A 113,468-nucleotide genomic window follows, 5' to 3' on the forward strand; every position below is an offset into this window, starting at 1 on the left:
GGTGGTCGCGCGGGCCGCCGTCAACGAGAACTCGGCCTACCTCCAGCGCAAGCGCAAGCGCGAGTCGCTCGGCGCGGGCGAGCCGGCGCCGTTCGACTCCGAAGCCACCTGAGCCGGCCGTCGCGCCGCGTCGCGACGTTCGGCCGGCTCGACGGTCGCCGCGCGCGTCAGGCGCGGCGGATGGCCTTCAGCGCGCGCGCGAGCAGCAGCAGGAGCGGCGCCTTCGCCTCGTACTCGACCGACGTGCGCGGGAGCTGCAGCAGGCCCGTCGTCTGCGAGACCGTGACCGGCTCGACGAAGCGCAGCAGCCCGGCGTCGCCGTTGCGGCGACCGACGCCCGACTGCTTGACCCCGCCCATCGGGGCCGCGACCGAGGCGAACGCGCCCCGGTAGCCCTCGTTGATGTTCACGCTGCCGGCGGCGAGGGCGTCGGCGATGCGCTGCCCGCGACGGGCCGAGCCGGTGAACACGGCGGCGTTCAGCCCGTACTGGCTCGCGTTCGCGGCGAGCACCGCCTCGTCGTCGCTCGAGACGAGGTAGAGCGAGGCGATCGCGCCGAAGGTCTCCTCGGCGTAGACGTCCATCTCGGGGGTAACGCCCGTGAGGATCGTCGGCTCGAACACCCACGGTCCGAGGTCGGGGCGGGCCTTGCCGCCGACGAGCACCGTCGCCCCCTTCGCGACCGCGTCGGCGAGATGCGCCTCGACGCGGGCGAGCTGGGCCGCGCTCGCGAGCGAGCCGAAGTCGGCGCCGAAGCCGAGCCCAGCGCCCAGCTTCGCGCTGCGCAGGCGCTCGACGAGCGCCCGCTGGAACTCGCCCGCGATCTTCTGGTCGACGTAGATGCGCTCGATCGAGACGCACAGCTGCCCCATCGCCGAGAAGCAGGCGTGGGCGGCGTTCGCGGCGGCCAGAGCGGGGTCGGCGTCGTCGAGCACGAGCAGCGGGTTCTTGCCGCCGAGTTCGAGCGAGGCGCCGACGAGACGGCGCCCGGCCTTTTCGGCGATCTTGCGGCCCGTCGCGGTCGAGCCGGTGAAGCAGATGTAGTCGGCCTCGTCGGTGAGGGCCTCGCCCACCTCGGCGGCGTCGCCAGTGACGACGGCCCACAGCGCCTCGGGCACGCCGGCGTCGATGTAGGCGCGCCGCAGCGCGAGGATCGACAGTGCGCCCTGGTCGTCGGCCTTCTGCACCACGGCGCAGCCGGCCGCGAGCGCAGGCACGACGTCCATCGCGGCGAGGCTCAGCGCGTAGTTCCACGGGGTGATGACGCCCGCGACGCCCTTGGGCGCGAAGCGCACGCGGGTCGTGGCGACGGTCGGCACCCCGGAGCGCGCGGCGCGGCCGCGCAGAACCCTGCGGGCGGCGATGGCGTTGTAGCGGGTGACCGAGACGGCCTGGTAGATCTCCTCGATGCCCTGCCCGCGGGTCTTGCCGCTCTCGAGCTGGATGAGGTCGAGCAGTTCTTCGCGGCGCTCGAGGATGAGGTCGTGCGCCGCGAGCAGGATGCGGCGGCGGGCGGCGAAGCCCGCCCGCGCCCACGAGAGCTGCGCGAGGCGGGCGCGCGCGATCGCGTCGTGCACGTCGGCGGCGCTCGAACGGGGCAGTTCGTGCAGGGTCTCACCGGTCGAGGGGGTCGGCACGGCGGTGGTCTCGGAGCCCGAGGCGACGACGTCGTCGGTCAGGCTGCGGTACAGGTCGGCGGGGGCGGTCTGGGCGCGCATGCGCACAGTCTAGGACAATTGACCCAGTCGTCAGCCGAGTGAGTACACTGCCTCCATGACCGCAGCGGAGCGTCCCCTGTCCCGCGGCGTCGTGGCCCGCTACGCGATCGGATCGCTCGGCACCGGTGGCTTCGCGACGCTGCCCGGACTCGTCCTCGTGTACTACCTGACCGACACGCTCGGCGTGAGCGCGCTCATCGCCGGTCTCGTCGTCACGGCGGCCAAGGTCTGGGACGTCGTCATCGACCCGTGGATCGGCGCCCGCAGCGACCGAGCGCTCCTCCGCAGCGGCACGCGTCGCACGGGCATGCTCGTCGGCGCGCTCGCGCTGCCCGTCGGCTTCGCGCTCACCTTCGCCGTGCCCCCGGGCGTCGGTGCCGCGGCATCCGGCGCGTGGGTCTTCATCGCGTTCCTCGCCACCGCGACCGCCTTCAGCCTGTTCCAGGTGCCCTACATCGCCCTGCCCGCCGAGCTCACCCCCGACTACGACGAGCGCACGCGGCTGCTGACCTGGCGCGTCGTGGTGCTGACCCTCGCGATCCTGCTGTTCGGCGCCGGCGGCCCCGAGATCCGTCGTGCGTTCGACGACGAGGTCACGGGCTACCTCGTGATGGCGATCGTCGCCGGCGTCGTCATCGGCGTCGGCATGCTGATCGCCGCGGGCACGGCGAAGCGGTCGGATGCCACGGGCCTCCGCCGCGCCGACGCACCCGCCCCGGCGGGGTCGACGGCCGCCGAGCCGGCCGTCGACGGCTACCGCGAGGGCTTCCGCGCACTGCGCCGGAGCCTGCCGTTCCGGGTGCTGCTCGCGGTCTTCGTGCTGCAGGGGCTCGCGACGGGGCTCATGCTCGCCGGAGCGCAGTTCGTCGCGACCTGGGTGCTCGAGTCGGAGGCCGCGGTGACGCTGCTGTTCGTCGCGCTGATCGCGCCCGCGCTGCTCGTCGCCCCCGCGTGGGGCGTGCTCGCCCGCAGGATCGGCAAGGAACGGGCGTTCCGCATCGCGAGCCTCGTGTTCGCGGCGGCCACGCTCAGCATGGTGATGATCGTCTGGCTGCCGGGGCCGTGGGTGTACCTGCCCGTCGCCGTCGCGGGCGCCGCGTACGCGGGCATGCAGTCGCTGCCGATGGCGATGCTGCCCGACGTCATCTCGCACGACGCCCGCATGACGGGCCGCGAGCGGGCCGGCAGCTTCGGCGGCGTGTGGACGGCGGGGGAGACCGCCGGCATGGCGCTCGGCGCGACGCTGCTCACCCTCATGCTCGCCGCGACCGGCTACCTCGAGTCGACCGGCGCCGAGACGGTCGAGCAGTCGGCCGCCGCGATCGCCGGCATCGCGCTCTCGTTCAGCCTCGTGCCCGCGCTTCTCGTCGGCGCGAGCGTCGTCGTGCTCCGCCGCTACCCGCTGCGGCGCAGTGACATCGACGTCGCCCCGAGCGCCGGCGAACGACCGGGCGAACCCGGCCACCCGAACACCCCCGGGGCGCAGGGCGCCCCGAGCACCACCGATGGGAGCACCCGATGAGCGGGTTCCGCCGCGAGGCATCCGACATTCTCGACGAGCTCGACGCGCTGCGCTCGGCCGATGCGCCGACCCACGGCGGACGGGTGCTCTCGTACGTGTACGACTCGGGGCTGTCGGCGCTCGACGAGCTCGCCGCCGAGGCCGCCCGGCGCGTGCAGCCGGTCAATGGGCTCGACCCGACGACGTTCGTCTCGGTCGCCGCGATGGAGCGGAGCGTCGTCGGCTTCGCCTGCCGCGTGCTCGGCGGCGGCGCGGGCGACGGCGGCGGCAGCGCCGACGTGGTCGTCGGCTCGGTCACCTCGGGCGGCACCGAGAGCTGCCTGCTCGCCGTGAAGTCGGCCCGCGACGCGTGGCGCACGGCCCGGCTCGGGTCGCCGCGGGTGCCGCGCCTCGTCGCCCCGGTGACGGTGCACGCGGCCTTCCACAAGGCCGCGCACTACTTCGGGCTCGAACTCGACCTCGTGCCGGTCGACCCGGCGACGGGCACGCTCGCCCCGGCCGCGATCGAGGAGCGGCTCGGCGACGACGTCGCCCTCGTCGTGCTCAGCGCCCCGTCGTACCCCTTCGCGACCCTCGACCCCGTCGCCGATGTCGCGGCGATCACGGCCGAGCGCGGCATCGCGCTGCACGTCGACGCCTGCATCGGCGGTTTCGCGCTCGCGTTCTGGCCCGAGCCCCTGCCCGCGTGGGACCTGTCGGTGCCCGGCGTGACGAGCCTCTCGGCCGACCTGCACAAGTACGGCTACGCGCCGAAGGGTGCGTCGGTGCTGCTGACCCGCGGTCGCGATCGTCAGCGGCACCAGTACTTCGCCACGACCGGATGGCCCGGGTACCCCGTCGTGAACCCGACGATGACCGGCTCCAAGCCGGCCGGCCCGCTCGCGGCGGCCTGGGCGATCATCGAGGCGCTCGGCGAGCCGGGCTTCACCGAGCTCACGGCGCAGGCGGCGCGCGCGACCGCGGCGCTTCGCGCCACGATCGACGAGATCGAGGGCCTTCGGGTCGTGGGGTCGGCGACGGGCCCGCTGCTCGCGGTCGCCACCGACGAGGAGGTCCCAGAGGGCTCCCGCGTCGATCCCCATCACTGGGCGGATGCCGCGCGCTCGGCCGGCTGGCAGCTGCAGCTGCAGCCCGGGCTCGCCCAGTCCGACGGCACCCGGCTGCCGCACACGACGCACCTCACCGTGACGCCGGTCACCGAGCGGGTGCTGCCCGAGCTCGCCGCGGCGCTCGTGGTCGCGGCAGACGAGGTGCGGGGCATCCCGCAGATCGACGGCGGCGCCGCGCTCGCCGGCCTTGTCGAGGCGCTGCCCGGCTTCGGCAGCGAGGGCGGTCCGTCGGGGCTCGACGCGCTCGCCGGTGCCGACGGCGGCCTCGACTCCGACACCGCGGCCGCGATCCTCGGGGCCGCCGGCCTCCTCGGCGGCGAGGGGGCGCTGCCCGACCGGCTGGCCCCGGTGCTCGCGCTCGTGGAGGCGCTGCCGGGGCCGCTCACCGAGCGGCTGCTCGTCGAGCTCCTGGCCCGCGTGGTCGAGCCGCCCGCGGTCGGGTGAGGCCGTACCGGGCGGCTCCGCCCGGTGCTCCGATCGCCGACGCGGCGCCCGTCGCCGGCGCTACTGGAGTTCGCAGCGCTCGGTGACGTAGTCGTAGAGCTCGGCCTTCAGCGCGTCGGAGGACGGACGGTCGATCATGCCCGATCGGCCGTCGCCGGTCGTGACGACGAAGGCGAGGATGGTGCCGCGCTTGTCGTCGGCGAGCACGTGCGCGTCGCACCGCGCGGGTCGCACGGCGAGCGGAACGACCGACGGGGGGTCGCTCGGGGCGATCTCGAGCCCGAGGGGCCAGTCGGTGCCGGCCTCGTTGCCGAGGAGCGTCGAACCCCGCACGAGCTCGATCGCGAGCGAGCCGTCGCCGGAGGGGGCGGGGTCGACGGCGACGTCGATCCACGCCCGCTGCGCCGCGCCCGAACCCTCGACCCGCAGGTGCTCGGGCATCGTGATCGTCGCGACCTCCGCGACCGAGGCCTCGAGGCAGTCGGCGGCGACGATGCGGGGCAGCGTCTCGAACGGGTCGTCGGGTGCGCGCTCGCCCGCGAACGCGGCGCCGCTCGACCCGCCGCGCCCTTCGAGGCGCACCACGGGCTCGGTGTCGCTCGCCGCGCCGTCCTCGTCCTCCGCGCAGCCCGGCGGCGGGAGCTCCAAGCGGAGATCGATGGCGTCGTCGGCCGTCAGCTCGACCTCGTCGGCGTAGGCGAGCTCGGCGCCGAGCTCGGGCAGCACGACCTCGACCCGCTCGATCGTCACCGGCGACGACCCGCCGTTCTCGAGGTGCACCACGAGCCGCCGCGCTTCGACGTCGAGCCGCCCCTGCTGCACGCCGACGGTCAGCCCGTCGGGCAGCGGCCCCGGGCCGCCGGCGGGTGCGCTGCACGCCGCGAGCAGCGCCAGCGTCGCGACCGACGCAGCGGCCGCCGCGAGCGTCGAGGGCGCCCCCGTTCCGAGCCACGCGCGCCGCCGAGCGGCATCGGCACGTGGCATCCGACTCACCGCACCGAGACGTCGAGCCGGCGCCCCGCGAGCGAACGCGGCATCGCGGAGAGCCTCGCGGCGACCTGCTCGATCGCACGCGCCGCCGGATCGTCGGGGGAGGCCACGACGACGGGCACGCCCGAGTCGCCGCCCTGGCGCAGCGCCATGCTGAGCGGCACGCTCGCGAGGAGCGGCACGGGCTCGCCCGAGGCGCCGTCGGCGCCCTGTGAAAGGCGTTCGGCGACGAGTTCGCCGCCGCCCGAGCCGAACAGCTCGAGCAGCGTGCCGTCGGGCTGCACGAGCGCGGCCATGTTCTCGACCACGCCGACGATGCGCTGCCCCGTCTGGCGTGCGACGACGCCCGAGCGCTCGGCGACGTCGGCCGCGGCCGCCTGCGGCGTCGTCACGACGACGACCTCGGCGTTCGGCAGCAGCTGCCCGAGCGAGATCGCGACGTCGCCCGTGCCGGGCGGCAGGTCGACGAGCAGCACGTCGAGGTCGCCGAAGTACACGTCGGTGAGGAACTGCGAGAGGGTGCGGTGGAGCATCGGCCCGCGCCAGGCGACCGCCGTCGACGAGGCGCGTCCGCCGGGGGCGGTCGGCTCGACGAACATGCCGATCGAGATGACCTTCACGCCGTGCGCGACGGGCGGCAGGATCATCTCGTCGACCCGCGTGGGGCGGGCGGCGAGGCCGTCGTCGTCGACGAGCCCCAGCAGTCCGGGGATGGAGAAGCCGTGCACGTCGGCGTCGACGAGGCCGACCGCGAGGCCGCGGGCGGCGAGCGCCACCGCGAGGTTCGCCGTGACGGTCGACTTGCCGACGCCGCCCTTGCCGCTCGTCACGGCGATGACGCGCGTCAGGGAGCCGGGGCCGAACGGGTTGGTGCGCGCGGCCCGGCCGCCGCGGAGTCGTTCGGTGAGCGCGGCGCGCTGCTCGGGGGTCATCACCGAGAGCTCGACGGCGGCGTTGCCCGCCCCCGCGACCGACTCGGCGGCCTGCCGCACGTCGCGTTCGATCCGGTCGGAGGCGGGGCATCCGACGATCGTGAGGCGGATGCCGACCTCGACCCGGCCCTCGCCCGCCTCGACGACGCGATCGACCATGTCGAGCTCGGTGATGGGCTTGCGGATCTCGGGGTCGATGACCGACGCGAGGGCGCGCAGCACGGCCTGTTCGAGCGGCGTCGCGGGGGAGCCGGGCGCGGCGGTCTCGTTCGTCGCGCCGGGCTCGCCGGGGCCGCCGGGCTCAGCCGGCATGCTCGGCCTCCTCCTCGTCGCGACGGTCGAGCTCCTCGAGCATCGCGCGGAGCTCGGCGCGGATGAACTCCTTCGACGCCAGGTCCTTCACGGCGAGGCGCAGCGCCACGACCTCGCGGGCGAGGTACTCGGTGTCGGCGAGGTTGCGCTCGGCGCGCTGGCGGTCCTGCTCGATCTGCACGCGGTCGCGGTCGTCCTGCCGGTTCTGCGCGAGCAGGATGAGCGGGGCCGCGTACGACGCCTGGAGCGAGAGCACGAGGGTGAGCGCCGTGAAGCCGATCGCGATCGAGTCGAATCGCCACGGTTCGGGTGCGAAGGTGTTCCACGCCATCCAGCCGATCGCGAACACCGAGAGCCCGACGAGGAAGGCGGGGGTGCCCATGCCGCGCGCGACCCACTCGGTGAAGCGGCCGAAGCGATCGCTGTCGCCGGAGCCCCCGCGGAAGGGAGCGGTGCGGCGAATGCCCTTCGGTGTGTCGAATCGACGGTCCTCCGACTCAGCGCGTGCCATCTGCTCCCCTCCTTCCGTATGGGATCGGGATGCTTCCCGTCGTCAGCTGCGCCCGCGCGGTACTGCGCTTGGCGAGCTCGTCCTCCTCGGGGTGACTTCGCCAGTCATCGGGCAACAGGTAGTCGAGCACGTCGTCAATCGTCACCACCCCGACGAGTCGGTGTTTCTCGTCGACGACCGGCACCGACACGAGGTCGTAGCTCGCGAGGATGCGGCTCACCTCGGCGGCCGAGGTGTCGGCCCGCACGGGCTCGAGGCCCTGGTCGATCAGGGTGCCGAGGCGCTCGTGGGGCGGGTACCGGAGCATCCGCTGGAAGTGCACGATGCCGAGGAACCGGCCCGTCGGCGGCTCGTACGGCGGCAGCGTCACGCAGACCGCGGCGCCGAGCGCCGGCGGCAGGTCGTGGCGACGGATGAGCGCGAGCCCCTCGGCGACGGTCGCGTCGGCCGACACGATGATCGGCTCGGTGGTCATGAGGCCGCCCGCGGTGTCGGGGCCGTAGGAGAGGAGGAACCGGACGTCCTCGGCCTCCTCGGGCTCCATGAGCTCGAGCAGGTGCTCGCCGCGCTCCTCGGGGAGCTGGGCGATGAGGTCGGCGGCGTCGTCGGGCTGCATGTGGTCGAGCACGTCGGCGGCGCGGTCGTCGCCGAGGCCCGCGAGGATCACGACCTGGTCGGACTCGGGCATCTCCTCGAGCACGTCGGCGAGCCGGTCGTCGGGGAGCTCCTCGGCGACCTCCTGGCGCCGTTGCGCCGGAAGGTCGAGCAGGGTCGACGCGAGGTCGGCGGGCTTCAGCTCGGAGTAGGTCGCGATGAGCTGCTCGGCCGACTGCGCCTCACCGGTGGCGAGCTGCTCGCGCACCTCGCGCCACGTGACGTAGGCCGACTGCCCCTTCGAGAACGGCGAGGCGCCCTTGGGCCGGCGCACGAAGAGCTGGTCGACCTCCCACTCGCCGGGCTCCTGCTCCTCGATCGCGACGTCCTCGATGGTCGCCGTGCCCGAGCCGTCGTTGAAGAGCACCTTGCGGCCGAGCATCTCGGCGATGACGCGCACCTCGCCGCCGCGCTGCTCGAAGCGACGCAGGTTGATGAGGCCCGTCGTGATGATCTGGCCGCCGCCGATCGAGGTGACGCGCCCGATCGAGACGAACACGCGCCGCTTGCCGGGGATCTCGACGATGAGGCCGACGACGCGCGGAGGGTCGTTCTTGCGGTACACGACGAGGACGTCGCGCACCTTGCCGACCCGATCGCCGGCGGGGTCGAAGACGGCGCACCCGGCGAGTCGGGCGACGAAGACTCTCGTGGCGCTCACGCTTCCAACTTAGCCCCCGGATGCCTCGTCGCGGGCCTCATTCCGGCCCTGCCGCGTGCGGGCATGGGAGAATGGCCCGGTGAGCAACCAGACGCCGTACGGTGGCCGTGCCGGCCGCGAGTTCCCGACGCTGCCGAAGGGCGAGACGGTCGCGAGCTTCGAGAGCTACGCCGAGGCGCAGGCCGCGGTCGACCGGCTCTCGAAGGCCGAGTTCCCCGTGAAGGAGCTCGCGATCGTCGGCACCGACCTCACGAGCGTCGAGCGCATCACCGGCAAGCTGACCTGGAGCCGCGCGGCCGGGGCCGGTGCGCTGTCGGGCGCCTGGTTCGGCCTCTTCCTCGGGCTCCTCTTCTTCATCTTCGCCCCGTCGGGCGCCTCGCTCGGCATCCTCGGCGCGGCGGTGCTCATCGGCGCGGGCTTCGGCATGATCTTCAGCGTCGTCTCGTACTCGGTGAACCGCCGACGTCGCGACTTCACCTCGGTCATGCAGGTGCTCGCCACCCGTTACGCGATCATCGCCGAGCCGGCTCACGTGTCGCGGGCCCGCAACGTGCTCGGCACCTCGGGGCAGGTGTTCCCGCCCGCGCCGGGGCAGGCCCCCGTCGTCGCCGCGCCGCCCGCGCCGCCGGTGGTGCCGGCGGCCGAGCCCGACGTGGTTCCTTCAGGGCACGAGGGCGCCGACGAGGCATCCGCCCCCGCCGCCCCTGCCGAGGAGGCGCCCCGCGGGCTCACCTACGGCGAGGCGCAGGACGCGGCACGCCGCGCCGCCCGCGAGGCGCGGGAGGCCGAGCAGCGCGACGGTCGCGCCGCCGGCCGCGACGAGGCGTAGCCGCTCTCCGTACGACCCCGGGCGATGCGGGTGCCGCCGATTCGCCGCGCCGTCGCTCCGGGCTGATCGCCCTGCGGACTCGCCGGAGGGACCACCCCATTCGGCGGCGTGTCGATGCGGAGGTCAGCCCTGACGGACCACTCGCCGCCGGAGCGGTCGTGACGCCTCGGGCGACTCACAGACTCGCGATATATCGTGTCGCCATGACGAGCGGCGAGACGCACGAGCGACCGACGGGCCTCGAAGGCGAGATCGAGCAGGAGATCGCCGACGGCGAGCGGGGCGACCGGCCGTTGCGGCGGTTCCTCCGAGGCATCCGCCACCGCATCGAAGGTCGACCCGCGCTGCGCCGCACGTACCGCGTCGCCGTGGGCGTGCTCGGCGGGGTGATCGCCGTCGGCGGCCTGCTGCTCGTGCCGCTGCCCGGGCCGGGCTGGCTCGTCGTGTTCCTCGGGCTCGCGATCCTCGGCACCGAGTTCGCGTGGGCGAAGCGCCTCGCGGCGTTCACGAAGCGTCAGCTCGCCCGCTTCTGGGCGTGGTGGCGGGCCCGCCGTGCTGCGCGTACGGCGGACCCGGCCGCCTGAGACGGCGGCGGACGCGATCAGTCGCGGGCGCCCTGCACCCACGCCTCGACGGCGTCGACCGTGCGGGGGATCCGCACCGAGAGGTTCTCGGCGCCGTCGGCGGTGACGAGGATGTCGTCCTCGATGCGCACGCCGATGCCGCGGAACTCGGCCGGAACCGTGAGGTCGTCGGGCTGGAAGTACAGGCCCGGCTCGATCGTGAAGATCATGCCGGCCTCGATCACGCCGTCCATGTAGAACTCGCGCCGCGCCTGCGCGCAGTCGTGCACGTCGAGTCCGAGGTGGTGGCTCGTGCCGTGCACCATGTAGCGCCGGTGGAACTGGTTGTCGGGAAGCAGCGACTCCTCCGCCGACACCGGCAGGAAGCCCCACTCGGCCGTCTTGCGGGCGATGACCGCCATCGCGGCGGCGTGCACCTCGCGGAACACGATGCCCGGCTTCACGATGGCGAACGCGGCGTCGGCCGCCTCGAGCACGGCCTCGTAGACCTGCCGCTGCACGGGCGAGAAGGTGCCGTTCACCGGGAAGGTGCGCGTGATGTCGGCCGTGTAGTACGAGTCCATCTCGACGCCGGCGTCGAGCAGCACGAGGTCGCCGGGCACGACGGGGCCGTCGTTGCGGGTCCAGTGCAGGATCGTCGCGTGCGGGCCGGCCGCCGCGATCGAGCCGTAGCCGACGTCGTTGCCGTCGAGGCGGGCTCGGGTCGCGAAGACGCCCTCGATGACGCGCTCGCCGCGCACCTCGGCGGTGATGCGGGGGAGCTCGGCGAGCACTTCGCCGAAGCCGCGCTCGGTCGCGTCGATCGCGGCGCGCATCTCGGCGATCTCGTAGTCGTCCTTCACGAGGCGCAGCTCGCTCACGACGCGCGCGAGCTCGCCGTCGGGCTCGTGGTCACTGCCGACCTCGAGCGAGAACGCCGCATCCTGCGCGTTCTCGCTGAGCACGCGCTCGGCGGCGAAGCGGATGCGGGCGTGGTCGACGCGCTCCGTCACGGCGGGGTCGGCCTCGCGGATGACGAGGGTCGCGGTGTCGACGGCGTCGATCACGGCATCGAAGTCGCGGATGTCACGCGTGGCGACCGCGAGGTCGGCTGCGACGTGCGCGAGGGAGGGGCGGGGGCCGATCCAGAACTCGCCGATCGCGGCGTTGGCGTAGAACTCCTCGGAGTCGCGGCCCGCGCGCTCGCGGAAGTACAGGGTCGCCTCGTGACCGGCGCCGCCGGTCGGCTCGAGCACGAGCAGCGCGCCCGGCTCGGAGTCGGAGCCCCAGCCGGTGAGGTGGGCGAACGCCGAGTGCGCGCGGTACGGGTAGTCGGTGTCGTTCGCGCGCTGCTTCATGTCGCCCGCGGGGATGACGAGGCGCTGGCCCGGGAACGCGGCGGAGACCTTCGCGCGGCGTTCGGCGGCGTTCGCGGCCTGCGGCCTGGCCTGCGGCAGCGTCTCGTCGCGTTCGGCCCAGCCGGTGCCGATGAAGTTCTTGAAGCCCTCCGAGCCCGGCGTCGTCGACCGGTTCGCGTTGCGGCCGGCGTCGTCGCCGTTCGTGGTGGCCGGAGCCGCGGTCTCAGTGGTGGAGGTGTCGCTCGAGTTCGCCATGGCTCCATTCTCGCACCGCCCGATGCGGGCCGAACCGCCGCGAGGCGAAGCGCAGGGGCCTCAGCCGGCCCGGACCAGCGTGGCCGCGATCGGGCGGTGGTCGCTGCCCGCGTCGTCGAGGCTGCCGATCACCTCGAAGCGCTCCACCGTCCAGCCGGGCGTCGCCATCACGTGGTCGATCGGGCTGCCGAGCAGCTCGGGCGCACTGGCCGGCCAGGTGCCGAGCGCCGCCGAGCGGGCCGCGACCGCGGCATCCCGGCACCGCCCGAGGTCGCCGCCGTCGATGCCGCGACCGGCGAAGTGGTCGACCGTCGCGTTGAAGTCGCCGGCCATGATCACGTTCTCGCCCGTGCACTGCTCAGCGAGCCAGTCGAGGTCGCTGCGCCAGTTGCGCAGCTCCCACCGGATCGGCGCGACCGCGTGCACGGCGACGATGCGCGGGCCGTCGCCCGAGACGGGGTCGGCCACGACGCTCGGCAGGGTGTTCGTGTTGCCGGGCGGGCCGGGCGCCTCGGCCGAGACCACCTCGTAGTCGCCGAGCTCGGGGCTGATGAGGAGGGTCGTCGACCTGGCCTTCGCCACGTCGTCGTAGGCGAGCGTGTGCACCCACATCGGCGATCCGCCCTCGCGCATCGCGATCGCGACCTCCTCGCCGAGCGGGTCGGTCGTCTCGGGCAGCACGACGACGTCGGCACCCTCGTCGAGGGCGAGGCCCGCGATGGTGCTCGCGTCGGGCACCTCGCCGAGCGTGTTCCACGCCAGCACGGTGACCGAATCGGGCGGCACGGCGCCCGTGGCATCCACGCTGCCGGCGCCGCGCATCGCGAGCACCGCGACGTTGCCGCCCGCGAAGAGCGCGAAGACGACCGCCATCGCGACCGCGAAGCGTCGCATGCGGCGGGGGATCGCGAGGAGCGCGAAGATCGCCGCGACGACCAGGCCGCAGACCGCGGCGACCCCGCGGAGGGCGACCACATGCGCCGCGATCCACTGGTTCTGCAGGCCGAACGCCTGCGGCCAGACGAGGACGAGGGCTGCGACGGCGGTGCCGAGTACGACGACCCAGCCGAGGATGCGGGGGAGCATTCCATCCACACTAGGTGCACCGACACTGGGAACGCCCGGTGAATGTCGCGAGCCCGTCGCACGGGTCGGGCGTCGATAGCATTGGGGGATGTCAGACGCCCCCGCCGGACCCGGCGAAGCCGACCTGCACACGCACACGACCGTGTCGGACGGAACCGAGGCGCCGGCCGAGCTCATGCGGCAGGCCGCCGCGGCCGGGCTCTGGGGCATCGCGCTCACCGACCACGACTCGACGAGCGGCTGGGCCGAGGCGTCGGCCGCGGTCGCCGAGACGGGCGTCGCCCTCATCCCCGGCATGGAGCTGTCGACGCGCGAGGGCTTCTCGAGCGTGCACCTGCTCGGCTACCTCATCGACCCGCTCGACGAGTCGCTGCTCGCCGAGACCGCGCGCATCCGCGAATCCCGCATGACGCGCGCCGAGCAGATCGTGCGCCGCATCGGCCGCGACTACGACCTCAGCTGGGACGACGTGCTGGCGCAGACCGCCGAGGGCGCGACCATCGGCCGCCCGCACATCGCCGACGCGCTCGTGGCCCGCGGACTCGTCGAGACGCGGTCGGCGGCGTTCTCCGGGATCCTGCACCCGCGGGCCGGCTACGCCCAGCCGCACTACGCGCCCGACCCGCTCACCGGCGTCCGCCTCATCCGCGAGGCCGGCGGGGTCCCGGTGCTCGCGCATCCCGGCACCCGCGGCGCCGAACGGATCGTGCCGCCCGAGCGGCTCGCGCAGCTGGTCGACGCGGGGCTCTTCGGGCTCGAGGTCGACCATCCCGAGAACCAGGAGGCCGCGAAGCCCCGGCTGCGCGAGCTCGCCGCGCGATTCGGGCTCGCGATCACGGGGTCGAGCGACTACCACGGCACCGGCAAGACGAATCGGCTCGGCGAGTGCCGCACGGCGCCCGACGTCGTCGCGCGCCTGCTCGCCGAGGGGCGCGGCACGGCGCCGGTGCTGCCGCCGGCCGCACCAGCGGGCGTCGCCGCCGACTGAAGCAGCTTCCCTCGGGTACGAGTGAAGCCCGTTTCGGCGACGGAACCCGGGAGGTGCGGGGTTCGGTCGCCGAAACGGGCTTCAGTCGTGGTCGCGGCGGGCTAGGCCTGCGGCGCCACGGGGGCCGAACCGGCCGCACCGCTGCGCCCGGCACCGCCGCGACGGCGGCGACGACGCGGAGCGGGCTTGCCGTCGTGGTGCTCGTGGCCCTTGCCGTCGTGGGTGCCGGTGCCCGGCTCCTTCACGGCGGGAACCTCGACCGAACCGTCGGCCTGCGCCGGGGCCGACTCGCCCGCCGGCTCGCCGGCACGCGTGCGGCGGCGGTTGCGGGTGCGCGGGGCGCGCTCGCCATCGCCCTCGCGGCGCTCGCCGTTGCCCTCGCGACGGCCGCCGCGCTCGCTGCGACCGGCGGTGCTCGAGCGGGTCGCGCTCGCCGCAGGCGCGGCCGGCTTCAGACGGCCCTTGGTGCCCGCGGGGATGTCGAGGTCGCTGAACAGGTGCGGGCTCGACGAGTAGGTCTCGGTCGGCTCGGGCTGGCCGAACTCGAGGGCGCGGTTGATGAGCGCCCACTTGTGCAGGTCGTCCCAGTCGACGAAGGTGACGGCGATGCCGGTCTTGCCCGCACGGCCCGTGCGACCCGCGCGGTGCAGGTAGGTCTTGTCGTCGTCGGGGATGGTGTGGTTGATCACGTGCGTGACGTCGTCGACGTCGATGCCGCGCGCCGCGACATCCGTGGCGATGAGCACGTCTTTCTTGCCGGCCTTGAACGCGGCCATCGCGCGCTCGCGCTGGTCCTGGTTCAGGTCGCCGTGCACGGCCGCGGCGTTGAAGCCGCGGTCGTTGAGCTCCTCGACGAGCTTGGCCGCCGCGCGCTTCGTGCGCGTGAAGATGACCGTCTTGCCGCGACCCTCGGCCTGGAGGATGCGCGCGATCACCTCGTCCTTGTCGAGCGAGTGCGCGCGGTACACGAGGTGCTTGATGTTGGCCTGCGTGAGGCCCTCGTCGGGGTCGTTCGCACGGATGTGGATCGGCTTCGACATGAAGCGGCGCGCGAGCGCCACGATCGGCCCGGGCATGGTCGCCGAGAAGAGCATCGTGTGACGCACGGCCGGCACCTTCGAGAAGATCTTCTCGATGTCCGAGAGGAAGCCGAGGTCGAGCATCTTGTCGGCCTCGTCGAGCACGATCTCCTGCACCTCGCCGAGGTTGAGGAGACGCTGGCTCGCCAGGTCGAGCAGGCGGCCGGGAGTGCCGACGACGATCTGCGCGCCGGCCTTGATCTGCTCGATCTGGCCCTCGTACGCCTTGCCGCCGTAGATCGAGACGATCTTGGTGGGACGGTTCGAGGTCGCCAGCTCGAGGTCTTCGGAGACCTGCACCGCGAGCTCGCGGGTCGGCACGACGACGAGCGCCTTCACGCCGGGAGCGGGGTCGTCGCCGAGGCGCTGGATCAGCGGGAGGCCGAACCCGAAGGTCTTGCCCGTTCCGGTCTTGGCCTGGCCGATGATGTCCTGGCCCGAGAGGGCGAGGGGGATGGTCTGCTCCTGGATGGGGAAGGCATCGACGATGCCCTTCCCGGTCAGGGCGTCGACGATGTCGGACGCGATGCCGAGGTCGGTGAAAGTGGTCACAAATCTGCCTGTCGGTCGTGCTTCGAGAATGAAGGTCGTGAGGTGCGCCTCGACTTCAACCCCGGGCGCACGGCCGCGGCTCCGATGTCCGCATGCCCTTACACCCTATCGGAGTGTGCCTGTGCGCCTCGGATAGGCTGTCCTCGTGGTGTTCTGGTCCAGCAGGCGCGGTGCGCGCCCCGAGCTTCCGCGGCTGCGACCCCGGGTCGCCCCGACGGAGGTCACCAAGGTCGACTTCACCGAGCTCGTGCCCGAGCCGGTCCCGTTCCTCGGGCAGGCCGCCTACATCCAGCTCGAGTTCTTCGAGAGCCTCTCGACCGCCGTCATCGGCGCACCGTCGATGCGCTCGAAGGAGGGGCTGAGCGCCGCAGCGGGCGTGGCCCTGCGGCGGCACCACGAGCTCATCGCCGAACTGCGCCACCTGGGGGTCGAACCCGAGGCGGTCATGGTGCCGTTCGCGCCCGCGACCGACCGGCTCGGCGAGTCGACGGCCGGCGCCGATTGGCCCGAGCTGCTGCTCGGCGTGCACGTGACCTCGGGCATGCTCGACGACTACTTCTCGCGCCTCGCGGAGGGGCTGCCCACGGCGCTCCGTGCGCGGGTCCGCGGGATCCTCGGGGGCGGCGGCATCGGCGAGGTGCTCGAAGCCGAGCTGCTCGCCGCGATCGAGGCGGAGCCCGGCCTCGCCGACCGCCTCGCCCTGTGGGGTCGCAGCATCGTCGGCGACACCCTGCTCATCGCCCGTTCGGCCCTTCGTGCCTCCGACTCGGCCGACCGCACCGCAGGCGAACGGGTCGAGCCGGTCTTCACCGAGCTGATCGCCGAGCACACGCGACGCATGGACGCGCTCGGCCTCACGGCCTGAGCCGCCGCGCAGCGCGGTCGCAGCACGTCGGGCTCACCGCGCGCGGCGGTGCACCGACGCGGGTCAGGCGCGGCTGACGCCCGGCCGGGAGAGGCGCTCGAAGAGCGCGGCATCCGCCTTCTGACGGCCCGGCCCGATGAGGAACCCGGCCGCCGCCGATGCGAGACCGGAGGCGACGAGCGCGACGACCCAGATCCACCCGCCGTCCCACGCCCAGCCGAGCCAGGTCAGCGCGACCCACACGACCGCGGCGACGGCCGCGCCGATCGACGGGACCAGCGCGACGCCGCGCATCTGACGGTACGGGAAGGCGAAGTGCGCGGCGAGGCCGAGGATGGCGCCGCCGAGCGTGACGAAGAGGAGCTCCATCGTCAGGCGACGAAACCGACGCGACGCGACTCCTCGGAGCCGATCTCGACGTAGGCGAGCGCTGCGGCGGGGACGACGAAGACGGTGCCCTTGTCGTCGGCGAGCTTCAGGAGCGGAGACTGCCCGGCGAGGGCCGCCGCGACCGCCTGCTCGACCTCTGCGGCCGACTGCGAAGTCTCGAACCCGAGTTCACGGGGGGAGTTCTGAATGCCGATGCGAACGTCCACGGTGCGCCTTTCTGCTGGTGTCTCAAACCCTACACATCGTGCCGTGCCGAGCCGTTCGCGTTCACTGTCGGCGGAACGCGTTAACGTTGCCGACATGCAGGGCACCCGAACCGTTCCAGACCTCGTCCGCAACCTCTCGGGTGGCGGTCACGCGGCGGTCTTCGGCGCCCCCGGCAGCGGCAAGACGAGCCTCGCGATCGAGCTCGTCGCCGACCGCATCGAACGGCTCGGCCACTCGAGCGACGAGGTGCTCGTCGTCTCGGCGACCCGCACCGCGGCGACGGCGCTCCGCGACGCGCTCGCCGTGCGGCTCGGCCTCACGACGCGCGGCCCGCTCGCCCGCACCGCCAACTCGATCGCCTTCCAGCTCGTGCGCGCGTACACGGGCACCTCGGTGACCCTGCTCACGGGTGCCGAGCACGACCACATCGTCGGCGAACTCCTCGACGGCGGCATCCGCGACGGGTTCGGCCCCGAGTGGCCCGACCCGCTGACGCCCGAGGTGCGCGTGCTCCGGGGGTTCCGCACCGAGCTGCGCGACCTGCTCATGCGCGCCGTCGAGCACGGCGTCGACGCCGAGGCGCTCGCCCGGCTCGGCGAGCGCTGCGAGCGCCCCGAGTGGGTGGCGGCAGCCGACTTCCTCGCCGAGTACGACGAGGTGAAGGCCCAGCTGCGGCCGAACCAGTTCGACTCGGCCGAGCTCGCGGCGTTCGCGGCCGCCGTCGTGCGCCGGAGCCCCGCGGACGCTGAGGCGGCCGCCGCCCTCGGCTTGCTCGCACGCCTGCGGCTCATCGTCGTCGACGACGCGCAGGAGGCGACCGAGGCGACGGCGGCGCTCCTCGGCGCGTTCGCCGCGCGCGGCGTCCAGGTGGTCGCGATCGGCGACCCCGACGTCGCGAGCAACGGCTTCCGCGGCGGTCGCCCCGAACTGCTCGGCGCGCTCTCGAACGTGCTCGACGGCGCCCCGGTCGAGCGCCGCGTGCTGCCCGTCGTGCACCGCGGCACGGCCGAGCTCCGCGCGGTCGTGCAGTCCGCGACGGCGCACATCGGTGCGGCGCTCGGCGGTGCGCACCGCGTCGCCACGGTGGCCGGGGCATCGGCGCACGAGGGCGGGCAGGATGCCGCGGCCGAGACCCCGGCGCCGGCCGAGCAGCCCGCCTCGGCCCGCGCTGCGCGGCCGCCGCTCGCCCCCGTCGTCGGCGTCGAGGCGCCGTCGCATGCGGCCGAGTGCCGTGCGGTCGCCGCCGTCCTCCGCGAACGCCACCTGCTCGACGGGGTGCCCTGGTCCGAGATGGCCGTCGTGCTGCGCTCCGGCGGCGACGTGCCGGCCTTCGAGCGCGGGCTCGCGCTCGCCGAGGTGCCGACCGCCGGCAGCGCCGCGCGCACCGCCCTGCGCGACGCCCCCGCCGCGGCGGCGCTGCTCACGGCCGCCTCGCTCGTGCTCGAGCGCGAACCGCTCACCGCCGAGCTCGCGGTCTCGCTGCTCACGGGGCCGATCGGGCGGCTCGACGGGGTCGGCCTCCGGCGGCTGCGGCTCGCCCTCCGCCACGAGGAGCTCGCGAACGGGGGCGACCGCACGGGCGACGAACTGCTCGTCGAGGCGCTCGGCGCACCCGGCGGCTTCGACTCGATCGACGCCGCGCCGGCCCGGCGTGCCGCGCGCCTCGCGAAGCTCGTCGCCTCGGCCCGCGCCGAGGCCGTGCGCGGACGCACCGTCGAAGAACTGCTCTGGGCGCTGTGGGAGGGCAGCGGGCTCGCCGCCGAGTGGGGTGCGCAGGCGGCCGGCACGGGCGTGCTCGCCGACGAGGCGAACCGCTCGCTCGACGCCGCCGTGGCACTCTTCGCCGCCGCGCAGCGGTTCGTCGAGCGCGAGCCCGACGCGCCCGCCGTGCGCTTCGTCGACGAGGTGTTCGCGAGCGAGCTCCCCGAAGACTCGCTCGCGCCCCAGCGCAGCGCCGAGACCGTGCTCGTGACGACGCCGCCGGCGCTCATCGGGCGCTCCTTCGCGGTCGTCGTGGTGGCGGGCCTGCAAGACGGGGTGTGGCCGAACCTCCGCCCCCGCGGCACCCTGCTGCACGCCGGGCTCCTCGCACGCACCGCCGCGGCCGTGCGGGCGGGGGCCCCGCTGCCTGCGGTCGAGTCGGTGCCCGAGGCGCGCGTCGCCGTGCGCAGCGACGAGCTGCGCCTGTTCGCGCTCGCGGCCTCGCGCGCCGAACGCCAGCTCGTGCTCAGCTGCACCGCGAACGACGACGAGCAGCCCTCGATGCTCATGGGCTACGCGCCCGACCGGCTGCGGGCGCCGCGCGGCCGACCGCTGCACCTGCGGGGCCTCGTCGGGGCGCTCCGCCGAGAGACGATCGGCTCGCCGGCGGGCGAGGCGCCGGCCGCGCTCGCGCTGCTCGCCGAAGCCGGCGTGCCCGGTGCGCATCCCGACGACTGGTACGGGCTCGCGGCGCCTTCGACGACCGCGCCCCTCGTCGACCTCGCTGGCGATCCCGACGCGGTCGTCGCCGTCTCGCCGTCGCAGATCGATCGCGTGGAGGAGTCGCCGCTCGGCTGGTTCATCGATCACGTGGCGTCGCCGCCGTCGGGCATCGCCGCCTCGATCGGCACGATCGTGCACGCCGTCGTCGAGGAGGCCGGCGCCCGCGACGACGGCGACACGAGCATCGAGACGCTGTGGGCCGGAGTCGAAGAGCGTCTGCGCGAGGTCCGTTTCGAGGCCGGCTGGGTCGCCGAGCGCGAGCGACGCGGCGCGCGGCGCATGGCCGAGGGCGCGGCCGGCTACCTCGCGGGCTTCGCCGACGACGGCAAGGTGCTGCTCGAGGCCGAGGGGCGCTTCACCCTCGAGCTCGGCCGGGTGCGCATCACGGGCACGATCGACCGGGTCGAGGCGTCCGCCGACGGCACCACGGTGATCGTCGACCTGAAGACCGGGCGCACCCCGCCGACGGCGGCCCAGACCGCCGCGCACCCGCAGCTCGCCGCGTACCAGCTGGCGGCGCGGGCCGGCGCGGTGCCGAACCGCGGCACCCTCGGCGGGGCGAAGCTCGTCTACCTCGCGAAGCCCGCCTCGGGCAACGCGTACACCGAACGGGCGCAGCAGCCGTTCGACGACGAGGCCGAGGCGCTCTTCCGCGAGCGCCTCGAGGCGGTCGCCCGGACGATGGCCGGCGCCGCGTTCGACGGCCCCGCCGAGCTCGGCTTCGGGTCGCGCTTCGGCGCGTGGCAGTATCGGGTCCACCTCGTGCCGGCGGTGTCGGCATGAGCGGCGCCGTGCTGAGCGCGCTCGAGATCGCCACCCGGCTCGGCCTGCACGAACCGACGCCCGAGCAGCGCGCGGTCATCGAGGCCGACCCGCGCGGCCAGAGCATCGTCGTCGCCGGCGCCGGGAGCGGCAAGACCGAGACCATGGCGAACCGCGTGGTCTGGCTGCTCGCGAACGGGCACGTCGAGGTGCCCGAGGTGCTCGGGCTCACCTTCACCCGCAAGGCCGCCGGCGAGCTGGCCGAGCGCGTCCGCGAGCGGGTCGCGCAGCTCGTCGACGAGGGCATCGCCGCCGTCGAGCTCGACCCGATCGAGTCGGCCGCGGTCGGCACCTACAACGCCTTCGCGAGCTCGATCTACCGCGAGCACGCGATGCTCATCGGGCGCGAGCCCGACGCCTCGGTGCTCGGGGAGGCCGCCGCCTGGCAGCTCGCGCGCTCGGTCGTCGCGGCCTCGGCCGATCCCCGGCTCGTCGAGCTCGACGCCTCGCTCGAGAAGGTCACCGGCGCCGTGCTCGGCCTCAGTCGGGCCCTCGCCGAGAACGTCGCCGAGAGCCGTGACGTGCGCGTCATGGTGCGCGACTTCCTGCAGATGGAGGGGCTCCCGATCGAGGCGCCGCGCAAGCGCACCGACTTCGCCTCGTTCGTCGACGCGCTCGGCGCGGTCGGCGCGCTGCCGCCCCTCCTCGAGCTCGCCGACGCGTACGCGACCGTCAAGCAGCAGCGCGGCTTCGTCGAGTTCTCCGACCAGGTCGCGCTCGCGCTCGCGATCTGCGAACGGCACCCCGAGGTGGTCGCCGCGCACCGCGAGCGCTACCGCACGGTCCTCCTCGACGAGTACCAGGACACGAGCGTCGTGCAGACGCGCCTGCTCTCGGTGCTCTTCGGCGACCACGCGGTCATGGCGGTCGGCGACCCCGACCAGTCGATCTACGGCTGGCGCGGGGCGAGCGCCGCGAATCTCGCCCGCTTCGGGCGCGACTTCGCCGCGGGCGGCGAGGCGGCGGTGTACGACCTGTCGACGAGCTGGCGCAACCCGCGCATCGTGCTCGACGCCGCGAACACGCTCATCGCGCCGCTCGACGCCGGCATCCCGAAGGCGCCGCTCAGCGCGTCGCCGTTCGCGGGGCCGGGCCGCCTCGACGTGAGCTGGAGCGAGACCATCGACGACGAGGCGGCGAGGGTCGCAGAGTGGTTCGCCCGGCGACTCGGCCGCGGCGGCGAGGGGGCGAGCGGGGCGCTGCTCTGCCGCACCTTCGCCAACGTCGACGTCTTCACCGAGGCGCTGCGCGCCAGGGGGGTGCCGGTGCACGTGCTCGGCATGGCCGGACTGCTCGACCAGCCCGTCATCGCCGACCTCGTCTGCGTCCTCCGCGTGGTGCACGATCCCTCGGCGGGGTCGGAGCTCGTGCGGGTGCTCGGCGGCGCGCGCTGGCGCATCGGCCCTGCCGATCTCGACGCCCTGCGTTCGCTCGCGAAGTGGCTCGCCGACCGCGACCTCGCGAGCCGGCGCCTGGCCGACGAGGTCCGCCGGGGCCTGCGCACCTCGATCGCCGTCGACGAGTCGCCCTCGATCGTCGACGCCCTCGACTTCCTCCTCACCGCCCCCGACGAGCACTCCGCGCTCCGAGGCTTCAGCGAGACGGGGCTCGCGCGCATGCGCCGTGCGGGGGCCCAGCTGCAGGCGCTCCGGCGGCGAGCCGGCCTCGGGCTCATCGACTTCGTGAGCCTCGTGCAGCAGGAGCTGCTGCTCGACCTCGAGGTCGCGGCGAACGCCGCGCAGCCGCTCGGCGCGCCGAGCCTCGAGGCATTCGACGAACTGCTCGTCGGCTTCGTCGAGATGAGCGAGCAGCCGACGCTCGGGGCGTTCCTCACCTGGCTCACCGAGGCCGAGCAGCGCGATCGGCTCTCGCCCAGGCAAGACGAACCCGAGCCGGGCGCGGTGCAGGTGCTGTCGATCCACGGCTCGAAGGGGCTCGAGTGGGACGTCGTGGCGATTCCGCGCATGGTCGACGCCGAGGTGCCGTCGAAGCCGCGCTCGACGAAGGGGTGGCTCTCGTTCGGCGAGCTGCCGAACGAGTTCAAGGGCGATGCCGACGAACTCCCCGCGCTGCAGTGGCGGGGCGTGCAGAGCCAGGCCGAGTTCGACGCCGCGGTCTCGGCGTTCGCCGACGAGAACCGCGAGCGTCACGCCGAAGAGGAGCGACGGCTCGCCTACGTGGCGTTGACGAGGGCGCGCACCGAGCTGCTGCTCAGCGGCTCGTGGTGGTCGACCCAGAAGGCGCCGCGGCAGCCGAGCCCGTTCCTCCGCGAGCTCGTGCAGGCGGGCGTCGTGTCGATCGATGTCCTGCCGGGGGCGCCCGAGCACGACGAGAACCCGCGCACCGGCACCGTCGAACGCGTCAGCTGGCCGCTCGACCCGCTCGGTCACCGGCGCGCAGCGGTCGAGGCCGCGGCCGACGCCGTGCGCGCCGCCGCCCTGCGGCCGAGCGGTGCGGGCATCGGCCCGCGCCTGTCCGACGAGCTCCGGCTGCTGCTCGAGGAGCGCCGTCGCCGCCATGAGCCGGCCGAGGCGCCCGAGATCCCGGTGCGGGTGCCCGCCTCGCGGTTCAAGGACTACGTCGACGATCCGCTCGCGGTCGCCGCCGCGCTCCGGCGCCCGATGCCCCAGCGTCCCTTCCGGGCGACGCGCATCGGCACGCTCTTCCACGAGTGGGTCGAGCAGCGTTCACTCGATCCGGTCGACGCCTTCGACGGGCTCGACGGACTCGCCCCGATCGGCGCCCTCGGCGCCCTCGACGGACCGGGCGCATTCGAGGGGCTCGACGGGTTCGACGACCTCGACGATCTCGACGGCCGAGCCGGTCTCGACGGGCTCGAGGGCGATGACACGGTGCCCGTCGACCCGGCGCACGGCGACGTCGCACCCGAACGACTGCGCGCGCTGCAGGCGACCTTCGCCGCCTCGGAGTGGGGCGACCGCCGGCCCGCCGCCGTCGAACTCGAGCTGCACCTGCCGATCGGCGGCAACGTGTTCGTCTGCAAGCTCGACGCTGTCTACGACATCGCCCCCGAGTCGGAGCTCGGCGCCCGGGGCATCCGGGTGCAGGTCGTCGACTGGAAGACGGGCAAGGCGCCGCGCGACGCGCGCGACCTCGAGCTCAAGCAGACCCAGCTCGCCCTCTACCGACTCGCGTACGCGAGCTGGGCCGGTGTCGACCCGTCCGTCGTCGACGCCGTCTTCTACTTCGTCGAGGACGATCGGGTGATCAGGCCCGACCGGATCTACGACGAGGCGGAGTTGCGTCGGGCCTGGTCGTCGGTGACGTCGCGCGAGGGCACGCCGGTCGAGCCGTCGTCGCCGCGTGGGTGATCGGGCACCGCGCCCGAGTCGTCGTCTGGTGCGGCGTCGCCCCAGTCGCTGAGGTCGAGCGGGATGGGCGCCGTGGCATCCATCGGGGGCGCGTCGGCCGAGCGGGCCTCGTGCCGATCGAGCTCCGAGAAGTCGTAGCTGTCGGTGAGCATGACGCCGCCGCGCTCGGCGGGAAGCCGGTCGAGCGGGGTCTCGTCGAGCAGCCGCTCGACCTCGCCGACGGCGAGGATCGGCCCCGTCTCGGGCGAGAGCGACTCGCTCGAATGATCGTGCACGCTCTCGACGAGCCCGTCGAGGAGGCCGACGGCGTCCTCGACGATGGCGTCGTCGCGCTCGTCGACGCCGTGCAGCAGCCACCGCGCGAGCTCGAGCTCGCCGTAGAGCAGGGCCCGTTGCGGAAGGTGTGCGTCGGCGCCGCCCTCGCGCGCGGCGATGTACGCGCCGAGCGCGCGCTCGGCCGCGGCGCCGCGGGAGGTCAGCAGCCAGTGCAGGTCGCGCGCCGGGTCGCCCTCGGCGAGGCCCGACCAGCCGAGCACCCCGGTCACGGTCTCGCCGTCGTTCAGGATCGAGTCGGCCGTGAGGGTGCCGTGCACGACGGTCGGGCGGAAGCGCCAGAGCGTGTCGTCGTCGGTGGCCTCCTCCCAGCGGCGCAGGAGCGCGGCGGGCAGACGTCCGGTGTCGGCGGCCCGGCCGATGAGGGCGACGACCGATTCGCGGGTCTCCGTGGCATCCTGCCGGGCGAGGCCGGCATCGCCGACGAAACCGGCGGGCAGCGAGTGGATCGCGGCGATCGAGAGCCCGACCGATTCGGCGAGCCGCTCGTGCGCGGTCAGCTCGTCGGCGGTCGAGACGACCCCGGGGATGAACTCGGTGACCACGGCGCGCGTGCCGTCGATGGGCGCCTGGCCGATGAACGACGGCACGGCGAAGTCGAGGCGGCTGCGAATGCCCGGGGTCAGGGCGCGCAGCGCCACGAGGTCGGCCGATTGCTCGGATTCGGCAGCCTGCGAACGCGGGACCCTGATGATGAGGTGGCGATCGTCGGTGGTGCGGAACTCGACGGCGTCGAAGGCCCCGTGGCTGCGCCGCGTGTGCGCCCGGGCGGCGCTGACCTCGAGTCCGGGCACCGCCGCCGTGGCCAACGCGGCTAGAGTGAGAGGGGGTCTGGCCATGGCATTCAGCTTAAGCAGGCATCTCCCGGCGACGGGCGACCGCCACACCTTCCCGCCGACTCCGCATCCATCAGCGAGAGGGGCGCAGTGAACGACGAGGGCCCGACTCCACCGTTCGCGCGGGCCGTGATCGATCGCGACGCCGAGCGGCGCGCCGATCCGGCGATCTTCGACGCGTTCGACGCCGACCCGGCGTCGCGGGTGCTGCTCGTGCACGGCGACCGCGCCCTCGTGGCCGAGCAGGTCGACGGCTCGGCTCCGGCCCTCGAGCTCCGCCACCCGGCCGACGCGCCTGCGGGGGTGCTGCGCGCCTACCTCGGGCGCGGTGACGACCCCGCCCTCACCTACGAACTGCGCGTCGTCGACGACGAGACCGCCGCGGCCGTCGAGCCCGAGGCGGCACGGTGGCTCGGACTCCGCGCCGCGGCGACCCGGCTCGACGAGCTCCACACCGGGCTCTTCGTCGAGGCGCTCGCACTCGCGAACTGGCACGCCGCCCACGGCTTCTGCCCGCGGTGCGGTGCGACGACGACGCCGGTGCAGGCCGGGTGGGCCCGGCGCTGCGACCAGGATGCCGCGATGCTGTTCCCGCGCACCGATCCCGCCGTGATCGTGGTCGTCACCGACGACGACGACCGGCTGCTGCTCGGATCGAACGCCCTGTGGGAGCAGCGGCGCTTCTCGCTGCTCGCGGGGTTCGTCGAACCGGGCGAGTCCCTCGAGGACGCGGTCGTGCGTGAGATCCACGAGGAGGCCGGACTCGCCGTCGACCGGGTCGAGTACCGGGGGTCGCAGCCGTGGCCGTTCCCGGCGAGCCTCATGCTCGGATTCCACGCCCGGCTCGCACCCGGGGTCGACCCGGCGACCGCGAAGCCCGACGGCGAGGAGATCCTCGAGCTGCGCTGGTTCAGCCGCGAGGAGCTGGCCGAGTCGTGGGGCGGCGTGACGCTGCCGGGCGAGACCTCGATCGCCCGCTGGCTCATCGAAGGCTGGTACGGCGGGCCCGTCGTGGCGCCCGAGCGCTCGCCCGCGTGGTCGGGCTCGTGACCGGCGCCGAGTCGAGCGCGCAGCTCGCCGCCGACCCCGGCGTCACGACGGGCGACCCGCTCCTCGACGGGCTCGACGCCGAGCAGCGCGTCGTCGCCGAGGCGCTGCACGGGCCGGTCTGCGTGCTCGCGGGTGCGGGCACCGGCAAGACCCGCGCGATCACGCACCGCATCGCGTACGGCGTGGCCTCGGGCGCGTACGACCCGGCACGCGTGATGGCGCTCACGTTCACCTCGCGCGCCGCCGCGGAGCTCCGCGCGCGGCTCGGTGCCCTCGGCGCCGGTGCCGTTCGGGCCCGCACCTTCCACGCGGCGGCGCTCGCGCAGCTCAACCACTTCTGGCCGATCGTCGTCGGCGGCCCGGCTCCGCGCGTGCTCGATTACAAGGGCCGGCTGCTCGGTCAGGCCGCCGAACGGGTGAAGCTCAAGGTCGACGTGGCGACCCTGCGCGACGTCGCCGCCGAGATCGAGTGGCGCAAGGTCAGCGTCAAGGGGCCCGAGTCGTACGCGGCGCGCCTCGCGATGCGCGGTGCGCCCGGGCGGCTCACGACCGAGCAGTTCCTCGAGCTCGTCGAGTCGTACGAGCACGTGAAGGACGAGCGCCGCATGCTCGACTTCGAGGACGTGCTGCTCGCCACCGCGGGCATGATCGAGTCCGAGCCATCCGTCGCGATGCAGGTGCGCGAGAGCTACCGCCACTTCATCGTCGACGAGTACCAGGACGTCTCGCCCGCTCAGCAGCAGCTGCTCGAGCTCTGGCTCGGCGACCGCAGCGAGCTCTGCGTCGTCGGCGACGCGAGCCAGACCATCTACTCCTTCGCGGGGGCGAACTCGAGCTACCTGCTCGGATTCGAGCGGCGCTACTCCGAGGCGACGGTCGTGCGCCTCGAACGGAACTACCGTTCGACGGGGCAGATCGTCGACACGGCGAACCGGCTCATGCGCGGTCGCGAGGGCGCGCTGCGCCTCGTCTCGGCCGCGCCCGGCGACCGGGCGCCCGAGCCGGGGCTCACCGAGTACGCCTCCGATCTCGCCGAGGCCCGGGGCGTGGCGACCCGTATCCGGGATCGCATCGACGCGGGCACCGCCCCAGAAGACATCGCCGTGCTGATGCGCGTGAACTCGCAGTCGGCCATCCTCGAGCGGGCGCTCGACGAGGTGGGCGTGGGTTCGCGGGTGCGGGGCGCCGCCCGCTTCTTCGACCAGCCCGAGGTGCGCGAGGCCGTGCACGCCCTGCGGGCCGCGGCGCTCACGATCTCCGGCGAGCCGCTGTTCAAGTCGGTGAGCGACGTGCTGCGCTCGCTCGGCTGGAGCGTGCAGGCGCCCGAGGGCCCGGGCGCGGTGCGCAATCGCTGGGAGTCGCTCAACGCGATCGCACGTCTCGTCGACGACGCCCCCGAGGGCACGAGCTTCCGGCAGTTCGCCGACGATCTGCGTGCGCGGGCCGAGGCGCAGCACGAGCCCGCACTCGCGGTGGTGACGCTCGCGACCCTGCACTCGGCGAAGGGGCTCGAGTGGGACGAGGTCTTCCTCGTCGGCCTCACCGAGGGCATGCTGCCGATCAGCTACGCGAAGGGCTTCGACGCGATCGACGAGGAGCGCCGCCTGCTCTACGTCGGACTCACGCGGGCACGGCGTCGCCTCGAGCTGAGCTGGGCGCGCCTGGGCGACGGGCAGCGCGGAGAGCGGGAGCCGTCGCGCTTCCTCCAGGAGCTCGACAACCGCACTCGGGGTGCGGCCGGTGGTCAGCAGCCTGCGAGCCGCCAGCGGCCGCGAGGCTGAGACTCCGCCCCGCGAGGGGCGTCTCGCCGAAGCGCAGCCGGTCGTCGACGGCGACGGCCGCGGCCGTCGCGGCGTCGACGAGGGCGCGGATGCCGCGTGCCGCGGGCGGTGCCTCGCGCCCGGCGAGCTGCGCGGCGATGACGGGCCACGCCGGGTCCCGGTCGCGGCGGGCGAGTTCGAGGCAGCGGAGGCACGGGCCGAGACCGGGTTCGACGAGCGGGCCGATGCGCCAGCCCGACTCGTCGTCGACCACCGCGAGGTGCGGCACGTCGGCGCGCAGCCAGGGCAGGTGGCGGGCCGGGGGGATCACCCAGTGCGCGGCGATCACGACGAGGCCGGGGGCGGGCGTCGCGGCCCTCACGACCGCGTCGACGGCGACGACCCGGTGCCCGAGCTCGGCGAGGCGCCGCTCGAGGAGCGCGCCGAAGGTTCCGTCGGCGTCGAGCAGCACCGGCCTCGGGTCGTCGGGCGCCGCACCCTCCGCAGCTTCGAACTCGTGCTCGAGCACCGGGGCGAGCTCCGCGAGCAGCCGTTCGATCTCGTCGGGCGTGCCGCCGAGTCCGCGGCCGATGGTGCGGAGCGTCGCGAGACTCGCGCCGTGGCGCAGCGCGGTGAGGAGCCCGGCCTCGAGCGGGCCGGGGTCGGCGATGACGACGCGCGGCACCTCGCCGCCGAGCTGCAGCTCGCTGGGCGACCGCCAGACGAGGGGGAGTGCCGGATCGATGCGCGGTGACATGCCGTGAGCATCGCGCACCGCGGCGCCCGGCGTCGGAATCCCTCCACAGGGTTTGCGAGCGGCGGCGCGGCGGCGGCAGCGGGCACCGAGCACTGCGCCGCGCGACGGGCGTCAGCTCGCCGGGGTCAGCTCGCCGGGGTCTCGCCGTCCTCGCCGGGGCCGGCGGGGGTCTCGCCCCGCAGCAGCTGCTCGAGCGCCTGGTCGAACTCGTCGTCGGCCTCGGTCTCGGCCGTGTCGGTGCCGGTCAGGCGGGCGATGAGCGCGCTGGGGTCGTCGAGGTCGGCCGAGGTCGGCAGCAGGTCGGGGTGCGCCCAGAGCGCGTCGCGCGCCTCGACGCCGACGGCCTCGGTCACCGCGCTCCACATCGCGGCCGCCTCACGGAGACGGCGCGGCCGGAGCTCGAGCCCGACGAGCGTGGCGAACGCCGACTCGGCCGGTCCGCCGGAGGCGCGACGGCGTCGGATCGACTCGGCGATCGCATCGGTGCGCGGCAGCCGGCCCGTGGCATCCGCCGTGACCTGGTCGACCCAGCCCTCGACGAGCGCGAGCATCGTCTCGAGCCGGCCGAGCGCCGCCTGCTGGGCCTCGCTCTTCGGCCGGATCAGCGTGCCGCCGACGACCGCCTGGCGGAGCTCGTCGGTGTTCGACGGGTCGAAGCCCTCGGCGAGCTCTTCGAGGCGCTCGGTGTCGATGTCGATGCCGCGCGCGAACGCGGTGATCGCGGTGATGAGGTGGAGCCGCAGCCACCGCGCGTGGCGGAAGAGCCGGGCGTGCGCGAGCTCGCGCACGGCGAGGTAGAGCTCGACCTGGTCGGCCGGGATGTCGAGGCCCTCGCCGAACACCGCGGCGTTCTGCGGCAGGATCGCCGCCCGCGAGTCGTCGAGGAGGGGGATGCCGATGTCGCCGCCCGAGACGACCTCGGTCGAGAGCTGGCCGACGACCTGCCCGAGCTGCATCGCGAAGAGCGCGCCGCCGATGCCGCGGAGCATCCGGCTCGCGTTCTCGATCATGCCGCGCATCTCTTCTGGCGCCTGCTCGAGCATCACGCGGGTGAGCGCGTCGGAGATCGAGAGGGCGACGGGCTCGGCGAGCTGGGTCCAGATGGGCATCGTCGCCGCGACCCACGCGCGCCGGGTGATCACCTCGGGCGTCTGCGGGGGAGCGGAGAAGTCGACGGCCTCGTCGAGCCAGAGCGACGCGACCTGGAAGGCCTGGTCGAACCGGGCGCGGTCGGCGTCGGAGATCTGCGTCTGGCCGGTCGCCGCGCGCTCCTCGCCCTGCCGGGTCGCGACGCTCCAGTCGATGCCGTCGCCGCTGCGGTTCATCGCCTGCTGCAGCTGGCCGAACAGCGCGGCGACGCTCGCCGGGTCGTTCGGCAGGCCCGCGGCGCCCGCGAGGCTCGACGGGTCGATGCCACCGGCGCCCGACAGCAGTTCGCGCAGCATGTCGCGGAACTCGTCCTCGGGGTTCCGGTCGCCGGGTTCGCCCTGTTCATCGGCCACGTGCGCCACCTCCAGCTCTCGTCTCTTCAACCGTAACGCGGGCATCCGGCGTCGCGTCTGGGAAATGGCCTAGGCTTGCAATCCGGGTGTCCGCCCTTCGCGAACAGCGCCGGCTCGGCCCGCCCCACCACCTCGGCCCGTCGCCGCGTACGACCGGCCCCTCGTCGCGAACGCCGCGAAAGGACTGCCCGATGGCCCTCTTCACCGATGACTCGCCGGCGCCCGCCGATCGGGGTCGGCGCTCGCGGCGCGAGCGCATCGGATGGACCGCCGTCATCGTCGCCACGGTCATCGCGATCGTGTTCGGCCTGCTGCCGTCGCCGTACGTGATCGAGCAGCCCGGCCCCGTCTACGACACCCTCGGCGTCGCCGAGAACGCCGACGGCGAGGAGGTGCCGCTGATCGAGATCCCCGACGAGACGACCTACCCGACCGAGGGCGAGCTCAACCTGCTCACGGTCTCGGTCGTCGGCCGGCCCGGCAACACGCCGAACTGGCTCGAGGTGCTCTGGGCATGGGGCGACTCCACCCGCACCGTCATGCCGATGGAGGCCGTCTTCCCGCCCGGCGTCAGCAACGAGGACCGCGACGCGCAGAACGAGGCGGCCATGGTCGACTCGCAGCAGGACGCGATCGCCGCGGCCCTCGTCGAGCTCGGCTACGAGTTCCCGAGGGAGGTGACGATCGTCGGCCTGCTCGAGGGCTCGCCCGCCGACGGCGTGCTCGAGGAGGGCGACGTGGTCGTCTCGCTCGAGGGCACGCCCGTGAACTCCATCGGCGAGCTGCAGACGGCGGTCCGCGAGCACGGCACGGATGCCCCGGCGTCGATCGAGATCGAACGCGACGGCGTGCGCGAGACCGTCGAGGTCACCCCGGTCGACCGCGACGGCACGGCCGTGCTCGGCGTCGGCGTGCGCATGCACTACGAGTTCCCGATCGAGGTCGAGCTCCAACTCGACAACGTCGGCGGACCGAGCGCCGGCATGATGTTCGCGCTCGGCATCGTCGACGAGCTCACCCCCGGCGCGATGACCGGCGGCGAGATCGTGGCGGGCACCGGAACGATCGACTCGGCGGGCGCCGTGGGGCCGATCGGCGGCATCCGCCAGAAGCTCTGGGGCGCCGACGGCGCCGACGCCGACTGGTTCCTCGCGCCCGAGTCGAACTGCGACGAGGTCGTCGGCAACGTGCCCGACGGCATGACCGTGTTCGCCGTGTCGACGCTCGACCAGGCGCGCACGATCGTCGAAGACCTGGGCGACGGCGAGCTGACGGGAACCTACCCGTCGTGCGACGCCTCCTGACCAGCAGATTCCAAGCATCGCGACTCTAGGATGGAGTCTCGATCCCATCCCGACCGAACATGAGGCCGAGAGTGTCAGCACAGCCGCAAGAACCGAGGGTCCCGCGTCGTCGCGCGCCGATCGCGATCACGATCGGGGTGGTGGCCGTCCTCGTCATCGCGTTCTTCGTGTTCGCGGGCCTCTACACCGACGTGCTGTGGTTCCAGCAACTCGGATTCCTCTCGGTGCTGACCACCGAGTGGATCGCGCGGGTCTCGCTGTTCCTCATCGGGTTCCTCGCGATGGCGCTGCCGATCTGGGGCTCGATCCAGATCGCCTACCGCACCCGCCCGGTCTACGCGAAGCTCAACTCGCAGCTCGACCGATACCAGGAGGTGTTCGAGCCCCTGCGCCGGCTCGCGATGTACGGCATCCCCGTCGTGCTCGGCGTCTTCGCCGGCGTCTCGGCGTCGAGCCGCTGGGAGGTCACGCTCGCGTGGCTGAACCGCACGCCGTTCGGCCAGACCGACCCGCAGTTCGGCTTCGACATCGGCTTCTTCGTGTTCGAGCTGCCGTTCTACCGCAGCGTCGTCGGCTTCGCCTCGGCGGTCGTGCTGCTCTCAGTCCTCCTCGTCGTCGCGACGAACTATCTCTACGGCGCGATCCGCGTGAGCGGCCGCGAGGTCGTCATCTCGAAGTCCGCGCGCATCCAGATCGCCGTGACCGCGGGCCTCTACCTGCTGCTGCAGGGCATCAGCATCTGGCTCGACCAGTACGCGACGGTCACCGAGAACAGCTCGCTGATCACCGGCGCCGCCTACACCGACGTGTACGCCACGATCCCCGGCCGCGGCATCCTCGCCGGCATCGCCGTCGTCGTCGCGATCCTCTTCTTCGTGACCGCCGTGATGGGCCGCTGGCGGCTGCCGCTCGTCGGCACGGCGCTCCTCATCGTGACGAGCCTGCTGATCGGCACGCTCTACCCGTGGGTGGTGCAGCGCTTCCAGGTCGACCCGAACGCGAAGTCGCTCGAGGCGCCGTTCATCCAGCGCAACATCGACCTCACGCGCGACGCGTACGGCGTCGCCGACGTCGAGGAGATTCCCTTCGAGGCGAAGACCGACGCCGAGCCGGGCGCGCTCCGCTCCGATGCCGAGACGACCGCGAACATCCGCCTGATGGACCCGCTGGTGATCTCGCCGGCGTTCCAGCAGCTCGAGCAGTTCCGCCAGTACTACCAGTTCCCGAAGCAGCTCGACGTCGACCGCTACGAGGTCGACGGCACCACCCAGGACACGGTGGTGGCGGTGCGCGACGTCAAGCTCTCGGGCCTCGGCGATGCCGAGACCTGGTACAACTCGCACCTCGTCTACACGCACGGCTACGGCCTCGTCGCCGCGGCCGGCAACCAGCGCTCGGTCGACGGGCAGCCGGTGTTCCTCGAGTCGGGCATCCCGCAGGCGGGTTCGCTCGGCGAGTTCGAACCGCGCGTCTACTTCGGCGAGAACTCGCCGCAGTACTCGATCGTCGGCGCCCCGAAGGACAGCGAGCCCATCGAGCTCGACTACCCGGCCGGCAGCGACAACGAGGAGCAGACGCAGACGACCTTCTCGGGCGACGGCGGGCCGAAGCTCGACAACATCTTCACGAAGCTCGTCTACGCGCTGAAGTTCCAGTCCGAGCAGATCTTCCTCTCCGACCAGGTGACCGACGACTCGCAGATCCTCTACGACCGCGACCCGATCCAGCGCGTGCAGAAGGTCGCCCCGTACCTGACCCTCGACTCCGAGACCTACCCGTCGATCGTCGGCGACCGTCTCGTCTGGATCGTCGACGGCTACACGCTCTCCGACCAGTACCCGTACTCGAACAAGGTCAGCATGAGCGAGGCGATCGCCGACAGCGAGGGGCTCGCCCCGGCGCTCGCGTTCGACGAGATCAACTACATCCGCAACTCGGTGAAGGCCACGGTCGACGCCTACGACGGCACGGTGACGCTCTATGCATGGGATGACGAGGACCCGATCCTCCAGACCTGGCAGAAGATCTTCCCGTCGACGATCGAGCCGATGAGCAAGATGTCGGGCGAGCTGATGGCCCACGTCCGCTACCCCTCCGACCTGTTCAAGGTGCAGCGCGCGGTGCTCGGCCGCTACCACGTGACCGAGGCCAGCCCGTTCTACTCGCGCGAGGACGCCTGGACCACGCCGAAGGACCCGACGGCGGGCGCCAACACGACGCTCCTCCAGCCGCCGTACTACCTGACGATGCAGATGCCCGGGCAGGACACGCCCGCGTACTCGCTGTACTCGACGTTCATCCCCGAGGCGCGCGGGGACGAGAGCCGCAACGTGCTGCGCGGCTACCTCGCCGTCGACTCCGACGCCGGAGCCGCGGACGGCGAACGGTCGGACGGGTACGGCAAGCTCAGGCTGCTCACCCTTCCCGAAGACGACAACGTGCCCGGTCCCGGCCAGGTGCAGGCGAAGTTCAACTCCGATCCGAGCGTCTCGCAGTCGCTCAACCTGCTGAAGCAGGGCCAATCCGACGTCATCAACGGCAACCTGCTCACGGTGCCGGTCGGCGGCGGCCTGCTCTACGTGCAACCGGTCTACGTGAAGTCGACGGGTGACACGAGCTACCCGCTGCTGCAGAAGGTGCTCGTCGCCTTCGGCGACCAGATCGCCTTCCAGGACACGCTCGACCAGGCGCTCGACGTGCTCTTCGGCGGCGACTCGGGTGCGTCGGCGGGCGACAACGAGGTGGAGCCGGGCACCACGCCCACTCCGGGTGAAGGCGAGGGCGAGGGCGGTTCGCCGACCACGCCCGAGGCGCCGAGCGACGAGATGCAGGCGCTCCTGAACCAGGCCGCGCAGGCCCTGAAGGACAAGCAGGCCGCGCTCGCCGAGGGCGACTGGGTGGCCTACGGCGCCGCCGACGCGAAGCTCGCCGAGACGATCTCGAAGATGATCGCGCTCACCAACGACACCGAGGGCGGTACGGGCGGCACCGACGAGTCCGGCGGCGAATGAGCGTCGACCTGCGCGACGGCGACTGGCTCGACGACAACCGCGCCGGTTGGGACGAGCGCGTCGGCGTGCACCTCGCGAGCACGTTCTACGACCAGGCGCCGCTGCGTGCGGGCGGGGGAGTGCTCGACCCGATCGCGCGCGCCGGCGTCGAACGTCTCTTCCCCGACGGGCTCGAGGGCGTGCGCGTGCTGCACCTGCAGTGCCATTTCGGCTCCGACTCGCTCTCGCTCGTGAACCGCGGGGCGCGCGTGATCGGCATCGACTTCTCGCCCGCGGCCGTGGACGAGGCGCGGCGCATGGCCGCCGAGATCGGGGTCGCCGATCGCGCCCGCTTCATCGAGGCGAACGTGTACGACGCCCGGCACATGCTGCCCGAGCCCGAGTCCTTCGACCTCGTGTTCGTGACGTGGGGCACCATCAACTGGCTGCCCGACGTGGCCGAGTGGGCGCGGATCGTCGCCTGGTACCTGAAGCCCGGCGGTCGCCTCTACTTCGCGGAGGGGCATCCGACCGCGATGGTCTTCGACGGCGACGACGGGCCCGACGGCCTGCCGTCGATCCGCTACGCCTACCAGAGCGAGGAGCCCGAGGTCCTCGACGATCCCGGCGACTACGCCGACCCCGAGGCGCGCCTCGAGAACGCCCGCACCTGGGAGTGGGCGCACCCGATCGACGAGGTGCTCGGCGCGCTCCGCGACGCGGGGCTCGAGCTCGAGACGTTCACCGAGCACTACTCGGTGCCGTGGAAGGTGTTCCCCGCCACGGTCGAGCTCGGCGAGGGCATGTACGGCTGGCCGGCCGAACGCTGGCTGCCGCTCTCGTACGAACTCGTCGCGCGCAACCCGTCGGCTGGGTAGCGGCGCGTTCGAGAACACGACCCCGAACGGCAGGATGCCTCGGAGCGAGTCCGCTCCGAGGCATCCGCCGCTCTCGGGGTGCGTCAGTCGAGCGGACCCTCGTCGGCCGCGCGCAGCGTGTCGCCGAGCGTGCTGCCGAGCTCGTTGCGGTAGTCGCCCGAGAGGTCCCACCACATCGCGCCGCCGAAGCCCTGCGACGCGAGCCACTCGGCCTTCTGCTTCACCGACTTCGGGTCGTCGAGGCTCCACCACTGGCCGGTCTTCGCGTCGTAGCGCCAGGAGGCGCCGATCGCGGGGTCGTAGTAGCCCGTGCCGATCGAGCGGATCTCGTAGTAGGGCTTCGTGCCGATGGAGGTCACGGTCGGGTCGGCCGTCCAGACGGCACGGTCGCCGACGGTGACGTTCGTCCAGCCCTGGCCGTACGCCGGGATCCCGATGTTCAGCTGATCGGGCCGGGCTCCGGCGGCGGTGTAGAGGCCGACGGCGTTGTCGAGCGCGAGGCCCCAGTTGTTCGCCCCGTCGGGGTGGAGGTTGCCCTGGTGGCCCGTGTTGCCGGTCCATCCGCCGGCGTAGTCGTAGCCCTGGATGTTCAGGAAGTCGACGACTTCGAACAGGCGCGGGTCGGTCCATCCGCCGGCGTTCGTGTTCCAGCCGCCGGCGGGGGCGAATGCTGTGAGCAGGTAGTCCTCACCGGTCTCGGCGCCGTACTCGTCGAGCTGGCGGCGGAACTCCTCCATCAGCGCGAGGAAGTTCTCGCGGTCGGCGGGGCTCGCGTTCGAGGTCTCGCCGCCGTTGACCGGCCACTCCCAGTCGACGTCGATGCCGTCGAAGACGCCGGCTGCCACGCCCGTGCCGCCGAGGTTGCCGACCTTCGGCAGGTTGCCCTTGAGGTAGATGTCGAGGCACGAGGTGACGAGCTTCTCGCGGCTCTCGGCGGTCGCCGCTGCGGCCGAGAAGTGGTCGGACCAGGTCCAGCCGCCGAGCGAGATGAGCACCTTCGTGTCGAGGCTCGCCTGCTTCAGCTTCTTCAGCTGGTTGAAGTTGCCGGCGAGGCGCTGGTGCTTGTTCTTCTGGTCGCGCTTGCCGTCGACCGAGTCCTGCGGTGAGACGAGGCGGAGATAGTCGTTGTACGCGTCGCCCTCGCCCGGAACGTCGGTGATCTCGCAGACGAGGTTCTCGGTGACGTTGCCGAAGGCGTAGTTGATGTGCGTGACGTCTTCGATGGCGCCGTTCTTCAGCAGGTCGGCGATCTGGAAGTCGCGGGTGATCGGGGTGTCGGCCATCAGGTAGCCGACGCTGCGGTAGCCGTTGATCTCGCTCGGGCCCTCGGGCTGACGGTGCGGATGGGCGGCGGCGGGCGCGGTCGCCGCGGTGGCGATGAGCGCGGTGGCGGCGACGGCGACGGCCGCCCCGCGGAGCAGGGGGAGTGGTGACATGGAATCCTCATCGATCGTGGTCCCGGCCGCCGCGGTCACGGCGGTTGCGTGACGGTACCAAGCCCGGCGACCGAAAGGAAAGAGTCTTAACAAAGGTTCGCGGATGCCACGGGTGAAGCCCGTCGCTCGCTGTGGAGATCTCCAACGGAATCGCGGGAGTGTGCACATGGTGCACGTTCGGCGGGTCGATCGTCGGGCGAGGTTCGGTTGCGACCGCCGGCAGGTCTGACGAGGGGTTCGATTGGACCGAGGCGGCATCCCGTGCTAATGTTTTCTCTTGTGCCGCGGGGTGGAGCAGCTCGGTAGCTCGCTGGGCTCATAACCCAGAGGTCGTAGGTTCAAATCCTGCCCCCGCAACAAAGAAAGGCTCCTGATCAGGTATTTCACTTGATCAGGAGCCTTTTGTCTTGCCCCGAGACGGCGCCGCCATGCGACGCGTGCGCGCGAGATTCCCGACGCGGCCCTCGCCCCTGACGCCCTGGAGCGCCGTCCGGTTCGAGCGGCCCCCGATGCCGTGTAGACTCTTCCTTGTGACGCGGGGTGGAGCAGCTCGGTAGCTCGCTGGGCTCATAACCCAGAGGTCGTAGGTTCAAATCCTGCCCCCGCAACGAAGCGCACGTCGAGAATCGGATTCCGATTCGTGACGGATTGCGCTGAAGAGGCCGGTACCGAAGAGATTCGGTACCGGCCTCTTGCTGTCTGTGCGTGTTCCGGCTCTCGGTTGCGCTCAGCGAAGCGCGTCAAGGCATTCGAGAACGGCTCGGGCGGCTCGTCGAATCGCCATGCGGTCGGCTGATGGCGCGGACCCCTTCGCGTCCCGGGTAGGCATGCGTTCGACACTGGACGCGGCCACGACCAGTCGCGAACCGAGCGCGACGAGGCGCGACGGGGGCGGGCGTCGACGTTGATCCACTCGCCGATTCGGAACCTTCTCGCTCCAACCGGACATACATCATGTGGGCCCGTGATTGCGGTCTCGGGAAATCAGGATCGGCTGGGGGCTTGATCGTCGATGGTGCTGCGTTCGAGTCGGGATGGGAATGACGTGCGTGGCCGCCGGCTCTCGAGCCGGGTGTCGACCGGACGCCGTCTGGGCAATGGGCGCGCGGGCAGATCAGTTTCCACAGCTCAGCATCACGACTGTGGCCGGTGCTTCCGGATCGGCTACTCTCAGTTTCGGTTGACGACGAATGGGGGATTGTGGCTGACCTCTTGATCGATGAGAAGCGGCTCGCGGAGATCTCCGCTCAGCTGTACGACGCTGCGGAGGCGTTGTCGTTCGCGGGCAATGTCCGGGTACCCGGCGATGCAGGCCTGAGCTCACCGGTCGCCGAAGAAGCGCTTGCGGACGCTGCCCGGGTGCAGGCAGCCCTCGCGGAGGTGCTCTGGGGCGTGCTCCGGGAGTTGGGGTCGCGTCCGGTCGAGGTCGCAGAGCAGTTCGCCGCGCAGGATCGTGCGTTCGGCCGGGCGAGCTGATGGGCTGGACCGACGAGAATCCCTCGAACGCGAATCTCGACCGTATCCGTGCTGTGGCGCGTGCGCGGCAAGCCGCCGCCGACGATGTCAGCGGGGCGCTCACGCACCTCGGGAACGCGGTGGCCGAGGCTTCAGAAGCCCACTGGAAGGGCAACGCGCGGGAGAAGTTCCTCGCGCTGACCGCTGGAGCGCGCCCAGACCTCGAACGACTCAGCCGGGGGCTGGGGCACCACGCCGAACACCTGAACCAGTACGCCGACACCCTCGAAGAACTGCAGCACACCGAACAACTGTTGCGAGGCCGCCGGGACGAACTCGACGGTGAGCGCTTCGCGGCCGGATATGTGTTGGGGAACTTCATGGTCCGGGCCGGGAACACGCAATCGACAGGCGCGCACGAGGCGAAACGGTCCGAGTACGAGCGACGCATCGAGGACGCCGAAGCAGGCTTGGCCGACGTCGAGATCGAGTGGCAGGAGCTCATCGCCGCGCGGCGCACCGCTGACGCCACGCTCGTGTTGCATCTCGGCGATCGTGCCGCGGGTGTCGCACGGGTCGACGACCTCGCAATCGCCTCATCTTCGGCGGCAGGTCTGCTCGAGGAACTCGCGACGATGTCGCCGACCGACCTCGCCGTGCTCCTCGAGTTGCATCCCGAGCTTGCCGACAAGCTGCTCCAAGCTCGTCCCGACGATGTGGCCGCGTGGTGGGCGAGTCTCGCGCCGGCGGCGAAGCGAGCGTTCATCAACGGAATGCCGGCCGTCATCGGCAACCTCGGCGGCGTGCCGTACCGAATGCGGGACTTGGCGAATCGCGTCAATCTCGATCGAGCGATCAGCCGGCTCGCAGGCAACCCTCGGAAGGCTGACGAGTACGAGGCACTTCGCGACGTCAGGAAGGCGCTCGCACTCGGAACCACAGCCAGCCCGGCACAACTGATCTCCCTCGACGTGGACGCGCTCCCCACGCCGCTCGCCGCGATCGCCATCGGCAACCTCGACACCGCAACGAACACGACCTTCCAGGTATCGGGAATGTTCTCCTCCACGACCGACATGACCCTCCGCGTGGACGAAGCGCTGACGCTGAAGGAAGACGAAGATGCGTTCGCGCGCCGTCTCGGAATGACCGGCACCACAGCGGTCGTCGCGTGGATCGGGTACTCGTCCCCGGACGCGGCTACCGTCCTCGCGGCTGACCATGCGGAGCGCGGAGCCGAGCTGCTCGCCGCGGAACTTCGCGCGTACGACGCAACCGTCGGTGCCGAGAAGACACTGAATGTGAACGCGCACTCCTATGGCACAACGACCGCCGCGCTCGCCCTGACGAAGACAGGAGTCGAAGTCGACTCGTTCTCGATGTACGGCTCCGCCGGACTCACTGATCTCGACCTGAACGAACTCAACGTGCCCGACGGCGTGGTGTACGTCGGCCAGGCCGTCGATGACGACCTGGCAACGATCGGCCGCCTCTTGAGCGGCCGACAGGATCCCGGAGAATGGCTCGGCGTCCAGAGATACGACACCAACGGCGGGGATGTCGACCCGATCACCGAGTCCACATTCCCCGACACGAAGGGGCACAACGAATACCTCGTGCCAGGAAGCGAAACCATCCGAAATCTCGCCCTGATCAATCTCGGCCGCGGCGAACTCGCCACGGAAGACAAGTACATCGTGCCCGCCTCTGCGGCCGGACACTAGGGAGACCCACAGACATGAGACGACTCCCTCGGCTCGGCGCAATCGCGCTCGCCCTCATCCTCACCGGCTGCGGAACAGGACCTTCAGAGATGACCCCGGAAGAAGCCGAAGCCGAGCTCGCTGCGCTGTTCGATGAGACCGAGACCCTCATCGGCGGAAGCTGGGAGAACCACGACAGCCCGGTCCCACGCGCGTGCGAGCCCGTCAGCGGCGGCACCGGCGTCCAGTTCCGGTTGCAGCGATTCGGCGAAGGCGAAACGGATTCCGCCGCGATCGCCGAGGTCGCTGAGCGCGTGGCCGCCCTCTGGAAGGAGCACGGTTACGAGTCGACGATCTCGGACGAGGGTGAGCTCGGCATCGAGGTCGCCGCGCAGAACGATCGCCGTTCGCACCTGCTCTTCGGAATGAACACGAATGCCACCACACTCGATGGTGGCAGCAGCTGCGAGCCGGGCGACCCCGACGACGAGAAGTACTACGACTATCTCGAAGACCCCACCCTGCTCGAGTGAGATCGGTGGCCGGCCGAAACGATGCCCGGACAGGTTGAGCTCGTTGCCGTGATCGGTCCGACTCGTCTCCGAGTCATCCATTCGAGGCGATTGCGTGATGTGCCACGTCGGCGCGTTGAGCACGTCGTTCCGATCCGGAGGCGCGGTGCTCAGGCGACGTTCGCGAGGTGCTTCACCGGGTCTGGTGCGAACTCGAGTCGGGTGACGCTGCCCGTGGGCCAGAGCAGCTTGACGTAGACGAGCACGAGTGCGGCGATCACGACGCGTGCGAGCATCCCCGGGAGTCCGCCCTCGGGGCCGTAGGCACCGCCGTTGAGGAGCTCGTCGCCGACCGACGTCGAGGTGACCCAGCCGGGCCATCCCGTGGTGCCGCTCACCGGGAACCCCCAGAGCGACTGGCTGAGGTTCCACGAGACGTGCAGCGCGACCGGCAGCCAGATCGCCCGCGTCGCGAGGAACGCGATGCCGTAGATCACGCCGCCGAGCGCGGTGCCGAACGCGCCGATCAGCGTGGCGTTCGGGTTCGTGAGGTGCACGGCCCCGAACGCCGCCGCGACGATCGCGACGGAGATCCAGCGGCCTGCGGCGACGTTGCGGAAGAGGATCACGAGGCCGCTGAGCAGGAGCACGCGGAACAGCACCTCTTCGAAGAGCGCGTAGCCGACGATCTGGCCGAGCGCGCCGCCGAGCCCCGACCAGTCCTCGGCGCCGGCCGAGACCTCGATCGCGCCGAGCGCGAGTTCGGCGACGAAGACGAGGCCGATCACGGCGAGCGGGATCACCAGGCCGACGAGGACGTCGAGGGCGCTCCAGCGGTTCGCCGTGATGCCGAGGCTGCGCCAGACGGGCCGGTCATGGCGCCGGTACCAGACGACGGCGAAGACGCCGAAGCCGATCCCGATGAAGATCAGCGCGATGTCCATCCGTCAGGCCTGCTCGACGCGGGGCGCCGTGAGGCCTGCTTCGGTCTGAGCGCGACGGGAACTGCGTCGGTAGAGCAGGTAGGCGATGCCCGCGAAGAGGATTAGCGCGACGGCGCCGACCACACTGCCCTCGGGGCCGAACCCACCGCCCGTGACCCAGACGGGTGCACCTTCGACGGGCTCGAGGAAGATGAGGCCGGTGGTCTGCACGTTGATGCCGTCAACCTGCACACCCCACACGTTGCCCTCGCCCCAGTTCCAACCGCCGTGGATGCCGATGATGAGCCACAGCGAGTTCTGCCACAGCACGATGAAGGCGGCGAAGATCGCGTAGGCCATGATCGTCGTGAAGCCGAGCGGCTTGGTGAGCACGCCGTGCATGAGGGTGAACAGGAGTGCGGGGAGCACGACGGCGAGCCAGCCGGGCATCTGCAGGCCAGAATTCTGCATCAGGAAGCCGCGGATCAGGATCTCCTCGTTGCCGCCCTGCACGACGTGGGTGAGCACGAGGGCGAGCACGAGCAGCACGGCGGACCCGCCGCTGATCGCTCCGGCGGGCGGGTCGACGAGCCGGTAGCTCCCGGTCGCCCAGAGGAACAGGATCGGGACGGAGATCATGAGGGCGCCGATCGGGATGCCGAGCAGGAGCAGCAGGATGCCGCGCCCCGGGCGGCGGAACCCGAGGGTCTTCACGTGCCGGCGTTCGTAGAGCACGACCCAGAGGATCAGGAGGATCGAGGGGATCAGGTTCGCGGGGATCTCGAGCCACTGCGCCTCGGGCGAACCGGGCTCCGGGTGCAGGGCGAGTTCGAACACGCCCATCAGGCCGAACTGGACGACGAAGACCAGGACGATGAAGACGAGGGGGTACGACAGCCACCATCGGGTCACGCGCTTTCCGGCCGCGGCGTCCTGCACGTAGGGAGTGTTGCGGATCGTCAAGGTCTGACCTCCGGTTCGAGATTGGCGGAATGGGGGAGCGCCGAACGGCACCGCGTCGGGGCGGGATCGAGGCGCAGTCAGGCGAGTTCGGCGGATGCCGGTTCGGTCTCGGGGAGACCTGCCTCGCGACGCGCGTCCCAGCGCCGGAAGACGACGAAGGCGACGGCGGCCGCGACGAGCAGCACGATCACCGCGGGCACGCTGGCCTCGGTGCCGAAGTCGCCGCCGGTGAGCCAGTCGGGCGCATCGGCGACCGGCTGCAGGTAGACCGCCGAGGTCGACAGCGGCGGCAGGCCGCTCACCGGGATCCCGTAGAGATTGCCCATCGCGAAGTTCCAGCCGGCGTGCACGCCGATCGCGATCCAGAGTGCGCCCTGGCGCAGCACGACGAACGAGGCGAACAGCGCGAAGAGGAAGATCATCGCGAAGGGCAGCGGGTGCACGAGCACACCGTGGATGAGCGTGAACAGCAGTGCGGGCAGCAAGACCGCGAGCCATCCAGGGAACTTCAGCCCGCCGTTCTGCAGCAGGAACCCGCGGGTCAGCAACTCCTCGGTACCGCCCTGCACGACGAAGGTGAGGGCGAGCAGTATGAGGAGCGGGAGCGCGTTCCAGCCCGACGAGGCGCCCTCGGGGGCGTCGACGGACTCGTAGGCGCCGATCGACCAGAGGAAGAGCGCGGGGATCGACAGGAGGACGATCCCGGCGACGAAGCCGGCGACGAGGGTCAGGATGCCGCGCCCCGGGCGGCGGAACCCGAGGGTGCGGACGCGCCGCCGCTCGAACAGCACCACCCAGAGTACGAGGGCGAGGCCGGCGGCGGCGAACGAGATCATGTCCTGCAGCTGCGCCTCGGGCGAGCCGTGCTCGACGGGCCAGGTGGCGGCGAAGATCGCCAGGACGCCCGCCTGCACGCCGATGATGAGCACCAGGAAGACCAAGAGGTAGGCGAGCCACCACGGCGTCACGCGGCGACCGGTTGCCCCGTCCTGGACGAACGGCGTGCTTCGTACTGACATCGAGCTCCCCCAAGCTGTCACCGAGTATCAGGCCCCACGCTATTGGACCGGTGCGTCGCACCTCAGCCGAACACGCCCGACGGCGGTTGCGAGTGTCTGCGTCGAACCCCGAGCGGCCTGTCGCTCAGACCGTGCGGCCGGCGGCCGCCGCCGCGCCGCCGATGATCACGCCGAGGCAGTCGCGGAAGAGGTCGTCGGGTGTGCGGCCGTCCTCGAAGTACTCGGCGATGCCGGCGACGACGGTCGGGTGTGCTCTGGTGAAGGCCTCGAGGTCGAAGTCCTCCACCGAGCCGGCTGCGGCGCGGCCGGTCTGCTCCTCGAGCACGTGCCCCACGGTGAAGTGCTCGACGGTCAGGACGATCAGGCGGGCCTGCCGCAGGGGGACGTCACGATCCACGAGCGTGCTGATCGCGAGTTCGGAGATCGCGGCCATTCTCAGGGAGAGCTGCGAGGTCGAGATGATCCGCGCGCCATCGGGATGGGCCAGGAGGGCGCTGCGCAGCCGCACGGCCAGGCCGACCAGCCACTCCGGCCATGGCTCATCGGGCCCCGGCGGCAGCATCTCGGGAAACTGCTCCTCGAGGATGGCGTCGGCGATCGCGGTGATCAGCGCGGCCTTGTTGGGCAGGTGCCAGTAGAGCGTCGGCTGCTGCACGCCGAGCCGGGCGGCGAGCTTGCGCAAGGTCACGCCGTCCAGTCCGTCGGCATCGAGCAATGCGATCGCCTCGGCGACGATCCGCTGCCGGTCCAACGCCATGACGCACCTCCGCGGTCACTCTATCAACGATCGAGAATTGGCCCTCGATCAGTGATAGAGTCCCTGCACTATCAGTGATAGAGACAGGAAGGAACTCCGACGATGGCCGCCACGCAACCGCTCACCGACACCCTGCACGAGGTGACCCACCGAGTCCCCGGCGTTCCCGCCCACGCGGAGCGATCGACCGGCCACCAGGGCGCGAACCGCCATGGGCGAACGGCGCAGGCCGGCACGCTCGAGCGTCGTTCGACGAGCCGAACCCGCACTCATGCGCCGGCTCGACCCCCTCGGGTGCTCGTGGCCTGGCAGCGGCGGATCGCCGCGCTCTTCGGTCAGGAGCTGTGACGCGCGCCGCGGTGGCGGGAAGCCCCGACGTCCACGGGCGGTGTCTGGGATCGGCTCCGACGGGAGGCGGTTCGACCACGGCCGTGCTCCCGGTCGCCGCGCTCGGAGCGCAGACCGGCACGGCGGCCTACGCTGGTGGCATGGCAGACGGTGAAGAGGGCGTCAGGGGCGAGACGCGGGGCGGCGAGGCATCCGACGGCGACGACCTCGCGATCGCGATCGCGCAGTTCGCACCGCGGGCGGATGCCGCGGAGAACCTCGGCGAGATCGAACGACTCGCCCGCCTCGCAGTGGGGCGCGGTGCACGGCTCGTCGTGTTCCCCGAGTACTCGATGTTCTTCACGCCCGAGCTCGGGCAGGAGATGGCCGACGCGGCCGAGCCGCTCGACGGCGGCTTCGTGCGCGCGCTCGGTGCGCTCGCCGGCGAGCTCGGCGTGTATCTCGTCGCGGGCGTGCTCGAGCGGATCCCGGGCGACGTGGCGCGCTTCTCGAACACCCTCGTCGCCCTCGACGACGGCGGGCGTCTCGTCGCCCGCTACCGCAAGCAGCACCTGTACGACGCGTTCGGCCAGCGCGAGTCGGACCGGGTCGTCGCGGGCGGGCTCGACGAGCCCGAGATCTTCACAGTCGACGGCGTCTCGGTCGGCATGCAGACCTGCTACGACCTGCGGTTCCCCGAGGTCACCCGGGTCATCGTGGATGCCGGCGCCGACCTCGTGCTCGTGCCCGCCGAGTGGGTGCGCGGCCCGCTGAAGGAGCACCACTGGCGCACGCTCGCGCTGGCGCGTGCGATCGAGAACACGGTCTACCTCGCCGCGGCCGACCAGACGCCGCCGGTCGCGGTCGGGCGCAGCCTCGTCGTCGATCCGATGGGGGTCGAGCTCGCGGCGCTCGGCGAGCAGCCCGACATCGCGGTCGCGTGGGTCTCGCGCGAGCGGATCGCGGCGGTGCGGCGCACGAACCCCGCGCTCTCGTTGCGTCGCTACGGGGTCGTGCGGCGCTGAGGGCCGATCCCGTCTCGAGACGCGTCGCTACTCGACCGGCCGAGCTCCAGCGCCGAGCGCCGCGAGGCGCGCCGACGCCTCCTCGAGCACGGGCATGCGCTTGCAGAACGCGAAGCGCACGAGGCTGCGGTAGGCGTCGTGCCGGTCGGCGTGCACGAACGCCGACACCGGCACGCCGACGACCCCCGCGAGCTCGGGCAGCCGCCGGCACAGCTCGGCCGCGTCGGAGAAGCCGAGCGGCGTGGCATCCGCGACGACGAAGTAGCCCGCCTGCGGGCGTGCGACGGCGAACCCGGCCTCGACGAGCCCTGCGGTGAGCACGTCGCGTTTCGCGGCGAGGGTCGCGGCCGCGCCGGTGAAGAACGCGTCGGGCAGGCCCAGGCCGGTCGCGATCGCCGGCTGGAACGGCGCGCCGTTGACATAGGTGAGGTACTGCTTGACGGCGAGCACGGCGGTGACGAGCGGTGCCGGGGCGGTGAGCCAGCCCACCTTCCAGCCGGTGGTCGAGAAGGTCTTGCCGCCCGAGGAGATCGAGATCGTGCGTTCGCGCGCGCCCGGCAGTGTCGCGATCGGCCGGTGGGGCGCGTCGAACGCGAGGTGCTCGTAGACCTCGTCGGTCACGATGAGCGCGTCGTGGCGCTCGGCGAGCTCGACGATCGTCGCGAGCACCTCGTCGGCGAAGACCGCACCGGTCGGGTTGTGCGGCGAGTTGACGATGACGAGTCGTGTGCGGTCGGTGATCGCCCGGCCGAGCTCGTCGAGGTCGACCTGCCAGGATGCTGCGTCGTCGCCCTGCTCGTCGGCCGTCCAGTGCAGGGGCACGGTGCGGTGCACGCCGCCCGCCCGGGCGATGAGCGCCGCGTAGGCGTCGTAGTAGGGCTCGAACGTGACGACCTCGTCGCCGGCGTCGACGAAGGCGAGCACCGTCGCGGCGAGCGCCTCGGTCGCGCCCGCCGTCACGAGCACCTCGGATGCCGCGTCGAACGCGAGCCCGTACCAGTGCGCCTGGTGGGCGGCGATCGCCTCGCGGAGCACCGTGTGGCCGAGCCCGGGCGGGTACTGGTTCACGCCCTCGGCGATCGCGGCGCGAGCCGCCTCGAGCACCTCGGCTGGGCCGTCCTCGTCGGGGAAGCCCTGTCCGAGGTTGATCGCACCCGTGCGCGTCGCGAGGGCGCTCATCTCGGCGAAGATCGTCGCCGCGACCCGTCCGTCGTCGCCGAGCAGGCCCGCTCCAGCGGCCGTGCGCTGCCACGGACTGAGGCCCGACGCGGGGGAGAAGTCGCTCATGCTCACACCGTACGCTGCGATGGGCTGAACCCCGGAGCGGGGGAGAAGTCGCTCATGCTCACACCGTACGCTGCGATGGGCTGAGTCCCGGAGCGGGGGAGAAGTCGCTCATGCTCACACCGTACGCGAAGGCCCGGACGGTACGCTGACGCAGGGCGTCGCCGCCCGGATCGTGGTGTTCGGGCGAATCACTGCTCGGTGATAGCAACGTCATAGACTCCGCCGATCCGAGACACAGCTTGGCGCGGGATGCTGGCATCGCTTTGGAAGGAGCAGACATGACCGACACGACTGACGGCGCACAGGGCGAGGCCCGCGAAGCCGAGGTCACCGCGGAGCCCACGGCTCCCGAGGCCAGCACCACCGAGACGACCGCCGCCGCGAGCACTGCCGCCGAAACGGCCACCACCGAGACCATCGCCGAGGCGCCCGAGGCTGCGGCCCCGGCCGCACCCGCGACCACCGCCGCACCCGCTGCCCCGGCTCCGGCCGCAGCGACCCCCGCGGCGGCAACTCCCGATGCTGCGGCTCCCGCCGCCGAGGCTCCCGCCGCCGAGGCTCCTGCCGCTCCTGCGGCTCCGGCCGCGACCGGCACCGTGTACGAGCCGGGCCAGGCCCCGCAGCCGTACCACGCCCCGCAGTACACCAAGCAGGCGCAGGCACCCGCCCCCGCGACGGCGCCCACCGTGCCGGTCCCCGGGCAGGTCCCGCCGGCCTTCGGCGGCCCGCAGCCCGGCGCGACCCAGCCGACCACCCCGCTCGCGGGCGTGCCGCCCTACGGCACCGGCCCCGAGGCATCCGCCGCGCCGGCCCAGAAGCCGCGCCGCGTCGGCCTCGGCGTCGCCGCCGCGATCGTCGCGGCCGCCCTCATCGGCGGCGCCTCGGGTGCGGGCATCACGGCCCTCGTCTCGAACAACCAGAACGCGACCTCGACCTCGAGCTCGGGCACCGCGCAGAACATCGTCGTGAACGACACCGACCAGGTGACCGCCGTCACCGCCGTCGCCGCGAAGGCGAGCCCGAGCGTCGTGACCATCTCGGTCGCGGGCAACGAGGGCGCCGGCACCGGTTCGGGCATCATCCTCTCCGAGGACGGCTACGTGCTGACGAACACCCACGTGGTGACCCTCGACGGCGCGACCGGCGACCCGACCATCCAGGTGAAGACGAACGACGGCCACCTCTACGAGGCCGAGCTCGTCGGCACCGACCCGCTCTCCGACCTCGCGGTCATCAAGCTCGTCGACGCGTCGGGCCTCACGCCGCTCGAGTTCGCCGACTCCGACGAGCTCAACGTCGGCGACACCGCGATCGCGATCGGCGCACCGCTCGGCCTCTCGGGCACCGTGACGAACGGCATCGTGAGCGCGCTCAACCGCTCGATCGACGTCGCCTCCTCGGCGGCGCCCGCTACCCCCGACGACGCCGAGGGCGACGAGGGATCGGGCGAGGGCGACAGCGGCCAGCAGGGCGAGGGCGACAGCCCGTTCGACTTCTTCTTCGACATCCCCGAGGAGGGCGGCGGCCAGGCCCAGCAGCCCAGCGCGAACGCCGGACGCGTCTCGCTGCCGGTCATCCAGACCGACGCGGCGATCAACCCCGGCAACTCGGGCGGCGCGCTGCTCGACGCCCAGGGCAAGCTCATCGGCGTGAACGTCGCGATCCTCTCGGCCGGCGAGTCGGCCGAGGCGGGCAACATCGGCGTCGGCTTCGCCGTGCCGTCGAACCTCGCCGAGCGCATCGCCAAGGAGATCATCGAGGACGGCTCGGCTTCGCACGGCCTGCTCGGCGCGACGGTCACCTCGGCCGAGGCCGACGAGAAGAGCACCACCGTCGGCGCGCTCATCACCGAGGTCACCCCCGGCGGCGCGGCCGAGAAGGCCGGGCTCGAAGCCGGCGACGTCGTCACCGAGTTCAACGGCCTGCCGATCACCGACCAGACCGACCTCACCGCGCAGGTGCGAGCACTCGCGGGCGGCGAGAAGGCCGAGCTGACGGTCATCCGCGACGGCGAGACCCAGACGGTCGAGGTCACCCTCGACACCTACGAGGGCTGAGCCTGAACGGCACGGATGCCACGAGGCGGGGCCGGATCGAATGCGATCCGGCCCCGTTCGGCGTCTCCGCGAATGCCGCCCGCGCGGGCACGGCTGCTAGGCTCGATCGACCCGAGCGCGAGTGAGGAACATGCCCGAGCACCACCCCGAGACGACCCCGTCGTCGCTCGTCGGCGTGTCGTACGTCATGCCCGTGCTCAACGACGTCGCGCACGTGCGCCAGGCGGTCGAGTCGATCCTCGCGCAAGACTATTCGGGTCCCGTCGAGGTGCTCATCGCGCTCGGCCCGTCGATCGACGGCACGAACGAGCTCGTCACCGATCTCGCGTCGCGCGACGAGCGCGTCCACGTGCTCGAGAACGCGGTCGGGTCGACCCCAGCCGGGCTCAACATCGGCATCCGCGCCGCGCGCTACCCGGTCGTCGTGCGCGTCGACTCGCACTCGATGCTGCCGCACGACTACGCGCGCATCGCCGTCGAGACGCTCGAGCGCACGGGCGCCGACAACGTCGGCGGCATCATGGACGCCCGCGGCGAGACGCCGTTCGAACGTGCCGTCGCGCTCGCGTACACGACGAAGGTCGGACTCGGCGGCTCCGCGTTCCACATCGGCGGCGCCGAGGGGCCCGCCGAGACGGTCTACCTGGGCGTGTTCCGGCGCGAGGCGCTCGAACGCGTCGGCCTCTTCGACGAGTCGATCAAGCGCGGCCAGGATTGGGAGCTCAACCGGCGCCTGCGCGAGACGGGCGGCACCGTCTGGTTCACGCCCGAGCTCGCGGTGACCTACCGCCCGCGATCGAGCGTCGCCCGGCTCGCCCGGCAGATGTTCTCGACCGGGCTCTGGCGGGGCGAGCTCGCCCGGCGGTTCCCCGCGTCGAACGGCATCCGCTACTTCATCCCGCCCGCGATGGTCGTCGGCGTGACGCTCGGCCTCCTGCTCGGGCTCGGCGGCATCGTGCAGGCGCTGCTCGGCGCGACGCCGTGGCTCCTCCTCGGCTTCGTCGCGCCGCTCGTCTACCTGCTCTTCGTCGCGGTGGCGACGTTCTCGGCCGCACGCGGGCGCGGTGCGAGCACGGCCGCATGGTTTCTCGTAGTGTTGCCGTGCATACATGTCACGTGGGGCATCGGCTTCGTGCTCGGCTATCTCTCGCTGACCAGCAACATCGCACGTCACACGGGAAGGTGAGCACGATGTCTGACGCCCGACCGGTGACGGTGCGGCCGGCGAGCATCGCCGAGCTGCGCGCCGTCGCCCAGCCGCCCGAGGTGCGGGGTCGCCGCAACGCCGAGCACTGGACCGCGTCGCTGTACCTGCGCCGGTTCTCGATCTACCTGACGTGGCTGCTCCTGAAGACGCCGATCTCGGCCAACGGGGTCACGGGGCTCATGATCCTCGTCGGCTGGTCGACGGCCGCCGCGCTCCTCATCCCGGGCATCTGGGGCGCGCTCCTCGCGGTCGTGCTGGGCCAGCTGCAGATGCTGGTCGACTGCTGCGACGGCGAGGTCGCCCGCTGGCGGCGCACCTCCTCGCCGGCCGGCGTCTTCCTCGACAAGGTCGGGCACTACACGACCGAGGCGCTGATCCCGCTCGCGCTCGGCCTCCGTGCGGCCGCGTACCCGCTCGAGTTCCCCGCCGACTTCCTCTGGACGACGATCGGCGCGCTGCTCGCCCTCGTGATCGTGCTCAACAAGGCGCTCAACGACATGGTGCACGTCGCCCGTGCGAACGCCGGCCTCGCGAAGCTCGCCGACACGCACGGCGAGACCGCGCCGCGCGGCGGCCTCGTCGCGAAGCTGCGCAAGGCGGCCCGGTTCCTGCCGTTCCACCGGCTGTACCACTCGGTCGAGCTCACGCTCATCGCCTTCGCCGCCGCCCTCGTCGGGCTCGTCGCGGGGCAGCCGCTCGTCGACCGCGTCGTCGTCGCCGTCCTCCTCCCGCTCGCCGTGCTGGCCGTGATCGGGCACTTCGTCGCGATCATGGCGTCCCGTCGTGTCCGATCCTGAGGTGAGCCCCGCTCCGCGCGTCGGCGTGGTCGTGCTCACGATGGGCAAGCGCCCCGACGAGCTCGTGCGGGGCATCCGCAGCGTGCTCGCGCAGCAGGGCGTCGAGACCGACGTCGTGGTCGTCGGCAACGGCTGGGACCCGGCGACCGCCGAGCCCCCGCTGCCCGCGGGGGTCCGCACCCGTCATCTGCCCGAGAACCTCGGCATCCCCGCGGGCCGCAACGCGGGCGTGCCCGACGTCTCGGGAGAGGTGCTGTTCTTCCTCGACGACGACGCGTTCCTGCCGAGCAGCACGTTCCTCGCCGACGGCGTCCGCCTGCTCCATGGGCGCCCCGAGCTCGGGCTCGTCCAGCCGCGCGTCGTCGATCCGACGGGCCTCACGTCGCCCCGCCGCTGGATCCCGCGCATCCGCAAGGGCGACCCCGCGCACTCGAGCCCGGTCTTCTCGTGCTGGGAGGGCGCGGTGCTGATGCCGCGCGAGGCGTTCGACGAGGCCGGGGGCTGGGCCGACCCGTTCTTCTACGCGCACGAGGGCATCGAGCTCGCCTGGCGCGTGTGGGACACGGGTCGCATCGCCTGGTACGAGGGATCGCTCGAGGCCGCGCACCCCGTCATCGACCCCGCGCGGCACTCGTACTACTTCCGCCTGAACGCCCGCAACCGGGTGTGGCTCGCCCGTCGCAACCTGCCGGCGCTGTTCGTACCGTTCTACGTCGGCTCGTGGACGGCGATCCAGGTGCTGCGCTGGGCGCGGCAGCCCGCCGCGCTCAGGGCCTGGTTCGGGGGCTGGCGGGCCGGGTGGCGCGAGTCGCCCGGCGAGCGTCGTCCGATGCGGTGGCGCACCGTCTGGCGGATGACCCGTGCGGGGCGCCCCCCGGTCGTCTGACCGCCGTTCGTCACGATCGTCGATCGCTTCGGGCGGGCGCCCGCCCTGCGGCATCCGTTCAGTCAGACCTCGCTACCCTTGGACGGTGGGATTGAGGAAAGACGCGCGACGCGCAGTGAAGCTCGCCAAGGACATCATGTGGTCGCGGCGTGCGCAGCGCGCGCTGAAGGCGAAGCTCGCCGAGCGGGCGCCGCTCGAGCCGCACCGTTTCAAGATCGGCGTGTACTTCGCCGACGGCAAGGTCAACCTGTACCAGCTGCGGCAGTGGTACGCGCCGCTCGCCGAACTCGCCGAGACGCACCCCGTGCTGGTGCTCACCCGGGCGTCGGGCGCCGCACTGAAGCTGCTCGACGAGTCGCCGCTGCCGGTCGCGTACGTGCGTCGCGTCGCCGACCTCGAACGGGTGATCCACGAGCAGGACCTCCACGTCATCCTCTACGTGAACCAGAACGCGAAGAACTTCCAGATGATGCGCTACGGGCGCCGCTGGCACGTGTTCATCAACCACGGCGAGTCCGACAAGATGTACATGACCACGAACCAGTTCAAGGCGTACGACTACGCCCTGATCGCGGGCGACGCGGCACGTGCCCGGCTCGACAGGGTGCTGTGGGACTACGACTTCGACAAGCGGGCGATCCCGATCGGGCGTCCGCAGGCCGACCACTATCTCGACGGCACTCCGCTGCCGTACACGCCCGACGAGCGCGAGGTCGTGCTGTACGCGCCGACCTGGGAGGGCGACCGCGCGGCGGCGGCGTACGGCTCGATCGCCTCGCACGGCGTGGCGCTCGTCGAGGGACTGCTCGCGACCGGGCGGCACCGGGTCATCTACCGGCCGCACCCGCGCTCGGGCGTCGTCGACGAGGCGTACGCCGCCGCGAACAAGCGCATCATCCAGGCGATCGAGCAGGCGAACGCCGCCGACCCGGGTGCGCAGCACGTCTTCGACGACGGCCCGAAACTCGGGTGGCAGCTCGCCGCAGCCGACGTCGCGATCGTCGACATCTCGGCGATGGTCTACGACCGGCTCGCCGCGGGCAAGCCGCTGCTCATCACGCGCCCGGTGACGCCCGAGGCGCAGATCGACACGGGCGGCTACCTGCAGGCCTGCGAGTGGCTCGTCGCCGGAGACGGTGAGGCGCTCGTCGCCCGGGTCGACGAGGTCGCGCACGACGCCGAGGCGCTCGCCCGGCTGGGCTACTGGGTCGAGCGGTACTTCGGCGACACGACGCCGGGCGTCACGACGGCGCGCTTCCATGCGGCGATCGACCATCTCATGGCCGAGTGGGACCGTTTCGCGGCGCTGCACGCCGGCGACGGCGAGATCGACGACCACGACGAGACGGGCGAGACCGACGACGAGGAGCTCGTCTAGCGACTGATCGGCGCACGGCGCACGGCCCACGGCTCGCGCAGTGCGCGGCCGCATCGGCCGCTCGCGCGCGGACGCCGCCGGCGCGAATCTCAGGGCACGGTCGGCGGCGCGGCATCCGCTTCGTCGGCAGCGGCCGTGCCGTCGTCGACGACACTCGGGCCGGCCTGGTCGATCGCCTCGCGCCCGGCCGCGAGCCTCGCGAACGGGCGCTTCGCGGCTCGTCCGACGACACCGCCGACGAGACCCGCCGTGCGCGCCAGCCGCTTGCCGGTCGCCGTGACGACGTTGTCGTCGCCGCGGGGCTCGAGCTCGGCCGGGAGCACGCCGGGCGCCGCGCCGAAGGCCAGCCGCGACTGCGTCAGCACCCGCCGGCCGAGCACATGGTTGCCGATGCCGCCGATCGCGGCGCCGATGCCGAACGGGATCGCCTTGCCGACGATGCCCGCGCCCCCCTTCACCGCGAACTGCTTGATGAAGACCGAACGCAGCCGGTCGACGACGGTGCCCATGACGGCCTTCGGCAGGCTGTTGGTGATGAGCTCGCCCCAGTAGGCGTTGCGGGCGATGCCCGACCCGGTCGCCTGGCCGGCGAACTGGCGCACGAGGTCGCTGCCCTCCTGGCCGAGCATGAGCGTCATCACGAGCGCCCTGGCGCGCTCGGGGTTCTCGACGTGGATGCCGTGCACCTCGGCGACGGACTGCGCGAACAGGGCGGTCGCCTCGAGGAAACCGGCCGTCTCGACGCCCGAGAGGGCGAGCGTGACCCCGGTGCCGATGCCGGGCACGACGGCGGTCGCCCCGACGGCGGCGCCGCCGGTCGTGACCGCGGCGAGGTAGCGGCGCTCGAGGATGCGCACGAGCTGCTCGGGTGTCGCGCCGGGCGAGCGGCGACGGATGCTGCGCAGATGCGCGACGACGATCGGACGCTGGATCGCGAGGGCCCGGTCGATCGCGCGTTCGACGCCGTGGGCGCGCCCCGCGTCGGCGTCGGCGCCGGTCGGCGACCCGGCGCCCTCGCGCGGGTCGTGCTGGCCCATCGAGGTGATCGAATGCACGCGGTCGGACATGGCGACGATCCTAGACGCCGCGACTGATTTTGCCCCCCAAACTGAGGGTTTCTCTTGTCGGCGGGCTGCGCGGCGGAGTAGAACGGGCTTCGAGCGCGCCGCTCACCCGCGGCGCGTCGGGCTGCAGAGACCGGGGGGACTTCATGCGCGCCCAGAACGACCCGAACCGAACGACCCTGCACACCGGAGGATCCGGCAGGAGACACCGCAGCCGAGGGCACCGCCTCGCGTTCCGCGCCGTCGCCGCGGTCGGCGCCTGGGTGCTCGCCCTGACCGGGGCGGCGCAGGCGGCCTACGCCGACCCGCTCGCCGCCGATCCGGACGACGTCGCGAAGCTCAGGGCCGGCATCGCCGCCTTCGCGGAGGTCGCGCTCGGCGACTACGAGGACGTCGGCCCGCTCGCGGCCGCACTGCCGCTGACCGACACCGCGCCGGGCGCGACGGTCGTCGACCCCGGGGCATCGATGCAGCTCGCAGGGACCTTCGCGGCCGGGATCAAGACCGCGCTGCTCGCGCTCGACCCGGTGGCGACGACCGCGGATCTCATGGCGGCCGTCGACGGCCTGGACGCCGACGTGGCCGGAACCCAGCTCGACATCTCGACGGCGAACCTCGTCGACTCGGGTGAGACCCGCGGATTCGACCTCACCATCCGGGCCTCGCGCACGGTGGAGTCGCCGCTCGCGGTCGTCGACCCCGACGGCCCCGGCGGCGAACCGCTTCGTCTCGTCACCGCCGAGGCCGACCCGGCCCCGTACGACCTCGCGTTCGAGTTCTCCGGAATCGTGCGCACCGACCCGCAGGGCGAGCGCTTCTGGCTCGACACCACGCACGGCGAGCCCGAGGTGGGCTTCACCGCCGAGCTGGCCGGCGACGCCGAGTTCGCGTTCCCCGGCGGCGCGGGCGCCGTCGGCGTCGGCGACGTCGAGATCCTCGACGGCAGCACGGTGGACGTCGCGGCCGAATGGTCGGGCACGATCGACGACGTCAACGGCGACGGCCGCCTCGCCATGTTCGAACCGCCCGCCTTCGCCGGCGGCGAGGAGACGCCGGGCGAGCTGACGATCCCCGCCGACCAGCTCACGAGCTTCGACCTCGCCGGCACCGCGACGGCGGACATCGAGTTCGGCTCGTCGCTGCTCGGCCTCGACACGATCGATCCGCCCTCGCTCGCACTCGACGCCGACCTCGCGACCGACCCCGATCTCCTCGCCGCGCTCACCGCGAGCGACGGCGATCTGGCCGCGTTCGAGGCGTTCACGCGTCTCGGTCCGGCCGACCTCGTGTCCGGACTGGTGCAGTACGGCACCCTCCTGCGCGCCCTGCAGCGGCATCCGTCGGTGAACGCCGAGCTGCCGTTGCTCAGCGGGACCCTCGCCGACCTCTACGACCTCGGCGGCGAGTTCGCCGCGCTCGCCGAATCGCTCATCACCGTGACTCCGCCCGCCGGCGGCGACCCCACCGATCCCGTCGACCCCGTCATCGAGATCGGGATCACCACCGTCGGCGACCTCGCGGACGCGATCGAAGGCGGGATCACCGGCGCCGACGCCGAGATCACCCCCGTCTACGACCGCGACGACGCGTCGGTCGAGCTCGACTTCACGATCTCGACCGAGCTCGACGGGGTCGCCGAGACGGTGCTGCCGCCGCTCGACCCGAACCTTCCCGTTCCGCCTGCCCCGGCCCAGCTCGCCTTCGGCGACCAGCTGCTCGACCAGGCCGGGCTGCGCGCGGCGACCGCCGGTGCCGAGCAGGCACCGGAGACCGACGTAGCGGCCGACATCGACCTGCCGATCGTGATCGACCTGTCCGAGGCCTCGAGCGAGGGCTCGTCCGGCGAGGACGACCCGTCGACGGCCGTGGTCGAGTTCGAGGACCCGATGGTCTACGAGCGCTTCGAGACCGAGCTCGTCGACGGAGCCGAGGTGCGGCTGATCCAGGAGGTCGACGTGGACCTCGTGGGCAGCGGACAGATCGGCTTCGTCCCGGCCGCGATCACCGGCGGCTACGAGCTCTCCCAGGACGGCGGCTCGACCACCACCGAAGCGGACGTCGACGCAGCCTCGGGCGGCGACTCGTCGCCGCGGCTCACCGACCTCCTGGCGGGGCTCTACGCGCAGGACGGCCAGCCGGCGAGCTACCCGGTCGCCGAGGCGACGCGTCACGCGGAGGTGACCGCCGCACTCGAGGTGCACGGCCACGGGGCCGATGCCGCGCAGCACTTCACCGAGGACTCGGGCACCGTCAGCGTGTCCGGTACCGGCTTCGACCCGTCGACGTACACGGCCGGCGGCACCAACGACGAGATGGCGCTGCTGCGCTCGCTCGACGTCGACACCTCGGCGCCGTCGCGACTGCTGGGCCGTGCCCTCGACGGGCTCGGCTCGGTCGTCGACGCCGTCGACTCGGTCGACTCCGCGCTGGGCGGCGGCGCGACCGTGCCGTTCCTCAACCGAGGCATCGAGCGCCTCCTGCAGGACGTCACCGGGCTGAAGGACGCGTACGACGACTTCCGCGGCGGCGAGCTGCCGGTCGACCTCGCCGACTTCGAGACGGAGCTCGAGGCGGCGCTCGGGCTCGAGGTCGGCTTCCGGCTGCGCGACCTCGACGACGGATCCGACCTCGACCCGGTGCTCGTCATCGACCTCGACGGCCAGAAGACCGACGCGATCGACGTGCCGCTCTCGCTCGCCGATGCGAGCATCCCCGCGATCGCCGGCACGTCCGGTGCGGGGGAGCTGCACGCCGCACTCGAAGCCTCGCTCGACCTCGGCGTGGTCATCGGGCTCGAGCCGGGGTCGGACCCCGTCGAGCCGCGGCTGCTCGACTCGAGTCGTCTCTCGGTGACGGCCGAGGTCACCGAGTCGTCGCCCGGCGCGACCGAGCTCGCCGTGCACCTCGGGCCGTTCAGCGCCCAGCTCGGCGACGCCGCGAACCAGACCGGTCGCATCGCCGTCGGCGTGGAGTTCGCCCTCGGACGATCGGATGGCCCGGAACCGGGAGACCCGACCGAGGCGCCGATGCCGGTCGCGGACTACTTCTCGGGCACCTTCGACTTCACGGCCGGCTCGGCTCAGGACGGCGGCTACGCGTGCGCCGCTCCCGGCCAGGCGCCCGTGACCGGCACCTTCGGGTGCGCCGCGCTGCCGGTGCTCTACGATCCGGGCAGCGGCCTGCAGACGCTCAGCGGCGCCCCGCGCGCGACACCCAGCGCCGACGACTACCTGACCGTGGCGATCGACGACCTCACCGCCGCGCCCGACGTCACGGCACCCGCGGCCCTCGACTCCGTGCTCTCGGGTCTCGACTTCAGCTTCGACAGCCTGACCGACGGCCTGAAGTCGATCGGCCTGCTGCTCGACCTCGCGATCACGGCCAGCCAGGCCGGTGGTCGGCTGCCGGTCGTCGGTGATGACCTCACGGCGCTCGCCGACGGACTCGCCGACGTCAAGGCCTTCCTCGACGACCCGCAGATCCCCGGCATGCCGACGGCGAACGTCGACGAGGCGGTCTACGGGCCGAACGGCATCCGCCAGGTGCTCGCCGACAAGCTCGTGGCGGCCGGCGTGCTCCGAGACGGCGACTACGGAGCGGTCGGCGGCTGGCCGGTCGAGGCCGCCGGCGACACGACCCCCGGGGCGACCGACATCCGCGTGGTCGCGGTCTGCGACGACGGCGCCGGCGGGGAGGTCGTGTGCCCATCGGGCGCCTCGCTCGCCGACCTGCTCGACCTGCGCATCGAGCTCGAGCTCGGGCAGGGCGCCCGGACGATCAGCGGCGACGGATGCCCCGACGCGACCGCCTGCCCGGGCACCGCGGAGATCCCGCTCGACCTCGGCCTGCCCGGCCTGCCGCTGTCGCTGACCGGCACGGTCACGGCGCAAGCCGGGTGGACGGTCGAGCTCGGCTTCGGCATCTCGCGCGACGACGGCTTCTACCTGCTCGACAATCCCGTGCCCGGCACCGGAGCGGCCGACCCCGAGAACGCCGACGGCCCGCAGGAGGTGCGCGTGAATCTGGGCGCGCACCTGGCGGCCGCCACGCCGATCGCCGGCCGCATCGGCTTCATCGGCATGGAGGCGACCGACAACGAGCCCGGCGGCCAGGCGAGCGGCGCGAGCCTGACCGCGCAGCTCGGGCTCGTGGCATCCGCCTGCGACGCCCTCGCCGGGCCGTACGACGACGGCGTCGTCGACGCCGCCCAGCACTGCACGGGCATCATCCCGATCGCCTCCTTCATCTCGGGCGAGGTCGGCGACTTCCTCACCGAACCGAGCATCACGGGCGGCATCCACCTCGACCTCGCCATCGACACCGGGATCTCGAGCGGGGAGACGTACAGCACGGTGAACAAGACGCTGCCGAGCTTCACCGCGGACTTCGTGCTCGACTGGAGCTTCGACGGCGACACGAGCTCCGATCCGACGCTCGAGCTCAACGACATCGGGGTGAAGGCCGGCGAGCTGTTCACGAAGATGTTCGGCGAGGTGATCGACACGATCAACCCGATCATCGAGCCGATCGAGCCGATCCGCGAGTTCCTGTTCTCGCCGATCCCCGTGATCAGCGACCTGTCGGAGTTCTTCGACGGACCACCGGTGACGATGGTCGACCTCGCCGAGATGACCGGCCTCGTCGACGTCTCGCTGCTCAAGGACATCAACCAGGTGTTCGAGTTCCTCGAGCTCGCGAAGACGCTCGCGAACGGTGAATCGATCACCCTCATCGAATCGCTCTCGCTGTCGCCGGACACGGCCCGCGACGGGGCGCCGCCGACACCCGATGAGGTCGAGGAGCTCTACGACGAGGACGCGGTGGAGAGCGAGGCGAGTTCCCCCGCGAAGAAGTCGGCGTTCGCCTCGAAGGTGAAGGATCCGCTCGCCGACGACGGCAAGGACGACGAATTCGACGCGCTCGGCTCCTCGACGGGCTCGGGCGACGCGTCCGACTTCAGCTACCCGGTGTTCGACGACCCGTCGTGCCTCGTCGGGCTTCTGCTCGGCAAGGACTGCGCGATCGTCGAATGGCGGCCCGACCCGCTGACCGTGCACATGGAGTACACCATGAGCTTCGGGCCGTTCTTCGGGGTGCTGTACGTCACCATCGGCGGAGCGCTCGACGCGAAGGCCGAGATCGGCGCGGGCGTCTCGACGCGAGGCATCCGCATGCTGGGCGAGCAGCTCATCGGCGGCGACGGCATCACGCTCGACGCCGAGTCGATCGCAACGCCGTTCCTGCAGAGCCTATACCTGACCGATCTCGACGCCGAGGGCAAGGACCTCGCCGAGTTCGAGGTGTCCGGCACGATCACCGCCGGCGCGAAGCTCGACATCTTCATCGCTGAAGCGGGCGTGCGCGGGGGCATCACGGCGACCTTCGGGCTCAACCTCAACGACACGCCCGAGGCCGACGGCCGCATGCACATCGACGAGATCATCGAGAAGTTCCCGACGCCGATCTGCCTCTTCGACATCGAGGGCAAGCTCGTCGCGTTCCTCGAGGTGTTCGCCGAGTTCGGCGTGTGCCCGTTCTGCTACTCCGACAGCTGGCGGCTCGCCGAGATCACGCTCTTCGAGTTCTCGTCGTCGTGCGCCGACAACGAGCCCGTGCTCGCCGAGGAGCTCGGCGGCTGGGTGGTGCTGAACGTCGGCCCGAAGGCGGGCGACCGCACGGCGTTCACGGACGTCGAGAACGAGAGCTTCACGGTGCGCCAGATGGCCGCCGAACCCGACGGCGACGGCGAGTATCCGTTCATCGTGACGGCATTCGGCTACAGCCAGCCGTACGAGGGCGTGGGCGTCAAGCTCGACGCCGGCACCGGGAACGACTCGTTCCTCTTCTCGGGATCGGGTGAGGGCGCGCAGGCGGGGGAGGATCCCGAGAGCGAGTCGAACGTCGACGGCGAGACGCCGCCGGACGACCCGAACCGGTGGCCGTTCACCGCGCCCGTCGGCGAGGCGAAGCTCGGCACCGGCAACGACTCGATCGTGACCGGCTCGGGCGACGACGTCGTCGTCGGCGGGCCCGACGACGACACCATCACCCTCGGCGACGGCTCGAACACCGCCTCGGGCGACGAGTCGGACGGCAGCGGGGAGGGCCTCGACCAGATCACCGGCGGCGACGGCACCGACACGCTGCGCGGCGGCGGGAAGAACGACGTCATCGACGGCGGGCTCGGCGGCGACACGATTCGCGGTGATGCCGGCAACGACACGTTGCGCGGCGGCAAGGACAAGCTCAAGGTGCCGCCCGGCGCCCCGTTGCCCGAGGGCGTCTCGAACGAGCTCGACGGCATCGACACGATCATCGGCGGCGCCGGCAACGACACCGTGCTCGGCGGCTCGGGCGACGACCGGCTCTACGGGGACCAGGAGATCGCCGAAGACGTGAACGACGAGTCGCCCGCGGCGCAGCCCGGCGACGGCAACGACCGAGTCGAGGGCGAAGGCGGTGCCGACCGCATCTACGGCGGCGGCCTCGACGACCTGCTGTTCGGCGGGTTCCGGCTCGTCGCGAGCGGCGTCGACGACTCTGCCGACCGGATCCAGGGTGGTGACGGCGCCGACCAGCTGTTCGGCTCGAACGGGGCCGACCTCCTCTACGGCGGACGCGGCGCCGACACGATCAACGGCGAGGCCGGCGCCGACGAGGTGCACGGCCAGTCCGACGCCGACCCGGCCGTCAACGGCGGACCCGACGGCGACCGGCTGTGGGGCGGACCCGGCGCCGACACCGTCAACGGCGAAGACGGCGACGACGAGCTCGTCGGCGACGGCGACGGCGCGACCGATGCCACGATGGGCGGTGACACGGCCGACGGCGGCAACGGCGACGACATCGTGCTCGGCGACAACGGCACGGTCGACGGCGGGCCCGGGGCTCGTGTCGCGCATCCGAGCGAGACCGTCGGGGTCGGCGATCCGTCGCTCGGCGGCGGCGCGGGCGCCGACCGGGTGTACGGCGAGGGCGGCGCCGACAACGCGTACGGCGGCTCCGGGGCCGACCTCGTGCACGGCAACGGCGGCGCCGACCACCTCTACGGCGAGACCGGCGACGACGAGGTCTGGGGCGACGGCGGCGACGACTTCGGCTACGGGGGGCCCGGCGGCGATGTCGTGTTCGGCAACGCCGGGAGCGACCAGCTGCACGGTCAGGAGGGCGGCGACCTCATCGTCGGCGGCCACTACGGTCTCTCCGGCGCCGACGTCGGCGACACGATGTACGGCGGCCCCGACGACGACCGCGCCTTCGGCGACGACGTCGACATCGACGGCGGCGCGAACGGCGTGCTCGACGCGCTCGACGACGTGAGCATCACGCCGTCGGGCGACCCGAACACCTACGGGCCCGATCTCGGCGACGGCGGTACCGGCTCAGACGAGTTCCACGGTCAGGACGCCGCCGACCGGCTCTACGGCGCCGAGGACTACGACCAGCTGTTCGGCGAGCTCTCCGGCGACCGCCTCATCGGCGGTGCCGGGCCCGACGACCTCGTCGGAGACCAGGGCACCATCGCACCGCCGGCCCGGCTCGTCGCCCCGCCCTCGGGCGGATGGCAGCCGGGCTCGCCGAACGGGTCGCCCGAGACCGACCTCGCGCTCGTCGCACCGACGGTCGGCGGAGACGACCTGATCTGGGGCGATTTCGACACCGACGGGGCGCCCTGGACGACCGGCGGCGACGACCGTGGCTTCGGCGGCCACGGCATCGACACCCTTCGCGGCGGCGCGTTCGACGACCACCTCGAGGGCAACGGCGGACAGGACCGGATCTTCGGCTTCGACGAGGACTCCGACCACTCGAGCGACGGCGCCGACGACCTGATCGGCGGATCTTCGCCGGTGAACCCGCTCGCCGACCCCGAGGGCGCGGACAACGCGCTCGACGAGGGCGAGGTCGAGATGCAGGGCAACGGCGAGGACGACGTGATGACGGGCGACAACGCGGTGCTCACTCGCGTCGCCGACCCCGACGACGCCGACGCGTGGGAGACCGACCCGGTGACCGGCGGGGTGTTCCGCGAGGTTACCCTGCTCGACACCGAGAAGACGGGCGCCTCGCTCGACGCGGTCTCGGGCGGCGACTTCATGCTCGGCAACGACGAGAACGACCGCATGTTCGGCGAGGGCGGCAACGACCTCGTGCAGGGCAACGCGCACGACGACCTCGTCGAGGGCGACCAGGACGGCGACTGGCTCGAGGGCAACGGCGACGAGGACGACCTCGTCGGGGGATCGAGCTTCCCCGACCAGCCCGACGGAGGCGACGTGCTGTGGGGCGGCGGCGGCGCCGACGTGCTCGCCGGCGACAACGCCTGCATCGTGCGCGACGTGCCCGGCATCGAGTTCGCCCCGAGCTCCTGCCCGGCGCTCGACGATCCGGCGCCCGAGGAGTTCCACTACGTCACGAGCCAGCTCGGCGTCGAGACGCGGCGGGGGCTCGTCTCCCACGACCTCGACGGGCCGTTCCCGAGCGAGTTCGGCCGCGACACCCTGAACGGCGGTTCGGGGGTCGATGCCGAGTTCGGCCAGGACGGCGGCGACGCGCTCTTCGGCGACGGCGGAGCCGACGTCCAGCACGGCAACGGGGCCGCGGACATCGTGGTGGGCGACCGACCGATCGACGCGTACGGCGAGATCGTGCTGCCGATCGAGGTCGGGGGAGCACTGCCCGCGCTTCCGGCGGTGCCCGCCGGGCTGCCCGGCGCTCCGAGCGTCGGCGCCGCCCTCGTCGGGGCGCCGCAGGCCGACGGCCAGGACGACCAGTTCGGCGGGTCGAACCTCGCCGGCCACCGGGACGCGGGCGACTGGCTCTTCGGCGACGGCGAGGCGGACTTCCAGCTCGGCGACAACGGCGAGTTGAACCGCACGGTCGAGGGTGGGGGCGACGACGCGGCCTACGCCGTCGACGAGGAGCGCTACCCCGACAACGACCCGCCCGACGACGGCTCGGCGGTCATCGAGCGCGAGGTCACGCGCTACGACGTCGGGGCGCCGGCCGCGGCCGGTGTCTGGGGTGCCGACCTGATCTTCGGCGGCAACGGCACCAACCCGCTCATCTCGGCGGGTGCCGGCGACGGCGACGACAGCCAATGGGGCCAGGACGGCAACGACCGGCTGTTCGGCGAGGACGGCGCCGACGACCAGTTCGGCGAACTCGGCGACGACACCATGTGGGGCGGCGCCGGCGAGGATGCGATGGTGGGCGACCGCGGCGGCGTGCAGACCCGTTTCGTCGAGAGCGACGGCAGCGATGCGGGCGACCCCGACATCCTGACGCACACCAGCCAGGGCCCTCCCGGCATCAACCTCGGGGGGCCCGACTCGGGCGCGCAGGACGCGGTGCTGCACCCCTTCGAGGCGCACCCGCTCTATCGAGGCACCTCCCTCACGCACGACCGCGACGGCTCGGTGCTCGTGATGAACGGGCACGAGGCCGGCGGCGCGGACCGCATGCGCGGCGGACCGGGACACGACTCGATGCACGGCGGCGAGGGCGCCGACCTCATGAACGGCGACTCGGGCGGTGACTACGCCTACGGCGACGACGGCGCCGACGTCATGTGGGGCGGGCGGGGCAACCCCGTCGTCGGCGCACCGGACCTGCCGGGCCGCAACGCCCCCGGCGCGGACGGCCAGTGGATCGACGTGCTCTTCGCCGGCTACGGCGCCTCCGCGACCGAGGCCGGTGCCGACATCGTCGACTACCAGCCGCGCTCCGGCGTCGATCCGGCGTCGTGGTTCACGATGGTCCAGGCGTACGCCGACACCGCGCCCGAGGGCGCCGGGACTCCGGGGCGCACCGAGACGCGCCAGCATCACCACGGCACCGACTGGCAGTACGGCGGGTGGGATCGCGATGTGCTGCAGGCGGATGTCTCGGCCAACGGCCCGAACGACGGTGACAAGCTGCTCGACTGGGGTGGCGCCTACAACCTGTACACCGCGTGCAACTCGGCCTACGGCGGGTGGAACGACGTGCGGAAGATCGACCCCAACAACCTCGCCGGGCTCGAGAAGCTCGCCTATGTGACCGGCGCCCGGGCCGAATTCGACGGCGCGCCGACCCTCGGCGACGTGCAGGCGAACGGCTCGGCGTTCCGCGAGGTCGCGATCGTCTACACGAAGGACCTCAAGAACAACACCGGCAAGGCGTTCTCGGGCACCCCCGGCCACTTCGAGAACTTCATCTGCGCGAGCGACTGACGCCGGATCGGCGGACGCGGCGGCAGCGGGGGCGACCCGCCGCGTCCGCGTTTCGGCGGCATCGCGCGCCGACGGCTACTTGCCGGTGCCGTAGTCGCGGTTGTAGCGCTCGAGCACCTCGCCGATCGGACCGTCGAACGTGAGCGCGCCCTTGTCGAGGTACAGGCCGCGCGTGCAGAAGCGGCGCAGGTCGCGCTCGTTGTGCGAGACGAAGAACAGCGTGCGGCCGCCGGCGAGCAGCTCGTCGATGCGCTCGTAGCACTTCTCGCGGAAGGCCTTGTCGCCGACGGCGAGCACCTCGTCGACCAGCATGATCGGCTCTTCGAGCTGCGAGATCACGGCGAACGCGATACGCACCTTCATGCCGCTCGAGAGGTGCTTGTAAGGCGTGTCGAGGAAGTCGCCGATCTCGGCGAAGCCGATGATCTCGTCGAAGCGCGCGTCGATCTGGGCCCGCGACATGCCGTGCAGGCCGGCGGTCAGGTAGACGTTGTCGCGCACGGTGAGGTCGTCGACGAATCCGCCCGTGATCTCGATGAGCGGGGCGACGCCGCCGGCGACGGTCACCGAGCCCTCGTCGGGCAGCATGACCCCGGCGACGAGCTTCAGCAGGGTCGACTTGCCCTGGCCGTTGCGGCCCACGACGCCGATGGCCTCGCCTTGGCGCACGTCGAACGAGACGTCGCGCAGCGCCCAGAACTCGCCGGGCCGGGTGCGGCGGCGGCGGCCGGCGAGGAGGTCCTTGAAGGAGCGGCGGCCGCGGCGGTTGCGGCGGAATCGCACGCCGAGTCCCTCGACCCGGATGTCGAACGGCTCGGCGCCGCCCTGGGCGACATCATCGCGAACGGATGCCTCGGTCATCAGATCTCCTTCAGCACCTGTCGTTCGGACAGGCGGAAGACCCAGAGCCCGAGGGCGAGGAAGCCGAGCGACATCACGGCGGCGACGGCCACTTCGAACCAGATGAGCTGTTCGGGGAAGAACGCGGCCCGGTAGAGCGAGAAGATGCCCGACAGCGGGTTGAACGCCGCCCAGAACTGCATGCCCTCGGGCAGGTCGGTCGAGGCGTAGATGATCGGGGTCGCGTAGAAGAGGAACCGGAGCACGAGCTTCACCGCCCGCTCGAGGTCGCGGAAGAACACGACGAGCGGGGCGACGATGAGGCAGACGCCGGCGGTCAGCACCGCCTGCAGCAGCACCGCCAGCGGGAAGTACACGACCTGCCAGTTGAGCTCGGCGCCGAACACGATCGCGAAGAGGGCGAGCACGGGCAGCGCGAACACGAACTCGATGCCCTTCGACAGCACGATGCGGTTCACCCAGATCGTGCGGGGGATCATCGTCGAGCGCACGAGCTTCGCGTCCTTCAGGAACGCCCGGGTCGAGTCCGAGACGGCGCCGTTGAACCACATCCACGGCAGGAGCGCCGACAGCAGGAACACGATGTACGGATCGGTGCCGACGCCCTTGTCGAACACCTGGGTGAAGACGAACCAGTAGATGCCCGCCATCACGAGCGGGTCGAGCACCGACCAGACGTACCCGAGCGCCGAAGTCGAGTAGCGCACCTTGAGGTCGCGGGTCGTGAGCAGCCACAGCGCATGCCGGTATCGCGCGAGCGGCGTCCGCTGCAGCGGATGCGCGTCTCGGTACGACACCGATGCTGTGCTCATCACGTCTCTCATCGTAGATGGCTCCCCGGGGTAGATTTGATGCAGACGGGTGGCGACGTGCCGAGCCCGACCCGGAAGGAATCGAGCCCCGTGCATCGCACCAGCACCCGCGTCATTCTCAGCTGTGCCGCGATCGGCGTCGGGGGAGGGCTCGTCGCCGCCGGTTCGGGGTACTTCGCGGGCCTCATCGCCGGCATCGCGCCGATGCTCTACGGCATCACGATCGGCACGCACTTCCTGCCGAGCGCGGTCGCGCTGGCGCTCCTCAAGCGCCCCGGCGTCGGCATCCTCACCGGGTTCATCGCCGGCCTCGTCGGCGCGGCCTTCGCCCCGCACTGGATCCTGCGCTTCCTCGGCACCGGCCTCCTCGTCGGCGCGCTGCTCGAGCTGCCCTTCTTCCTCACCCGCTACAAGAACTGGTCGCCGTGGCTCTACTACGTGGCCGCGGGCGGGTCGGGCATCATCCTCGCCGTGGGCACCTTCATCGCCCTCGGCCCCGAGCACTACGCGCCGTGGTTCTGGGCGCTCTACCTCGCCATGTTCGCGCTCAGCCCGGTGCTGTTCACCTGGCTCGGCCGGGTCATCGCCGCCTCGCTGTCGCGGGCGGGCGTCGCGCGCACCCTGCGCTGACGCGCTCTCGCACGCCTGGGCGGTGAGAACGACGAAGGGCGGATGCCACGTGGCATCCGCCCTTCGACTCTTGCGCTGTGCAGTGCAGGTCACACGAAGTGGTTCGCACGCTCCAGGTCTTCGGCGAAGTCGATCTCGACCGCGTAGAGGTCGGAGACGTCCATCGGCTCGACGAGGAGGCCGTTGTTCTCGATCGCGAGCTCGAGGCCGCGCTCGAAGTAGTCCTGGTCGCCGACCCGCTGCAGGTGCGCGAGGAACGTGGCCTTGTCGCGACCGGAGATGTAGTTGATGCCGACGGCCTCGCCGAGACCGCCCTTGACGGTCTTCGAGAGCTCCTTGATGTAGCCCTCGGCGCTCGTCGTGTACTTCACCTCTTCGTCGGAGACCTTCGCCGTGTTCACCGTCACGAACGACTGGTCGCGTGCGATGAAGGGGAGGGCGCGGTCGAGGATGGCGGGGTCGAAGACGACGTCGCCGTTCATCCACAGGACGCCGCCCGACTGCGAGGCCGCGAGGGCGCGCATGAGCGACTTCGAGGTGTTCGTCTGGTCGTACTCCTCGTTGTAGACGAAGGACGCCTGCGGGAACGCCTCGATGATGTGCTCGAGCTTGTAGCCGACGACGATCGTCACGTTGGCGTTCGCGCCGAACGCGTGCTCGACGTTGTCGAACTGCTGGCGCATGATGGTGCGGCCGTCGCTGAGTTCGGTCAGGGGCTTGGGGAGGGATCGCCCGAGCCGGCTTCCCATGCCGGCCGCGAGAATCACGATCTGGGTGGTCACTGCATCTCCTTCGGTGGGTCGGATGCCCCCACCGGGCGACTTCGTTCTACGGAGTTCGCCCGGAGTTCATCCGGAAGTTCACATGTGGACACGCCGTTATGCCGCAACCCAGCGTATCCGGGGGTGCTCCCGCGTCGCCATTCGGGGGCACCGGTCGTAGTGCGATCGTGATATGACGCACAGGGAATCCACAGTCAGCCGATCCGGCCCCCGAGGCGCGCTCGACGGGCGGTCATTGGTAGGTTTGCTGGGTGACTTCCGTTTCGCGCTCCGATCACGACGACGAAGCTGCCGAAGGCACCGGTGCGGGGGCGCCTCGAAAGAGCGGAACCGTGCCGGGGGCCGCGAGCAGCGATGCTTCGAGTGCCCGCAAGAGCACCGCGAAATCCGCGAAGACGATGACGCCGGCCGAACGTGCGGCCGCCCGCTCCGCCGCCGCGAAGAAGGCCGCCGCGACCCGCCGTGCGAACAAGGCGGCGGCTGCGGCAGAGGCGGCAGAACAGGGTGTCGTCGCAGACGCCGCCGACTCGAAGCGCACCGGCGCGTCGAACGCCGCGTCGTCTGCCGCCAGGACGGCGCGCGGCGCCGGAGCGAAGACCGCGCGCACGCCGCGCGACTCGGCCGCGAAGAGCGTGGCGAGCACGCCCGGCGACCGCAGCCGGGCGACCGCCGCAGCCAGCGCGCAGCGCCAGGCGCAGCAGCGCGTCGCCGCGTCGATCACCACCGAGACCACGGCGGCTGAACGGGCCCCGCGCAAGCCGGCCGACCAGACGCTCCCCGCGGCGACGAGCGAGCCGCCCGTCGTCGCCGAGCGCGACGAGCCCGGCCGCGACGAGGTCGACGAGACCACCACCGATCGACGCACCCCGGTCGCCGAGGTCCGCGCCGCCGCAGCCGCCGTCGCCGCGAGCGAGGCCGCGCAGGCCGAGGCCGCCACGCCCGACGAGGCTGAGCCGGTGGCTGAGGCGGAGACGGTCGTCGAGGCGGAGCCCGTTGTCGAGGCCGAGCCCGTCGTCGAGGCGGATCCTGTGGCTGAGGCGGAGCCCGTCGTCGAGGCGGATCCCGTTGTCGAGGCCGCGCCCGTTGTCGAGGCCGAGACGGTGACCGAGCCGGCCCCGGCCGACGCGACGCCGGTCGACGACACGTCGGCGATCGAGGCATCCGCACCGCTCATCGCGGCGCAGTCGGTCGCCGTGATCCCCGCGAAGAAGAACGCGGCCCCTCGTAAGAAGCGCACCCTGCGCGTCGCACGCCCGGCGCCGCCCGCCGGCACGCCGAACGTGCTCTCGATCACCGGCCTCGTGAAGCGCTTCGGCGAGAACACGGCCGTCGACGGCATCAGCCTGGATGTGCGCGCCGGCTCGTTCTTCGGCATCGTCGGGCCGAACGGCGCCGGCAAGACGACGACGCTCTCGATGATCACGGGGCTCCTGCGGCCCGATGCCGGCACGGTCCGCATCCACGACATCGACGCGTGGGCAGACCCGCACGCCGCCAAGCGCGCGACCGGCGTGCTGCCCGACCGCCTGCGGCTGTTCGACCGGCTGACCGGTGCGCAGCTCCTCTACTACTCGGGCGTGCTGCGCGGTCTCGACAACCGCACCGTGCGCGAGCGCAGCGCCGACCTCATCTCGGCCTTCGGCCTCGATGACGCCGTCGACCGGCTCGTCGCCGACTACTCGGCGGGCATGACGAAGAAGATCGCGCTCGCGTGCGCGATGATCCATTCCCCGCGCCTGCTCGTGCTCGACGAGCCGTTCGAGTCCGTCGACCCGGTGTCGGCGGCCAACCTCACCGAGATCCTCGAGCGCTACGTCGCCGGCGGCGGCACCGTCGTGCTGTCGAGCCACGGCATGGACCTGATCGAGCGCGTCTGCGACTCGGCCGCGATCATCGTCGCCGGCCGGGTGCTCGCGGCGGGCACCCTCGACGAGGTACGTGCTGGCCACACCCTCGAAGACCGATTCGTCGAGCTCGCGGGCGGACGCAAGGCAGCGGAAGGCATGGAATGGTTGCACAGTTTCTCCGACTGAAACTGCGCCTGCTGGCGAACATCTTCCGCCGCAGCACCTGGCAAGTGGTCGGCATCGTGCTCGGCCTCGTCTACGGACTGGGTCTCGCGCTGCTGCTCTTCCTCTCGCTCGTCGGGCTGCGCCTCGTCGAAGACGTGGCGGTCATCCGCGACGTGCTGGTGGTCGCCGGCGCCGCGACCGTGCTCGGCTTCATCGTGTTCCCGCTCGTGTTCGGCACGGAAGACACGATGGACCCGCGTCGCTTCGCCTTCTTCGGCCTGCCCGACCGCACCCTGGCCCTGTCGCTCGCGGTCGCGGGGCTCATCGGCATCCCGGCGCTCGTGCTCGCGATCGTGCTCCTCGGCACGGTCGTCACGTGGTCGCGCGGCGTCGCCGAGACCCTCCTCGCACTCATCTCCGCGGCGCTCGCCTTCGCGACCTGCCTGCTGCTCGCCCGGGTGACGACCGCACTCGCCTCGTTCCTGCTCTCGACGCGGCGTTCGCGCGAGCTGATGGGGGTCATCGGCCTCCTGCTCATCGTCATGCTCTCGCCGATCATCGTCGTGCTCGTCACGCTCGACTGGGCGAACTCGGGGCTCGAGATCCTCGGCGTCCTCGGCGACATCCTCGGCTGGACCCCGTTCGGCGCCGTGTTCGCGGTGCCCGGCGACGCGGCCGCCGGCGCGTGGGGTCCGGCCATCCTCGAGCTGCTGATCGCCGTCGCCACCCTCGGTCTGATCTGGCTCGCCTGGCAGTCGCTCGTCGCGAAGATGCTCGTGACCCCCGGTCGCGAGGCCTCGGCGAAGAGCTACCGCGGGCTCGGCTGGTTCGACCGGATGCCGCATGGCGCGACCGGTGCCGTCGCGGCGCGCAGCTTCACGTATTGGTTCCGCGACGCGCGGTACTGGGTGTCGATCGTCATGGTGCCGATCGTGCCGGTGCTCGTCATGGTGCCGCTCGGCGTCGCCGGGGTGCCGATGCAGTACCTCGCGCTCATCCCGGTGCCGCTCATGTGCCTGTTCCTCGGCTGGAGCCTGCACAACGACACCGCGTACGACTCGACCGCGATCTGGCTGCACATCACCTCAGGCGTGCGCGGCAACGCCGACCGGCTCGGACGACTGGTGCCGGTGCTCGTCGCCGGCGTGCTCGTGATCGGGCTCGGCAGCGCCGTCACGGTGTTCGTCCTGAACGACTGGCGGCTGCTGCCCTCACTGCTCGGCGTGAGCACGGCGCTGCTGCTCGCGGGCCTGGGCGTCGGCTCGATCACCTCGGCGCGGTTCCCGTACCCGGCGGTGAAGCCCGGTGACAGCCCGTTCCAGCAGCCGCAGTCGACGGGCGGCATCACCGCGCTCGTGCAGTCGCTCACGATGTTCGCCTCGGTGCTCGTCGCGGCGCCGGCCGCGATCTTCGCCGCGCTCGGCATCCTCGTCGACCCCGGATGGCACGCGGCCGCCTTCGCCTCCGGCGTCGGGCTCGGTCTCGTGGTGCTCGTCGTGGGCGTCTGGTGGGGCGGGCGCGTGTTCGACGCCCGCGGGCCCGAGATGATCGCCGCCGCGATCCGCGCGTGAGTCGTTCGTCGTGGCCGGGCGGCCACGACCGTGTGATCGACGCGTAGAATCGAGCGCATGATCCACACCGTGCGCGCGAGCATCGCCGACCCCGGTCAGCCGGGCGGCGGCACCGACGTCCTCGACCGCGAACTCGAGAAGCTCCTCAACGAAGAGGCCATCGAGCCGGGCGATCACGAGCGATTCTCGCACTACGTCCAGAAGGACAAGATCCTCGAGTCGGCGATCACGGGCAAGCCCGTGAAGGCGCTCTGCGGCAAGAAGTGGACCCCGGGCCGCGACCCCGAGAAGTTCCCGGTCTGCCCGAGCTGCAAAGAGATCTACGAGCGGATGAAGTCGCAGTAGTCCGCCTCGACGCTCCGCCGGCTGGCCCGCGTCTCAGCGGTACGTCGTCGGGATGACCGGTTCGCCGCGACCGAGCCGGAACGCCTCGATCGGCAGCTCCTGCATGACCTCGGCGCGGTGGGCGCGGGCCGCGGCGGTGCCGGCGGTGCCGAGGAACGCCGGGTCGACCTCGCCCTTCGAGACGAGCTGCACCATCAGCGGGCGCAGCTTGTCGCCGGCGTCGAACTCGGCCTCGCCGCCGGGGCCGTCGCCGACGAACACGAGCTCCTCGCGGGCGGTGCGGGTGGCGTCGAGACGGCGGGCCGCGTTCTTGCGGCCGCCCACGCTGGCCTTCTGGGTCGACGCCTTCGCGACCGGGATCCACTCGCCGGCATCGTCGCGGCGGGCGACGAGCTTGTAGACCATGCCCGCCGCGGGGAACCCGGATCCGGTGACGACCGCCGTGCCCACGCCGTACGCGTCGACCGGGGCGCCCGACAGCCCGGCGATCGTGAACTCGTCGAGGTCGCTCGTGACGGTGATGCGCGTGTCGACGGCGCCGAGCGCGTCGAGCTGTTCGCGCACCGCGGCGACGACGGTGGGCAGGTCGCCCGAGTCGATGCGCACGGCGCCGAGCTCGGGGCCGGCGACCTTCACGGCGAGCTCGACGCCGCGGGTGATGTCGTAGGTGTCGACCAGCAGCGTGGTCTTCGGGCCGAACGCCGCGACCTGGGCGCGGAACGCGTCCTCCTCGCTGTCGTGCAGCAGGGTGAAGGCGTGGGCGGCGGTGCCCATCGTCGGGATGCCCCAGGTGCGCCCCGCCTCGAGGTTCGACGTCGCGTCGAAGCCGGCGATGTACGCGGCGCGAGCCGCGGCGATCGCGGCGCGCTCGCTGGTGCGGCGCGAGCCCATCTCCGAGATCGGGCGGCCGAGCGCCACGGAGACCATGCGGGCGGCGGCGCTCGCCACCGAGGAGTCGTAGTTGAGGGTCGAGAGCACGATGGTCTCGAGCATGACCGCCTCGGCGAAGCTCGCCTGGATGGTCAGGAGCGGCGAGCCCGGGAAGTACGCCTCGCCCTCGCGGTAGCCCCAGATGTCGCCCGCGAAGCGGTAGTCGGCGAGCCAGTCGATCGTGGCCGGCCGCACCACCTCATGCTCCTGGAGCCATTGGAGCTCGGCGTCCTCGAAGCGGAAGCGCTGCACGAGTTCGAGCAGGCGCCCGATGCCGGCGACGACGCCGTAGCGGCGACCGTCGGGCAGGCGTCTGGCGAACGCCTCGAAGAGGCTCTCACGGTGAGCGGTGCCGTCGCGCAGGGCGGCATCGACCATCGTCAGTTCGTAGCGGTCGGTGAAGAGGGCAGCTGAGCCGGTCACGCACTCGAGCCTACTGGGACGGCCGGTTCGGGCGGCGGTGTGCCGCCACCGCGTGCCGCGGACTCGCCTAAGCTTGAACCTCGTGACGGATGCACCGATCGGAATCTTCGACTCGGGGGTCGGTGGACTCACCGTCGCCCGTGCCGTCAAAGACCAGCTGCCGAACGAGTCGATCCTCTACATCGGCGATCTCGAGCACTCGCCCTACGGGCCGAAGAAGATCGCCGACGTCCGCGGCTACGCCCTCGCCGTGCTCGACGACCTCGTCGCGCAGGGTGTGAAGATGCTCGTGATCGCCTGCAACACGGCCTCGGCGGCGATGCTGCGCGACGCGCGCGAGCGGTACGACGTGCCCGTGGTCGAGGTGATCCAGCCGGCGGTCCGCCGCGCCGTCGCCGCGACGAAGACCGGCCGGGTCGGCGTCATCGGCACCCAGGGCACGGTCTCGTCGCGCGCCTACGACGACGCCTTCGCGGCGGCGCCCCACCTCGAGCTCTTCTCGCAGGCCTGCCCGCGCTTCGTCGAGTTCGTCGAGGCGGGCGTCACGACCGGCGACGAGCTGCTCGCCGTGGCCGAAGAGTATCTCGCGCCGCTGCGCCGGGCCGACATCGACACCCTCGTGCTCGGCTGCACCCACTACCCGTTCCTCAAGGGCGCCATCTCGTACGTCATGGGCGAGGGCGTCACCCTCGTCTCGAGCGACGTCGAGACCGCGAACGACGTGTACCGCGTGCTCGTGAGCGGCGGCATGGAGCGACGTGCCCCCGAGCCGCCGAGCTACCGCTACGAGGCGACCGGCCGCTCGACGAGCGCCTTCCTCGACCTCGCCCACCGACTCATCGCCCCCGAGATCCCGAGCGTCGAGCTCGTGCAGACGGGTGCGGTCACCATCCCAGACCGAGAACAGCTTCGACAGGAGAACCTATGACCGAGGCATCCGCCGCCGCGATCGTCCGTGCCGACGGGCGCACCCCCGACCAGCTGCGCGAGGTGACCATCGAACGCGGCTGGAGCGCCCACGCCGAGGGCAGCGCGCTCATCTCGTTCGGGGGCACCAAGGTGCTCTGCACGGCGAGCTTCACGAACGGCGTGCCGCGCTGGCTCAACGGCAAGGGCAAGGGCTGGGTCACCGCCGAGTACGCGATGCTGCCGCGCGCGACGAACACGCGCAACGACCGCGAGAGCGTGAAGGGCCGCATCGGCGGCCGCACGCACGAGATCAGCCGCCTCATCGGCCGCAGCCTCCGCGCGGTGGTCGACATGAAGGCGCTCGGCGAGAACACCCTGCAGATCGACTGCGACGTGCTGCAGGCCGACGGCGGCACCCGCACCGCGGCGATCACCGGTGCCTACGTCGCGATGGCCGACGCCATCGAGTGGGCCCGCGGCCAGAAGTTCATCGGCCAGAAGTCGACCCCGCTCATCGACACCGTCTCGGCGGTCTCGGTCGGCATCATCGACGGCACGCCGATGCTCGATCTCGCCTACGTCGAGGACGTGCGCGCCGAGACCGACATGAACGTCGTCGCCACCGGCCGCGGACTCTTCGTCGAGGTGCAGGGCACTGCCGAGGGCGCACCGTTCGACCGGCGCGAGCTCGACTCGCTGCTCGACCTGGCGCTCGCCGGCACCGCGTCGCTCACCGAGCTGCAGCGCGCCGCGCTCGCCGCGTCGCTCGCGGCGGGGGAGTGAGCGTGGCGGCGTCGGGCGCCGGCCAGGCCGGCGCGCTCGAGGTCGTGCTCGCGACCCACAACGCGCACAAGGTCGCCGAGTTCCAGCGCATCCTGGGCGAGCGGATGCCCGGCATCACCGTGCTGCCGTACGACGGGCCCTCGCCCGTCGAGGACGGCACGAGCTTCGCCGCGAACGCGCTCATCAAGGCCCGCGCGGCGGCGGCCCACACGGGGCGCATCGCGCTCGCCGACGACTCGGGCATCGCGGTCGACGTCATGGGCGGGGCGCCCGGCATCTTCTCGGCGCGCTGGGCCGGGCACGCGGCGGGCGACGTCGAGAACGTGAAGCTGCTGCTCGCGCAGCTCGGCGACGTGCGTCGGCCGAACCGCGGGGCGGCGTTCCACTGCACGATCGCCGTGGTCGTGCCCGCGGCGCTCGCGGGCGCGGCGTCGGCCGGTGAGCCGGCCGATGAGGAGTTCGTCGCCGAAGGGCTCTGGCGCGGCGCGCTCGCCTACGAGCCGCGCGGGTCGCACGGGTTCGGCTACGACCCCGTGTTCGAGCCCGAGGGGTACGAGGTCACGGCGGCCGAGCTGCTCCCCGAGCAGAAGAACGCGATCAGCCACCGGGCGCGCGCCTTCGAGGCGCTCATCCCCGAGCTCGAGCGGATCGCCGAACGAGTCGGGGCCGCAGCCGAGTAGTCCGCGCACTCACCCGGTGACGAACGCCGTCACCCGGTCGGCGAAGTCGTTGAACCCGGTGCCCGTGGTGAGCATCGCCCAGCCGTGGCCCACGCCATCGGTGACGATGGTGATGTCGTCGCTCGCGGTCGCGCCGGCGAGCTGCTGCAGCTCGCCGGCGTCGACCGAGGTGTCGCCGGGCGCGACGGCGAGGAGGAGCGGCGCGGTGAGGTCGGGCGCGTCGTCCATCGAGTCGTAGCCGCGGAACGCGAGCGGTCCCGACAGGTCGACGACCCCGTCGAGCACGCCGGTGCCGCCGTCGCGTCCGCCCGCGACGACCGCCGCCGTGCCGCCCATCGAGGCGCCCACGACGACGACGCGTTCGGCGCCCTGCTCGCGCGCCCAGTCGGCGGCGGCGAGGATCGCGTCGGCCCCGTCGTCGACGACGTGGTTGGCGTCGCGGGGGCACTCGGTCTCGCCGTAGCCGCAGGAGTTCACGAGCAGCACCTGCACGCCCTGCTCGGCGAGCGTCGAGGCGTAGGGCCAGAATCCGCACTCGTCCTGGTTGCGCTGGTGCGCGAAGATCGCGGTGGTCGTGCCCTCGCCCGCAACGCCGACGTCGAAGCGCGCGTCGCCGACGGGCAGCCACATCGCCGAGGAGTCGACGCCGGTGTCGCCGCAGCGCTCCGAGGGCGAGGCGGGCGCCTCGGCCGACGAGCCCGTACCGGGGGAGCCGCCCGGGGTCTGCGATGCGCCGGCACCGGGATCGGCGGCGCATCCGGAGAGCGCAGCGGCGAGGCATCCGAGGAGCAGGGCGACGGCGAGCGTGCGACGCGACGGCATGCCCCGCAGCCTAGGGCCGTCGGGCCGGGTGCCGCGACCCCGGGCGCGCGATCGCCGGGTCGCGTCCGCTGCCATGCCGATGAGAACGCGACTCATTCCTGATTGGGCCGAATCGCCCCGAACCGCCCTCGGCCCGACCTACGCTGGGAGGGACATGGCACACGATCACTCCCACGACCACGCCGCGACCGCGAACCGCACCCGACTCTGGATCGCGATCGCGATCATCGGCGCGTTCGTCGTCGTGCAGGTCGTCGGCGGCATCGTGAGCGGGTCGCTCGCCCTGCTCGCCGACGCCGGGCACATGACGAGCGACCTCATCGGCCTCGTCGTCGCGCTCGTCGCCGCCTTCGTCGCCGCCCGGCCGGCGACCGACCGTCAGACCTACGGGTTCCGTCGCGCCGAGGTGTTCGGCGCGCTCATCAACGGCGTCATCCTGATCGTCGTGGCGGTGAGCGTCACGATCGGCGCGATCGGCCGGCTCGTGACGGGAGCCGAGGGCGAGGCGCACGAGGTGCAGGGCGGCCTGATGCTCGTCATCGCCGTCGTCGGCCTGGCCGCGAACATCGCCGCGATGCTCGTGCTGCGCGGTGGCGCGAAGGACTCGATCAACCTGCGCGGCGCCTACCTCGAGGTGCTCGGCGACACGATCGGCTCGGCGCTCGTGATCGTCGCCGCGATCGTCATCCTGCTCACCGGGTGGAGCGCGGCCGACCCGATCGCCTCGCTCGGCATCGCGGTGCTCATCGTGCCGCGCGCGCTGTCGCTGCTGCGCGACGTCGTGCGGGTGCTCAGCGAGGGCGCGCCCGCCGAGACGGATGTCGCGGAGATCCGCGAGCACATCCTCCGCACGCAGGGCGTGGTCGCCGTGCACGACGTGCACGTGTGGCAGATCACCTCGGGGCAGCCGGTGTTCACGGCCCACGTCGAGGTCGAGCCCGAGGTCTTCGAGTCGGGCCGCACGGGCGCCCTGCTCGACGAGCTCGGCGGATGCCTCACCGAGCACTTCGACGTCGCACACTCGACCTTCCAGCTCGAGCCCGGCGGCCGCGCCGAACAGGAGCAGGGCTCGCACTGCTAGCGCGTCACGGCGGCAGGGGGCGCCGCCCGAAGCCGAAGATGACGAATGCCCCGGGGCTGCCGCAGACGGCAGCCCCGGGGCATCTTCGAGTCATCGACGCTCAGCGCTCGTCGTGCTTGGGACCCCGCTCGAAGACGTCGGCGTCGAGCACGAGGTGCTCGGCCTCGTCTTCATCGGTGATGACGTCTTCGCCGGCGGCGGCCGCCTTCTTCGCCTTGTGGCGCTCGCTGAGGTAGTGCCACAGGGTGATGAGCGCCGTGCCGCCGACGGCTGCGAGGAGGATCAGGTCGATGTACTCCTTCACGAGTTCGGCGACGAAGGGGATGAACCCGATCGCGTAGCCGAACATCGTGAGGCCGAAGCCCCAGAGCACCGCGCCGATGAAGTTGTAGAGCGTGTACTTGCCCTTGGGCATGTGGCCGACGCCCGCCGCGACCGGGGCGAAGGTGCGCACGATCGGCACGAAGCGGGCGAGGATGATCGTGAGGCCGCCGAAGCGCTCGAAGAAGGCGTTGGTGCGCTCGACGTTCTTGACGCTGAAGAGCCCCGATTCCTTCCGCTCGAAGATCGTGGGGCCGGCCTTGTGCCCGATGTAGTAGCCGACTTCACCGCCGAGGAAGGCGGCGAGCCCGATGAGCAGCGCGACCCACCACACGCTGATGCCGAAGACGCCGTCGGGCGAGCCGGGCAGCGGGTGCGAGAGCAGGCCCGAGATGACGAGCAGGGTGTCGCCCGGCAGCAGGAAGCCGACGAGCAGGCCGGTCTCGGCGAACACGATGCCGCACACGACGAGCAGGGCCCAGGGGCCGGCCCCGGCGATGATCGTCTCAGGATCGAGCCAGGGGATGAGTGCGGTGTGGACCATGTGCGGTGGCTCCAGTCGTCGGACCCGCCGTGTCTCGGGACACGTGCGTGGTCAGCAGGCGGCGGGGGATTTCGTTGCAGTTTACCGAGCGCTCGCGCTGCGCGGCATCCCACTGCAGGATGACCCTCCGCTCACTCTGTGGAGTGACGACCGCCGCCCGTGAGGGGCCGACGGCCGCTCAGGCAGCGAGTGCGTCGAAGATCGCGCCGTTCAGGCGGAACGAGTTGCGCACCTCGTCGATGAGCGCGTCGACCTGTGCGGGCTCGAGCGCGAGGGCGTTCATGGCCTCGCGGTAGCCGCGCTTGTATCGCACGACGCCCTCGTCGGCAGCGATGTCGAAGCGGTAGAACGCGAGCTGCTCGGGCGTCGCGCCGTAGTGGCGTGCGACGAGCCGGGCGATGGCCTGGCCGCCCGAGAGGTCGCCGAGGTAGCGCGTGTAGTGGTGCGCGAGGTAGCGCACGTCGTCGTCGGCGAGGCTGCGCAGGTGCGCGGCGTACTCGGCGGTGGCGGGCAGCGCCGGGTGGGTCTCGCGCCAGTCGGCGGCGCCGAGCGCCGCGAGGTCGGACTCGATGGCCGCCATGCGGGCGAGCTCGGGGTCGAAGACGCTGGGGTCGCCGTCGCGGATGCCTCGCGCCTCGAGCGCCTCGTAGACCCAGGCGAACTGCGCGAGGTAGCGGGTGTAGTCGTCGAGCGTCAGCTCGCCGCCCATGAGCTCGGTGATGAAGCCGCGCGACTCGGTGGCGCGGTGGTCGTCGGCGGAGGCGGCGCGGACGAGCGCGGCCACGTCGAGCGGTTCGGCCTGCTCGTGCTGGGCGACGGCGGAGCTCGGGCTGACGGTGGTGGAGACGCTCGACATTTCGTTCCTTCGGGTGGAGAAGTTCGGCAGGTAAGGCTTACCTTACCGTGCAGGGCTCGGGATTTCAGCACCCATGTCGGACGTCCGGCGTAACGTCGCCGCCATGCGCTACGGATTCATCTACCCCGGCAGCGATCCCGAGGTCGCCGTCGAGCTCGCCGCACTCGCCGAGCAGCACGGCTGGCACGGCTTCTTCGTCTGGGAGGGCATCTGGGCGACCGACCCGTGGTCGGTGCTCGCCGCGGCGGCCATGCGCACCTCGCAGATTCGGCTCGGCACGATGCTCACGCCCGTGCCGCGTCGTCGCCCGTGGGAGCTGGCCGGCCAGACGATGACGGTCGACCGGCTCTCGGGTGGGCGGGTGACGCTCTCGGTCGGCCTGGGCGTGCCCGAGACGGCCGAAGAGCGCTTCTGGATCTTCGAGCACGACCCGGGCCGGCGCGTGCGTGCCGAGCTGCTCGACGAATCGCTCGAACTGCTGCCGAGGCTCTGGCGCGGCGAGCCGTTCGAGCACGAGGGGCCGCACTACACCGTGCGCCGAGCCGACATGATGCTGCCGCCGCAGCCAGTGCAGCCGCGCATTCCGATCTGGGCCGTCGGGGTCTGGCCGCGGCCGAAGTCGATGCGTCGCGTCGCGCGGCTCGACGGCTGGCTGCCGAACTTCGCCCCGCCCGGCGGGGGAGCGGTCGGCCCCGACGCGCAGCGCGAGTTCTTCACTCCCGAGACCGGCGCCGAGGCGATGGCCTGGCTGCAGGCCGAGCGCGAGCGGCTCGGCATCGCCGACGAACCGTTCGACTGGGTGCAGGAGGGAACGACCGCTGGGCTCGACCCGGTCGTCGACGCCGCCGTCGTACGCCCGTGGGCCGAGGCCGGCGCGACCTGGTGGCTCGACACCGACTGGTCGGTGTCCGCCGACCGCGTCGAGCAGTACTCCCGCGAGCGGGTGGCGGCGGGGCCGCCGCGCGTCGACTGAGCGGCGACGGGCGGCTCGTGCTGCCGGGCTCGTCGATCGGGCGTCAGCGGGAACCGGCGGCCGGTCGACCTACCAGACGGTGCCGCCGCCGACCGAGATGCCGCCCCAAGTGAGCGCGATGAAGATCGCGGCGAACACGACGGGAGCGATGCCCGTGCCGCTGCGCGCGAGCCCCTTGAGGAGGGCGATGACGGCGAGGATCGCGGCGATGATCGAGAGGGCGCCGCCGAGGATCAGCCCGATGAACAGCGGGATCGGCATGAGCACGAGGCCGGCAAGTGCGAACCAGAACGCGGCCCAAGCAGTCGGATTGGAACGGCGTTCGGAAGAGGAGGACATGCTTCATTATCGGGTGTCCGCGGCCCGCCCGCGGGCTCCTCAGCCCGTGGCGCCGGGACTCGAGGAACGTCGGAGCCAGTTCGCCGGCTCGGACGACGGCTCGGGCGCCGGGAGCCCGGAGTGCGGATGCTCGCGTTTCAGCGCTTTCGCTTCCGGGAGGTACGCCGACGTCCAGTCATTCTCCTCGTGGCTTCGTCGGCAGCTCCGTTCGCCCCGAACAGGTAGAGTCCTGCCGCTACGGCACCGCTCGCCGCGCTGGAGACGCTCAGGCCGTCCCAGGTGGTCTCCATGCCCGACCCGACGGCCAAGCCGACGCCTGCGATGACGGATGCGATCGCAGCGAAGACTCCGGCGCGGCCGATCCATGGCCTTGCGGCTTCGTGCGCTCGCACCCACACTTCATCGCTTTTCCGCGAGTACCCCGGCAATCCGATGAATGGATTCCGAGGAAAGCGCTCGGCGCGGATCAGGACGTACTGGATCGCGCACAGAATCGCACCGAGCCCGAAACCCAGGGACAGCACCAGCAGCATGCGAGACACCGCAGCATCCTAGGGCGGCTGACAGGGGCGAAGCACCTCGGGGAGAATCGCTACCGGATACTGGAGCGCCTTCGCCTGTTGGCGATAACGTGCGGCGTATGTCGGGGGAAGAGTTCGAAGCGTGGCTTGAGCGGTTCTACGCATTGTTGGACGAGCGGCTGACGACCTCATGGGTCGGCGTCGTCACGCCGATCGCAACCGTTGTCCTTGCCATCGCATCGGTCGTGGTTGCGGTGATGTCGTGGAGGACGGCGAATCGAGCGACCGAACTCAGCGAAGAGCATTGGAAGACCGAGCGCCACGAGGCAGCGCTCGGCAGGCGACGCGTTCTCGCCGTCGACATCAAGGAGTGGTATTCGGGCGAGATTCTCAACGCGCATGCGAACAGCAAGAAGGCGCGGAAGGAACTCGACAGGCAGCGGGACCGGCTTCGGCGAGATCTGCAGCGGGGCGGGGAAGATCTCGGTGAACGACTGGTTCGGATGCTCGTCGACAAGGCAGGTGAGTATTCGAGAACGGTCGGCGGTCTCACCGGCACGGAGTATGCCGAGGCGCGTCGTCCGTATCGAATCAGACCTCGGACGTACTCACAAAACAGAGCCATCGATTCTTGGGTGGCTGATCCGGAAAGCGTCCGGCAACAGCTGGACGAGTACGAGGCGACCCGGCTGAGCACGATGCTCGCGGACATCAAGAGTTCGGGCGCGCCGACCCCGGGTGGCCCTGATGAGCGGCGGAAGTGAGGCCAACGAGGACGAGGAGTCGTCACCGGATGCCCGGTGATCAGGCTCAGGACCCGCGGCTCGCGCGACGCTCGAGGGCGTCGATGACGGTCTCGGCGATGTCGATGTCGTAGAGCCGCTCGACGCTCTGGAATCCGCCCGGGCTCTCCGGGTTGATCTCCACCACCTTGCTGCCGATCACGTCGATGCCCACGAGGAACATGCCGTCGGCGACGAGCTTGTCGCCCATCGCCTCGATGATGCCGAGCTCGGCCTCGCCGAGCTCGAGGGGCACCGATCGACCGCCGGTGCTGATGTTGGCGCGCGGGTCGTTGCCGGTGGGCACGCGCCGGAAGGCGGCCGGCTTGCCGTCGCGCTCGAGGATTCGGCCCTCCAGCAGGAAGATCCGGGCATCGCCGTCCTTGGCTCCGTCGATGAACTCCTGGATGATGGCGTAGCCGTCCTGCAGGACCGCCTCCGTCATCTGCGCGAGGTTGGTCTCGTCAGGGCCCTCGATCATGAAGACGTTGCGCCCCTTCGCCCCGTACAGCGGCTTGACCACGCAATGGCCGACCTCGTCGACGAACTGCTGGATCGCCTCGGGACTGCGTGTCACCAGCGACCGTGGTCGGACCTTCTCGGGGAACTCCTCGAGGTAGAGCTTGCTGGTCGCGCGATGGAGGGTGTCCGGGTCGTTGACCACCGTCACTCCCCGCGCCGCGATCATCTGCCCGAACACCACGCCCATCGGGCTGGCCCACGGGCGCTCCTGCAGGTCGTCGATCGATTCATTGCGCAGCACGAGCGCATCGAGGTCGTCGATGACGATCCGCTCGGCGTCGCGCTCCTTGATCCCTTCCATGAAGCTCGCGAGCGTGTCGTCGCGCTTCCACCTCGCGGCGCGCGCCCTGGCCGCGAACAGCCCGTCGTTGCTGCCGAACTCGAGGTCGCCGACACCCACGTACCAGGTCTCGTGCCCGCGCCTGGCTGCCGCTCTGGCGAGGCGGGTGGTCGTGTACTCGTCCACCTCGGTGTCGACGTCGTTGACGAGAAATGCGAGCCTCATGCCGCCACGCCTCCCTCGTAGAGATCGGTGACCTTCGCGCCCGCGCGCAGCCCCTCCAGTCGTTCTTGTGCGCCCGGCGCATCCAGCCAGCGCGGCCGAACCCACGGCGCGTGGAGCACCTCGCGGTCGAGCAGGTCCTGCACGAGGGAGATGTGGTCCAACGCGAGCTTGCCGACGAGCAGGACATCGAGGCGGCTGCCCTCGGCGAGTGCTTCGAGGATGCGCGTGATCCCGCGGAGGTAGATCGCATCCTTCACCGAGCCGCCCCCGACGACGACCCGGATGGCGATGGACCACGCGGTCCGTGCTGGTATGCCGTGCTCGGTCCGCAGCGACTCGAAGATGTCCAGGAAGCCGGCGCCGTCGACCATCTGGCCGACCGCGACCACTCGTGCCGCGAGCACGCGCAGCCTCCGCGGGTCCAGCCCGCCGGTCAGGTACTCGGCGAGCACGGCGAGGCCCTCCTGGGTCTCGTCGTAGCCGGGCAGGCCGATGGTCAGCAGCGTCAGCGGCTGCCGGGCGCCGTTCTGGTAGGTGACCACGTGGGTGCCCACCTCGTGGTGGAGCAACGGCTCGACGCGGTCGGCTCGGAAGGCGGCGGACTCCGGGATGAGCAGGCGGCCGAACGACACCATCAGCTCGGAGATGTCGTCGCGTACCTCGACGCGGACCGGGAACTCCGGGTAGACGGCGCGGTAGCGTTCGAACTCGGCACGCGCCGCGTCGGCGAACGCCCCGGCCGTGACGGTCTGGGTGCTCGGCGCCTGCGGGGGGATGGCCTCGAGCAGTTCCTCCGCCGCGGCGGCCAGCGGAGGGGTCACCGTTCCGTAGAGCTGGAGCGACCCGTACAGGAACCGCGACGTGTCGCGGTCCTCCAGCGAGGTGATCTGCCGGGCGATCTCGTCCCGCTTCGCCCGGAAGAGCGTGTGCAGTGCCGGGTCGTCCACGTTCTCGACCTCGAGGTCGTACAGCTCGCGGTGCGCCAGGTCGGGGTCGAAGTCGAGCGGACGCAGCCGCAGCGTGGGCGCTGTGCCGAAGTCACTTCGCTCGAAGTCCACCCACGCCTCTGCCGCGTTGACCGGCGTGACATTGACGAGCAGGTTCACGCGGCGCTCGATCTCGGTGAGCCGGGCGTCGATGTCGAGCGCGGGCGCCAGCTGCTCGGTCAGTGAGGACATCTCATCAACATACCCACGGGGTGTGGAGCCGGCCCACCCCTTGACTCCTCCCCAGGTTAATGTGGGGGGACTCGGTCAAGAGGGCCGATGAGCGGCCTCGACTTCCCTGCGTTACCGGGGAAGTCGGGGCCGCTCCTTCGTGCGGAAGGAGGGACTTGAACCCTCACGCCCGAAGGCACAGGAACCTAAATCCTGCGTGTCTGCCGATTTCACCACTCCCGCGAGTGCCCGAACAGTCTATGCGCGCAGGGCCCCGCGCCGCGGTCGGAGCAGCAGCAGCACCACGACGAGCGATGCGGTGCCGATGAGCGCGATCGGCAGGTCGAGGAACCACTGCATCACGAGGAACGGCGGCACGATCGCGAGCACGGCCGCGGCCGCAGTGGCGATCGGCGACGGCGCGCGGAACCCCTCGGGGATCGCGGTCGGCAGACGTTCGAAGCGCACGAGGAGCGGCGCGATCGCGAACACGATGCCGAGCACGACGATGAGCGCGAGCGGCCGGCTGGCCCACCATCCGGCACTGCCGGGCTCGGGAGCGGCTCCTGGAATGAGGAGCGAGAGCCCCTCGACGATGATGATCACCGGCAGGTGCCAGAGGTAGACGGTCATGGCGCGGCTGCCGACGAGGTGCACGACCGCCTGTGCGGGTCGGCGACGCATGAGTGCGCTGAGCGGACGGTGCAGGGCGCTCATCAGGCTGATCTGCGCGATGCCGAGCAGCATGAGCGGCACGGTCGGCGGGTTGAGGTTCACGAGCATGTCGGGGGAGTACCACCCCAGCGCGACGAGCGGCCAGATCTGGAGGTACGCCGCGGCGGCGAGCCCGACGAGCACAGCGGGGCGGCGTCGGCGGAACCAGCCGTCGGAGTGCCAGAAGCCGAGCTGCTGCACGAAGAGCCAGACGAAGAAGAGGTTCGCGAGGCCGATCTCGGCGATGCCCGAGGTGATGCGCAGCACATCGACGACGACGGCGCCGGCGGCGAGCACCACGAGCGTCATGCGCGGAGCCCGCTCGTGCAGCTGCGACATCCACGGCACCGCGCACTGCGCGATGAGGAACGCCGCGAGGAACCAGAGCGGCGACCCCGTGCCGGTCGCGATGGTGTCGAGGAGCGCGGGGTCGACGCCGATGAGCGTGGCGACGCCGAGCACGATCGAGAAGAAGACGAAGAGCGGCAGCGCCGGCCCGGCGAGGCGGAGCACGCGTCCGCGAACGAAGGCGGTCGCAACGCCGCCGCGCCGGGCGAGGCTGCGCCACGCGGCGAGGGCGGTGAAGCCGCCGACGGCGAAGAAGAGCGGCATGATCTGCCCGAACCAGGTCGCCGCGGCGAACCACGGCTGTGCCTCGAGCGGGCGCGAGACGACGAGCGAGCCGTCGGGCGCGTAGCCGACGCCGATCATGAGCAGGTGGATGACGACGACGAGCAGGATGCACGCGACCCTGGCGAGGTCGACCACGAGGTCGCGGGAGGCGAGGGCTGCGGTGAGCCCGGCGTCGCGGGCAGCCGTCTGCCCGCCAGAGCGGGCGGCAGCCGCGTCAGCCACGGGTGCGGGCGCGGGTTCTGGCGTCGACGGCGTCGATCGCGGCTCTGCGGTCATCGTTCTCCGGGTGCGGGCTGGTCGGGTGAGCCGAGCCTAGCAACGCGGCGGCGCCCCTCCCAGTGGCTGTGGAAGGGCGCCGCGAGCGTGTCGCGATGGTCAGTTCGAGGAGCGCGACGACTCGTGGCCGAAGAGCATGCGCGCGAGCACGAGCATCATCGCGATGAAGGCGCCGACGACCGGCAGCGGCGCCCACCACCAGCCCACCGTGAAGCCGAGCACGGGCACGAGCGCGAATGCGGTCAGCCAGATCACGGCCGAGTAGATGCCGAAGCGGGCGGCGGCGGCCGGGTCCTCCTCGAAGCGGTTTCCCGCCCGGGCGGCATCGCGCTGCATGGCGACCACCCAGGGCTTGTGCCGGTTGGTCTGGGTGGCGCCGAGCGCGCTGAGCACGGCGATCGCGACGATCACGAGCACGGCGGCGAGCACGAGCCACACGAGGTCGAGCCGCACCGCGACGACCGCGGCGAAGCCGAGGCCCGCGACGAGCAGGCCCGTCGCGGTGCCGAAGAGCACGGCCCGGCCGACCGGTAGCGGGTAGTTCGTCGTCGTCTCCTGGTGGAGCGCGTCGCCCGTGATCACACCGATCGCGAGGCCGAGCACCGCGGCGATCGCGATGAGCGCACCGGTGGCGAGCGGCAGCACGGGCGTGAGCCCGAGCACGAGGGCGACGAGGGCGGCGGCCGCCACGATGGCGAGCACGACGGTGCGCACCACGAAGACGGGCTTCGGGCGCACCCGGTTGCGCTCGGCGAGTTCGGCGGCGGATGCCCCGGGGCGGGTGCCGCGCGGGGACGAGGCCGGCGCCGAGGCATCCACGTCGCCCGACGCGGCTGCGACGAGCTCGCGCACGTCGCCCAGTTCGTCGACCGCGCGGCGGGCCGCCTCGGCGGGGGAGGCGCCGTCGACCTCGAGCTCGGCGACCCGCGAGAGCAGGTTGTCGCGGATCTCCTCCTTCAGGTCTTGCGCCTCGGGGGTGGGGTCGATGCCCGCGAAGGCCTCGTCGAGGAGGCGGTGCACCTCGGTCGAGGTGCGGGGGCTGCGGTTGTCGCTCATCGCAGGGAGCCTTTCGTGTTCGCCGGCGCCGCGTGGCTGCCGAGCAGGGAGTCGATGATGGTGCGGGTGGCCACCCAGCTCGCCACGTTCTGGCGGAAGGCGGCGCGGCCCGCGTCGGTGATGCGGTAGTACTTGCGACGGCCGCCCTGCGACTCGTCACCCCAGTACGCCTCGGCCAGGCCGTCGCGCACGAGCCGGCGGTAGCTGGCGTAGAGGGTGGCCTCTTTGATCTCGTAGCCCCCGCCCGTCGCATCGCGGATGTGCTTGTAGATCTCGAAGCCGTAGCTGTCGTGCTCGCGCAGCACGCCGAGCACGATCGTGTCGGTGTGCCCGCGCAGCAGGTCGGCCGCGAAGGCGTCGCCGGATGCCGCTGAATCTTGGATCATGTTGAGTACTGTAACAGATCAACTACCTAATGTGAACAAGCGAATGGATGCCTCGCTGTGGATAACTTCGGGGCGGGTCATCCGCACCGCCCCATGATGGGTCCCATGTCCGACGCCGTCCGCACCATCGCCGAGCGGGTGCGCACGCGCGTGCTGCGCGACGGGGTCGATCTCGCGGGCGACGACGAGCTCGCCGCCCGCTACGCCCGGGACGAGGTGCGCCGATACAGCGAGCGCGCCCTCGGCGGCGCGCACGCCGGGCTTGGTGACGAGCACGGCACCGCCCGCGAGGTCGTCGCCTCGCTCACCGGGTACGGCCCGCTGCAGCCGTTCTTCGACGACGACGAGGTCGAGGAGATCTGGATCAACGGCCCCACGCGGGTGTTCATCGCCCGCGGCGGCGTCGCCGAACTCACCAGCGTGGTGCTCTCCGATCGCGAGGTGCGCGAACTCGTCGAACGCATGCTCGCCCACACCGGGCGCCGTGTCGACCTCAGCTCGCCGTTCGTCGACGCCTCGTTGCCCGACGGATCGCGGCTGCACGTCGCGATCCCCGACGTCGCGCGGACCCATTGGGCGGTCAACGTGCGCAAGTTCCAGCGGCGCATTCGATCGCTCCAGTCGCTCGTCGAACTCGACTCGCTCACGCTGCAGGCCGCCGAGTTCCTCCGCATGTCGGTGCTCGCGGGCGCCAACATCCTCGTCTCGGGCGCGACGCACACCGGCAAGACGACCATGCTGAACGCACTCATGTCGAGCGCCCGCGTCGGCGACCGTGTCGTCACCGTCGAGGAGACCTTCGAGCTCGATCTCGACGTTCGCGACCTCGTCTCGCTGCAGTGCCGGCAGCCGAATCTCGAGGGCAGCGGGGAGATCACGCTCCGCCGCCTCATCAAGGAGGCGCTGCGCATGCGCCCCGATCGGCTCATCGTCGGGGAGGTGCGCGAAGCCGAGAGCCTCGACCTCCTCATCGCGCTCAATTCCGGCCTTCCCGGCATGTGCACGATCCACGCCAACTCGGCTCGCGACGCCCTCGTGAAGCTCTCGACGCTGCCGTTGCTGGCCGGACGCAACATCGACTCCGCGTTCGTCGTGCCGACGGTCGCGAGCTGCATCGACCTCGTCGTGCACCTCGCGATCGACCGCGACGGTCGGCGCCGCGTCGCCGAGATCCTCGCTCCGACGGGTGGATGCACCGGGGCGTCGGTCGAGGCCGAGCCGATCTTCACCACCCGCGACGGTTCGCTCGTCGCGAGCGGGAAGCGGCCCGCGCGACTCGAGAAGTTCCACGCCCGTGGGTTCGACCCCGGGCACGTCCTCGGAGACCCTCGATGAGCCTCGTGCTCGGCGCGGCACTCGGTCTCGGCCTGCTGCTCGTCGCCGCGCCGCTGCTGTGGCCGCGTCGCGTCGAGCAGCGCCCAGCGTCGGCGGCGTTCGAGCGGCTGCGCGGCTTGCTCGCGCTGGCCGGGCTCGGCAGCGTGCCGGTGGCGGTGGTCGCCGTCGTCTGCCTGATGCTCTCCGCGGTGGTCGGAGCGCTCGTGCACGCGGTGTTCGCCATCCCGTTCCTCACGGTCACGGGGGCGGTGCTCGGAGCCCTGCTGGTGCCGTTCGTCGTACGCGGCCGCGCCGCGCGCCGTCGCGCTGCGAACCGGGCGGTGTGGCCCGATGTCGTCGATCATCTGGTCGCTTCGGTCCGCGCCGGGATGTCCCTGCCAGAGAGCGTCGGCGCACTCGCCGAGCTCGGCCCGGCTCCCACGCGGGCCGCCTTCTCATCGTTCCAACGCGAGTTCCGCCGCACCGGCAACTTCTCGGCGTGCCTCGACAGCCTGAAGTCAGAGCTCGCCGATCCGGTCGCCGACCGGATCATCGAGACGCTGCGCATGGCTCGCGAGGTCGGGGGCAGCGACGTGACGGCTGTGCTCCGAGGCCTGGCGGGGTACCTTCGCGAGGACGCGGCGCTCCGCGCCGAGGTCGTCGCCCGGCAGTCGTGGATCCGCAATGCCGCGCGGCTCGGCGTCGCCGCACCGTGGCTGCTGCTCCTGGTGCTCGCCTCGCGGCACGAAGCGATCGCGGCGTACGACTCGCCGGCCGGCGCCGTGCTCATCCTCGTCGGGCTCGGGGTCACTCTCATCGCCTATCGCAGCATGATCGCGCTGGTCGGCTGCCCGAGGAGCGCCGATGGTTCACCTGAACGCGACGGCGCTGAGCCTCGTGTTCGGCGTCCTCGCCGGCCTGGGACTCTGGCTCATGGTCTCCGCGGTGCCGCGCATCGGCCGGCCCCGTCTGGCCGAGCGGGTCGCCCCGTACATCGCGGACCTGTCGCCCGAGGCCCGCGCACTCCTCGCCAAGCGACCGGCCGACCCGACTCCTGTGCTCGGCGTCGTCGTGGCGCCGGCTCTGCGGTGGCTCCGCGGCGTGTTGTCATCGTGGCTCGGCGGCAACGAGATCGTCGTGAAGCGCCTTCGGCAGGCCGGGTCCCCGAAGAGCGTCGAACGGTTCAGGGGCGAGCAGCTGGCCTGGGCCGCGGTCGGCTTCGCCCTCGGCGCGGGGCTGGCACTCGTCGCGCCGGGCTTCGGCGGCATGCCGACGATCGTGCGCGTCGCCGCCCCGTTCATCGGGGCCGCCCTCGGTGCGGTCGCACGTGACTGGCTCCTCCAGCGGAGCGCCCGCCGCCGCCTCGCTCGCATCTCGGAGGAGCTTCCGACCGTGCTCGAGTTCCTCACCCTGAGCCTGACCGCGGGCGAGGGCATGCTCGACGCGCTGCGTCGGGTCGGCGCGGCGGGCAACGGCGAGCTTCCGCGCGAGTTCGCGAACGTGGTGGCGAGCGTCGGCGCCGGGGTGCCGCTCGCGGCGGCCCTGACCGAACTCCGCGACGGCGTCGACCATGCCGGTCTCTCGCGTGCCCTCGACCAGGTGCTCGGCGCGCTCGAGCGGGGCGCGCCGCTCGCCGCCGTGCTGCGTTCGCAGGCCGGCGACGCGCGCGAGGCGGCGAAGCGCACGATCATCGAACTCGCCGGTCGCAAGGAGATCGCGATGCTCGTGCCCCTCATCTTCCTCATCCTCCCGGTGACGATCGCGTTCGCGCTGTTCCCCGGCTACCTCGTACTGCAGACGGGCTTCTGATGCCCGACGATGAAAGGAACCTCGATGCGAACGTCACTCCTCGCCATCCGACGCCGGCTCCGCGACGAACGCGGCGACGTGCCCGGGTGGGTGCTGATCACCCTCATGACCGCAGGGCTGGTGATCCTCATCTGGGGGCTCGCCGGCCCCGCGCTGAGCGACGTCTTCAACCAGGCGATCCAGCGGGTGCTCGGGGCCTGAGACTTCCGCCATCCCCGGCCGCGGTGCGTCGTCTCCTGCGCGAGGAGCGCGGTTCGGCCGTCGCCGAGTTCACCATGGTCGGCGTGCTGCTCACGGCGCTCGCGCTCGCGGTCGTGCAGCTGGCGCTGGCCCTGCACGTGCGCAACACCGTGCTCGACGCGGCCGCCGAGGGGGCCAGGTACGCCGCGCTCGCCGGTGCCGACGACGCTGACGGCGTCGAGCGCACCCGCGAACTGATCAGTGCGGCGATCTCGGCCGACTACGCACGAGACGTCACGGCCGGTCGCACGAGCGTCGACGGGGTGCCGGTGATCGCGGTCACCGTGCGGGCGACGATGCCGGTCGTCGGGCTGCTCGGCGTCGATCACGGGCTGGAGGTGACGGGCCATGCCGCGGTCGAGCGTCTCGACTGAGCCGCGTCGGGTGCGACCGAATCGGGTCGGCGGCAGCGAGCACGGGTCTGCCTCGCTCGAGTTCCTCACCGTCGGGATGCTGCTGCTCGTGCCGCTCGTCTACCTCGTGCTCGCCCTCGCCTCGATCCAGGGCGGTGCGCTCGCGGTCGAGGGTGCGGCGCGACAGGCGGCGCGCGTCGCGGTGCAGGCGGGTGACCGGGCGTCGGCCGAATCGGCCGTCGAGCGTGCGGTGCGGGTCGCGCTCGCCGACTACGGGGTGGACGCCGGAGCGGCTTCCGTCACCATCGACTGCCAGGCCGCCGACTGCGACGTGCCGGGCAGTCGCATCAGGGTGTCCGTGCACGCGAGCGTGGGCCTTCCGCTCGTGCCCGACGTGCTCTCGCTCGACCAAGTCGGCAGCGTGCCGCTCGAGGCGAGTGCCACCCAGACGGTCTCGCGTTTTGCGGCGGTCGAGCCGTGATGCGCCGACTCGCCGCGCGCACGCGCCACGTCGGCGAGGAATCCGGATCGACGATGCTGCTCACGATCTTCTTCTGCGTGCTCGGCCTCGCACTCATCCTCGTCGTCGCTTCGGCGACCTCCCTCTACCTCGACCGCAAACGCCTCTTCACCCTCGCCGACGGCGCCGCGCTCGCCGCGGCCGAGGCGTGGGCGCTCGACGACGTGAGCGTCGACGACGGCGAGTTCACCCTCGAGCTCGACGACACCGAGGCGTCCCGCGCTGCGACGGCCTACCTCGGTGACGCGGTGCACGAACTCGACGGGCTCGAGCTCGTCGCCGCCGAGTCGCCCGACGGCCGTACGGCGACGGTCACGCTCCGGGCGGTGTGGAACGCGCCGATCGACACCGAGTTCATCCCCGTCGAGGTGCCGATCGAGGTGACCGCGACGGCGCGTTCGGTGTTCCACTGAGGTGCCCCGATTCGAGATCGAAGAGGCGCCGGGAATGCCCGGCGCCCACGCCTGCTTGACTTGAAGCATGACGATCGAGATCAACGACCACTTCACCCGCATCCTCCACGCGCCCGTGTTCGCCTTCCTCGGCACCACCCGCCCGAACGGCGAGGTGCAGATCAACCCGATGTGGTTCGAGTTCGACGCCGACTCGCAGACCATCCGCTTCACGCACACGACGAAGCGCGCGAAGTTCCGCAACCTGCAGCAGAACCCGTCGATGACCCTTGCGATGACCGACCCCGACAACGCCCACAAGTACGTCGAGGTGCGCGGCACGCTGAGCGAGGTCATCCCCGACCCCGACGGCGACTTCTACGTGCGACTCGGGCAGCGCTACGGCGACCCCGAGACCGAGTCGCCCGACGACCGTGCCGACCGGGTCATCCTCGTGATGCAGCTCGAGAAGGTCAACGGGCGCTGATCGCAGCCCGGCGCCGGCGGCTCACCGGGGTGCGCTCGCCGGCGCTAGGCTCGCGCACATGACCGAAGCCACCTGCGCGGTGCTCAGTGCGGTCTATCCGCTCGTGCTCATCACCGTGGTGCTCGAGCAGCGTTCGATCGACCTGAGCATCCGGCGCCGACGCTGGTTCCGGGTGGTCACGTTCACGATCGTGGCCGGCTCCCTCGTCGGACTCGTGCTCAGCGTGATCGGCGTGCAGTTCCACGGGCTCGGGCCCGTCGCCGGCGCGGCGAACTGGCTGGTCGGCCTCATCGCCGTCGGCGGCCTGGGCTTCCTGCTGCTGAGCGTGCTCGCAACGCTCCAGGCCGAAGAGGACTCGGAGACCGACCCCGAATCGGGGTGACCCGGCACCCGCACCGGCCCCGTCGGTGCCTCAGCGCCGCCGACGCGGCACGTAGCGCGGCACCCAGCGCAGCAGCATCGCGGCGCCGATGAGGCCGACGACGCCCATCGTCGCGGCCGCCGCCATGATCGACACGAGCGAGGTCACGCCCGCGACGACGAGCGGCGCGACCGCCTGCCCGGCGTCGCCGATCGTGCGGTACGCCCCGAGGAACGGCGCGGGGTTCGCCTTCGGCGCGAGGTCGGCGCCGAGCGTCAGGATCACGCCGCTCGACAGCCCGTTCGCGACGCCGAAGAGCACCGCGACGGCGGTGAACCAGGCCACTGCGGCCGGCACGTCGTGGGTGACGGCGAGCACGAGGTGCCCGACCGCGAGCCCGACGATGCCGGGAATCGCGCTCCAGAGCCGGCCGAAGCGGTCCATCACCTGGCCGCTCACGTAGAACAGCGCGAAGTCGATCGTCGCCGAGACGCCGATCACGAGTGCCGCCTGCTCGGGCGGCACGCCGATCGACACCGCCCACAGCGGCAGGATCATCGTGCGGCTCGCCCGGATCGCCGCGAGCAGCCCCACCCCGGTGCCGATGCGCGCGAGCACCGCCCGGTGCACGACGATCGCGCGGAACACGCCGTGCGACGAGGCATCCGCTGCGGCCCGACCGGCCGTCGTGACATCGGCACCATCGCCGACGGCCGCATCGGCGGCGGATGCCTCGCGCGCGAGCCGCGCCGCCCCGAACACCCGCTCGGGGTCGGGCAGCAGCACGAGCACGACGACGACCGCGAAGCAGCTCGCCACGAGCACCCAGAACACGGGCTCCGACGAGCCGGCGAACGCGATGATGCCGGCCGCCACGAACGGGCCGATCGCCCATCCCGCACGGAACACGCCCGCGAGCGTCGACAGGGCGCGGGCGCGCACCCGTTCGGGCACGTAGCTCGTGAGGAACGCGTGCCGGGCGAGTCCGAACACCGCCGTCGCGAGCCCGAGCAGGAACACGCCGATGCCGAGCGCCCAGTTCGTGGGGGAGGCGAGCGCGACGAGCACCCCGGTCACGGCGAGCAGGGCCGCCCCGATCATCGCGTTGCGTTCGCCGATGCGGGCCACGAGCCATCCGGCGGGCAGGTCGCCCGCGAGCTCGCCGACCATGAGCATCGCGGCGATGAGGCCCGCGAGGGCGAGCGAGGCGCCGCGCTCGGTCGCGACGACCGGAATGACGGGGATGATGGCGCCCTCGCCGAGCGAGAACAGCAGCGTCGGCAGGTAGGCCGGGAGGACGATGCCGCGCCACGAGAACGGAGGCGTGGCGGTGGTCATCACCCCGACGCTACACCCGCCGGCCCAACGCCCCAGGTCCTCGCGCGAGGCATCCGCGTGAGCATCGGCCCCGCGCGCGACTAGGCTGGAGAGCGCCATGCTCGAACTTGACCTTGCGCCCGAGATCTCCGCACTCCGCGCCACCTTCAACGACATCCGCGCCGTCGTCGACGTCGATGCCCTCGAAGCCGACATCGCCCGCCTCTCGGAAGAGGCCGGTGCGCCCGACCTGTGGGACGACACGGCCAATGCGCAGAAGGTGACGAGCGCGCTCAGCCACCGCCAGGCCGAGCTCAAGAAGATCACCGACGTCGAGCAGCGCCTCGACGACCTCGATGTGCTCGTCGAGCTCGCCCTCGAGATGGAGGACGAGGACAGCGCGAACGAGGCCCGCGCCGAGCTCGCGGCCCTGCAGAAGACGGTCGGCGACCTCGAGGTGCAGACACTGCTCGACGGCGAGTACGACGAGCGCGGCGCGGTCGTCACGATCCGCTCGGGCGCGGGCGGCGACGACGCCACCGACTTCGCCGAGATGCTCATGCGCATGTACCTGCGCTGGGCCGAGCGGCACAACTACCCGGTGAAGGTGCTCGACACCTCCTACGCCGAGGGCGCGGGCATCAAGTCGGCGACCTTCGAGATCGACGCCCCGTACATCTACGGCACGCTCTCGGTCGAGGCCGGCACCCACCGTCTCGCGCGCATCAGCCCCTTCGGCGGCGCCGACAAGCGTCAGACCAGCTTCGCCGCGGTCGAGGTCATCCCGATCATGGAGGAGGCGAAGGAGGTCGAGATCCCCGAGAACGACATCCGCGTCGACGTCTTCCGCTCGTCGGGCCCCGGCGGCCAGTCGGTCAACACGACCGACTCCGCGGTGCGCATCACCCACATCCCGACCGGCCTCGTCGTGTCGATGCAGAACGAGAAGTCGCAGATCCAGAACCGCGCCGCGGCGATGCGGGTGCTCCAGACCCGACTCCTCCTGCAGAAGCGCGAAGAGGAGGCGGCCCAGAAGAAGGAGCTCGCGGGCACCATCACCGCGAGCTGGGGCGACCAGATGCGCTCCTACTTCCTCTACGGCCAGCAGCTCGTGAAGGACCTGCGCACCGGCTACGAGGTCGGTAACCCGGCGATCGTGTTCGACGGCGACCTCGACGGCCTCATCGCCGCCGGCATCAAGTGGCGCAAGCGCAAGGAAGACTGAGCGACGCGGCCTGACGGCCGGTCACAGCCGACTCCCGGGTTCTGCTGCCACGCTCTGGGCCAACGCTGCAGGGTGTCCGCCCCGCAGGCGACGGTCGAGAAGGAGACGCCAGTGGACTTCACCCAGCCGGTGACGGAGTTCGTGAGCTTCAACCTCGACCGCGTGCTGCGGGCCTCGCGCGAGCGACGCAGCGAGCACCTCGCCAAGGCCGAGGAGGCCGAGGAGGCCGAGCTGCGCAGCGCGCTTGAGGCCGCGGGCTACGACGACGCGGCGATCGAGGACGCCATCGCCTCCACCCGCGAGCAGCCGTAGCGAGCCGGGAGCCCTGGGCGCCCCGGAGTCAGCCCCGCTCGGCCGCGTCGGCCGCCGCGAGCGACGCGGGCAGCCCGGCGAGCAGGGCGAGCAGCCCGATCTCGAACGAGCGGTCGGTCAGCCGGATGCCGCGTGCCGCGGCCCGCACGCTGCGTCGTGCCTCGGCGCGGCTGAACTCGGGCGCGACGCCCGCGGCCGAGCCCGGTGACATGATGTCGGCCGGCGCGAGGGCGTCGAGCGCCGAGCCGATGATGAACGACTCGAGCGCGACGATCGCGTCGACGACGCCGCTCGACGGCCAGCCCTCGGCGAGCAGTCGCCGCGTGATCGACTCGTAGTTCAGCACCGAGCGCTCCTGACCGTCGATCGCGGTCGTCGCGAGCAGGGCGATGCCGGCGGGGTGCGCGGCGAACGCCGTGCGGTACGAGTGCGCCCAGCGCAGCACGGCGTCGTCGAGCCGGGTGGCCGGGTCGTCGAAACCGGTGACGTCGAGGAGCTCGGCGACTCGGCCGCGCATCGCGCGCACGACATCGGCCTTGCCGCGGAAGTAGTGGTAGAGGGCGGGGGGATGCACCGACAGCGAACGGGCGAGCGCAGCCATCGTGAACCCCTCGGGGCCCGCCGTCTTCGCGAGCGTGAACGCGGCGTCGATGATCTGCTCGGCGCTCAGCACGGGGGTGCGCGGGCGGCCTGCGGTGCGCTTCGCGGGGGTCGGGGTCACCTGGCTCCTTCATCGGGTCGAGGTCGGGGTGTGGGGTGCGGTCGGGGTCGATTTGGTCGCGCGGCGCGCGCGGAGTAACGTGTGCCCGAATTTAATCACGTTAAATTGCGCAGCCGGCCAACGAGGGCGACGGCGCGGAAACGAGCAACATGCAGCGCAGCTTCGCCGACACCATTCTCGTGGGTGCCCGGGTGATCACCATGAACCCCCGCCAGCCCGTCGCCGAGGCGATCGCCATCCGCGCCGGACGCATCCTCGCGGTGGGCGACGCCGCCACCCTCGCCGAGTTCCGCGGTCCCCGCACCGTTGTCGAGGACCTCCACGGGGCCTCCGTGACCCCCGGGCTCATCGACGCCCACATGCACCCGATCCAGGGCATCGAGCTCGCCGTCGGCGTCGACTTCGCGGGAGTGCGCGACCCCGAGCGCTTCCTCGAGATGCTCCGCGACGAGACCCGTCGCGTGCAGGGCGGCGCCGCCGGCGGCTGGGTGCGCGGCTGGAACATCGACTACGACGTGTTCACCGCGCTGCCCATGACCGCCGCCGCGATCGACGACGCCACCGCCGGCGCACCCGCCTTCCTCATGTTCTTCGACGGGCACACGGCGCTGGCGAACACGGAGGCCCTGCGCCGGGCCGGCATCACCGGGCCGCGCAGCTTCGGCGACACCTCCGAGATCGTGGTCGACGAGACCGGGCGGCCGACCGGCGCCCTGCGCGAGGACTCGGCCTTCGACATCGTGCTGCGCACCGCGCCCGAGTACACCCGCGAGGAGACCCTCGAGCGCGTACGCGACATCCTCGGCACCCTCACCGCCTCGGGCATCACGGGCGGCTGCATCATGGACGGCAACCCCGGCACGCTCGACCTCCTCGACGAGCTCGACGGCGGGGCATCCGACGACCCCGAGGCGCCGAGCCTGCTGCCCGTGCGGATCGTCTCGGCGATGGCGCACAACCCCGGCTACGACGAGGAGCGCACGCAGCGCTACCTCGCCCAGCGCGACCGCCGCGGGCGCCGCTGGCGCGGCGGGCTCGTGAAGCTCTTCAACGACGGCGTCATCGACACCGGCACCGGCTGGCTCTACGAGCCCGACACCCACGGCGAGGGCCTGCACTCGTTCTGGGCCGACCCCGACGAGTTCGAACGCGTCGTCGCCCGCTACAGCGAGGCCGGGTTCCAGATCGCGACGCACGCGATCGGCGACCGTGCCATCGGCACGACGATCGACGCCTACCTCAAGGCCGGCGTGCAGTCGGCGCAGGGTGCGCCGCACCGCATCGAGCACCTCGAGCTGCTCGCCGACCGCGACCTCGCCCGCCTCGCCCAGAGCGGCATCACGGCCTCGGTGCAACCGCTGCACATGCAGTGGCGCAAGGCCGACGGCTCCGACTTCTGGGCCGAGCGACTCGGCCCCGAACGCGCCGCGCTCGGCTGGCGCGTGCGCGACATGATCGACGCCGGCGCGCCCGTCGCGCTCGGCTCCGACTGGCCCGTGGCGCAGACCGATGCGCGCATCGGCCTCGCCTGGGCGCGCCTCCGCCGCGAACCCGGCAACCCGGATGCCCCGGTGTTCGAGCCCGACCAGGTGCTCACGCCGTACGAGGCCCTACAGGGCTACACCGTGTGGGCGGCGCTCGCCCAGGGCGATCGCGACCTCGGCGTCATCGCGCCGGGGTGCCGTGCCGACCTCGTCGTGTGGGCCGACAGCCCGCTCGAGGTGGGCGCGGACGAACTGCTCGACCTCCCCGTGCTGACGACGATCGTCGACGGGCGACCCCTGACCGCGGCATCCGCCGCCTGACCCCCTTTCGAATCAGAGGCAACCATGCAAGACGTCGGCGCGCTCGCGCTCCTCCCCGTCGTCATCATCCTCGTCGTCGCGGTGCTCACCCGACGCACCCTCTTCGCCATGCTCTGCGGCACCCTCGTCGGCGCCGTGCTGCTCGGCGGCTGGGGCTTCTTCGACTCCTGGATCGGCTACTTCGGCTCGGCCATGGCCGACGAGACGCTGCAGTGGCTCATGCTCGTCGTCGTGCTCTTCGGCATCCTGATCACGCTCTTCGAGCGCTCGGGCGCCGTGCGCGAGTTCGCCGCGTGGGCCGAGCGCTTCGTGAACTCCCGGCGCAAGTCGACCGTCCTGAGCTTCCTGCTCGCGATCGTGCTCTTCGTCGACGACTACCTCAACGTGCTCACCGTCGGCACCTCGATGAAGGCCGTCACCGACAACTACAAGGTGCCCCGCACCGAGCTCGGCACCATCATGAAGCTCACGGCGGCGCCCATCGCCGTCATCGTGCCCTTCTCGACGTGGGCGCTGTTCTTCGCCGGTCTCCTCGAGGCGCAGGGCGTGACGGCCAACGGCTCGGGCTTCGGCGCGTACCTCGAGGCGATCCCCTACATCTTCTTCGGCTGGATCGCGCTCGCGATCGCCGCCCTCGTCGCGTTCGGCGTCTTCCCGAAGCTCGGCGTGCTGAAGAAGGACCTCGCACGTGGGGAGGCGACCGGCGACGTGTTCCCCCTCGGCACGACCGACGAGGAGCGCGCCGCCGAGGGCGCCCTGCCCCTCGACGCCGAGGTGGGCGAGTTCGCCGTCGTCGGCGACGGGGGAGCACGCGCGGTCGCGACCGCACCCGCGCCGAGCACCGCGCCGGCTGCGGTGGCGACCCGTGCGCCCGAGCTCGCGAAGCCCCGGCCCTGGAACTTCCTCGTGCCCATCGCGGTCATGATCGCCGTCACGATCCTCACCGAGGTCGACGTGCTGAAGGGCACCGTCGCCGCGCTCCTCGTCGCGATCGTCATGTACACGGTGCAGCGACGGCTCAAGGTGAAGGCCGTGTTCGAGGCCGCGTTCGACGGCGTCGGCAGCATGCTCTTCGTCATCGTGCTCACGGCGCTCGCGTTCATGGTGCAGCACATGAACATCGACCTGAAGCTCGCCGACTTCGTGATCGCCTCGACCGAGCCGGTCATGATCGGTGCGCTCCTGCCCGCCATGGTGTTCCTCGTCTGCGGCGTCTACGCCTACGCGACCGGCTCGTTCTGGGACCTCGCCGCCGTGATCACCCCCATCGTGATCCCGCTCGCGCTCGCGATGGACGTGAACCCGATCATCGCCGGCGCGGCCGTGTTCTCGGGCGCAGCCCTCGGGTCGACGACGTGCCTCTACGGCGACGGCATCATCCTCGCGTCGCGGTCGATCGGCATCAAGCCGCTCAACCTGATGACGGCGATCCTGCCGTACGCGGCCATCGCGGCCGCGCTGAGCCTCGTCGGCTACCTCGTGGTCGGGTTCCTCGGGCTCTGACCCGGCCGCTCGTCCCGATCCGGTGGGCGGCGACACCGATTCCCGGTGTCGCTGCCCACTTTTGGGTTCGCCCTGCCTAGGCTCGAACACGATGATCCGCTTCGACTCCGTCACCAAGTCCTACTCCGGCCAATCGAGGCCCGCCCTGAACGACATCGGGGTCGAGATCCTGCGTGGCGAGTTCGTCTTCCTCGTGGGTGCGTCGGGCTCCGGCAAGTCCAGCTTCCTCCGGCTGATCCTCAAGGAGGAGAAGCCGACGAAGGGGCGGATCCACGTGCTCGGCCAGGACCTCGGCAAGATCTCGACGCGCAAGGTGCCGTACTTCCGGCGCGACCTCGGCGTCGTCTTCCAGGACTTCCGGCTGCTGCCGAACAAGTCGGTCTTCGAGAACGTCGCGTTCACCCTGCGGGTCATCGGCAAGTCGCGCGGCTTCATCCAGTCGGCGGTGCCCGAGACGCTGAAGCTCGTCGGCCTCGACGGCAAGGCCAAGCGCATGCCGCACGAGCTCTCGGGCGGTGAGCAGCAGCGCGTCGCGATCGCCAGGGCGATCGTCAACAAGCCGCAGATCCTGCTCGCCGACGAGCCGACCGGCAACCTCGACCCGGTGACGAGCGCGGGCATCATGACGCTCCTCGAGCGCATCAACGCGGGCGGCACGACGGTCGTCATGGCCACGCACGAGGCCGGCATCGTCGACCAGATGCGTCGCCGCGTCATCGAGCTCTCGGCGGGCGAGATCGTGCGCGACGAGCGCAGCGCCGGCTACGACGGCCAGACCGTCCGCGACATCGACTACGTGCCCGAGACGGGCGACGGCTCGGGCGAGCCCACCGGCGAGTCCGACGAGACGGATGCCACGGACGGCGACGAGGCCGCAGCGGTCGGCGCCGCGGCGGCCGCCGGCTCGATGAGCGCGACGGGCCACGCCGCCCCGAAGGTGACCCCCGAGATCATGCGCGACGCCGAGCCGCTCTACGTCGAGCCCGAGGCGACCGACGAGGTCACCGAGGCCGCCGCCGAGATCACGAAGGCCGCGACCGGGGCGATCGTGGTCGACCCCGAGAAGCTCGCGCCGAAGGGCGGCGGCAAGCCCGCGGCATCCGAACATCTGACCCTCGCCGAACGCCTCGGGCTCAGGGCCCCGGGAGGCCCCCGGGAAGGCGATGACGACCAGGAAGTGGGGCCGACGAAATGAGGCTCGGTCTCGTGCTCGGCGAGGCGGCCAACGGCCTGCGTCGCAACGCCTCGATGGTGGTGTCGGTCGTGCTCGTCACCTTCATCTCGCTCACCTTCGTCGGCACCGCCGCGCTGCTGCAGCTGCAGATCGCCCAGATGAAGGGATTTTGGTACGACCGCGCCCAGGTCGCCGTCTACCTCTGCACCGAGCTGTCGACCGCCGAGGGCTGCGTCGCCGGTGAGGCCAGTGAAGAGCAGAAGGCCGCCGTCGAGGCGCAGCTCGAGAGCGACACCCTCGCGCCGTTCATCGACGAGTTCTACTTCGAGGACCACGAGCAGGCGTACGAGAACTTCCAGGAGCAGTTCGAGGGCACGCCGTCGGCCGACTACGTGACGCCCGAGGTGCTGCCCGAGGCGTTCTGGGTGAACCTCGTCGACCCCTCGCAGTCCGACGTCATCATCGAGAGCCTCGCGGGTAAAGAGGGCGTCGAGCAGGTCGTCGACCAACGCCGCTACCTCGACCCGATCTTCGACGCCCTGAACACCGCGAGCTACACCGCGATCGCGGTCGCGGTCGTGATGCTCGTGGCCGCGGCGCTGCTCATCGCGACGACGATCAGGCTCTCGGCGTTCTCGCGACGCCGCGAGCTCGGCATCATGCGACTCGTCGGCGCATCGAACCGGTTCATCCAGACGCCGTTCGTGCTGGAGGGCGTCTTCGCCGGGCTCATCGGGTCGCTGCTCGCGGGCGGTGCGGTCGTGGCGATCGTGCAGCTCTTCGTGCAGGGATACCTCGCCGAGAACCTCTCGTTCACCTTCGTGAGCCTCAGCGACGCGCTGCTCGTGGTGCCCCTGCTCGTCGTCGTCGGCGTGCTGCTCGCCGCGGCCTCCGCGGGCATCGCGATCACCCGCTATCTGAAGGTCTGACGGAACGGGCTAGACTGAACGGCTGTCTCGGATGCCCCGGGGCATCCGTGATTCGAATCGAAGGAGCCAGCCGTGCCCAGGGAAAGCGGTCAGAAGGTGGTGGCGACCAACCGCAAGGCGCGCCACGACTACACGATCGAGGACACCTACGAGGCCGGCATCGTGCTCTCTGGCACCGAGGTGAAGTCGCTCAGACAGGGTCGTGCCTCGCTCGTCGACGGCTACGCGTTCATCGACGGCGGCGAGCTCTGGCTCGACGCGGTGCACATCCCCGAGTACACCGAGGGCACCTGGAACAACCACGCCCCGCGACGCAAGCGCAAGCTGCTGCTGCACAAGCAGGAGATCGTGAAGATCAGCCACAAGACGAAGGAGGGCGGCTACACGCTCGTCCCGTTGTCGCTGTACTTCAAGGACGGCCGCGCGAAGGTCGAACTCGCGGTCGCGAAGGGCAAGCGCGAGTACGACAAGCGCCAGGCGCTGCGCGAGCGGCAGGACAAGCGCGAGGCCGACCGGGCGATGTCGAGCCGCAAGAACCTCGGCGAGTAGCCGTCACCTCGGGGCGACTGCTCAGCTTCGCCGAGGGCGTTGCGCGGTAGGCTCGGCTCGATGAAGACGCAGTCCCGCATCCCCGTTCCCGGTACGTTCAACTTCCGCGACGTCGGCGGGCTGCCTGCGCGCGGCGGCGTGGTGCGAGACGGCGTGCTCTACCGCTCCGACGGCCTGTACCGCCTCGGCGAGGCGGGCAAGTCCGAGCTGCGCCAGCTCGGCGTCGGCATCGTGATCGACCTGCGCGACGACAACGAGGCGAAGATGATGCCCGACGACCTCGACGGGCTCGAGGTCGAGGTGCTGCGGCTGCCCGTCTTCGAGGGCTCCGGGGCGTCGCAGGGTGCGGGGGGCATCTCGCTCGAGGCGCTCTACGAGCGCATCGTCACCCAGCACGCGAGCGTCGTCGTCTCGGCGCTGCGCGAGATCGCGAGCGCGGGCGACCGCGCCGTCGTCGTGCACTGCACCGCCGGAAAGGACCGCACCGGCATCGTCGTCGCGCTCACGCTGATGGCCGTCGGCGTCGACCGCGAGTCGGTCATCGACGACTACGCCCGCACCGAGGCGAACCTCGCGGGGGAATGGCTCGAGGAGATGGTCGAGATGATCGGCCGGTACGGGGTGGCCGACACTCCCGAGCTTCGCACGCTCATGGGCGGCAGCCCGCGCGAGGCGATCGAGGGCGTGCTCGACACCGTCGAGCGGGCGCACGGCTCGACCCGCGAGTACCTGCTCGCCTCGGGCCTCGAACTCGGCGAGCTCGCCGCGCTCGAGACGCTGCTCGTCGAGGTGCGCTGACCCGAGGGTCAGACCGCCGCGGCCTCGAAGCGCGCCTCGACGGAGGCCTCGATCACGAGCTTCGCGGGGGCGAACTCCGCGCCCGTGCCGCCGCCCATGTCGGCCGAGGCCGCCATGGCGAACATCCGCTCGCCACGGGGCTGCGGCGCCGGGTGCGCCGTGAGCAGGCCGGTGTCGGCCAGCTCGACCGGCACCGGCGCGCCGAGGCCCAGCGCCGAGGCGTACACGCGGGCCTTCTCGAGGGCGTCGGCGACGGCCGCCCGCTGGGCGAGCTCCTGCACGCGTCGGCGCGAGACATCCGTCAGCCGCCAGTCGATGCCGCCGATCGCGACGGTCTCGCCGATGCCGGCGCCGCTCACCCATTCGCCGAGCCGCTCGAGATCGGTGAAGACGATCTCGACCTCGGCGCTCGTCTGATGCACGAGGGGCAGTTGCTTGCCCTCGTTGTTCCACGGGCGGTGCGACCAGACCCGCAGCTGGCCGGCCGACCAGGTGTCGAGGACGCCTGCGGCCTCGAGCTCGCGGATCTCGGCGATCAGGCGCTCGCGCGCCTCGGTGGTGCGTGCGAGGGCGGTGTCGCGATCGGGTTCTGAGACGCCGACCGTGAGCGCCACGGCGCCCAGCTCGGGGTCGATGCGTTCTTCGGCGGTGCCGCGCACGGCGATGACGGTTGCCACAGAGTCCTCCAGATGCCCGCTCGGGAATGGCGGAGCGGACGCGCCTGTTCTAGACTGTAAGGCCGGGCAGTCATCGAGAGGTGAATGCTCGCCGTGAATCGGGTTCGCCCGATCTTGAGAACTCCACAGCGTGCGACAACGGCCCGTCGAATTCTTCGACGTCACATGGGGATGATCGGTTTCGACATCGTCTGCGTACCCACGAGAAGCGGGCCGAGGATGCAGGGTTATCTCGTAAACGATCTCTGCAAACCAATAACTGCCAATAAGAAGCAGTCTGACTTCGCCCTCGCTGCCTAAGCGAGCCCGATAGTCCGTCAGCCCGGGTCTGTTCCCGCCCCGGTCGCTGGCGTCATTTAGGGAACTTGCTGCGCGTCGTCGCCTGAGCGACGTGCGGGACTTCTTCAGGCTGGGCCCGTCGACCTAGGTGCCTGTGGCAAAGGTCGGGGCCGAGTAGAACGCCTTCACAGGATGCGCCCGGAGAAGGCGTGGAAACTCAGCGATGGACGGGGGTTCAATTCCCCCCATCTCCACCATCGGTCGTTGTCGCACGTTGTGGTTCTCGTCGTCGGGTCGTCTAGCGCGGCCCACGTTCGCTTGCGCTGCGCTCAGCTTCGTCGTCATGCGGCATCGCGAGCGGGTCGGCCTTGACCTTCGAGATGGCGGCCGCGAACGCATCCCGAGTCTGGCGATCGTTCAGCTCGCCGGTTCGCCAGTAGCCGATGATTCGGATCAGTTCCTCGAGCACGAGAATGCGCCCGGATGCCGTCGCCGGGGTGTACAGCACGGTCAGCGCGATCGCCGCATACATCGTCTTCTTGTTCTCGCCGCGGGCGACCATCGTCGACGCGTCGAGGGCCATCGTCAACGGCGTTTCGCTGTGGTCGAAGCCAGCGACCTTGAGCGGGGTGAGCCTGTTCTCCTCGAACACCCGACCGCCGATCTCCGACGCTGCATTGACCACCTTCACCAGGGCGTCGGTAAGTCGAGCCTCGTAGCGCGAGCGTCGCTCGATCCTGGCGAGCCACCATGCCCCGAGGAGCGCCACTGTCGCACCGATCAACGTCGCCAGCACCGTCTGGCCGAATGTCACCCAGTTCCACGCCACCGGCGTCGTAGCCGCCCCGATGAGCTCCATGGCCGCACCCTACTCGCTGAGGATCACCGATCACTCCGTGCTGACACCGTGCTTCGGCCGATGCTCGGCCGGATCGCAGGCCGCGCCCCCGTCAGTCGGTGAACGCGCCTCCGCAGTAGTCGCAGTCGCCGTCGGGGCAGTACCACGGGGTGGGCTGGAGCTCGTCCATCATCGGATCCTTCGTCGGGCCTTCGCGGCGCCGGGGGAGAGCGTCGCGATGGATGAAGATCCTGCCAGCTTCACGCAGCTCGCCGGAATGGCCGTCGCGGCGATTCCTGCGACAACGAATCGACACCGTGTCAGGTGCGCCGACACGGCTCGGTGTCTGCCGCCGGACGCGCTGGCTAGCATTGCCGCATGCCCTACCTCGCCGACGCCGCCCGCTATGACCGCATGCCCTACCGCCGTACCGGGCGCTCCGGACTCCGGCTGCCCCTGCTCTCGCTCGGGCTCTGGCAGAACTTCGGCGACGACCGCGCCCTCGACCTTCAGCGGGCGATCGTGCGCCGCGCCTTCGACCTCGGCATCACGCACTTCGACCTCGCGAACAACTACGGTCCGCCCTACGGGGCCGCCGAGGCGAACTTCGGGCGCCTGCTCGCGAGCGACCTCGCCCCCTACCGCGACGAGATCGTCGTCTCGACGAAGGCCGGTTGGGACATGTGGCCGGGGCCCTACGGGGCCGGCGCGAGCCGCAAATACCTGATCTCGAGCCTCGATCAGTCGCTCGGCCGTCTCGGCCTCGACTACGTCGACATCTTCTACTCGCACCGCCCCGACCCCGGCACGCCGCTCGAGGAGACCGCGGCGGCCCTCGACCACATCGTGCGATCGGGCAAGGCGCTCTACGTCGGCATCTCCTCGTACGGTGCCGAGGCGTCGCGCGAGCTCGCCCGGCTGCTCGCCGAGCGCGGCACTCCGCTCACGATCCACCAGCCCTCGTACTCGATGCTCAACCGGTGGATCGAGACCGAGGGGCTGCTCGACGCCGCCGCCGACGACGGTTTCGGTGTGATCGGCTTCACCGCCCTCGCCCAGGGCCTGCTGACCGGCAAGTACCTCGGCGGAATCCCCGAGGGCTCGCGCGCCGCGAGCGACGGTTCGCTCGACCGCGGCATGCTCTCCGACGAGACGCTCGATCGCCTCCGGGGCCTGGCGGCGATCGCGGAGCGGCGCGGCCAGTCGCTCGCGCAGCTCGCGCTCGCGTGGGCGCTGCGCGACGAGCGGGTCACGAGCCTGGTGATCGGCGCGTCGAGCGTCGCCCAGCTCGAGGAGAACGTCGCGGCGCTGGACGGGCTCGAGTTCGGCGCCGAGGAGCTCGCGGAGATCGATCGCTTCGCGGGTGACGCCGGCGTCGACCTCTGGGCGGATGCCCGCGGCGGCGGCCCGCTGCCGACGCTGCGTCCCTGAGGGCGACTGCGGCGCGACTGCCGCATGACTGCGGCGCGACTGAGCGGGCGTCGCCGCCCGAGGGGCCGGAGCGTCCTCGGCGTCGCCCTGATGCGACGTCCGACGCCCGTCAGCCGCCGATCAGCCCGCCGCGACCGCTCGCAGGCGGGCGGTCGCCCGTTCGACCGCGGGGTGCGTGCGCATCGACCGCTTCACGCGCAGCATGATGCGCCGCCTCGCGGCCTCGTCGGCGATCGGTCGCATCACGACGCCCGCGGGCAGGTCGATCGCCCCGAGGCGCGGCAGCACCGTGATGCCGACCCCGTGCGAGACGTAGTCGAAGGCGCTCGTGTAGTCGGGGGCGTGCAGGCGGAACCTCGGGGCGAAGCCGAGCGCCGCGCAGGCCGAGACGATGATCTCGCGGCACGTGCCGTGGCTGTCGTCGTTGTCGATCCACGGGTCGCCGCTGAGCTCGGCGAGGTCGACCGTCGGGTGCTCGGCGAGCGGGTGACCGGCCGGCATGACGACGACGTAGCCCTCGGTGCGGAGCTCTTCGAGGTCGTAGCCGTCGGGTGAGCCGTCGGCGATCGCCGGGTCGCGGTCGCCGCGCACCGATTCGGCCACGTAGAGCTCGAGGTCGGGTTCGCCGGCCGGCCGCCCGGGTCGCTCGAGCATGCTGAGCTCGAGCCGCAGCAGCGGGAACTCGCGGCTGAGCTCGGCCACGATCGCCGGCAGCCAGGCTCGGTTGGCCGACATGAACGAGCTGATGCGCAGCGTGCCGCTTCGGCCGGCGCGCAGGTCGTCGAGCGCGCCGTCGAAGTCGGCGAGGTGGTTGAGCACGCGGGCCGCCCGGTCGGCGACGGCGACGCCGGCGGAGGTGGGCACGATCCCGCGCCCGCGCCGTTCGACGAGGGTGAGCCCGGTCTCGCGCTGCAGGGCGCTGACGTGCTGGCTCACTGCCGAGGGGGTGTAGCCGAGCCGCTCGGCGGCGCGGTTGATCGAGCCGGTCTGCACGACGGCCCGGAAGATCTGGAGTCGGTGGGGGTCGACCATTCCTCGATCGTACAGTTTCACTGAATCGAAGCCAAGCATCGTTCACTTGTGCTGACGTGATCCTCCCGTCAGGCTGGGTGGATGCCACGCACCACCCCCGACCCCGCAGAGACGATCTCGACGCCGATCCCACTGACGCCCGCGGCGGCACCGGCCCCGCCGATCGCGGCGCCGGTCGCTCCCGCGGCCTCGGCGATCCGCTGGAAGGTGCTCGGCGCGATGCTCGTGGTGCTCGCGCTGTGGGCCTCGGCGTTCATCGCGATCCGCTTCGTCGGCGACGCGATCTCGCCCGGTCCGCTCGCGCTCGGTCGCCAGCTCGTCGGCACCGCGGCCCTCGTCGCCGTCGCGCTCATCCGGCGACCGCCGCTGCCGCGCGGACGCACGCTCGTGCTGGTCGCCGTCTACGGCGTGCTCTGGTTCGCCGGCTACACGCTCGTGCTGAACCTCGCCGAACGCCACCTCGACGCGGGCACGGCGGCGATGCTCGTGAACATCGCGCCCCTGCTCGTCGCCGTCGCGGCGGGCGTGTTCCTCAAGGAGGGGTTCCCGCGGCCGCTCGTCGTCGGCCTGCTCGTCGCGTTCGCCGGCGTCGTGATCATCGCGACCGGCGGGGTGGGCGCGCACGCCGACGCGCTGGGGATCGCCCTCGGCGTGCTCGCCGCCGTGCTCTATGCGCTCGGCGTGCTGGTGCAGAAGGTCGCGCTCCGCGAGGCCGACGCGCTGAGCGCGACCTGGGTGGGCTGTGCGATCGGCGCGGCCGTGCTGCTGCCGTTCCTGCCGCAGACAGTCGTCGAGGTGGGCGCGGCGCCAGCCCCGGCCGTCTGGGCGATGGTCTACCTCGGCATCTTCCCGTCGGCGGTCGCGTTCCTGCTCTGGGCGTACGTGCTGAAGCGGAGCCCCGCCGGTGTCACCGCCTCGGCGACCCTCGCGGTGCCGGCGATCGTCGTGCTGCTGAGCTGGGCGTTGCTCGGCGAGCTGCCGACCGTGCTCGGCATGGTGGGCGGCGCGCTCTGCCTCATCGGCGTCGCCCTGAGCCGCCGCGCGTCGCGTCCGCGGAGTTCGTGACCGAGGCCCCGACGAGACGAGGATGCCGCGTGGCCGATCACCGATCGGCCACGCGGCATCCTCGAACCGATCAGCGGGCTGCGCCCGCGAGGGTGCCCGTCGTCTGGCCCGCCGGGTCGTAGATCATGCACGAGACGACGCGGTCGTCGAGCTGCGTCCAGCCGTCCTCCGTCGGGCGGTAGGAGTAGAACTCGAGCGTCGACTCCTCGTAGGCGAGCCCGACGAACTCGGCGAACTGGGCGTAGCAGCCCTCGTCGGCCTGGGTCTGCACCACGTCGTCGCCCGGGAACTCGGTGCCGGTGAGCGTGAAGTCGTAGAAGACCTCCTCGTCGTGTGCCGTGTCGCACGGCACCACCGGCACCTCGCTCACCGTCTCGGCGGTCGCCTCGTTCATGCAGTCGCCGACCCGGATGGCGAAGACGTCGGCGTCGCCCTCCGCGACGATCTCCTGCGTCGTCTCGTCGCGTTCGGGCTGCGGGGCGGGGCCGCCCAGCACGTCGCGGACGATGCTGCAGCCCGTGAGGGGGACGGCGACGGCGATCGCGGTGACGGCGACGGCGATGCGGGTGAGCGCGCGGCGCGAGGTGGAGTTCACGTGGTGGCCTTTCGGTCATTCGGGTCGGTTCGGGTCTGATCCGGCTCGCTCTCGGGGCGCGCGGGATCACGCCGCCGGGCAGCGACGATCGAGGGCCTGCCGGCCCGGCGTCGTCGAGGGATCGCGGTCAGCCTATCGAGCGGCACCGACACGAGGCATCCCGCCTCGCCGAGACGATCAGAGGGCCGCGCGGAGCGCCGGAACGACCTCGGTGGCGATGAGTTCGAGGTGGTCGAGGTCGCGGAGGTCGACGAGCTGCAGGTACACCCGATCCGCGCCGAGCTCGTGCAGTCGCAGGAGCTTCTCGACGGCGGCCTCGGGGGAGCCCGCGATGTTCACCTCGGCGAACTCGGCGGGGTTCTCGTCGATCGCCGCGAGCCGTCGCAGGTAGTCGCGATCGTCGTCGGCGACGACGGTCGGCAGGGCGACCGAGGTCGAGAGGGTCGCGGGGTCGCGGTCGATCTCCTCGCAGGCGTGGCGCACGCGCTCGAACGCCTCGGCGATCGTATGCTCCGAACGGAATCCGAGGTTGAACTCCGTCGCGAAGCGCGCGGCGAGCTGGGGCGTGCGTCGCGGCCCGGCGCCGCCGACGATCACGGGCACGCGCTGCTGCACGGGCTTCGGCAGCGCGGGCGAGCCGCTCAGCGTGTAGTGCTCGCCGGCGAAGTCGAACTGCTCGCCGATCGGCGTCGACCAGAGCCCCGTGATCACCTCGAGCTGCTCCTCGAAGAGGTCGAAGCGCTTCGGCGGGAACGGCAGCCCGTAGGCGGTGTGCTCCTCGGCGAACCATCCCGTGCCGAGCCCGAGCTCGACGCGGCCGCCCGACATCGCGTCGACCTGCGCGACCTGGATCGCGAGGAGCGAGGGGTGGCGGAACGTCGCCGACGAGACCAGCGTGCCGAGGCGGATCCGGCTCGTCTCGCGCGCGAGCCCGGCGAGCGTCGTCCACGCGTCGCTCGGGCCCGGCATCGGGTCGCCCGCGCCCATGCGCAAGAGGTGGTCGGAGCGGAACCAGCCGTCGAAGCCGAGCCGCTCGGCGGCCTGCGCCTGGGCGAGCTGCTCGTCGTAGCCGGCGCCCTGCTGGGGCTCGGTGAAGATGCAGAGCTCCACCGGGGTCAGTCCCGGTCGGCGAGCGCGTCGAGGACGGCGTCGTGGAGCAGCCCGTTCGTCGCGAGGGCGCTGCCGTGCCACGGCCCGGGCTCGCCCGCGATCGAGGTGAACCGGCCGCCCGCCTCCTCGACTATCGGCACGAGCGCGGCGAGGTCGTACGGCTTCACGTCGAACTCGCCCGTGATGTCGATGAGGCCCTCGGCGAGCAGCATGTACGACCACAGGTCGCCGTAGGCCCGGTCGCGCCAGACCTGCTCGGCGAGCCCGAGCAGGCGATCGAGGTACCCGGCGTCGCGCCACTGCGCGATGCTCTGGAAGCTCAGCGAGGCGTCGCCGAGCTCGGCCACGGATGACACGGAGATGCGACGCGGCTCGGCGCCCGGGGCATCCGTGGTGAAGGCCCCGCCGCCCGCGGCGGCCCACCAGCGGCGGCCCATCGCGGGGGAGGAGGCGACGCCGACGACCGGCACGCCGTCGACCGCGAGCGAGATGAGCGCGCCCCAGACGGGGACGCCGCGCAGGAAGTTCGAGGTGCCGTCGATGGGGTCGATGATCCACTGGCGCGAGGAGTCGCCCTCGGTGCCGAACTCCTCGCCGAGGATGCCGTCGGCCGGGCGGGCCTCGGCGAGTCGATCGCGGATCGCGCGCTCGACGGCGAGGTCGGCCTCGGTCACGAAGGTGCGGTCGGGCTTCGTCGAGACGGAGAGATCGGCGGCGCGGAACCGGGCGAGCGCGACGGCGTCGGCGAGGTCGGCGAGTTCGAGTGCGAGGGCGAGATCATCGGCGTAGGCGGTCATGGAATTCAGCGTACGGGGGCCCGGCTCCGGCTCGTGGCGCCCGTAGCGGGCTCCGCCCGTGCGGTGTAGCCTGTCGGGCATTCCCGTCAGGCACGGGCGAGCGGAAGGCGATCCGCAGTGAAGACCGACGCAGGACGCGTGGTGCGCTGGGTGGCGCTCGCCGCTGCCGCGCTCGGTCTCCTGGTCGCGGCCTTCCTCGCCTTCAGCCCCGCCTTCGACGTCCTCGGCGCCGAGCCGATCGTCGCCGAGCAGCGCGAGCCGGTCCAGCAGGGCGAACCGAAGCCCGTCGAGCCCACGAACGACGGGGCAGCCGACGACTCCGCCGTCGCCGCGGCAGGCGTCGCCGCGCTCGCCGCCTCGGTGCTGAGGAAGGCCCGCCGACCGGAGCGCTCGGGCGATCGCGGCCCCGCCCGCCTGCATCCCGGACGCGGCCCTCCGCTCCGCTGATCGGCGCTCATCGAGCGTCGCGGCATGGGGTCGATCCTCGGCCCCGGGTCGACATCGTTGTCCCCCGAAAAGGGGAAGACGCTGTCCCCCAAAACGAGGGTGATTCACCTTCAATTCATTGACCATTCATCTTCGTGCGCCCTAAAACGGGCAGTGGTGAGGGAATCCGACCCGACAATTCCTCACTGGAGCGGGCTTCGCGGTCACCTCCGTCACTGGTGGTTCCCGTCAGGCCGACATGGAGGAATGGCAATGAAGCCCTTCGCACCGGCGCATCCGGTATCAGTGTTCGAACCCGTTGGGACGAGGCCGCTCCGCCGCATCGTCCTCGCCATGCTCACCGCCATCGTGATGGTCGTGAGCATGCTCTCGCTCCAGGCCTACTCGACCTCGTCACCGGCGGCCGCGGCCACCGACGAGACTCCGGCATTCGTCCTCACGCAGAACGACCTGGAGTTCATCCTCCGCCAGATCCAGATCTCCGAGTCGCACGCGGCGGGCAACCCGCTGCGTTGCGCCTCCACGACCGACCAGAGCGGCAAGTGCGTCAACGGCGACGCACGCACGCTCGGTGTGCGCACGGTCGACGGGTCGGAGAACAACCTGCTCGCCGGGCGCTCCGAGTTCGGTGCGGCCGACAACCCGTTCCCACGGCTGCTGCCCGCCGAGTGGCGGCAGGCCGACCCGCAGCCGGCCGACGCACCGGATCCCGGTGACACCTCGATGTGCGACCCCGGCGTGACCTGCTACGAGCAGACCGACGGCATCGTCTACGACGCCGACCCGCGCACGATCTCGAACCTCATCGTCGACCAGACGGTCGGCAACCCGGCGATCGTCAACCAGGTCGACGCGGGCACCGCCATCCGAGTGCCGGGAACCGATCGGGTGGTCATTCCGAACACCGCGCCGGACGAAGAGCTCTCGGCGCCCTTCAACACGTTCATGGGATTCTTCGGCCAGTTCTTCGACCACGGTCTCGACCTCGTCGACAAGGGCGGCAACGGCACGCTCATCGTGCCGCTCCAGCCCGACGACCCGCTGTACGTCGATGGCTCGAACACGAACTTCCTGACGCTCACGCGAGCGGATCGGATCGAGGACTCCGCCGGCAACCCGACGACCGAGCACGCGAACCTCACGTCGCCGTTCATCGACCAGAACCAGACCTACACCTCGCACCCGTCGCACCAGGTGTTCCTCCGCGAATACCACGAGGACGGCACGACCTCGCCGAACCTGCTCGAAGGTTCGGAGAACGGCGGGCTCGCGACGTGGAATGACGTGAAGGCACAGGCGAGCGGCGTGCTCGGCATCGAACTCACCGACGCCGACCTGCTCGACATCCCGCTCGTCCAGACCGACCAGTACGGCCACTTCGTTCCCGGGCCGGAGCGCGGACTGCCCCAGCTCGCCGTCGCGGACGAGACCGCTGAGGGCGGTGTCGCCTTCGTGGAGGGCGACCCGGCCGACCCGGTCTCGACGGCGGACGCCCTCGGCACCGGACACGCCTTCCTCGACGACATCGCGCACGGCGCGACTCCGGTGATCGACGAGACGACCGGTGAGCTGATCCCGCGCTTCAACGAGGACGGCACTCCCGTCCTCGACGAGAACGGCGACCCGGTCCTGTCGGGATACGACAACGTCGCGCTCGGCGATCACTTCGTCGCCGGTGACGGCCGGGTCAACGAGAACATCGGCCTCACCGCCGTGCACCACGTGTTCCACGCCGAGCACAACCGCATGGTCGGGCAGCTCGAAGCGCTCCTGGCCGGCGAGATGCCCGAGCTCGAGAGCACCGACCCCGACATCCCGGACCACACGATGGAGGAGTTCGCGAAGGCGTTCCGCGGCGAGGCGCACGCCTACCCGTCGCTCAAGGCCGGGCAGGAGCTCCCTCAGCCAGAGGCCGACGACTGGACGTACGAGCAGCGCCTCTTCCAGGCGGCGAAGTTCGCGACCGAGATGCAGTACCAGCACCTCGTGTTCGAGGAGTTCGGCCGCAAGATCGCCCCGACGATCGACGAGGTGGTCTTCAACGAGAACAGCTACAACGCGGGCGTCAACCCGGCGATCTTCGCCGAGTTCGCTCACGTCGTCTACCGGTTCGGGCACTCGATGATGACCGAGGAGATCGGCCGCGAGCCGGTCGACGGCGGTCAGGATCTGCAGGACGTGCCACTGCTCGACGGCTTCCTGAATCCGGGCGAGTACGACCTCGACGGCACGCTCTCGCCTGAGGATGCCGCCGGGTCGCTCATCAACGGCATGACCGCACGGGTGGGCAGCCAGATCGACGAGCACGTCGTCGACACGCTCCGCAACAACCTGCTGGGCCTGCCGCTCGACCTTCCGACGATGAACCTGCTGCGCGGACGCGATGTCGGCATCCCCCCGCTGCAGGACGCGCGACGCTCGTTCTTCGCAGCGACGAACGAGCCGAGCCTCAGGCCGTACGCGAACTGGTTCGACTTCGGCCAGAACATCAAGAACGGCAACAACTTCGGCCGCGGGGGCAACAACGCCTCGCTCGTGAACTTCGTCGCGGCGTACGGCACGCACGAGACGATCCTCGCTGCGGACACCCTCGAAGAGAAGCGGCTCGCGGCCGCACTGCTCGTCAACGGCGCTCCGCTCGGTGAGGAGTTCGTCACGCGGTTCGCCGGCAGCGACCGGTTCCAGACCGCGCAGCTCCTCGCCGAGCACGCGTTCAACGCTCCGGTTCCCGTCGCCTACATCGCGCCCGGGATGAACTTCCCGGACGCGCTCGCCGGCGGTCCGGCCGCGGCGGCGAACGGCGGACCGATCCTGCTCGCCGGACCGACCGACAGCGGTGAGATCCCGCTTGCGACCCTCATGGCCCTCCGCAGCCTGAAGCCCGAGCGCATCGTCGTGCTCGGAGGCCCGGGAGTGGTCGGACCGCGCACCATCACGGCACTGAACCAGGTGTCGACGACCGATGCGCCCGTCACCAGGCTGTCGGGAGCCGACCGGTTCGCGACGGCCGCACGCATCAGCACGTCGGAGTTCGATCCCGGGGTGGAGCGGGTGTTCATCGCCAACGGCCTGAACTTCC

General features: G+C 71.7%; 96 protein-coding genes, 3 tRNA genes, 1 other RNA gene and 1 pseudogene (2 of these 101 only partly in view). 59 read left to right on the forward strand and 42 right to left on the reverse strand.

Annotated features, from left to right (window positions below; all coding sequences use genetic code 11):
- Nucleotides 1-112, forward strand: the 3' end of a protein-coding gene (locus ACFVAJ_RS20515) for a sec-independent translocase (protein WP_376947498.1). It extends 284 nt beyond the left edge of the window; only the last 112 of its 396 coding nucleotides appear in the window; its start codon lies off the left edge, out of view; its stop codon occupies nt 110-112.
- 55 nt (nt 113-167) lie between these two features.
- Here ACFVAJ_RS20515 and ACFVAJ_RS20520 read toward each other — a convergent pair whose 3' ends face one another.
- The gene (locus tag ACFVAJ_RS20520) at nt 168-1,718 is read right to left on the reverse strand and encodes a succinic semialdehyde dehydrogenase (RefSeq protein ID WP_376947500.1); all 1,551 of its coding nucleotides are present in this window, start codon (nt 1,716-1,718) and stop codon (nt 168-170) included.
- A gap of 55 nt (nt 1,719-1,773) precedes the next feature.
- On the opposite strand from ACFVAJ_RS20520, the gene ACFVAJ_RS20525 reads away from it, so the two are divergent.
- Nucleotides 1,774-3,240: an MFS transporter gene (locus ACFVAJ_RS20525; protein ID WP_376947502.1), complete on the forward strand. Its 1,467-nt coding sequence runs from the start codon at nt 1,774-1,776 to the stop codon at nt 3,238-3,240.
- Nucleotides 3,237-4,793, forward strand: coding sequence for a pyridoxal phosphate-dependent decarboxylase family protein (locus tag ACFVAJ_RS20530; protein WP_376947504.1), 1,557 nt, complete (start codon nt 3,237-3,239; stop codon nt 4,791-4,793). The genes ACFVAJ_RS20525 and ACFVAJ_RS20530 overlap by 4 nt, the downstream gene beginning before the upstream one ends.
- A gap of 60 nt (nt 4,794-4,853) precedes the next feature.
- Here the strand turns inward: ACFVAJ_RS20530 and ACFVAJ_RS20535 are convergent, their stop codons facing one another.
- From ACFVAJ_RS20535 to ACFVAJ_RS20550, 4 genes are read right to left on the reverse strand one after another with little or no spacing between them, the layout of a single operon-like run.
- Nucleotides 4,854-5,777, reverse strand: a complete 924-nt coding sequence (locus tag ACFVAJ_RS20535; RefSeq protein ID WP_376947506.1) for a hypothetical protein — start codon at nt 5,775-5,777, stop codon at nt 4,854-4,856.
- Nucleotides 5,778-5,782: 5 nt separating this feature from the next.
- Entirely contained in the window at nt 5,783-7,027 is a 1,245-nt protein-coding gene (locus tag ACFVAJ_RS20540; protein ID WP_376947507.1) for an Mrp/NBP35 family ATP-binding protein, read from the reverse strand.
- Nucleotides 7,017-7,538, reverse strand: coding sequence for a DUF1003 domain-containing protein (locus ACFVAJ_RS20545; RefSeq protein WP_376947509.1), 522 nt, complete (start codon nt 7,536-7,538; stop codon nt 7,017-7,019). The genes ACFVAJ_RS20540 and ACFVAJ_RS20545 overlap by 11 nt, the downstream gene beginning before the upstream one ends.
- Nucleotides 7,525-8,853, reverse strand: coding sequence for a magnesium transporter MgtE N-terminal domain-containing protein (locus tag ACFVAJ_RS20550; protein WP_376947511.1), 1,329 nt, complete (start codon nt 8,851-8,853; stop codon nt 7,525-7,527). The genes ACFVAJ_RS20545 and ACFVAJ_RS20550 overlap by 14 nt, the downstream gene beginning before the upstream one ends.
- A 79-nt stretch (nt 8,854-8,932) precedes the next feature.
- Between ACFVAJ_RS20550 and ACFVAJ_RS20555 the strand changes: the two genes are divergently transcribed.
- Nucleotides 8,933-9,682, forward strand: coding sequence for a general stress protein (locus ACFVAJ_RS20555; RefSeq protein WP_376947513.1), 750 nt, complete (start codon nt 8,933-8,935; stop codon nt 9,680-9,682).
- 203 nt (nt 9,683-9,885) lie between these two features.
- Nucleotides 9,886-10,266 carry a TIGR02611 family protein gene (locus ACFVAJ_RS20560; RefSeq protein WP_376947515.1) on the forward strand — a complete coding sequence of 127 codons (381 nt, stop codon included), beginning with the start codon at nt 9,886-9,888 and terminating at the stop codon, nt 10,264-10,266.
- 17 nt (nt 10,267-10,283) lie between these two features.
- Here ACFVAJ_RS20560 and ACFVAJ_RS20565 read toward each other — a convergent pair whose 3' ends face one another.
- Entirely contained in the window at nt 10,284-11,858 is a 1,575-nt protein-coding gene (locus tag ACFVAJ_RS20565; protein ID WP_376947518.1) for an aminopeptidase P family protein, read from the reverse strand.
- Between the two features lie 60 nt (nt 11,859-11,918).
- Nucleotides 11,919-12,944, reverse strand: a complete 1,026-nt coding sequence (locus tag ACFVAJ_RS20570) for an endonuclease/exonuclease/phosphatase family protein (RefSeq protein ID WP_376947520.1) — start codon at nt 12,942-12,944, stop codon at nt 11,919-11,921.
- 88 nt (nt 12,945-13,032) lie between these two features.
- Here ACFVAJ_RS20570 and ACFVAJ_RS20575 point away from each other — a divergent pair, with 88 nt between their 5' ends.
- Complete coding sequence (locus tag ACFVAJ_RS20575) at nt 13,033-13,932, forward strand: PHP domain-containing protein (RefSeq protein ID WP_376947522.1); 900 nt, start codon at nt 13,033-13,035, stop codon at nt 13,930-13,932.
- A gap of 101 nt (nt 13,933-14,033) precedes the next feature.
- Here the strand turns inward: ACFVAJ_RS20575 and ACFVAJ_RS20580 are convergent, their stop codons facing one another.
- Entirely contained in the window at nt 14,034-15,563 is a 1,530-nt protein-coding gene (locus ACFVAJ_RS20580; RefSeq protein WP_376947524.1) for a DEAD/DEAH box helicase, read from the reverse strand.
- A 145-nt stretch (nt 15,564-15,708) separates the two neighbouring features.
- Between ACFVAJ_RS20580 and ACFVAJ_RS20585 the strand changes: the two genes are divergently transcribed.
- On the forward strand, nt 15,709-16,428 hold the full coding sequence (locus ACFVAJ_RS20585; protein WP_376947526.1) for a ferritin-like fold-containing protein: 720 nt from the start codon (nt 15,709-15,711) through the stop codon (nt 16,426-16,428).
- Between the two features lie 63 nt (nt 16,429-16,491).
- Here ACFVAJ_RS20585 and ACFVAJ_RS20590 read toward each other — a convergent pair whose 3' ends face one another.
- Both ACFVAJ_RS20590 and ACFVAJ_RS20595 read right to left on the reverse strand, forming a co-directional pair.
- On the reverse strand, nt 16,492-16,797 hold the full coding sequence (locus tag ACFVAJ_RS20590) for a hypothetical protein (protein WP_376947528.1): 306 nt from the start codon (nt 16,795-16,797) through the stop codon (nt 16,492-16,494).
- Between the two features lie 2 nt (nt 16,798-16,799).
- Entirely contained in the window at nt 16,800-17,024 is a 225-nt protein-coding gene (locus ACFVAJ_RS20595) for a DUF3107 domain-containing protein (RefSeq protein ID WP_026378876.1), read from the reverse strand.
- A 94-nt stretch (nt 17,025-17,118) separates the two neighbouring features.
- On the opposite strand from ACFVAJ_RS20595, the gene ACFVAJ_RS20600 reads away from it, so the two are divergent.
- Together ACFVAJ_RS20600 and ACFVAJ_RS20605 are read left to right on the forward strand one after the other, a co-directional pair.
- Nucleotides 17,119-20,292 carry a PD-(D/E)XK nuclease family protein gene (locus tag ACFVAJ_RS20600; protein ID WP_376947530.1) on the forward strand — a complete coding sequence of 1,058 codons (3,174 nt, stop codon included), beginning with the start codon at nt 17,119-17,121 and terminating at the stop codon, nt 20,290-20,292.
- Nucleotides 20,289-23,663 (forward strand): UvrD-helicase domain-containing protein, encoded by a 3,375-nt coding sequence (locus tag ACFVAJ_RS20605; protein ID WP_376947532.1) that lies wholly within the window; start codon nt 20,289-20,291, stop codon nt 23,661-23,663. Before ACFVAJ_RS20600 ends, ACFVAJ_RS20605 begins: the two co-directional genes overlap by 4 nt.
- Here the strand turns inward: ACFVAJ_RS20605 and ACFVAJ_RS20610 are convergent.
- Nucleotides 23,576-24,835 carry a phosphotransferase gene (locus ACFVAJ_RS20610; protein ID WP_376947534.1) on the reverse strand — a complete coding sequence of 420 codons (1,260 nt, stop codon included), beginning with the start codon at nt 24,833-24,835 and terminating at the stop codon, nt 23,576-23,578. The two genes, ACFVAJ_RS20605 and ACFVAJ_RS20610, sit on opposite strands and share 88 nt — an antisense overlap.
- Nucleotides 24,836-24,922: 87 nt before the next feature.
- On the opposite strand from ACFVAJ_RS20610, the gene nudC reads away from it, so the two are divergent.
- Together nudC and ACFVAJ_RS20620 are read left to right on the forward strand one after the other, a co-directional pair.
- Complete coding sequence (gene nudC / locus ACFVAJ_RS20615) at nt 24,923-25,882, forward strand: NAD(+) diphosphatase (RefSeq protein WP_376947536.1); 960 nt, start codon at nt 24,923-24,925, stop codon at nt 25,880-25,882.
- Nucleotides 25,879-27,663, forward strand: a complete 1,785-nt coding sequence (locus ACFVAJ_RS20620) for an ATP-dependent helicase (protein WP_376947823.1) — start codon at nt 25,879-25,881, stop codon at nt 27,661-27,663. Before nudC ends, ACFVAJ_RS20620 begins: the two co-directional genes overlap by 4 nt.
- An 861-nt stretch (nt 27,664-28,524) precedes the next feature.
- Here ACFVAJ_RS20620 and ACFVAJ_RS20625 read toward each other — a convergent pair.
- Nucleotides 28,525-29,901: a zinc-dependent metalloprotease gene (locus ACFVAJ_RS20625; RefSeq protein WP_376947538.1), complete on the reverse strand. Its 1,377-nt coding sequence runs from the start codon at nt 29,899-29,901 to the stop codon at nt 28,525-28,527.
- A gap of 191 nt (nt 29,902-30,092) precedes the next feature.
- Here ACFVAJ_RS20625 and ACFVAJ_RS20630 point away from each other — a divergent pair, with 191 nt between their 5' ends.
- From ACFVAJ_RS20630 to ACFVAJ_RS20640, 3 genes are read left to right on the forward strand one after another with little or no spacing between them, the layout of a single operon-like run.
- The gene (locus tag ACFVAJ_RS20630) at nt 30,093-31,205 is read left to right on the forward strand and encodes a PDZ domain-containing protein (RefSeq protein ID WP_376947540.1); all 1,113 of its coding nucleotides are present in this window, start codon (nt 30,093-30,095) and stop codon (nt 31,203-31,205) included.
- 59 nt (nt 31,206-31,264) lie between these two features.
- Entirely contained in the window at nt 31,265-34,216 is a 2,952-nt protein-coding gene (locus tag ACFVAJ_RS20635; RefSeq protein ID WP_376947542.1) for a UPF0182 family protein, read from the forward strand.
- Entirely contained in the window at nt 34,213-35,073 is an 861-nt protein-coding gene (locus ACFVAJ_RS20640) for a class I SAM-dependent methyltransferase (RefSeq protein ID WP_376947544.1), read from the forward strand. The genes ACFVAJ_RS20635 and ACFVAJ_RS20640 overlap by 4 nt, the downstream gene beginning before the upstream one ends.
- 83 nt (nt 35,074-35,156) lie before the next feature.
- On the opposite strand, the gene ACFVAJ_RS20645 is transcribed toward ACFVAJ_RS20640, so the two are convergent.
- The gene (locus tag ACFVAJ_RS20645) at nt 35,157-36,509 is read right to left on the reverse strand and encodes a glycoside hydrolase family 18 protein (RefSeq protein ID WP_376947546.1); all 1,353 of its coding nucleotides are present in this window, start codon (nt 36,507-36,509) and stop codon (nt 35,157-35,159) included.
- Between the two features lie 283 nt (nt 36,510-36,792).
- Here ACFVAJ_RS20645 and ACFVAJ_RS20650 point away from each other — a divergent pair.
- The 5 genes from ACFVAJ_RS20650 (at nt 36,793) to ACFVAJ_RS20670 (ending at nt 40,200) form a co-directional block, all read left to right on the forward strand.
- Nucleotides 36,793-36,866 (forward strand) — tRNA-Met (locus ACFVAJ_RS20650).
- A gap of 177 nt (nt 36,867-37,043) precedes the next feature.
- Nucleotides 37,044-37,117 (forward strand) — tRNA-Met (locus tag ACFVAJ_RS20655).
- A 604-nt stretch (nt 37,118-37,721) separates the two neighbouring features.
- Nucleotides 37,722-37,985 carry a hypothetical protein gene (locus tag ACFVAJ_RS20660; protein ID WP_376947548.1) on the forward strand — a complete coding sequence of 88 codons (264 nt, stop codon included), beginning with the start codon at nt 37,722-37,724 and terminating at the stop codon, nt 37,983-37,985.
- The gene (locus tag ACFVAJ_RS20665) at nt 37,985-39,688 is read left to right on the forward strand and encodes an alpha/beta hydrolase (protein ID WP_376947550.1); all 1,704 of its coding nucleotides are present in this window, start codon (nt 37,985-37,987) and stop codon (nt 39,686-39,688) included. Before ACFVAJ_RS20660 ends, ACFVAJ_RS20665 begins: the two co-directional genes overlap by 1 nt.
- Before the next feature lie 89 nt (nt 39,689-39,777).
- The gene (locus ACFVAJ_RS20670) at nt 39,778-40,200 is read left to right on the forward strand and encodes a hypothetical protein (protein ID WP_376947552.1); all 423 of its coding nucleotides are present in this window, start codon (nt 39,778-39,780) and stop codon (nt 40,198-40,200) included.
- Between the two features lie 149 nt (nt 40,201-40,349).
- Here ACFVAJ_RS20670 and ACFVAJ_RS20675 read toward each other — a convergent pair whose 3' ends face one another.
- From ACFVAJ_RS20675 to ACFVAJ_RS20690, 4 genes are all read right to left on the reverse strand, one after another.
- Nucleotides 40,350-41,123 (reverse strand): CPBP family intramembrane glutamic endopeptidase, encoded by a 774-nt coding sequence (locus tag ACFVAJ_RS20675; RefSeq protein WP_376947554.1) that lies wholly within the window; start codon nt 41,121-41,123, stop codon nt 40,350-40,352.
- Between the two features lie 3 nt (nt 41,124-41,126).
- Nucleotides 41,127-42,065, reverse strand: coding sequence for a CPBP family intramembrane glutamic endopeptidase (locus ACFVAJ_RS20680; RefSeq protein WP_376947556.1), 939 nt, complete (start codon nt 42,063-42,065; stop codon nt 41,127-41,129).
- A 77-nt stretch (nt 42,066-42,142) separates the two neighbouring features.
- Nucleotides 42,143-43,084, reverse strand: a complete 942-nt coding sequence (locus ACFVAJ_RS20685; protein ID WP_376947558.1) for a type II CAAX prenyl endopeptidase Rce1 family protein — start codon at nt 43,082-43,084, stop codon at nt 42,143-42,145.
- 124 nt (nt 43,085-43,208) lie between these two features.
- Nucleotides 43,209-43,841 carry a TetR family transcriptional regulator gene (locus ACFVAJ_RS20690; RefSeq protein WP_376947560.1) on the reverse strand — a complete coding sequence of 211 codons (633 nt, stop codon included), beginning with the start codon at nt 43,839-43,841 and terminating at the stop codon, nt 43,209-43,211.
- Between the two features lie 102 nt (nt 43,842-43,943).
- On the opposite strand from ACFVAJ_RS20690, the gene ACFVAJ_RS20695 reads away from it, so the two are divergent.
- Both ACFVAJ_RS20695 and ACFVAJ_RS20700 read left to right on the forward strand, forming a co-directional pair.
- Entirely contained in the window at nt 43,944-44,189 is a 246-nt protein-coding gene (locus ACFVAJ_RS20695; RefSeq protein ID WP_376947562.1) for a hypothetical protein, read from the forward strand.
- A 140-nt stretch (nt 44,190-44,329) separates the two neighbouring features.
- On the forward strand, nt 44,330-45,193 hold the full coding sequence (locus ACFVAJ_RS20700; protein ID WP_376947564.1) for a carbon-nitrogen hydrolase family protein: 864 nt from the start codon (nt 44,330-44,332) through the stop codon (nt 45,191-45,193).
- Nucleotides 45,194-45,220: 27 nt separating this feature from the next.
- Here ACFVAJ_RS20700 and ACFVAJ_RS20705 read toward each other — a convergent pair whose 3' ends face one another.
- Nucleotides 45,221-46,480: an aminotransferase class I/II-fold pyridoxal phosphate-dependent enzyme gene (locus ACFVAJ_RS20705; protein WP_376947566.1), complete on the reverse strand. Its 1,260-nt coding sequence runs from the start codon at nt 46,478-46,480 to the stop codon at nt 45,221-45,223.
- Nucleotides 46,481-46,758: 278 nt separating this feature from the next.
- Between ACFVAJ_RS20705 and ACFVAJ_RS20710 the strand changes: the two genes are divergently transcribed.
- The 5 genes from ACFVAJ_RS20710 to ACFVAJ_RS20730 all read left to right on the forward strand — a co-directional run bounded on the left by ACFVAJ_RS20710 (nt 46,759) and on the right by ACFVAJ_RS20730 (nt 52,805).
- Nucleotides 46,759-48,537 carry a S1C family serine protease gene (locus tag ACFVAJ_RS20710; protein WP_376947568.1) on the forward strand — a complete coding sequence of 593 codons (1,779 nt, stop codon included), beginning with the start codon at nt 46,759-46,761 and terminating at the stop codon, nt 48,535-48,537.
- Nucleotides 48,538-48,667: 130 nt separating this feature from the next.
- The gene (locus ACFVAJ_RS20715) at nt 48,668-49,723 is read left to right on the forward strand and encodes a glycosyltransferase family 2 protein (protein WP_376947570.1); all 1,056 of its coding nucleotides are present in this window, start codon (nt 48,668-48,670) and stop codon (nt 49,721-49,723) included.
- Between the two features lie 5 nt (nt 49,724-49,728).
- Complete coding sequence (locus tag ACFVAJ_RS20720; RefSeq protein ID WP_376947572.1) at nt 49,729-50,541, forward strand: CDP-alcohol phosphatidyltransferase family protein; 813 nt, start codon at nt 49,729-49,731, stop codon at nt 50,539-50,541.
- Nucleotides 50,542-50,581: 40 nt separating this feature from the next.
- Complete coding sequence (locus ACFVAJ_RS20725) at nt 50,582-51,427, forward strand: glycosyltransferase family 2 protein (RefSeq protein WP_376947825.1); 846 nt, start codon at nt 50,582-50,584, stop codon at nt 51,425-51,427.
- An 85-nt stretch (nt 51,428-51,512) separates the two neighbouring features.
- Nucleotides 51,513-52,805: a CDP-glycerol glycerophosphotransferase family protein gene (locus ACFVAJ_RS20730; RefSeq protein WP_376947574.1), complete on the forward strand. Its 1,293-nt coding sequence runs from the start codon at nt 51,513-51,515 to the stop codon at nt 52,803-52,805.
- 89 nt (nt 52,806-52,894) lie between these two features.
- Here the strand turns inward: ACFVAJ_RS20730 and ACFVAJ_RS20735 are convergent, their stop codons facing one another.
- Nucleotides 52,895-53,872 (reverse strand): hypothetical protein, encoded by a 978-nt coding sequence (locus ACFVAJ_RS20735; RefSeq protein ID WP_376947576.1) that lies wholly within the window; start codon nt 53,870-53,872, stop codon nt 52,895-52,897.
- 143 nt (nt 53,873-54,015) lie between these two features.
- On the opposite strand from ACFVAJ_RS20735, the gene ACFVAJ_RS20740 reads away from it, so the two are divergent.
- A complete protein-coding gene (locus tag ACFVAJ_RS20740; RefSeq protein WP_376947578.1) occupies nt 54,016-64,083 on the forward strand; it encodes a calcium-binding protein in 10,068 nt (3,355 codons plus the stop codon).
- A gap of 75 nt (nt 64,084-64,158) precedes the next feature.
- Here the strand turns inward: ACFVAJ_RS20740 and ACFVAJ_RS20745 are convergent, their stop codons facing one another.
- Nucleotides 64,159-64,944 carry an ABC transporter ATP-binding protein gene (locus ACFVAJ_RS20745; RefSeq protein ID WP_376947580.1) on the reverse strand — a complete coding sequence of 262 codons (786 nt, stop codon included), beginning with the start codon at nt 64,942-64,944 and terminating at the stop codon, nt 64,159-64,161.
- Nucleotides 64,944-65,756 (reverse strand): ABC transporter permease, encoded by an 813-nt coding sequence (locus tag ACFVAJ_RS20750; protein ID WP_376947582.1) that lies wholly within the window; start codon nt 65,754-65,756, stop codon nt 64,944-64,946. Before ACFVAJ_RS20750 ends, ACFVAJ_RS20745 begins: the two co-directional genes overlap by 1 nt.
- A 90-nt stretch (nt 65,757-65,846) precedes the next feature.
- Between ACFVAJ_RS20750 and ACFVAJ_RS20755 the strand changes: the two genes are divergently transcribed.
- Nucleotides 65,847-66,386: an ECF transporter S component gene (locus ACFVAJ_RS20755; protein WP_376947584.1), complete on the forward strand. Its 540-nt coding sequence runs from the start codon at nt 65,847-65,849 to the stop codon at nt 66,384-66,386.
- A gap of 89 nt (nt 66,387-66,475) precedes the next feature.
- Here the strand turns inward: ACFVAJ_RS20755 and ACFVAJ_RS20760 are convergent, their stop codons facing one another.
- Complete coding sequence (locus tag ACFVAJ_RS20760; protein ID WP_376947586.1) at nt 66,476-67,168, reverse strand: NTP transferase domain-containing protein; 693 nt, start codon at nt 67,166-67,168, stop codon at nt 66,476-66,478.
- Between the two features lie 251 nt (nt 67,169-67,419).
- On the opposite strand from ACFVAJ_RS20760, the gene ACFVAJ_RS20765 reads away from it, so the two are divergent.
- Genes ACFVAJ_RS20765 through ACFVAJ_RS20775 form a run of 3 tightly spaced genes read left to right on the forward strand, consistent with a single transcriptional unit; the run spans nt 67,420 to nt 71,096 of the window.
- On the forward strand, nt 67,420-69,201 hold the full coding sequence (locus ACFVAJ_RS20765) for an ATP-binding cassette domain-containing protein (protein ID WP_376947588.1): 1,782 nt from the start codon (nt 67,420-67,422) through the stop codon (nt 69,199-69,201).
- Nucleotides 69,177-70,751: a hypothetical protein gene (locus ACFVAJ_RS20770; protein WP_376947590.1), complete on the forward strand. Its 1,575-nt coding sequence runs from the start codon at nt 69,177-69,179 to the stop codon at nt 70,749-70,751. The genes ACFVAJ_RS20765 and ACFVAJ_RS20770 overlap by 25 nt, the downstream gene beginning before the upstream one ends.
- Before the next feature lie 57 nt (nt 70,752-70,808).
- Nucleotides 70,809-71,096: a DUF3039 domain-containing protein gene (locus ACFVAJ_RS20775; protein ID WP_376947592.1), complete on the forward strand. Its 288-nt coding sequence runs from the start codon at nt 70,809-70,811 to the stop codon at nt 71,094-71,096.
- A gap of 33 nt (nt 71,097-71,129) precedes the next feature.
- On the opposite strand, the gene ACFVAJ_RS20780 is transcribed toward ACFVAJ_RS20775, so the two are convergent.
- Entirely contained in the window at nt 71,130-72,449 is a 1,320-nt protein-coding gene (locus tag ACFVAJ_RS20780; protein WP_376947594.1) for a nicotinate phosphoribosyltransferase, read from the reverse strand.
- An 82-nt stretch (nt 72,450-72,531) separates the two neighbouring features.
- Here ACFVAJ_RS20780 and murI point away from each other — a divergent pair, with 82 nt between their 5' ends.
- From murI to rdgB, 3 genes are read left to right on the forward strand one after another with little or no spacing between them, the layout of a single operon-like run.
- Nucleotides 72,532-73,377 carry a glutamate racemase gene (gene murI, locus ACFVAJ_RS20785; protein ID WP_376947596.1) on the forward strand — a complete coding sequence of 282 codons (846 nt, stop codon included), beginning with the start codon at nt 72,532-72,534 and terminating at the stop codon, nt 73,375-73,377.
- Nucleotides 73,374-74,141: a ribonuclease PH gene (gene rph, locus ACFVAJ_RS20790; RefSeq protein ID WP_376947598.1), complete on the forward strand. Its 768-nt coding sequence runs from the start codon at nt 73,374-73,376 to the stop codon at nt 74,139-74,141. The genes murI and rph overlap by 4 nt, the downstream gene beginning before the upstream one ends.
- Nucleotides 74,142-74,143: 2 nt before the next feature.
- Nucleotides 74,144-74,821, forward strand: coding sequence for an RdgB/HAM1 family non-canonical purine NTP pyrophosphatase (gene rdgB / locus ACFVAJ_RS20795; protein ID WP_376947600.1), 678 nt, complete (start codon nt 74,144-74,146; stop codon nt 74,819-74,821).
- Between the two features lie 9 nt (nt 74,822-74,830).
- On the opposite strand, the gene ACFVAJ_RS20800 is transcribed toward rdgB, so the two are convergent.
- Entirely contained in the window at nt 74,831-75,643 is an 813-nt protein-coding gene (locus ACFVAJ_RS20800; protein WP_376947602.1) for an alpha/beta hydrolase family protein, read from the reverse strand.
- A 154-nt stretch (nt 75,644-75,797) separates the two neighbouring features.
- Between ACFVAJ_RS20800 and ACFVAJ_RS20805 the strand changes: the two genes are divergently transcribed.
- Nucleotides 75,798-76,724 carry a cation diffusion facilitator family transporter gene (locus ACFVAJ_RS20805; RefSeq protein WP_376947604.1) on the forward strand — a complete coding sequence of 309 codons (927 nt, stop codon included), beginning with the start codon at nt 75,798-75,800 and terminating at the stop codon, nt 76,722-76,724.
- Between the two features lie 100 nt (nt 76,725-76,824).
- Here the strand turns inward: ACFVAJ_RS20805 and ACFVAJ_RS20810 are convergent, their stop codons facing one another.
- Nucleotides 76,825-77,589: a DedA family protein gene (locus tag ACFVAJ_RS20810; RefSeq protein ID WP_376947606.1), complete on the reverse strand. Its 765-nt coding sequence runs from the start codon at nt 77,587-77,589 to the stop codon at nt 76,825-76,827.
- A 178-nt stretch (nt 77,590-77,767) separates the two neighbouring features.
- Nucleotides 77,768-78,445 carry a heme oxygenase (biliverdin-producing) gene (locus ACFVAJ_RS20815; RefSeq protein WP_376947608.1) on the reverse strand — a complete coding sequence of 226 codons (678 nt, stop codon included), beginning with the start codon at nt 78,443-78,445 and terminating at the stop codon, nt 77,768-77,770.
- A 103-nt stretch (nt 78,446-78,548) separates the two neighbouring features.
- Here ACFVAJ_RS20815 and ACFVAJ_RS20820 point away from each other — a divergent pair, with 103 nt between their 5' ends.
- Complete coding sequence (locus ACFVAJ_RS20820) at nt 78,549-79,418, forward strand: LLM class flavin-dependent oxidoreductase (protein ID WP_376947610.1); 870 nt, start codon at nt 78,549-78,551, stop codon at nt 79,416-79,418.
- 69 nt (nt 79,419-79,487) lie between these two features.
- Here ACFVAJ_RS20820 and ACFVAJ_RS20825 read toward each other — a convergent pair whose 3' ends face one another.
- Together ACFVAJ_RS20825 and ACFVAJ_RS20830 are read right to left on the reverse strand one after the other, a co-directional pair.
- Nucleotides 79,488-79,757, reverse strand: a complete 270-nt coding sequence (locus ACFVAJ_RS20825; RefSeq protein ID WP_376947612.1) for a hypothetical protein — start codon at nt 79,755-79,757, stop codon at nt 79,488-79,490.
- A gap of 137 nt (nt 79,758-79,894) precedes the next feature.
- Nucleotides 79,895-80,299: a hypothetical protein gene (locus ACFVAJ_RS20830; protein ID WP_376947614.1), complete on the reverse strand. Its 405-nt coding sequence runs from the start codon at nt 80,297-80,299 to the stop codon at nt 79,895-79,897.
- 98 nt (nt 80,300-80,397) lie between these two features.
- Here ACFVAJ_RS20830 and ACFVAJ_RS20835 point away from each other — a divergent pair, with 98 nt between their 5' ends.
- Nucleotides 80,398-81,042, forward strand: a complete 645-nt coding sequence (locus tag ACFVAJ_RS20835) for a hypothetical protein (RefSeq protein WP_376947616.1) — start codon at nt 80,398-80,400, stop codon at nt 81,040-81,042.
- A gap of 46 nt (nt 81,043-81,088) precedes the next feature.
- Here the strand turns inward: ACFVAJ_RS20835 and ACFVAJ_RS20840 are convergent, their stop codons facing one another.
- From ACFVAJ_RS20840 to ACFVAJ_RS20865, 6 genes are all read right to left on the reverse strand, one after another.
- Entirely contained in the window at nt 81,089-82,087 is a 999-nt protein-coding gene (locus ACFVAJ_RS20840; protein WP_376947618.1) for a glutathione synthase, read from the reverse strand.
- Entirely contained in the window at nt 82,084-83,265 is a 1,182-nt protein-coding gene (locus tag ACFVAJ_RS20845; protein WP_376947620.1) for a flavohemoglobin expression-modulating QEGLA motif protein, read from the reverse strand. Before ACFVAJ_RS20845 ends, ACFVAJ_RS20840 begins: the two co-directional genes overlap by 4 nt.
- Nucleotides 83,266-83,405: 140 nt before the next feature.
- Nucleotides 83,406-83,487: transfer RNA gene (locus ACFVAJ_RS20850), tRNA-Leu, on the reverse strand.
- A gap of 15 nt (nt 83,488-83,502) precedes the next feature.
- Complete coding sequence (locus ACFVAJ_RS20855) at nt 83,503-84,867, reverse strand: acyltransferase (RefSeq protein ID WP_376947622.1); 1,365 nt, start codon at nt 84,865-84,867, stop codon at nt 83,503-83,505.
- A gap of 99 nt (nt 84,868-84,966) precedes the next feature.
- Entirely contained in the window at nt 84,967-85,923 is a 957-nt protein-coding gene (locus tag ACFVAJ_RS20860) for a permease prefix domain 1-containing protein (protein ID WP_376947624.1), read from the reverse strand.
- Nucleotides 85,920-86,309, reverse strand: a complete 390-nt coding sequence (locus ACFVAJ_RS20865; RefSeq protein WP_376947626.1) for a PadR family transcriptional regulator — start codon at nt 86,307-86,309, stop codon at nt 85,920-85,922. Before ACFVAJ_RS20865 ends, ACFVAJ_RS20860 begins: the two co-directional genes overlap by 4 nt.
- Before the next feature lie 105 nt (nt 86,310-86,414).
- Here ACFVAJ_RS20865 and ACFVAJ_RS20870 point away from each other — a divergent pair, with 105 nt between their 5' ends.
- From ACFVAJ_RS20870 to ACFVAJ_RS20910, 9 genes and pseudogenes are all read left to right on the forward strand, one after another.
- Complete coding sequence (locus ACFVAJ_RS20870; RefSeq protein ID WP_376947628.1) at nt 86,415-87,644, forward strand: CpaF family protein; 1,230 nt, start codon at nt 86,415-86,417, stop codon at nt 87,642-87,644.
- A gap of 368 nt (nt 87,645-88,012) precedes the next feature.
- A pseudogene (locus ACFVAJ_RS20875) lies at nt 88,013-88,297 on the forward strand (type II secretion system F family protein); the annotation flags it as partial.
- A 190-nt stretch (nt 88,298-88,487) separates the two neighbouring features.
- The gene (locus ACFVAJ_RS20880) at nt 88,488-89,432 is read left to right on the forward strand and encodes a type II secretion system F family protein (RefSeq protein WP_376947630.1); all 945 of its coding nucleotides are present in this window, start codon (nt 88,488-88,490) and stop codon (nt 89,430-89,432) included.
- A gap of 24 nt (nt 89,433-89,456) precedes the next feature.
- Entirely contained in the window at nt 89,457-89,633 is a 177-nt protein-coding gene (locus ACFVAJ_RS20885) for a hypothetical protein (protein WP_376947632.1), read from the forward strand.
- A 23-nt stretch (nt 89,634-89,656) separates the two neighbouring features.
- Complete coding sequence (locus tag ACFVAJ_RS20890; protein ID WP_376947634.1) at nt 89,657-90,046, forward strand: TadE/TadG family type IV pilus assembly protein; 390 nt, start codon at nt 89,657-89,659, stop codon at nt 90,044-90,046.
- Nucleotides 90,047-90,056: 10 nt separating this feature from the next.
- Nucleotides 90,057-90,506 carry a hypothetical protein gene (locus ACFVAJ_RS20895; protein ID WP_376947636.1) on the forward strand — a complete coding sequence of 150 codons (450 nt, stop codon included), beginning with the start codon at nt 90,057-90,059 and terminating at the stop codon, nt 90,504-90,506.
- Entirely contained in the window at nt 90,506-90,958 is a 453-nt protein-coding gene (locus tag ACFVAJ_RS20900; RefSeq protein ID WP_376947638.1) for a pilus assembly protein TadG-related protein, read from the forward strand. The genes ACFVAJ_RS20895 and ACFVAJ_RS20900 overlap by 1 nt, the downstream gene beginning before the upstream one ends.
- 67 nt (nt 90,959-91,025) lie before the next feature.
- The gene (locus tag ACFVAJ_RS20905) at nt 91,026-91,424 is read left to right on the forward strand and encodes a PPOX class F420-dependent oxidoreductase (protein WP_376947640.1); all 399 of its coding nucleotides are present in this window, start codon (nt 91,026-91,028) and stop codon (nt 91,422-91,424) included.
- A gap of 58 nt (nt 91,425-91,482) precedes the next feature.
- Nucleotides 91,483-91,806 carry a hypothetical protein gene (locus ACFVAJ_RS20910; protein WP_376947642.1) on the forward strand — a complete coding sequence of 108 codons (324 nt, stop codon included), beginning with the start codon at nt 91,483-91,485 and terminating at the stop codon, nt 91,804-91,806.
- Nucleotides 91,807-91,836: 30 nt separating this feature from the next.
- On the opposite strand, the gene ACFVAJ_RS20915 is transcribed toward ACFVAJ_RS20910, so the two are convergent.
- Nucleotides 91,837-93,123 carry an MFS transporter gene (locus ACFVAJ_RS20915; protein ID WP_376947644.1) on the reverse strand — a complete coding sequence of 429 codons (1,287 nt, stop codon included), beginning with the start codon at nt 93,121-93,123 and terminating at the stop codon, nt 91,837-91,839.
- Nucleotides 93,124-93,220: 97 nt separating this feature from the next.
- Between ACFVAJ_RS20915 and prfB the strand changes: the two genes are divergently transcribed.
- Together prfB and ACFVAJ_RS20925 are read left to right on the forward strand one after the other, a co-directional pair.
- On the forward strand, nt 93,221-94,327 hold the full coding sequence (prfB, locus tag ACFVAJ_RS20920) for a peptide chain release factor 2 (RefSeq protein ID WP_376947646.1): 1,107 nt from the start codon (nt 93,221-93,223) through the stop codon (nt 94,325-94,327).
- A 111-nt stretch (nt 94,328-94,438) separates the two neighbouring features.
- Complete coding sequence (locus ACFVAJ_RS20925) at nt 94,439-94,639, forward strand: hypothetical protein (protein ID WP_376947648.1); 201 nt, start codon at nt 94,439-94,441, stop codon at nt 94,637-94,639.
- 28 nt (nt 94,640-94,667) lie between these two features.
- On the opposite strand, the gene ACFVAJ_RS20930 is transcribed toward ACFVAJ_RS20925, so the two are convergent.
- Nucleotides 94,668-95,360, reverse strand: a complete 693-nt coding sequence (locus tag ACFVAJ_RS20930) for a TetR/AcrR family transcriptional regulator (RefSeq protein ID WP_376947650.1) — start codon at nt 95,358-95,360, stop codon at nt 94,668-94,670.
- 149 nt (nt 95,361-95,509) lie between these two features.
- Between ACFVAJ_RS20930 and ACFVAJ_RS20935 the strand changes: the two genes are divergently transcribed.
- From ACFVAJ_RS20935 to ACFVAJ_RS20960, 6 genes are all read left to right on the forward strand, one after another.
- Nucleotides 95,510-97,165, forward strand: coding sequence for an amidohydrolase (locus ACFVAJ_RS20935; protein ID WP_376947652.1), 1,656 nt, complete (start codon nt 95,510-95,512; stop codon nt 97,163-97,165).
- Between the two features lie 24 nt (nt 97,166-97,189).
- Nucleotides 97,190-98,668 carry a Na+/H+ antiporter NhaC family protein gene (locus ACFVAJ_RS20940; protein ID WP_376947654.1) on the forward strand — a complete coding sequence of 493 codons (1,479 nt, stop codon included), beginning with the start codon at nt 97,190-97,192 and terminating at the stop codon, nt 98,666-98,668.
- 91 nt (nt 98,669-98,759) lie between these two features.
- Nucleotides 98,760-99,863: a cell division ATP-binding protein FtsE gene (gene ftsE, locus ACFVAJ_RS20945; RefSeq protein WP_376947656.1), complete on the forward strand. Its 1,104-nt coding sequence runs from the start codon at nt 98,760-98,762 to the stop codon at nt 99,861-99,863.
- On the forward strand, nt 99,860-100,771 hold the full coding sequence (ftsX, locus tag ACFVAJ_RS20950) for a permease-like cell division protein FtsX (RefSeq protein WP_376947658.1): 912 nt from the start codon (nt 99,860-99,862) through the stop codon (nt 100,769-100,771). Before ftsE ends, ftsX begins: the two co-directional genes overlap by 4 nt.
- 72 nt (nt 100,772-100,843) lie before the next feature.
- Complete coding sequence (gene smpB, locus ACFVAJ_RS20955; RefSeq protein ID WP_376947660.1) at nt 100,844-101,320, forward strand: SsrA-binding protein SmpB; 477 nt, start codon at nt 100,844-100,846, stop codon at nt 101,318-101,320.
- 60 nt (nt 101,321-101,380) lie between these two features.
- A complete protein-coding gene (locus ACFVAJ_RS20960; RefSeq protein WP_376947662.1) occupies nt 101,381-102,118 on the forward strand; it encodes a tyrosine-protein phosphatase in 738 nt (245 codons plus the stop codon).
- 8 nt (nt 102,119-102,126) lie between these two features.
- Here the strand turns inward: ACFVAJ_RS20960 and ACFVAJ_RS20965 are convergent, their stop codons facing one another.
- Nucleotides 102,127-102,795: an SIMPL domain-containing protein gene (locus ACFVAJ_RS20965; RefSeq protein WP_376947664.1), complete on the reverse strand. Its 669-nt coding sequence runs from the start codon at nt 102,793-102,795 to the stop codon at nt 102,127-102,129.
- A gap of 167 nt (nt 102,796-102,962) precedes the next feature.
- On the opposite strand from ACFVAJ_RS20965, the gene ssrA reads away from it, so the two are divergent.
- Nucleotides 102,963-103,331, forward strand: a transfer-messenger RNA (tmRNA) gene (gene ssrA / locus ACFVAJ_RS20970).
- 41 nt (nt 103,332-103,372) lie between these two features.
- On the opposite strand, the gene ACFVAJ_RS20975 is transcribed toward ssrA, so the two are convergent.
- Complete coding sequence (locus ACFVAJ_RS20975) at nt 103,373-103,933, reverse strand: hypothetical protein (protein WP_376947666.1); 561 nt, start codon at nt 103,931-103,933, stop codon at nt 103,373-103,375.
- 357 nt (nt 103,934-104,290) lie between these two features.
- On the opposite strand from ACFVAJ_RS20975, the gene mgrA reads away from it, so the two are divergent.
- A complete protein-coding gene (gene mgrA / locus ACFVAJ_RS20980; RefSeq protein WP_376947668.1) occupies nt 104,291-105,343 on the forward strand; it encodes an L-glyceraldehyde 3-phosphate reductase in 1,053 nt (350 codons plus the stop codon).
- 120 nt (nt 105,344-105,463) lie between these two features.
- Here mgrA and ACFVAJ_RS20985 read toward each other — a convergent pair whose 3' ends face one another.
- Nucleotides 105,464-106,375, reverse strand: a complete 912-nt coding sequence (locus tag ACFVAJ_RS20985) for a LysR family transcriptional regulator (RefSeq protein WP_376947670.1) — start codon at nt 106,373-106,375, stop codon at nt 105,464-105,466.
- Between the two features lie 81 nt (nt 106,376-106,456).
- On the opposite strand from ACFVAJ_RS20985, the gene ACFVAJ_RS20990 reads away from it, so the two are divergent.
- Complete coding sequence (locus ACFVAJ_RS20990; RefSeq protein WP_376947672.1) at nt 106,457-107,440, forward strand: DMT family transporter; 984 nt, start codon at nt 106,457-106,459, stop codon at nt 107,438-107,440.
- 70 nt (nt 107,441-107,510) lie between these two features.
- Here ACFVAJ_RS20990 and ACFVAJ_RS20995 read toward each other — a convergent pair whose 3' ends face one another.
- The 3 genes from ACFVAJ_RS20995 to hisN all read right to left on the reverse strand — a co-directional run bounded on the left by ACFVAJ_RS20995 (nt 107,511) and on the right by hisN (nt 109,942).
- Nucleotides 107,511-108,035: a septum formation family protein gene (locus ACFVAJ_RS20995; RefSeq protein ID WP_376947674.1), complete on the reverse strand. Its 525-nt coding sequence runs from the start codon at nt 108,033-108,035 to the stop codon at nt 107,511-107,513.
- 177 nt (nt 108,036-108,212) lie between these two features.
- Entirely contained in the window at nt 108,213-109,145 is a 933-nt protein-coding gene (locus ACFVAJ_RS21000; RefSeq protein ID WP_376947676.1) for an LLM class F420-dependent oxidoreductase, read from the reverse strand.
- Nucleotides 109,146-109,150: 5 nt separating this feature from the next.
- Nucleotides 109,151-109,942, reverse strand: coding sequence for a histidinol-phosphatase (gene hisN, locus ACFVAJ_RS21005; protein ID WP_376947678.1), 792 nt, complete (start codon nt 109,940-109,942; stop codon nt 109,151-109,153).
- 117 nt (nt 109,943-110,059) lie between these two features.
- Between hisN and ACFVAJ_RS21010 the strand changes: the two genes are divergently transcribed.
- Nucleotides 110,060-110,389: a hypothetical protein gene (locus tag ACFVAJ_RS21010; protein WP_376947680.1), complete on the forward strand. Its 330-nt coding sequence runs from the start codon at nt 110,060-110,062 to the stop codon at nt 110,387-110,389.
- A 333-nt stretch (nt 110,390-110,722) separates the two neighbouring features.
- Nucleotides 110,723-113,468, forward strand: the start of a protein-coding gene (locus ACFVAJ_RS21015) for a cell wall-binding repeat-containing protein (protein WP_376947682.1). 2,840 nt of this gene lie beyond the right edge of the window; 2,746 of the gene's 5,586 nt are visible here — the first part of the coding sequence; the start codon lies at nt 110,723-110,725; its stop codon lies off the right edge, out of view.

The organism is Agromyces sp. NPDC057679 (assembly GCF_042799635.1).
Classification (GTDB): Bacteria; Actinomycetota; Actinomycetes; order Actinomycetales; family Microbacteriaceae; genus Agromyces.

Excerpts from the sequence above, each read along its gene's own strand:
- ACFVAJ_RS20870 (WP_376947628.1), top strand. The coding sequence starts at position 86,415 with ATGTCCGACGCCGTCCGCACCATCGCCGAGCGGGTGCGCACGCGCGTG.
- ACFVAJ_RS20525 (WP_376947502.1), top strand. The coding sequence starts at position 1,774 with ATGACCGCAGCGGAGCGTCCCCTGTCCCGCGGCGTCGTGGCCCGCTAC.
- ACFVAJ_RS20815 (WP_376947608.1), bottom strand. The coding sequence starts at position 78,445 with ATGTCGAGCGTCTCCACCACCGTCAGCCCGAGCTCCGCCGTCGCCCAG.
- ACFVAJ_RS20820 (WP_376947610.1), top strand. The coding sequence starts at position 78,549 with ATGCGCTACGGATTCATCTACCCCGGCAGCGATCCCGAGGTCGCCGTC.
- ACFVAJ_RS20825 (WP_376947612.1), bottom strand. The coding sequence starts at position 79,757 with ATGTCCTCCTCTTCCGAACGCCGTTCCAATCCGACTGCTTGGGCCGCG.
- ACFVAJ_RS20605 (WP_376947532.1), top strand. The coding sequence starts at position 20,289 with ATGAGCGGCGCCGTGCTGAGCGCGCTCGAGATCGCCACCCGGCTCGGC.
- ACFVAJ_RS20735 (WP_376947576.1), bottom strand. The coding sequence starts at position 53,872 with ATGTCCGACCGCGTGCATTCGATCACCTCGATGGGCCAGCACGACCCG.
- ACFVAJ_RS20775 (WP_376947592.1), top strand. The coding sequence starts at position 70,809 with ATGATCCACACCGTGCGCGCGAGCATCGCCGACCCCGGTCAGCCGGGC.
- ACFVAJ_RS20865 (WP_376947626.1), bottom strand. The coding sequence starts at position 86,309 with ATGATCCAAGATTCAGCGGCATCCGGCGACGCCTTCGCGGCCGACCTG.
- ACFVAJ_RS20700 (WP_376947564.1), top strand. The coding sequence starts at position 44,330 with ATGGCAGACGGTGAAGAGGGCGTCAGGGGCGAGACGCGGGGCGGCGAG.
- ACFVAJ_RS20560 (WP_376947515.1), top strand. The coding sequence starts at position 9,886 with ATGACGAGCGGCGAGACGCACGAGCGACCGACGGGCCTCGAAGGCGAG.
- prfB (WP_376947646.1), top strand. The coding sequence starts at position 93,221 with ATGCTCGAACTTGACCTTGCGCCCGAGATCTCCGCACTCCGCGCCACC.
- ftsX (WP_376947658.1), top strand. The coding sequence starts at position 99,860 with ATGAGGCTCGGTCTCGTGCTCGGCGAGGCGGCCAACGGCCTGCGTCGC.
- ACFVAJ_RS20885 (WP_376947632.1), top strand. The coding sequence starts at position 89,457 with ATGCGAACGTCACTCCTCGCCATCCGACGCCGGCTCCGCGACGAACGC.
- ACFVAJ_RS20800 (WP_376947602.1), bottom strand. The coding sequence starts at position 75,643 with ATGCCGTCGCGTCGCACGCTCGCCGTCGCCCTGCTCCTCGGATGCCTC.
- ACFVAJ_RS20960 (WP_376947662.1), top strand. The coding sequence starts at position 101,381 with ATGAAGACGCAGTCCCGCATCCCCGTTCCCGGTACGTTCAACTTCCGC.
- ACFVAJ_RS20940 (WP_376947654.1), top strand. The coding sequence starts at position 97,190 with ATGCAAGACGTCGGCGCGCTCGCGCTCCTCCCCGTCGTCATCATCCTC.
- ACFVAJ_RS20810 (WP_376947606.1), bottom strand. The coding sequence starts at position 77,589 with ATGGTCCACACCGCACTCATCCCCTGGCTCGATCCTGAGACGATCATC.
- ACFVAJ_RS20645 (WP_376947546.1), bottom strand. The coding sequence starts at position 36,509 with ATGTCACCACTCCCCCTGCTCCGCGGGGCGGCCGTCGCCGTCGCCGCC.
- ACFVAJ_RS20860 (WP_376947624.1), bottom strand. The coding sequence starts at position 85,923 with ATGAGCGACAACCGCAGCCCCCGCACCTCGACCGAGGTGCACCGCCTC.
- ACFVAJ_RS20530 (WP_376947504.1), top strand. The coding sequence starts at position 3,237 with ATGAGCGGGTTCCGCCGCGAGGCATCCGACATTCTCGACGAGCTCGAC.
- ACFVAJ_RS20715 (WP_376947570.1), top strand. The coding sequence starts at position 48,668 with ATGCCCGAGCACCACCCCGAGACGACCCCGTCGTCGCTCGTCGGCGTG.
- ACFVAJ_RS20915 (WP_376947644.1), bottom strand. The coding sequence starts at position 93,123 with ATGACCACCGCCACGCCTCCGTTCTCGTGGCGCGGCATCGTCCTCCCG.
- ACFVAJ_RS20690 (WP_376947560.1), bottom strand. The coding sequence starts at position 43,841 with ATGGCGTTGGACCGGCAGCGGATCGTCGCCGAGGCGATCGCATTGCTC.
- ACFVAJ_RS20570 (WP_376947520.1), bottom strand. The coding sequence starts at position 12,944 with ATGCTCCCCCGCATCCTCGGCTGGGTCGTCGTACTCGGCACCGCCGTC.
- ACFVAJ_RS20840 (WP_376947618.1), bottom strand. The coding sequence starts at position 82,087 with ATGAGGCTCGCATTTCTCGTCAACGACGTCGACACCGAGGTGGACGAG.
- ACFVAJ_RS20805 (WP_376947604.1), top strand. The coding sequence starts at position 75,798 with ATGGCACACGATCACTCCCACGACCACGCCGCGACCGCGAACCGCACC.
- ACFVAJ_RS20990 (WP_376947672.1), top strand. The coding sequence starts at position 106,457 with ATGCCACGCACCACCCCCGACCCCGCAGAGACGATCTCGACGCCGATC.
- ACFVAJ_RS20770 (WP_376947590.1), top strand. The coding sequence starts at position 69,177 with ATGGTTGCACAGTTTCTCCGACTGAAACTGCGCCTGCTGGCGAACATC.
- ACFVAJ_RS20710 (WP_376947568.1), top strand. The coding sequence starts at position 46,759 with ATGACCGACACGACTGACGGCGCACAGGGCGAGGCCCGCGAAGCCGAG.
- ACFVAJ_RS20720 (WP_376947572.1), top strand. The coding sequence starts at position 49,729 with ATGTCTGACGCCCGACCGGTGACGGTGCGGCCGGCGAGCATCGCCGAG.
- ACFVAJ_RS20745 (WP_376947580.1), bottom strand. The coding sequence starts at position 64,944 with ATGACCGAGGCATCCGTTCGCGATGATGTCGCCCAGGGCGGCGCCGAG.
- ACFVAJ_RS20855 (WP_376947622.1), bottom strand. The coding sequence starts at position 84,867 with ATGACCGCAGAGCCGCGATCGACGCCGTCGACGCCAGAACCCGCGCCC.
- ACFVAJ_RS20665 (WP_376947550.1), top strand. The coding sequence starts at position 37,985 with ATGGGCTGGACCGACGAGAATCCCTCGAACGCGAATCTCGACCGTATC.
- ACFVAJ_RS20590 (WP_376947528.1), bottom strand. The coding sequence starts at position 16,797 with ATGGAGCTCCTCTTCGTCACGCTCGGCGGCGCCATCCTCGGCCTCGCC.
- hisN (WP_376947678.1), bottom strand. The coding sequence starts at position 109,942 with ATGACCGCCTACGCCGATGATCTCGCCCTCGCACTCGAACTCGCCGAC.
- ACFVAJ_RS20600 (WP_376947530.1), top strand. The coding sequence starts at position 17,119 with ATGCAGGGCACCCGAACCGTTCCAGACCTCGTCCGCAACCTCTCGGGT.
- ftsE (WP_376947656.1), top strand. The coding sequence starts at position 98,760 with ATGATCCGCTTCGACTCCGTCACCAAGTCCTACTCCGGCCAATCGAGG.
- ACFVAJ_RS20630 (WP_376947540.1), top strand. The coding sequence starts at position 30,093 with ATGGCCCTCTTCACCGATGACTCGCCGGCGCCCGCCGATCGGGGTCGG.
- ACFVAJ_RS20705 (WP_376947566.1), bottom strand. The coding sequence starts at position 46,480 with ATGAGCGACTTCTCCCCCGCGTCGGGCCTCAGTCCGTGGCAGCGCACG.
- ACFVAJ_RS20740 (WP_376947578.1), top strand. The coding sequence starts at position 54,016 with ATGCGCGCCCAGAACGACCCGAACCGAACGACCCTGCACACCGGAGGA.
- rph (WP_376947598.1), top strand. The coding sequence starts at position 73,374 with ATGACCGAGGCATCCGCCGCCGCGATCGTCCGTGCCGACGGGCGCACC.
- ACFVAJ_RS20610 (WP_376947534.1), bottom strand. The coding sequence starts at position 24,835 with ATGGCCAGACCCCCTCTCACTCTAGCCGCGTTGGCCACGGCGGCGGTG.
- ACFVAJ_RS20905 (WP_376947640.1), top strand. The coding sequence starts at position 91,026 with ATGACGATCGAGATCAACGACCACTTCACCCGCATCCTCCACGCGCCC.
- ACFVAJ_RS20750 (WP_376947582.1), bottom strand. The coding sequence starts at position 65,756 with ATGAGCACAGCATCGGTGTCGTACCGAGACGCGCATCCGCTGCAGCGG.
- ACFVAJ_RS20985 (WP_376947670.1), bottom strand. The coding sequence starts at position 106,375 with ATGGTCGACCCCCACCGACTCCAGATCTTCCGGGCCGTCGTGCAGACC.
- ACFVAJ_RS20635 (WP_376947542.1), top strand. The coding sequence starts at position 31,265 with ATGAGGCCGAGAGTGTCAGCACAGCCGCAAGAACCGAGGGTCCCGCGT.
- ACFVAJ_RS20565 (WP_376947518.1), bottom strand. The coding sequence starts at position 11,858 with ATGGCGAACTCGAGCGACACCTCCACCACTGAGACCGCGGCTCCGGCC.
- ACFVAJ_RS20935 (WP_376947652.1), top strand. The coding sequence starts at position 95,510 with ATGCAGCGCAGCTTCGCCGACACCATTCTCGTGGGTGCCCGGGTGATC.
- ACFVAJ_RS20975 (WP_376947666.1), bottom strand. The coding sequence starts at position 103,933 with ATGGAGCTCATCGGGGCGGCTACGACGCCGGTGGCGTGGAACTGGGTG.
- mgrA (WP_376947668.1), top strand. The coding sequence starts at position 104,291 with ATGCCCTACCTCGCCGACGCCGCCCGCTATGACCGCATGCCCTACCGC.
- ACFVAJ_RS20845 (WP_376947620.1), bottom strand. The coding sequence starts at position 83,265 with ATGTCCTCACTGACCGAGCAGCTGGCGCCCGCGCTCGACATCGACGCC.
- ACFVAJ_RS20900 (WP_376947638.1), top strand. The coding sequence starts at position 90,506 with ATGCGCCGACTCGCCGCGCGCACGCGCCACGTCGGCGAGGAATCCGGA.
- ACFVAJ_RS20640 (WP_376947544.1), top strand. The coding sequence starts at position 34,213 with ATGAGCGTCGACCTGCGCGACGGCGACTGGCTCGACGACAACCGCGCC.
- ACFVAJ_RS20575 (WP_376947522.1), top strand. The coding sequence starts at position 13,033 with ATGTCAGACGCCCCCGCCGGACCCGGCGAAGCCGACCTGCACACGCAC.
- ACFVAJ_RS20910 (WP_376947642.1), top strand. The coding sequence starts at position 91,483 with ATGACCGAAGCCACCTGCGCGGTGCTCAGTGCGGTCTATCCGCTCGTG.
- ACFVAJ_RS20535 (WP_376947506.1), bottom strand. The coding sequence starts at position 5,777 with ATGCCACGTGCCGATGCCGCTCGGCGGCGCGCGTGGCTCGGAACGGGG.
- ACFVAJ_RS20670 (WP_376947552.1), top strand. The coding sequence starts at position 39,778 with ATGACCCCGGAAGAAGCCGAAGCCGAGCTCGCTGCGCTGTTCGATGAG.
- ACFVAJ_RS20695 (WP_376947562.1), top strand. The coding sequence starts at position 43,944 with ATGGCCGCCACGCAACCGCTCACCGACACCCTGCACGAGGTGACCCAC.
- ACFVAJ_RS20880 (WP_376947630.1), top strand. The coding sequence starts at position 88,488 with ATGGTTCACCTGAACGCGACGGCGCTGAGCCTCGTGTTCGGCGTCCTC.
- ACFVAJ_RS20725 (WP_376947825.1), top strand. The coding sequence starts at position 50,582 with ATGGGCAAGCGCCCCGACGAGCTCGTGCGGGGCATCCGCAGCGTGCTC.
- ACFVAJ_RS20685 (WP_376947558.1), bottom strand. The coding sequence starts at position 43,084 with ATGTCAGTACGAAGCACGCCGTTCGTCCAGGACGGGGCAACCGGTCGC.
- ACFVAJ_RS20675 (WP_376947554.1), bottom strand. The coding sequence starts at position 41,123 with ATGGACATCGCGCTGATCTTCATCGGGATCGGCTTCGGCGTCTTCGCC.
- ACFVAJ_RS20540 (WP_376947507.1), bottom strand. The coding sequence starts at position 7,027 with ATGCCGGCTGAGCCCGGCGGCCCCGGCGAGCCCGGCGCGACGAACGAG.
- ACFVAJ_RS20545 (WP_376947509.1), bottom strand. The coding sequence starts at position 7,538 with ATGGCACGCGCTGAGTCGGAGGACCGTCGATTCGACACACCGAAGGGC.
- ACFVAJ_RS20520 (WP_376947500.1), bottom strand. The coding sequence starts at position 1,718 with ATGCGCGCCCAGACCGCCCCCGCCGACCTGTACCGCAGCCTGACCGAC.
- ACFVAJ_RS20835 (WP_376947616.1), top strand. The coding sequence starts at position 80,398 with ATGTCGGGGGAAGAGTTCGAAGCGTGGCTTGAGCGGTTCTACGCATTG.